At 70.4% G+C, this 113,393-nt stretch carries 108 protein-coding genes, 5 tRNA genes, 1 pseudogene and 1 riboswitch (1 of these 115 only partly in view); of the genes and pseudogenes, 33 read left to right on the plus strand and 81 right to left on the minus strand.

Annotated elements, in window-relative coordinates; translation table 11 throughout:
- Positions 1-444: 444 nt before the first annotated feature.
- Both ABZ880_RS33450 and ABZ880_RS33455 read left to right on the plus strand, forming a co-directional pair.
- Positions 445-1,631, plus strand: a pseudogene (locus ABZ880_RS33450) (adenosine deaminase).
- A gap of 34 nt (positions 1,632-1,665) precedes the next feature.
- Positions 1,666-2,373: a glycerophosphodiester phosphodiesterase gene (locus tag ABZ880_RS33455; protein ID WP_361270617.1), complete on the plus strand. Its 708-nt coding sequence runs from the start codon at positions 1,666-1,668 to the stop codon at positions 2,371-2,373.
- Here the strand turns inward: ABZ880_RS33455 and ABZ880_RS33460 are convergent.
- Complete coding sequence (locus ABZ880_RS33460; RefSeq protein WP_361270900.1) at positions 2,355-4,001, minus strand: sigma-70 family RNA polymerase sigma factor; 1,647 nt, start codon at positions 3,999-4,001, stop codon at positions 2,355-2,357. The genes ABZ880_RS33455 and ABZ880_RS33460 overlap by 19 nt on opposite strands.
- A 383-nt stretch (positions 4,002-4,384) precedes the next feature.
- On the opposite strand from ABZ880_RS33460, the gene ABZ880_RS33465 reads away from it, so the two are divergent.
- Positions 4,385-5,518: a serine hydrolase domain-containing protein gene (locus ABZ880_RS33465; protein WP_361270620.1), complete on the plus strand. Its 1,134-nt coding sequence runs from the start codon at positions 4,385-4,387 to the stop codon at positions 5,516-5,518.
- Here the strand turns inward: ABZ880_RS33465 and ABZ880_RS33470 are convergent.
- From ABZ880_RS33470 to ABZ880_RS33490, 5 genes are all read right to left on the minus strand, one after another.
- A complete protein-coding gene (locus tag ABZ880_RS33470; protein ID WP_361270623.1) occupies positions 5,511-6,032 on the minus strand; it encodes a hypothetical protein in 522 nt (173 codons plus the stop codon). The genes ABZ880_RS33465 and ABZ880_RS33470 overlap by 8 nt on opposite strands.
- Positions 6,033-6,107: 75 nt before the next feature.
- Positions 6,108-6,590, minus strand: a complete 483-nt coding sequence (locus ABZ880_RS33475) for a hypothetical protein (protein WP_361270626.1) — start codon at positions 6,588-6,590, stop codon at positions 6,108-6,110.
- Positions 6,574-7,065: an RNA polymerase sigma factor gene (locus ABZ880_RS33480; protein WP_361270629.1), complete on the minus strand. Its 492-nt coding sequence runs from the start codon at positions 7,063-7,065 to the stop codon at positions 6,574-6,576. The genes ABZ880_RS33475 and ABZ880_RS33480 overlap by 17 nt, the downstream gene beginning before the upstream one ends.
- 94 nt (positions 7,066-7,159) lie before the next feature.
- Positions 7,160-7,777, minus strand: coding sequence for a class F sortase (locus tag ABZ880_RS33485; RefSeq protein WP_361270633.1), 618 nt, complete (start codon positions 7,775-7,777; stop codon positions 7,160-7,162).
- Positions 7,774-8,142, minus strand: coding sequence for a sortase-dependent protein (locus ABZ880_RS33490; protein ID WP_361270636.1), 369 nt, complete (start codon positions 8,140-8,142; stop codon positions 7,774-7,776). The genes ABZ880_RS33485 and ABZ880_RS33490 overlap by 4 nt, the downstream gene beginning before the upstream one ends.
- Positions 8,143-8,352: 210 nt before the next feature.
- On the opposite strand from ABZ880_RS33490, the gene ABZ880_RS33495 reads away from it, so the two are divergent.
- Together ABZ880_RS33495 and ABZ880_RS33500 are read left to right on the plus strand one after the other, a co-directional pair.
- Positions 8,353-9,012, plus strand: coding sequence for a YceI family protein (locus ABZ880_RS33495; RefSeq protein ID WP_361270640.1), 660 nt, complete (start codon positions 8,353-8,355; stop codon positions 9,010-9,012).
- A gap of 107 nt (positions 9,013-9,119) precedes the next feature.
- Positions 9,120-9,767 carry a dihydrofolate reductase family protein gene (locus tag ABZ880_RS33500; protein ID WP_361270643.1) on the plus strand — a complete coding sequence of 216 codons (648 nt, stop codon included), beginning with the start codon at positions 9,120-9,122 and terminating at the stop codon, positions 9,765-9,767.
- Positions 9,768-9,784: 17 nt separating this feature from the next.
- Here ABZ880_RS33500 and ABZ880_RS33505 read toward each other — a convergent pair whose 3' ends face one another.
- The 3 genes from ABZ880_RS33505 to ABZ880_RS33515 all read right to left on the minus strand — a co-directional run bounded on the left by ABZ880_RS33505 (position 9,785) and on the right by ABZ880_RS33515 (position 13,048).
- Positions 9,785-10,975: a spermidine/putrescine ABC transporter substrate-binding protein gene (locus ABZ880_RS33505; RefSeq protein ID WP_361270645.1), complete on the minus strand. Its 1,191-nt coding sequence runs from the start codon at positions 10,973-10,975 to the stop codon at positions 9,785-9,787.
- A gap of 118 nt (positions 10,976-11,093) precedes the next feature.
- Positions 11,094-12,395: an ATP-binding protein gene (locus tag ABZ880_RS33510; protein ID WP_361270647.1), complete on the minus strand. Its 1,302-nt coding sequence runs from the start codon at positions 12,393-12,395 to the stop codon at positions 11,094-11,096.
- Complete coding sequence (locus ABZ880_RS33515; protein WP_361270650.1) at positions 12,392-13,048, minus strand: response regulator transcription factor; 657 nt, start codon at positions 13,046-13,048, stop codon at positions 12,392-12,394. The genes ABZ880_RS33510 and ABZ880_RS33515 overlap by 4 nt, the downstream gene beginning before the upstream one ends.
- A 119-nt stretch (positions 13,049-13,167) precedes the next feature.
- On the opposite strand from ABZ880_RS33515, the gene ABZ880_RS33520 reads away from it, so the two are divergent.
- Entirely contained in the window at positions 13,168-13,713 is a 546-nt protein-coding gene (locus tag ABZ880_RS33520) for a hypothetical protein (RefSeq protein WP_361270652.1), read from the plus strand.
- A gap of 98 nt (positions 13,714-13,811) precedes the next feature.
- Here the strand turns inward: ABZ880_RS33520 and ABZ880_RS33525 are convergent, their stop codons facing one another.
- Positions 13,812-15,251 carry a gamma-aminobutyraldehyde dehydrogenase gene (locus ABZ880_RS33525; protein WP_361270655.1) on the minus strand — a complete coding sequence of 480 codons (1,440 nt, stop codon included), beginning with the start codon at positions 15,249-15,251 and terminating at the stop codon, positions 13,812-13,814.
- A 176-nt stretch (positions 15,252-15,427) separates the two neighbouring features.
- Between ABZ880_RS33525 and ABZ880_RS33530 the strand changes: the two genes are divergently transcribed.
- The 7 genes from ABZ880_RS33530 to ABZ880_RS33560 all read left to right on the plus strand — a co-directional run bounded on the left by ABZ880_RS33530 (position 15,428) and on the right by ABZ880_RS33560 (position 22,348).
- Positions 15,428-15,946: an Lrp/AsnC family transcriptional regulator gene (locus tag ABZ880_RS33530; protein WP_361270658.1), complete on the plus strand. Its 519-nt coding sequence runs from the start codon at positions 15,428-15,430 to the stop codon at positions 15,944-15,946.
- Positions 15,931-17,313, plus strand: a complete 1,383-nt coding sequence (locus ABZ880_RS33535) for an aspartate aminotransferase family protein (RefSeq protein WP_361270661.1) — start codon at positions 15,931-15,933, stop codon at positions 17,311-17,313. The genes ABZ880_RS33530 and ABZ880_RS33535 overlap by 16 nt, the downstream gene beginning before the upstream one ends.
- A 217-nt stretch (positions 17,314-17,530) precedes the next feature.
- Positions 17,531-18,271 carry an ATP-binding cassette domain-containing protein gene (locus ABZ880_RS33540; RefSeq protein WP_361270664.1) on the plus strand — a complete coding sequence of 247 codons (741 nt, stop codon included), beginning with the start codon at positions 17,531-17,533 and terminating at the stop codon, positions 18,269-18,271.
- Complete coding sequence (locus tag ABZ880_RS33545) at positions 18,253-19,842, plus strand: hypothetical protein (protein WP_361270668.1); 1,590 nt, start codon at positions 18,253-18,255, stop codon at positions 19,840-19,842. Before ABZ880_RS33540 ends, ABZ880_RS33545 begins: the two co-directional genes overlap by 19 nt.
- A 97-nt stretch (positions 19,843-19,939) precedes the next feature.
- Positions 19,940-20,347, plus strand: a complete 408-nt coding sequence (locus ABZ880_RS33550) for a VOC family protein (protein WP_361270671.1) — start codon at positions 19,940-19,942, stop codon at positions 20,345-20,347.
- 26 nt (positions 20,348-20,373) lie between these two features.
- Positions 20,374-21,495 (plus strand): LOG family protein, encoded by a 1,122-nt coding sequence (locus tag ABZ880_RS33555; RefSeq protein ID WP_361270674.1) that lies wholly within the window; start codon positions 20,374-20,376, stop codon positions 21,493-21,495.
- Between the two features lie 160 nt (positions 21,496-21,655).
- Positions 21,656-22,348, plus strand: coding sequence for an LAETG motif-containing sortase-dependent surface protein (locus tag ABZ880_RS33560; RefSeq protein WP_361270677.1), 693 nt, complete (start codon positions 21,656-21,658; stop codon positions 22,346-22,348).
- Between the two features lie 61 nt (positions 22,349-22,409).
- Here the strand turns inward: ABZ880_RS33560 and ABZ880_RS33565 are convergent, their stop codons facing one another.
- The 6 genes from ABZ880_RS33565 to ABZ880_RS33590 all read right to left on the minus strand — a co-directional run bounded on the left by ABZ880_RS33565 (position 22,410) and on the right by ABZ880_RS33590 (position 28,904).
- Positions 22,410-23,207 carry a maleylpyruvate isomerase family mycothiol-dependent enzyme gene (locus ABZ880_RS33565; RefSeq protein WP_361270680.1) on the minus strand — a complete coding sequence of 266 codons (798 nt, stop codon included), beginning with the start codon at positions 23,205-23,207 and terminating at the stop codon, positions 22,410-22,412.
- 25 nt (positions 23,208-23,232) lie between these two features.
- A complete protein-coding gene (locus ABZ880_RS33570; protein ID WP_361270683.1) occupies positions 23,233-24,252 on the minus strand; it encodes an ABC transporter ATP-binding protein in 1,020 nt (339 codons plus the stop codon).
- Positions 24,253-25,854 (minus strand): iron ABC transporter permease, encoded by a 1,602-nt coding sequence (locus tag ABZ880_RS33575; protein WP_361270686.1) that lies wholly within the window; start codon positions 25,852-25,854, stop codon positions 24,253-24,255.
- A 71-nt stretch (positions 25,855-25,925) separates the two neighbouring features.
- Entirely contained in the window at positions 25,926-27,002 is a 1,077-nt protein-coding gene (locus ABZ880_RS33580) for a thiamine ABC transporter substrate-binding protein (protein ID WP_361270689.1), read from the minus strand.
- A gap of 87 nt (positions 27,003-27,089) precedes the next feature.
- Positions 27,090-27,195: riboswitch (TPP riboswitch) on the minus strand.
- Positions 27,196-27,219: 24 nt separating this feature from the next.
- Positions 27,220-28,326 (minus strand): 23S rRNA (adenine(2503)-C(2))-methyltransferase RlmN, encoded by a 1,107-nt coding sequence (gene rlmN / locus ABZ880_RS33585; protein WP_361270692.1) that lies wholly within the window; start codon positions 28,324-28,326, stop codon positions 27,220-27,222.
- A gap of 26 nt (positions 28,327-28,352) precedes the next feature.
- Positions 28,353-28,904: an NUDIX domain-containing protein gene (locus tag ABZ880_RS33590; protein WP_361270694.1), complete on the minus strand. Its 552-nt coding sequence runs from the start codon at positions 28,902-28,904 to the stop codon at positions 28,353-28,355.
- A 50-nt stretch (positions 28,905-28,954) separates the two neighbouring features.
- On the opposite strand from ABZ880_RS33590, the gene ABZ880_RS33595 reads away from it, so the two are divergent.
- The gene (locus ABZ880_RS33595; RefSeq protein ID WP_361270697.1) at positions 28,955-29,449 is read left to right on the plus strand and encodes a hypothetical protein; all 495 of its coding nucleotides are present in this window, start codon (positions 28,955-28,957) and stop codon (positions 29,447-29,449) included.
- 7 nt (positions 29,450-29,456) lie between these two features.
- On the opposite strand, the gene ABZ880_RS33600 is transcribed toward ABZ880_RS33595, so the two are convergent.
- The 6 genes from ABZ880_RS33600 to rpsB form a co-directional block, all read right to left on the minus strand.
- A complete protein-coding gene (locus tag ABZ880_RS33600; protein ID WP_351326007.1) occupies positions 29,457-29,906 on the minus strand; it encodes an SRPBCC family protein in 450 nt (149 codons plus the stop codon).
- Between the two features lie 122 nt (positions 29,907-30,028).
- Positions 30,029-31,189: a phosphatidate cytidylyltransferase gene (locus ABZ880_RS33605; protein ID WP_361270700.1), complete on the minus strand. Its 1,161-nt coding sequence runs from the start codon at positions 31,187-31,189 to the stop codon at positions 30,029-30,031.
- A complete protein-coding gene (frr, locus tag ABZ880_RS33610; RefSeq protein ID WP_030943211.1) occupies positions 31,189-31,746 on the minus strand; it encodes a ribosome recycling factor in 558 nt (185 codons plus the stop codon). The genes ABZ880_RS33605 and frr overlap by 1 nt, the downstream gene beginning before the upstream one ends.
- Before the next feature lie 147 nt (positions 31,747-31,893).
- Positions 31,894-32,652 carry a UMP kinase gene (gene pyrH / locus ABZ880_RS33615; protein ID WP_361270704.1) on the minus strand — a complete coding sequence of 253 codons (759 nt, stop codon included), beginning with the start codon at positions 32,650-32,652 and terminating at the stop codon, positions 31,894-31,896.
- Positions 32,653-32,840: 188 nt separating this feature from the next.
- Positions 32,841-33,677 (minus strand): translation elongation factor Ts, encoded by an 837-nt coding sequence (gene tsf / locus ABZ880_RS33620; RefSeq protein WP_361270707.1) that lies wholly within the window; start codon positions 33,675-33,677, stop codon positions 32,841-32,843.
- Between the two features lie 156 nt (positions 33,678-33,833).
- Positions 33,834-34,754, minus strand: coding sequence for a 30S ribosomal protein S2 (rpsB, locus tag ABZ880_RS33625; RefSeq protein WP_361270710.1), 921 nt, complete (start codon positions 34,752-34,754; stop codon positions 33,834-33,836).
- 270 nt (positions 34,755-35,024) lie between these two features.
- Between rpsB and ABZ880_RS33630 the strand changes: the two genes are divergently transcribed.
- Positions 35,025-35,597, plus strand: coding sequence for a M23 family metallopeptidase (locus ABZ880_RS33630; RefSeq protein WP_361270713.1), 573 nt, complete (start codon positions 35,025-35,027; stop codon positions 35,595-35,597).
- Positions 35,598-35,705: 108 nt separating this feature from the next.
- Here the strand turns inward: ABZ880_RS33630 and ABZ880_RS33635 are convergent, their stop codons facing one another.
- From ABZ880_RS33635 to proS, 18 genes are all read right to left on the minus strand, one after another.
- Positions 35,706-36,263: a helix-turn-helix domain-containing protein gene (locus ABZ880_RS33635; protein WP_361270903.1), complete on the minus strand. Its 558-nt coding sequence runs from the start codon at positions 36,261-36,263 to the stop codon at positions 35,706-35,708.
- A gap of 94 nt (positions 36,264-36,357) precedes the next feature.
- The gene (gene whiG / locus ABZ880_RS33640) at positions 36,358-37,203 is read right to left on the minus strand and encodes an RNA polymerase sigma factor WhiG (RefSeq protein WP_361270716.1); all 846 of its coding nucleotides are present in this window, start codon (positions 37,201-37,203) and stop codon (positions 36,358-36,360) included.
- 271 nt (positions 37,204-37,474) lie between these two features.
- Entirely contained in the window at positions 37,475-38,635 is a 1,161-nt protein-coding gene (gene dprA / locus ABZ880_RS33645) for a DNA-processing protein DprA (protein ID WP_361270718.1), read from the minus strand.
- Complete coding sequence (locus ABZ880_RS33650; protein WP_361270721.1) at positions 38,632-40,257, minus strand: YifB family Mg chelatase-like AAA ATPase; 1,626 nt, start codon at positions 40,255-40,257, stop codon at positions 38,632-38,634. The genes dprA and ABZ880_RS33650 overlap by 4 nt, the downstream gene beginning before the upstream one ends.
- On the minus strand, positions 40,257-40,649 hold the full coding sequence (locus ABZ880_RS33655) for a YraN family protein (protein ID WP_361270725.1): 393 nt from the start codon (positions 40,647-40,649) through the stop codon (positions 40,257-40,259). Before ABZ880_RS33655 ends, ABZ880_RS33650 begins: the two co-directional genes overlap by 1 nt.
- Before the next feature lie 58 nt (positions 40,650-40,707).
- Positions 40,708-41,016, minus strand: coding sequence for a DUF2469 domain-containing protein (locus ABZ880_RS33660; protein WP_003993268.1), 309 nt, complete (start codon positions 41,014-41,016; stop codon positions 40,708-40,710).
- A gap of 56 nt (positions 41,017-41,072) precedes the next feature.
- On the minus strand, positions 41,073-41,606 hold the full coding sequence (locus tag ABZ880_RS33665; RefSeq protein WP_361270727.1) for an NUDIX hydrolase: 534 nt from the start codon (positions 41,604-41,606) through the stop codon (positions 41,073-41,075).
- Positions 41,596-42,372: a signal peptidase I gene (gene lepB / locus ABZ880_RS33670; RefSeq protein ID WP_361270730.1), complete on the minus strand. Its 777-nt coding sequence runs from the start codon at positions 42,370-42,372 to the stop codon at positions 41,596-41,598. The genes ABZ880_RS33665 and lepB (ABZ880_RS33670) overlap by 11 nt, the downstream gene beginning before the upstream one ends.
- A gap of 131 nt (positions 42,373-42,503) precedes the next feature.
- Positions 42,504-43,484 (minus strand): signal peptidase I, encoded by a 981-nt coding sequence (gene lepB / locus ABZ880_RS33675; RefSeq protein ID WP_361270733.1) that lies wholly within the window; start codon positions 43,482-43,484, stop codon positions 42,504-42,506.
- Entirely contained in the window at positions 43,375-44,478 is a 1,104-nt protein-coding gene (gene lepB / locus ABZ880_RS33680; RefSeq protein WP_361270736.1) for a signal peptidase I, read from the minus strand. Before lepB (ABZ880_RS33680) ends, lepB (ABZ880_RS33675) begins: the two co-directional genes overlap by 110 nt.
- Positions 44,471-45,166: a signal peptidase I gene (lepB, locus tag ABZ880_RS33685; protein WP_361270738.1), complete on the minus strand. Its 696-nt coding sequence runs from the start codon at positions 45,164-45,166 to the stop codon at positions 44,471-44,473. Before lepB (ABZ880_RS33685) ends, lepB (ABZ880_RS33680) begins: the two co-directional genes overlap by 8 nt.
- 46 nt (positions 45,167-45,212) lie before the next feature.
- Complete coding sequence (gene rplS, locus ABZ880_RS33690) at positions 45,213-45,563, minus strand: 50S ribosomal protein L19 (protein WP_003973398.1); 351 nt, start codon at positions 45,561-45,563, stop codon at positions 45,213-45,215.
- Between the two features lie 134 nt (positions 45,564-45,697).
- Positions 45,698-46,531, minus strand: coding sequence for a tRNA (guanosine(37)-N1)-methyltransferase TrmD (trmD, locus tag ABZ880_RS33695; RefSeq protein WP_361270740.1), 834 nt, complete (start codon positions 46,529-46,531; stop codon positions 45,698-45,700).
- On the minus strand, positions 46,531-47,073 hold the full coding sequence (gene rimM / locus ABZ880_RS33700; RefSeq protein WP_361270743.1) for a ribosome maturation factor RimM: 543 nt from the start codon (positions 47,071-47,073) through the stop codon (positions 46,531-46,533). The genes trmD and rimM overlap by 1 nt, the downstream gene beginning before the upstream one ends.
- Positions 47,074-47,157: 84 nt before the next feature.
- Positions 47,158-47,397 carry an RNA-binding protein gene (locus ABZ880_RS33705; protein ID WP_003973401.1) on the minus strand — a complete coding sequence of 80 codons (240 nt, stop codon included), beginning with the start codon at positions 47,395-47,397 and terminating at the stop codon, positions 47,158-47,160.
- Positions 47,398-47,399: 2 nt separating this feature from the next.
- Positions 47,400-47,819 (minus strand): 30S ribosomal protein S16, encoded by a 420-nt coding sequence (rpsP, locus tag ABZ880_RS33710; protein ID WP_361270745.1) that lies wholly within the window; start codon positions 47,817-47,819, stop codon positions 47,400-47,402.
- A 272-nt stretch (positions 47,820-48,091) separates the two neighbouring features.
- Entirely contained in the window at positions 48,092-48,688 is a 597-nt protein-coding gene (locus ABZ880_RS33715) for a hypothetical protein (protein WP_030943152.1), read from the minus strand.
- A 260-nt stretch (positions 48,689-48,948) separates the two neighbouring features.
- The gene (proS, locus tag ABZ880_RS33720) at positions 48,949-50,364 is read right to left on the minus strand and encodes a proline--tRNA ligase (protein ID WP_361270747.1); all 1,416 of its coding nucleotides are present in this window, start codon (positions 50,362-50,364) and stop codon (positions 48,949-48,951) included.
- A gap of 198 nt (positions 50,365-50,562) precedes the next feature.
- On the opposite strand from proS, the gene ABZ880_RS33725 reads away from it, so the two are divergent.
- Together ABZ880_RS33725 and ABZ880_RS33730 are read left to right on the plus strand one after the other, a co-directional pair.
- Positions 50,563-51,429, plus strand: coding sequence for an SAM-dependent methyltransferase (locus tag ABZ880_RS33725; RefSeq protein WP_361270750.1), 867 nt, complete (start codon positions 50,563-50,565; stop codon positions 51,427-51,429).
- A 113-nt stretch (positions 51,430-51,542) separates the two neighbouring features.
- Entirely contained in the window at positions 51,543-52,148 is a 606-nt protein-coding gene (locus ABZ880_RS33730; RefSeq protein WP_361270753.1) for a hypothetical protein, read from the plus strand.
- A 25-nt stretch (positions 52,149-52,173) separates the two neighbouring features.
- Here the strand turns inward: ABZ880_RS33730 and ftsH are convergent, their stop codons facing one another.
- The 6 genes from ftsH to ABZ880_RS33760 form a co-directional block, all read right to left on the minus strand.
- Complete coding sequence (gene ftsH, locus ABZ880_RS33735) at positions 52,174-54,111, minus strand: ATP-dependent zinc metalloprotease FtsH (RefSeq protein WP_361270756.1); 1,938 nt, start codon at positions 54,109-54,111, stop codon at positions 52,174-52,176.
- A gap of 86 nt (positions 54,112-54,197) precedes the next feature.
- The gene (gene ffh, locus ABZ880_RS33740) at positions 54,198-55,751 is read right to left on the minus strand and encodes a signal recognition particle protein (RefSeq protein WP_361270759.1); all 1,554 of its coding nucleotides are present in this window, start codon (positions 55,749-55,751) and stop codon (positions 54,198-54,200) included.
- Between the two features lie 84 nt (positions 55,752-55,835).
- Positions 55,836-58,283 (minus strand): [protein-PII] uridylyltransferase, encoded by a 2,448-nt coding sequence (locus ABZ880_RS33745; RefSeq protein ID WP_361270762.1) that lies wholly within the window; start codon positions 58,281-58,283, stop codon positions 55,836-55,838.
- Between the two features lie 27 nt (positions 58,284-58,310).
- Positions 58,311-58,649: a P-II family nitrogen regulator gene (locus ABZ880_RS33750; RefSeq protein WP_003997576.1), complete on the minus strand. Its 339-nt coding sequence runs from the start codon at positions 58,647-58,649 to the stop codon at positions 58,311-58,313.
- Entirely contained in the window at positions 58,646-59,983 is a 1,338-nt protein-coding gene (locus ABZ880_RS33755; RefSeq protein ID WP_361270764.1) for an ammonium transporter, read from the minus strand. The genes ABZ880_RS33750 and ABZ880_RS33755 overlap by 4 nt, the downstream gene beginning before the upstream one ends.
- A gap of 314 nt (positions 59,984-60,297) precedes the next feature.
- The gene (locus tag ABZ880_RS33760) at positions 60,298-61,782 is read right to left on the minus strand and encodes a hypothetical protein (RefSeq protein WP_361270767.1); all 1,485 of its coding nucleotides are present in this window, start codon (positions 61,780-61,782) and stop codon (positions 60,298-60,300) included.
- A gap of 447 nt (positions 61,783-62,229) precedes the next feature.
- Here ABZ880_RS33760 and ABZ880_RS33765 point away from each other — a divergent pair, with 447 nt between their 5' ends.
- Positions 62,230-62,886, plus strand: a complete 657-nt coding sequence (locus ABZ880_RS33765) for a bifunctional DNA primase/polymerase (protein WP_361270769.1) — start codon at positions 62,230-62,232, stop codon at positions 62,884-62,886.
- 86 nt (positions 62,887-62,972) lie between these two features.
- Here ABZ880_RS33765 and ftsY read toward each other — a convergent pair whose 3' ends face one another.
- The gene (ftsY, locus tag ABZ880_RS33770; protein WP_361270772.1) at positions 62,973-64,175 is read right to left on the minus strand and encodes a signal recognition particle-docking protein FtsY; all 1,203 of its coding nucleotides are present in this window, start codon (positions 64,173-64,175) and stop codon (positions 62,973-62,975) included.
- 103 nt (positions 64,176-64,278) lie between these two features.
- Here ftsY and ABZ880_RS33775 point away from each other — a divergent pair, with 103 nt between their 5' ends.
- Entirely contained in the window at positions 64,279-65,250 is a 972-nt protein-coding gene (locus ABZ880_RS33775; RefSeq protein ID WP_361270775.1) for an LLM class flavin-dependent oxidoreductase, read from the plus strand.
- 87 nt (positions 65,251-65,337) lie between these two features.
- Here the strand turns inward: ABZ880_RS33775 and ABZ880_RS33780 are convergent, their stop codons facing one another.
- The 4 genes from ABZ880_RS33780 to ABZ880_RS33795 form a co-directional block, all read right to left on the minus strand.
- Positions 65,338-66,756: a sugar porter family MFS transporter gene (locus ABZ880_RS33780; protein WP_361270778.1), complete on the minus strand. Its 1,419-nt coding sequence runs from the start codon at positions 66,754-66,756 to the stop codon at positions 65,338-65,340.
- A gap of 198 nt (positions 66,757-66,954) precedes the next feature.
- Positions 66,955-70,566, minus strand: a complete 3,612-nt coding sequence (gene smc, locus ABZ880_RS33785; RefSeq protein WP_361270780.1) for a chromosome segregation protein SMC — start codon at positions 70,564-70,566, stop codon at positions 66,955-66,957.
- A 208-nt stretch (positions 70,567-70,774) separates the two neighbouring features.
- On the minus strand, positions 70,775-70,978 hold the full coding sequence (locus tag ABZ880_RS33790; protein WP_016432419.1) for a hypothetical protein: 204 nt from the start codon (positions 70,976-70,978) through the stop codon (positions 70,775-70,777).
- A gap of 383 nt (positions 70,979-71,361) precedes the next feature.
- Positions 71,362-71,643: an acylphosphatase gene (locus tag ABZ880_RS33795; RefSeq protein ID WP_361270783.1), complete on the minus strand. Its 282-nt coding sequence runs from the start codon at positions 71,641-71,643 to the stop codon at positions 71,362-71,364.
- Positions 71,644-71,811: 168 nt separating this feature from the next.
- Here ABZ880_RS33795 and ABZ880_RS33800 point away from each other — a divergent pair, with 168 nt between their 5' ends.
- On the plus strand, positions 71,812-72,927 hold the full coding sequence (locus tag ABZ880_RS33800; RefSeq protein WP_361270785.1) for a CAP domain-containing protein: 1,116 nt from the start codon (positions 71,812-71,814) through the stop codon (positions 72,925-72,927).
- A 13-nt stretch (positions 72,928-72,940) separates the two neighbouring features.
- Here the strand turns inward: ABZ880_RS33800 and ABZ880_RS33805 are convergent, their stop codons facing one another.
- Positions 72,941-73,522: a flavodoxin family protein gene (locus ABZ880_RS33805; protein ID WP_361270788.1), complete on the minus strand. Its 582-nt coding sequence runs from the start codon at positions 73,520-73,522 to the stop codon at positions 72,941-72,943.
- A 108-nt stretch (positions 73,523-73,630) separates the two neighbouring features.
- Here ABZ880_RS33805 and ABZ880_RS33810 point away from each other — a divergent pair, with 108 nt between their 5' ends.
- The gene (locus tag ABZ880_RS33810; RefSeq protein WP_361270791.1) at positions 73,631-74,032 is read left to right on the plus strand and encodes a helix-turn-helix domain-containing protein; all 402 of its coding nucleotides are present in this window, start codon (positions 73,631-73,633) and stop codon (positions 74,030-74,032) included.
- Here ABZ880_RS33810 and mutM read toward each other — a convergent pair.
- The 8 genes from mutM to ABZ880_RS33850 all read right to left on the minus strand — a co-directional run bounded on the left by mutM (position 74,005) and on the right by ABZ880_RS33850 (position 82,315).
- Positions 74,005-74,865 (minus strand): bifunctional DNA-formamidopyrimidine glycosylase/DNA-(apurinic or apyrimidinic site) lyase, encoded by an 861-nt coding sequence (gene mutM / locus ABZ880_RS33815; RefSeq protein ID WP_361270793.1) that lies wholly within the window; start codon positions 74,863-74,865, stop codon positions 74,005-74,007. The two genes, ABZ880_RS33810 and mutM, sit on opposite strands and share 28 nt — an antisense overlap.
- Positions 74,866-74,941: 76 nt before the next feature.
- The gene (gene rnc, locus ABZ880_RS33820; RefSeq protein ID WP_361270796.1) at positions 74,942-75,793 is read right to left on the minus strand and encodes a ribonuclease III; all 852 of its coding nucleotides are present in this window, start codon (positions 75,791-75,793) and stop codon (positions 74,942-74,944) included.
- Between the two features lie 7 nt (positions 75,794-75,800).
- Positions 75,801-75,974, minus strand: a complete 174-nt coding sequence (gene rpmF / locus ABZ880_RS33825) for a 50S ribosomal protein L32 (protein WP_003951102.1) — start codon at positions 75,972-75,974, stop codon at positions 75,801-75,803.
- 2 nt (positions 75,975-75,976) lie between these two features.
- Entirely contained in the window at positions 75,977-76,621 is a 645-nt protein-coding gene (locus ABZ880_RS33830; protein ID WP_361270799.1) for a YceD family protein, read from the minus strand.
- Between the two features lie 157 nt (positions 76,622-76,778).
- Positions 76,779-77,849 carry an ATP synthase F0 subunit B gene (locus tag ABZ880_RS33835; protein WP_361270801.1) on the minus strand — a complete coding sequence of 357 codons (1,071 nt, stop codon included), beginning with the start codon at positions 77,847-77,849 and terminating at the stop codon, positions 76,779-76,781.
- 58 nt (positions 77,850-77,907) lie between these two features.
- On the minus strand, positions 77,908-78,387 hold the full coding sequence (gene coaD, locus ABZ880_RS33840; protein ID WP_361270906.1) for a pantetheine-phosphate adenylyltransferase: 480 nt from the start codon (positions 78,385-78,387) through the stop codon (positions 77,908-77,910).
- 26 nt (positions 78,388-78,413) lie between these two features.
- Complete coding sequence (gene rsmD / locus ABZ880_RS33845) at positions 78,414-79,001, minus strand: 16S rRNA (guanine(966)-N(2))-methyltransferase RsmD (protein ID WP_361270803.1); 588 nt, start codon at positions 78,999-79,001, stop codon at positions 78,414-78,416.
- An 80-nt stretch (positions 79,002-79,081) separates the two neighbouring features.
- Entirely contained in the window at positions 79,082-82,315 is a 3,234-nt protein-coding gene (locus tag ABZ880_RS33850; RefSeq protein WP_361270806.1) for a helicase-related protein, read from the minus strand.
- Positions 82,316-82,481: 166 nt separating this feature from the next.
- Here ABZ880_RS33850 and ABZ880_RS33855 point away from each other — a divergent pair, with 166 nt between their 5' ends.
- Both ABZ880_RS33855 and ABZ880_RS33860 read left to right on the plus strand, forming a co-directional pair.
- Complete coding sequence (locus ABZ880_RS33855; protein WP_361270809.1) at positions 82,482-84,356, plus strand: HSP90 family protein; 1,875 nt, start codon at positions 82,482-82,484, stop codon at positions 84,354-84,356.
- A complete protein-coding gene (locus ABZ880_RS33860) occupies positions 84,356-87,313 on the plus strand; it encodes a tetratricopeptide repeat protein (RefSeq protein WP_361270812.1) in 2,958 nt (985 codons plus the stop codon). The genes ABZ880_RS33855 and ABZ880_RS33860 overlap by 1 nt, the downstream gene beginning before the upstream one ends.
- 4 nt (positions 87,314-87,317) lie before the next feature.
- Here the strand turns inward: ABZ880_RS33860 and ABZ880_RS33865 are convergent, their stop codons facing one another.
- Complete coding sequence (locus ABZ880_RS33865; protein ID WP_361270814.1) at positions 87,318-89,012, minus strand: DAK2 domain-containing protein; 1,695 nt, start codon at positions 89,010-89,012, stop codon at positions 87,318-87,320.
- A 254-nt stretch (positions 89,013-89,266) separates the two neighbouring features.
- Between ABZ880_RS33865 and rpmB the strand changes: the two genes are divergently transcribed.
- From rpmB to ABZ880_RS33880, 3 genes are all read left to right on the plus strand, one after another.
- On the plus strand, positions 89,267-89,452 hold the full coding sequence (gene rpmB, locus ABZ880_RS33870) for a 50S ribosomal protein L28 (protein WP_003993230.1): 186 nt from the start codon (positions 89,267-89,269) through the stop codon (positions 89,450-89,452).
- 113 nt (positions 89,453-89,565) lie between these two features.
- Positions 89,566-92,565, plus strand: a complete 3,000-nt coding sequence (locus ABZ880_RS33875) for a BTAD domain-containing putative transcriptional regulator (protein ID WP_361270817.1) — start codon at positions 89,566-89,568, stop codon at positions 92,563-92,565.
- Positions 92,566-92,599: 34 nt separating this feature from the next.
- Complete coding sequence (locus ABZ880_RS33880) at positions 92,600-93,820, plus strand: FAD-dependent monooxygenase (protein WP_361270820.1); 1,221 nt, start codon at positions 92,600-92,602, stop codon at positions 93,818-93,820.
- On the opposite strand, the gene thiD is transcribed toward ABZ880_RS33880, so the two are convergent.
- Together thiD and ABZ880_RS33890 are read right to left on the minus strand one after the other, a co-directional pair.
- Positions 93,783-94,595 (minus strand): bifunctional hydroxymethylpyrimidine kinase/phosphomethylpyrimidine kinase, encoded by an 813-nt coding sequence (gene thiD / locus ABZ880_RS33885; protein WP_361270823.1) that lies wholly within the window; start codon positions 94,593-94,595, stop codon positions 93,783-93,785. The genes ABZ880_RS33880 and thiD overlap by 38 nt on opposite strands.
- Positions 94,592-95,557, minus strand: a complete 966-nt coding sequence (locus ABZ880_RS33890; protein ID WP_361270826.1) for a thiamine-phosphate kinase — start codon at positions 95,555-95,557, stop codon at positions 94,592-94,594. The genes thiD and ABZ880_RS33890 overlap by 4 nt, the downstream gene beginning before the upstream one ends.
- A gap of 206 nt (positions 95,558-95,763) precedes the next feature.
- Between ABZ880_RS33890 and ABZ880_RS33895 the strand changes: the two genes are divergently transcribed.
- Both ABZ880_RS33895 and ABZ880_RS33900 read left to right on the plus strand, forming a co-directional pair.
- On the plus strand, positions 95,764-95,997 hold the full coding sequence (locus ABZ880_RS33895) for an Lrp/AsnC ligand binding domain-containing protein (protein ID WP_003997603.1): 234 nt from the start codon (positions 95,764-95,766) through the stop codon (positions 95,995-95,997).
- Between the two features lie 20 nt (positions 95,998-96,017).
- Positions 96,018-96,521, plus strand: a complete 504-nt coding sequence (locus tag ABZ880_RS33900; RefSeq protein WP_361270829.1) for a DUF3515 domain-containing protein — start codon at positions 96,018-96,020, stop codon at positions 96,519-96,521.
- Here ABZ880_RS33900 and ABZ880_RS33905 read toward each other — a convergent pair whose 3' ends face one another.
- From ABZ880_RS33905 to ABZ880_RS33915, 3 genes are all read right to left on the minus strand, one after another.
- On the minus strand, positions 96,522-97,679 hold the full coding sequence (locus tag ABZ880_RS33905; RefSeq protein ID WP_361270832.1) for a D-alanine--D-alanine ligase family protein: 1,158 nt from the start codon (positions 97,677-97,679) through the stop codon (positions 96,522-96,524).
- 82 nt (positions 97,680-97,761) lie between these two features.
- Positions 97,762-98,772, minus strand: coding sequence for an NAD(P)H-dependent glycerol-3-phosphate dehydrogenase (locus ABZ880_RS33910; RefSeq protein ID WP_361270835.1), 1,011 nt, complete (start codon positions 98,770-98,772; stop codon positions 97,762-97,764).
- Positions 98,769-99,545, minus strand: coding sequence for a lysophospholipid acyltransferase family protein (locus tag ABZ880_RS33915; RefSeq protein ID WP_361270838.1), 777 nt, complete (start codon positions 99,543-99,545; stop codon positions 98,769-98,771). Before ABZ880_RS33915 ends, ABZ880_RS33910 begins: the two co-directional genes overlap by 4 nt.
- 155 nt (positions 99,546-99,700) lie before the next feature.
- Between ABZ880_RS33915 and cofC the strand changes: the two genes are divergently transcribed.
- Both cofC and ABZ880_RS33925 read left to right on the plus strand, forming a co-directional pair.
- Positions 99,701-100,339: a 2-phospho-L-lactate guanylyltransferase gene (gene cofC / locus ABZ880_RS33920; RefSeq protein WP_361270841.1), complete on the plus strand. Its 639-nt coding sequence runs from the start codon at positions 99,701-99,703 to the stop codon at positions 100,337-100,339.
- 145 nt (positions 100,340-100,484) lie between these two features.
- On the plus strand, positions 100,485-100,688 hold the full coding sequence (locus ABZ880_RS33925; RefSeq protein WP_361270844.1) for a hypothetical protein: 204 nt from the start codon (positions 100,485-100,487) through the stop codon (positions 100,686-100,688).
- Between the two features lie 84 nt (positions 100,689-100,772).
- Here ABZ880_RS33925 and ABZ880_RS33930 read toward each other — a convergent pair whose 3' ends face one another.
- From ABZ880_RS33930 to leuC, 4 genes are all read right to left on the minus strand, one after another.
- On the minus strand, positions 100,773-101,426 hold the full coding sequence (locus ABZ880_RS33930) for an HU family DNA-binding protein (RefSeq protein WP_361270847.1): 654 nt from the start codon (positions 101,424-101,426) through the stop codon (positions 100,773-100,775).
- Between the two features lie 137 nt (positions 101,427-101,563).
- Entirely contained in the window at positions 101,564-101,794 is a 231-nt protein-coding gene (locus ABZ880_RS33935; protein ID WP_361270850.1) for a hypothetical protein, read from the minus strand.
- Positions 101,795-102,059: 265 nt separating this feature from the next.
- A complete protein-coding gene (gene leuD / locus ABZ880_RS33940; protein ID WP_361270853.1) occupies positions 102,060-102,653 on the minus strand; it encodes a 3-isopropylmalate dehydratase small subunit in 594 nt (197 codons plus the stop codon).
- 5 nt (positions 102,654-102,658) lie between these two features.
- The gene (gene leuC / locus ABZ880_RS33945; protein ID WP_361270856.1) at positions 102,659-104,089 is read right to left on the minus strand and encodes a 3-isopropylmalate dehydratase large subunit; all 1,431 of its coding nucleotides are present in this window, start codon (positions 104,087-104,089) and stop codon (positions 102,659-102,661) included.
- Between the two features lie 190 nt (positions 104,090-104,279).
- Between leuC and ndgR the strand changes: the two genes are divergently transcribed.
- Positions 104,280-104,996 (plus strand): IclR family transcriptional regulator NdgR, encoded by a 717-nt coding sequence (gene ndgR, locus ABZ880_RS33950; RefSeq protein WP_189188940.1) that lies wholly within the window; start codon positions 104,280-104,282, stop codon positions 104,994-104,996.
- A gap of 75 nt (positions 104,997-105,071) precedes the next feature.
- Here the strand turns inward: ndgR and ABZ880_RS33955 are convergent, their stop codons facing one another.
- On the minus strand, positions 105,072-105,590 hold the full coding sequence (locus ABZ880_RS33955) for a DUF4188 domain-containing protein (RefSeq protein WP_361270859.1): 519 nt from the start codon (positions 105,588-105,590) through the stop codon (positions 105,072-105,074).
- Between the two features lie 89 nt (positions 105,591-105,679).
- Between ABZ880_RS33955 and ABZ880_RS33960 the strand changes: the two genes are divergently transcribed.
- On the plus strand, positions 105,680-106,324 hold the full coding sequence (locus ABZ880_RS33960) for a MerR family transcriptional regulator (RefSeq protein ID WP_361270862.1): 645 nt from the start codon (positions 105,680-105,682) through the stop codon (positions 106,322-106,324).
- Positions 106,325-106,370: 46 nt separating this feature from the next.
- On the opposite strand, the gene ABZ880_RS33965 is transcribed toward ABZ880_RS33960, so the two are convergent.
- From ABZ880_RS33965 to ABZ880_RS34010, 10 genes are all read right to left on the minus strand, one after another.
- A tRNA-Glu gene (locus tag ABZ880_RS33965) sits at positions 106,371-106,443 on the minus strand.
- A gap of 28 nt (positions 106,444-106,471) precedes the next feature.
- A tRNA-Gln gene (locus ABZ880_RS33970) sits at positions 106,472-106,543 on the minus strand.
- 20 nt (positions 106,544-106,563) lie between these two features.
- A tRNA-Glu gene (locus tag ABZ880_RS33975) sits at positions 106,564-106,636 on the minus strand.
- A 29-nt stretch (positions 106,637-106,665) separates the two neighbouring features.
- A tRNA-Glu gene (locus tag ABZ880_RS33980) sits at positions 106,666-106,738 on the minus strand.
- Between the two features lie 22 nt (positions 106,739-106,760).
- Positions 106,761-106,832 (minus strand) — tRNA-Gln (locus ABZ880_RS33985).
- Positions 106,833-106,923: 91 nt separating this feature from the next.
- Entirely contained in the window at positions 106,924-107,655 is a 732-nt protein-coding gene (locus ABZ880_RS33990; RefSeq protein WP_361270865.1) for an HAD family hydrolase, read from the minus strand.
- Between the two features lie 50 nt (positions 107,656-107,705).
- Positions 107,706-108,380: a DUF4241 domain-containing protein gene (locus tag ABZ880_RS33995; protein WP_361270868.1), complete on the minus strand. Its 675-nt coding sequence runs from the start codon at positions 108,378-108,380 to the stop codon at positions 107,706-107,708.
- Positions 108,381-108,499: 119 nt separating this feature from the next.
- Positions 108,500-109,984 carry a glutamate--tRNA ligase gene (gene gltX / locus ABZ880_RS34000; protein ID WP_361270870.1) on the minus strand — a complete coding sequence of 495 codons (1,485 nt, stop codon included), beginning with the start codon at positions 109,982-109,984 and terminating at the stop codon, positions 108,500-108,502.
- A complete protein-coding gene (locus ABZ880_RS34005) occupies positions 109,968-110,753 on the minus strand; it encodes a fumarylacetoacetate hydrolase family protein (RefSeq protein WP_361270873.1) in 786 nt (261 codons plus the stop codon). The genes gltX and ABZ880_RS34005 overlap by 17 nt, the downstream gene beginning before the upstream one ends.
- Positions 110,754-110,927: 174 nt before the next feature.
- Complete coding sequence (locus tag ABZ880_RS34010) at positions 110,928-111,116, minus strand: hypothetical protein (RefSeq protein WP_361270876.1); 189 nt, start codon at positions 111,114-111,116, stop codon at positions 110,928-110,930.
- A gap of 605 nt (positions 111,117-111,721) precedes the next feature.
- Here ABZ880_RS34010 and ABZ880_RS34015 point away from each other — a divergent pair.
- A protein-coding gene (locus ABZ880_RS34015) for a nitrate- and nitrite sensing domain-containing protein (RefSeq protein WP_361270878.1) crosses the window boundary here: on the plus strand, positions 111,722-113,393 show its start. Its footprint extends 2,135 nt past the window's final position; the window shows 1,672 of its 3,807 coding nt (coding positions 1-1,672); it begins with the start codon at positions 111,722-111,724; the stop codon falls past the right edge of the window.

Below are 113,393 nucleotides of genomic sequence, written 5' to 3' on the forward strand. Positions count from 1 at the left end.
CTGGCCGCGTTGCCCATCGGCGTCCCGGCACCCGGCGGGGCGAAGGGATTGGCGGGAGCGCCGGTCGGCCCCGCGGCTCCGGGCGGCGCGAAGGGGTTGGCTGCCGCGCCGGTCACAGGTGTCGCACCCGGCGGCGCGAAGGGGTTCCCCCACGGCTGGGAAGCAGGCGGAGTGTCTCCACCACCAGGTACGGAAATGACCGTCTGCTGGTCGTGCACGGACGGACCCGCCGGGTCGGCAGGCCCGTTCCCCACCACCGTGTACCCGGGCCCCGCGGCACCGTCATCCGTCGGAGGTGCCCACGGATTCCGCTCCCCCGGCTTCGTCAAGGGAACCTTGGAAGCCTCCTCCTGCGAGGACGCCCCCGCCATACCGTTCTCCGGCGCTGTCGGCGTATGCGCGTCGTCGGACATGCGCTGGCCCCCCTTTTTCGAACGTTCCGTCATGCTACGGCCCGGCCCACCCGCCCCCGGTCCGGCCTACGATGATCCCCGAGTCACCGATCAGCCGATCACCCGCGTCCCGTCCGGCCCACCCGCCGGGGACGCCGCTCCGGGGAGGAACCCTTGACCGACCACGTCGACGCGTCCGCCGCCGCCCTGCGCGACCTGCACGCCTTCATCACCGGACTGCCCAAGGCCGAACTGCACGTCCACCACGTCGGCTCCGCCTCCCCCCGTATCGTGTCCGAGCTCGCCGCCCGCCACCCCGACTCCAAGGTGCCCACCGACCCCGAGGCCCTGGTCGACTACTTCACCTTCACGGACTTCGCCCACTTCATCGACGTGTACCTGTCCGTCGTGGACCTCATCCGCACACCGGAGGACGTACGACTGCTGACGTACGAGGTCGCCCGCGACCTGGCACGGCAGCAGGTCCGCTACGCCGAGCTGACCATCACGCCGTTCTCCTCGACCCGCCGCGGCATCGACGAGCGCGCTTTCATGGACGCGATCGAGGACGCACGCAAGGCGGCCGAGGCCGAGTTCGGGACCGTACTGCGCTGGTGCTTCGACATCCCCGGCGAGGCCGGACTGGTGTCGGCCGAGGAGACCGCCCGGCTCGCGACCGACGACCGGCTGCGCCCCGAGGGGCTGGTCTCGTTCGGGCTCGGCGGACCCGAGATCGGCGTACCCCGGCCGCAGTTCAAGCCGTACTTCGACCGCGCGATCGCCGCGGGCCTGCACTCCGTGCCGCACGCCGGCGAGACCACCGGGCCGGAGACGGTGTGGGACGCGCTCACCCACCTGCGCGCCGAACGCATCGGGCACGGCACCAGCTCCTTCCAGGACCCGAAGCTCCTCGCGCACCTCGCCGAGCACCGCATCCCGCTGGAGGTCTGCCCGACCTCGAACATCGCCACGCGCGCGGTCCGCACCCTCGCAGAGCACCCGATCAAGGAGTTCGTGAAGGCCGGGATAGTCGTCACCGTCAACTCCGACGACCCGCCCATGTTCGGCACCGACCTCAACAACGAGTACGCGGTCGCCGCCCGCCTGTTGGAGCTCGACGAGCGGGGTCTCGCGGACCTCGCGAAGAACGCCGTCGACGTCTCCTTCCTCGACGAGGCCGGCAAGGCCCGGATCCGGGACGAGATCGACGCGTACACCTCGGCGTGGCTCGCCCCCTGACGCCCTCCACCGTCAACGCCCCACAATGGGGGCCATGCAGAACGTGACTGCCGTCGCCCACCGCGGCGACCCCTACCGCGTCCGCGAGAACACGATCGACTCGCTGCGTTCCGCGCTCGACCGGGGCGCGGACGCCGTCGAGATCGACGTACGGCTCACCAGGGACGGCGTCCCCGTGCTGCTGCACGACGAGACGCTGAAGCGGCTGTGGGAGCAGGACCGGCCGCTGCTGTCACTGTCCGCCGCCGAGGTGCGCGGGCTGACGGAGGGCGGCGTCCCGACCCTCGCGGAGGCGCTGGCGGCGACCGACGGCAGCCGTCTGATGCTCGACCTGCCGGGCACGCGGGACGTACGGACGGCCCAACGCATCGTGGACGTCGTGCGGGACTCGGGGGCGGCCGACCGCGTCTACTACTGCGCCGGCGCCACCGCGATGCTCGCCGTCCGCGCCGCCGACCCCTCCGCCGAGATCGCCCTGACCTGCACGAGCCTGGCGCCCCCGCGGCCCGCGCTGCTCACCGCGGTGAAGCCGCGCTGGCTCAACTACCGCTTCTCGCTCGTCGACCGCGACCTCGCGGGCCGGGTCCACCACGACGGATATCTCCTCTCCGTCTGGACACCGGACACCCGCCGCTCCATGCGCCGCCTGCTCGACCTCGGCGTCGACTCGATCACGACGAACCGCGTGGACCTGCTGTGCGCGCTGCGTGGACCGGGTCGGGACTACACCTCGGAGCGCTGAGGCACCGTGGCCGGGTCGGAGGGGGTCTTGCGGGTGCAGTACTGAGGGACCGGGGTGTCGTCCTTGCCGGTGTCGCGGACCAGGCCGTAGCGCCCCGCGCCCTCGGGAGGGCCACTGGTCACGTCCTCCTCGACCTTGTCCCAGGTGGTCGGGAAGACGTTCAGGCCGTAGTCGGCGCCCCGCTCGTTCACGGTGAGGGTGACGCTGCCGTCGAGGTAGAAGTACTCGTTCTGCCACATCTGCTGGGTGCCGGACGGCAGCACGTCGTGGCCGGTGGACTTGCTGCCCATGCCGGTGGCCGTGGTGTCGGTGCTGCTGACGCGGTCGTCCATACGGCGGCCGCCACCCGAGGCCACGTGGAAGAGCCTGCCCTTGAGGCCGGTCCAGCTCGGCATGACGAGGCTGCCGGACCGGTACTGCGGCGAGATCTGCCAGCGGACCAGGACATAGCCCTGGCCACCGAGGGTCACGCTGTCCCCGCGGTGGTTCATGGTCGCGTGCGCGCCGCCGCTGCTGGTGATGCCGGACGCGGGCCGGCGCGGCAGGGCCTTGGGCGGGGTGTCCGGGTCCGGGGCCTGGTCCACGGCGTCGACGACGCTGCCGTAGAGCTCCGTCCTCTCCTTCGTCACCGACGGGGACGGGGAGGGTGTGGGCGAGGCGGACGGTGTGGGTGGTGGGCGGTGGGTGCTCGCCGCGGTGGGGGTGACCGCGGCGCGCGGGGGCGGGGTGTCGGGGGTCTGTGTGACGACGTAGGCGCCGCCCGCGACGATCGTCGCGCTCGCCGTCACGGCGACGGCGGGCTTGGTCAGGAGGCCGAGGACCTTGGCGGACCAGCCGACGGAGGTGGCGGCCACGGCCGTCTTGCCCCCGAAGGCCAGGGACAGCGTGAAGCCGACGGGGAGCGGGACCAGCGCGATGCCGACCAGGAGCCGTTCCGCCGGTACGACGGACTCGCGCTCGTCGCCGCAGTAGGCGCAGCCCCTGATGTGCCGGGCCAGCCGCTTGCGCCAGACCGAGTCGGGCCGGCCGTCCCAGCGGCCGGTCAGCTCCCGCAGCTCGGGGCAGGCGCCGTCCAGTGCGCGCACGATCCCGCGGGAGGTCTCCAGGCGCTCCTTCATCCGCTGGACGCGCACGGCGGCGTGCTGCCGGCTGATGCCGACGGCCGCGGCGAGTTCGCGCCGGGTCAGCTCGCCCGCGACCTCCAGCCACCACAGCGACAGCAGCTGCCGGTCCTCGTCGTCCAGCCAGCGCACCGCCTCCGCGACCTCGCGCCGCTGGCCCTCCAACTGCAGCCGCAGCACGGTGAGTTCGGCGAAGTCGGTGACCTCCCGGGCGGCGCTCTCGTCCAGTTGCTGCGGGGACCTGCGGCGCGCCCGGTCCCGTATCTGCCGCATGGCGATCGCCATCAGCCAGGACCGGAAGCTGTCCGGGTCGCGCAGTGAACCGAGGTTGTCGACGGCGCGCAGCATGGTCTCCTGGACGACGTCGTCCACGTCTGCGTGTCCGTTGAGGGCCCGTCCGACAACGTTGTAGACCAGCGGCAGCCAGCCTGCGACCAGATCGTCCAGCGCCTGCCGGTCACCCGCCTGCGCGGCCGCGATGGTGGAACGCCACTGCCGCCCGTCCATGCCGATCTCGCCCGTCCCGTGTGCGCTCACTCGCTGTCCGATCGCACCTTCTCAGCCTCGGCCCGACCTGTGCCGTCGGCTATGTCGGAGATCACAGTTCGCTCCCGGTGCGGGCGGTCCATGGGGGGGGCTCCCGGGTGTGAGGGGAATGGGGGACGCGAGGGGAGACGGAGTGGAGACGGACGGGATAACACTTTTTCCGGCGGCCGTACGGCGACAGGGGCGCCCGTAGGGGTAATCCCCCACAACTCCCTTGTTCCGCAGGGTAGTTACTCGGGGAACGGTCAGGGGTCACCGCCATCCTCGCCGACGATCCCGGTCGCCCCGCCCGGCATGAGGATGATCAACGACATCCAACCGCCGGAGCCTCCAGGAGCCCTTTCATGCGTGCCCGCACTCAGATCCTCGCCGCCTCCCTCGTCCTCGCCCTCGCCGTCGGCCCACTCACCGCACCCGCCCTCGCCGCACCCCCGACAGGCTCCGTCCGAACCACTTCCGCCCCGGACGCCGAAGCCCTGCGCGCCGCGATCGCCGGGCTCCCGGACGCGGACGCGACCGCCGCGCTCGTACGGGTCGGCGGCAGCGACGGCAGCTGGCGCGGCAGCTCGGGCGTGCACGATCTGGCGAGCAGTCCGGCGGCCGACCCCGACGCCCGCTTCCGGGCCGGTTCGACGACGAAGGTGGTGACGGCGGCGGTCGTACTGAGGCTGGCGGCGCAGGGGAAGGTGGACCTGAGCACGCCGGTCCAGCACTATCTCCCCGGTCTGCTCACCCCCGCCTTCGAGCCGATCACCTTACGGCAGCTGCTGAACCACACCAGCGGCATCCGTGCGGGCGACGGCTTCGACGACCCGTACGCCCACCGGTTCGAGACGCTGCCCCCGGCGCGGGTCGTCGCGTCGGCGGTGGCGAAGGGGCCGGAGTTCGCCCCGGGGACACAGCAGCACTACCTCAACATCAACTACACGATCCTCGGCATGCTGATCGAGAAGGTCACCGGACGCTCGTACGCCGAGGAGGCCACGCGCCTCGTGCTGCACCCGGCAGGCATGCGGGACACGTACTTCCCCGGCACCGACCCCCGGATCCACGGTCCGCACAACCACGGCTACCAGAGGATGAAGCAGCCGGACGGGACGACGAAGCTCGTCGACGTCACCGAGTGGAACCAGGCCGACCGCTGGGCCGCCGGCGACATGATCTCCACGACCAGGGATCTGGAGCGGCTGATCACCGCTCTGTTCCGGGGACGGATCGTGCCGGGCCCGCAGCTCGGGGAGATGTTCACGGTCCCGGCGGGTATCGAGGGGGCGACGTACAGCGCCGGGCTCCAGCGCTGGGAGCACGAGGGGAAGGTCTACTGGTTCAAGTCCGGGGCGCGTTACGGCTACAGCACCGCGATCGCCGCGACCCGCGACCTGAGCCGCACCCTCGTCTACTCGGTGAACTCCACGGACGCCAAGGACGAGACGCCGAACCCGGTCACCACGGGGATCGTGACGGCCGCCCTCAAGTAGCCGGAACCGGAAGGGGATTCGGGGTGAGGGCCTCCAGTCGCTTGATCTTCTTGCGGACGACGTACAGCGGGATCACCCCGAACACCCCGAACGACATGTCGATCACCGACCACCAGAAGGGGATCCCCCGGATCGGTCCGCAGACGAGCGCGAGCGGGATGATCCCCGCGCAGGCGATCATCGCGAACTCGACTACCCAGATGTTGCGCACGGGGTCGCGGTAGGGGCCGTAGAAGGCGACCGCGATGACGAGGTGGGCGAAGGCCAGCCAGTCCGTGCCGTAGAGGAGGAAGGGGTAGTCGGCGTCCGCGGTGTCGAGTCCGCGGCGGACGCGCTCGATCCAGTCCATGAGCGCGGGCAGGTGCTCCGGCACGGACAGGGACCTCAGCAGGTCCTCGGTCCAGCGCAGTTCGTGGACCAGGGGGAAGGCCGTGGCGCCGCTGAGCACCAGGCAGACGACGAAGAGGACCAACCAGGCGCGGATGCCCTTGAGAAGGGCGGCTCTGTCGCTCATGGCAGCAGAGTACGCCCTAGTTGAACGCGTTCAAAACTTCCCTGTCCGGAGCCACCTACCCCTCTCCGAAGCCGCCTACCTGCTCGAGGGCGTCGCCTCGGTCGCGGCGTCGGCCGCGGACGGTTCGGTCGACGGCACGGACGTCTCCGCCCTCGAGTCGGTCGGCGCCTGGGACAGCGAGGCCGACGGCGCGCGGGTCGAGGCGGAGCTCTGCGTCGGCACGGCGGTGGGGGTGGGCCGGGGCTCCGACGGTTCGGGGGTCGCCGGCCGGTGCGGCGAGGCGGCGGGGCTGCTCGCCGGCGGTGGGGCCATGGGGACCACCGGGGAACCGGGGGCTTCGGAGGCCGTCAGGCGCAGCGGCAGCACTACGAGGGCGGCGACACCGCAGGTCACGGCCGCTCCGACGGCTGCGCGCAGGAGACGGCGGCGGGCCGCGCCGCGGCGGATCGCCTCGTAGTGGCCGGGGGGTGCGCCGAGGTACTCGGCGGGCGGTCGCAGGATGACGGTGAGCGGGTCGTCGGGGTCGAAGTCCGGGCCCTCGTCAGAGTGTGTGATCAAGGCTTCTCCTCAGATGGGCGCGGAGCAGTTCGCGGGCCGCGTGGAGGTCGGCCTTGACGGTGCCCTCCTTGCGTCCGGTGAGCACGGAGACCTCCCGGATCGGCATGTCAGCGTAGTAGTGGAGGAGAATCGGCACGCGCAGTCGCTCCGGCAGGGACTGCACGAGCAACCGCACCGACGGGTCCGCCTGTTCGGGCGGCGGGCTCACCGCGGCCTCCGTGGTCGCCCGGCGCACGGCTCTGCGTTCGCGCTCCAGCTTGCGCCAGTGGTCCCGGACGAGGTTGGCCGCGGTGACGTAGAGGAAGCCGCGGGGCTCCGCCACGGACGTCCAGCGGGCCCAGAGCCGGGTGAACGCCTCGGAGGCGATCTCGTGGGCCGTCTCGTCGTCGTCGACGAGCCGGCGGCACCAGCCGGCAAGGCGCGGATAGAGGGCGGCGAACAGTTCGGACGCGGCCTTCTCACGGGACCGTTTCAACGTTCTCCAGGGTCGTGGGGGGTGCGTAGGGAAGAGCCCGGGCCGACGGGTTTCGGTTCCGTCGGCCCGGGATCCGGACGGCTCAGGCCGTCGCTCAGCGGCTCGCCGAGGCCAGTGCCGCGAAGACGATCACGTTGTCCCGGTAGCCCTCGCCGGTACGGGCTCCCCCACACGTGATGAGCCGCAGCTCGGGCCGGTCCACGTTGCCGTAGACCTCCTTGGCCGGGAAGCGGGACTTGGCGACCACCCGCACCTCAGTGACGGCGAACTCCGCAGCCGTGCCGTTCTCCAGACGCACCTCGACCGTCTCGCCCCGGTGCAGGTCCTTCAGGTGCCGGAAGACTCCGTCCCCGTAGGCGCCGACCGTGACATGGCCGAGGATCACCGACGGGCCCCGCTGGCCCGGTGTCGGTGAGTGCCGGTACCAGCCCGCCCGGTCGTGCGCCGCGATCGGCGGCACCTGCACGCTGCCGTCCCCGGCCAGCCCCAGCTTCATGACCGGGGTGTCGACCCCGATGGCCGGTATCCGGAGCCGGACCGGGGTCGATCGCCCCACGGCCGACACCGACCTGGACTTGGCCGGGGGCGCAGCGGACGACGGCGGGTTCGCCGGCGTGCTCGCGGGGCCGCCGGCCGTGGTGCCGGGACCGCCGCAGGCGACGAGCAGCGAGGCCAGCGCCGCGGTGGCGAAGGCGCGCCTGGAGACGCTCATGCCCCGTTCGCCTGCCGGCGGCGTACGAGGAAGACGGCGCCGCCGCCCAGGACGACGGCCGCAGCGGCGCCCCCGCCGACCAGCGCGCCCGCGTGCGAGGAGTCCGAACTCGTCGGCGCCACACCCGTGTTGGGCGCACCGCTGGGCACGACGGAGACCTGGTCCGAGGGCGCCCGGGTCGGCTCGGCGCTCGGCACGGCGCTCGCCTCGTCGGTCGGGGTGGTGGACTCGGCGGGGCTGGGGACGGTGGTGGCGGACTGGGCCGGGCTCGGGGACGCGCTCGTCCCGTCGGCGAACGCGGGCATCGCGCCCGCCAGCACGGCGGTGCAGGCAAGTGCCATGGCGCTGAGGCCTGTTCGGCGCATGAATCGCTCTCTTTCGTCGGTCCGCCCACCCGGTGGGCCCGGGCGGCTGCGTCACGGATCGAGCGGAGAGACGAGACAGGGAAAGGGCGGGTTGTAAAGAGCCGGCAAAGCCGCGCGGCCCGGCGGGCTGAGGGCAAATCGTGCCGACCCTGTGCGCGGGTCTTGAAGGAGCCTTGCGGCGACTCTTGTCATGACGTAAGTACGTGAATCATGAACCTTTTCACCCGTGCTGCGTCCCTGCGCCGCCCGGCTCCCCCCACCGCACCCCAACTCCCCGACCACCCACCGGCGTTCGCCCGGCCCGGCGGACCGGATCCCGCCCTGGCGGCGCTGACCGGGGAATGGCTGATCGACCCGGCGCACAGCCGCATCGGCTTCTCCGTCCGCCATGCCATGGTGACGACCGTGCGCGGCTCCTTCGCCCAGTACGAGAGCCGCCTCTACTTCGACGGCCGCGACCCCTCCCGCTCACGGGCCGAGATCGTCCTGTTCACCGCGTCCGTCGACACCGGGGTGGAGCAGCGCGACGCCCACCTGGTCCACCGCGACTTCCTGGACGCGGCGACGTATCCGCGGATGCGCTTCGTCAGTACGGCGGTGCGTCCGGCCGGCAGTGACGTCTACGTCATGAGCGGCGACCTCACCATCAAGGACACCACCCGTCCCGTCGACCTGGAGCTGACCTACATCGGCCATGTCACCGACGCGTTCGGGGACGAGCGGGTGGGTTTCGACGGTACGACCACCATCAACCGTTCCGAGTGGGGCCTGACCTACAACTCACGGCTGGCGGAGGGCGGGGCCATGGTGAGCGAGAAGGTACGTCTGCAGTTCGACATCGCCGCCATCCGCACGATGCCCGGCCGCTGACGCCCGCCGTGTGCCAGGCCCGGACCGGCCGCACAGCCGGCGCAGCCGTTGCATGACCGAGCGGATCCGACGAAGCTCGACGAGCGGAAGGAAAGGAGACGCCAACCATGTCACTCGCCCGCGTCCACAACTTCTCCATCTCGCTCGACGGCTTCGGCACCGGTGAGGGCCTGAGCCGTGACGCACCGTTCGGTCACGCCGGCGAACGGCTGCACGAGTGGATGTTCACCACTCGGTTCTGGCACGAGATGACCGGCAAGCCCGGCGGCACCGGCGGCCTCGACGACGCCTTCGCACGGCGGTTCACGCCCGGGATCGGCGCCGAGATCATGGGCGCCGGGAAGTTCGGCCCGCCCGGCTGGCACGAGGACCCGGAGTGGAAGGGGTGGTGGGGTCCCAACCCGCCCTTCCACACACCGACCTTCGTCCTCACCCATCACCCGCGCCCGTCGATCGAGATGGAGGGCGGCACCACCTTCCACTTCCTCGACACCTCGCCCGCCAAGGCGCTGGAGACGGCCCGCGAGGCCGCGGACGGCCAGGACGTACGCCTCGGCGGCGGGCCCGCCACGATCCGCGACTTCCTCGCCGCCGGGCTCATCGACCACCTGCACGTCGTCGTGGTCCCGATCCTGCTCGGCCGAGGCGTACGCCTCTGGGACGGGCTCGAGGACCTGGAGAAGGACTACGAGGTCGAGACTGCCTCCTCACCCACCGGTGTCACGCATGTGACGTTCACCCGCGTGGGTCTCTGAACCGCGCCGCGGCCGGGTCACAACCCCACGATCTTGTTCCACCTCCTGGCGAACTCCACCCGCTCCTCGGAGGTGATGTCCCGCGCGATGGCGAGCCGGCTGCGCATCTTCGTGTCGGGGAAGATCAGCGGGTTGTCCGCAAGGGCCGCGGTGTCCTCGTCCTTCGAGGAGGCGAGGACGTCCTGGGCGGCCGGGACGGGGCAGACGTAGTTGACCCAGGCGGCGAGTTCGGCGGCGACCTCGGGGTCGTAGTAGTAGTCGACGAGCCGCTCGGCGTTGCGCTTGTGCAGGGCGCGGTCCGGGATCATCAGGGAGTCCGACCACAGCTCCGCGCCCTCCTCGGGGACGAGGAAGCGGATGTCGGGGTTGTCGGCCTGGAGCTGGATGACATCTCCGGAGTACGCCTGGCAGGCCAGGACGTCACCGCTGACCAGGTCCTTGGTGTAGTCGTTGCCGGTGAACCGGCGGATCTGCCCGTTGTTCACGTACTTCTCGACCTGGTCGCAGACCTTGTCGAAGTCGGCGGCCGTCCACTTGGTGATGTCGACGCCGTTGCCCTGCATCAGCAGCGCGAACGCCTCGTCGAGGCCGGACAGGAGGGTCACCCGCCCCTTGAGATCGCTCGCCCACAGGTCGGACACGTGCCGGATCTCGCGGCCGAGCTTCTTGCGGTTGTACGCGATACCGGTGATGCCCGACTGCCACGGCACCGAGTACTTGCGGCCGGGGTCGAAGGCGGGCGAACGCAGCTGCGGGTCAAGGTACTTGGCCACGTTCGGCTGCTTCGCCCGGTCCATCTCCTGGACCCAGCCCAGCCGTACGAACCGCGCGCACATCCAGTCGCTCATGACGATCAGGTCCCGGCCGGTCTGCTGATGGTTCATCAGGGCGGGGCTGATCTTGCCGAAGAACTCGTCGTTGTCGTTGATCTCCTCGGTGTACTTGACGGAGATCCCCGTGCGCTTCTCGAAGGCCTCGAGCGTGGGCCGCCGGTTCGGGTTGTCGTCATCGGTGTCGATGTACAACGGCCAGTTCGCCCAGGTCAGCCGCTTGTCGCTGGCGGACAGATCGGCGACGGCACGCTGTCCGGGCTGCACATACGCGGCGTGCACCCCGCAGCCGGCCAGGCCGCCGAGAACCGCGCCCCCGCCCAGCACGCGCAGCAGGGACCGGCGGGAGAGCGAGGGGGTCTTCGGTGTGAGGGGCATTGACGCAGCATGCCGCGCTTGCCTGTGACCCCACAATCGACGCAGCGTCGAGTGCGTCCGCGCAGTCCGGACACCTTGTCGAGCAGGCCGTCCGGAGCCGATCGGGCCGTGGGCGGGGTCAGTCGGGCGGTACGGCTGCGACCGAGGCCCGCGGCAGTGGCGTACCCGGCAGCGGGCCGACCGGGGGCAGGGCGACCTCCACCACCAGCCCACCCGTCGGCCGGGTCCGCGCCCGCACCCGGCCGCCGTGCGCCGCGACCACGGCGGCGACGATGGACATACCGAGACCGAGCCCGTCGCGATGGGCGCCCCTCCCGCTCGAGCGCATCCGAGAGTGGGGGAGGACGCGATCGGGTCCGAGGCGCCGGAAGGGCTGGAAGAGTCCGGCCGCCTGGTCCGCCGGGATCACCGGCCCGCTGTTCTCGACCCGCAGCCCGGGGCACCCCGCCGCGTCCACCCCCGTCCAGACGGTCACCCAACCCCCCTCCCCCGCCGGGAGGTTGTGGCGTACGGCGTTCTCGGTGAGGTTGACCACCAGCCGCTCGATCAGCTGCGGATCACCGAGCACGGGCGCCGGATTCAGCCGGGCCTCGACCCTGAAGCCGACGTCCCGGAATCCGACGTCCCGGCCCCCGACGTCCCGGCTCCCGACATCCTGGCGCCCGGCCTCCGGCAGCCGCTCCCGCACGATCGCCGTGAGATCGACGAACTCCCGCTGCTCCAGCCCGCGTTGACTGCGCGCCAGCGTCAACAGGGCGTCGATCAGCCGCTCCTGCTCCTGCCCGGCCGCCCGTACCCTGCCGAGCGCGGCCCGCAGGGACTCCGCGGACGCGTCGGGGTCGGCGAGGGCGACGTCCACGATGGTCTGCTGGAGCGTCAGCGGGGTGCGCAGCTCGTGGGAGGCGTTGGCGACGAACTGCTGCTGCGCCTCGAACGCCCCCTCCAGTCGGGCCAGTACGTCGTCGAAGGTGTCGGCCATCGCCTTCAGCTCGTCGTCGGGGCCGGGCACGGCGAGCCGTTCGTGCAGGTTGTCGGCGGAGATCCGGCGGGCGGTACGGGTCATCGTGCGCAGCGGCAGCAGCACCCGGCCGGCCATCAGCCAACCGAGGGCGAGAGAGACCAGCGCCATCACCGCGAGGGCCACCACCGCGTAGACGAACAGGTCGTGGAGCTGGTCCTGACGGATGATCTCGGCGACGGCGCTGACGGTCGCCGGCGCGGCCGGGGTGGCGCCCTCGCCCGGCAGACCGGGCCCCTCGACCGACGTGATGCTCCGCCCTCCCACGACGGAGCTCGCGGCGAGGAAGTAGACGATGCCCAGCAGCACCGCGCCGGCCACCACGAACAGGGCGCTGTACAGGAGCGTGAGCCGCCACCGGATGCTGCGCGGGAACAGCCGTACGAGCCCGTGCCCTGTCATCGGATCCGGTACCCGGCCCGGTCCACCGTCTCGATCAGCGGCGGCTCCCCCAGCTTGCGCCGCAACCGGCTCACGGTGACCTTCACCGTCTGGCTGAACGGATCCGCGGCCTCGTCCCATGCCCGCTCCAGCAGCTCCTCGGTGGACACGACCGCCCCCTGCGCGCCGAGCAGCAGCTCCAGTACCGCGAACTCCTTGGGGCTGAGCGGCAGTTGGGATCCGTCCCGCATCGCCTCCCGCCGCGCCGGGTCCAGCCGCAGCTCCCCCCGCACCAGAACCGGCGGCAACGCGGGCTGCGCACGGCGCGCCAACGCCCGTATCCGAGCGACGAGTTCGGCGAAGGCGAAGGGCTTGGCCAGATAGTCGTCGGCCCCGAGCCCCAGCCCCGCGACCCGATCGGCCACGGTCCCCGAAGCGGTCAACATCAACACCCTGGCCCGACTGCCACCGGCGGCCAGCCGCCGACAGACCTGATCCCCGTGCACACCGGGCAGATCCCGATCGAGCACGACGACGTCGTACGCATTGACCTCGGCGCGCTCCAGGGCAGTCGGCCCGTCCAGAGCGAGGTCGACCGCCATCCCCTCCCGCCGCAGCCCCGCGGACACGGTCTCGGCGAGCTCTTCGTGGTCCTCGACCACCAGCACACGCATGGCTTCCAGTGTGGCGGCCGACCGGTTACACGCGCATAAGCCGGACCGTTCCGCTGCTGTAACCGCCTCCGGAGTTGCCTGGGCCTCGTACCGAACGGCACCTCACCGCAGGAGGAACCATGCGCATCCGGACCACCGGCCCACGACGGCTCGCCCTGGGCATCGCCGTCCTCACGGCCGCCGCGCTCGGCACGGTCAGCGCGTCGGCCGCGCAGGCGACCGGCTCGTCGACCGCGAACACCCGGCACACCGCCGAGTCCAAGTCCCTGAAGCCCGGGGGCTTCGCCGTCGCCTACCAGCCGACCTCGAACGCCCCCGACGACCTCAACTCCGCGAACGACGACTTCGCCGGCTGCATGCGCGACCAGGGGCAGACGGTCTTCCCCCGCTTCCACGCCGCGAAGGACGAGGAGGGCCATGTCCGCCTTGAGGTGAAGATCACCGGCGGCAACTTCGACCCGACGGCCACGGCCTACAAGAAGGCCGTCAGGGAATGCGGCCCGATCCTCGAAAAGGCCGGCATCACCTTCCCGAAGCCCGGCCACCCGTTCCCGGCCCCCGACCCCGCCAAGGGCGCCGGCGAGGGCGGCTCCACCCGCATCGAACCGGGCAGGCCGGGTGGGCCGGACCTGCCGTCACTGACCAGCACCGTCGAGAAGGCCTAGCTGCACCGTCCCTGAGGGGCGCGGGGCTGTGTCGATGTGCGGCTACCGCCGCGTGTGCGCGACAAGCCCCCGCGCCCCTGCAGACGACGGAGGACGGTTTACGCGTCCAAAGACGTCATCACGTGCTTGATCCGCGTGTAGTCATCGAACCCGTACGCGGACAGGTCCTTGCCGTACCCCGACTTCTTGAACCCACCGTGCGGCATCTCCGCGACCAGCGGAATGTGCGTGTTGATCCACACGCACCCGAAGTCCAGCTTCTTGGACATCCGCATCGCACGCCCGTGGTCCTTGGTCCACACCGAGGAAGCGAGCGCGTACTCGACGCCGTTCGCCCACTCCACCGCCTGCTCCTCGTCCGAGAAGGACTGGACGGTGATGACCGGTCCGAAGACCTCCTTCTGGATGATCTCGTCGTCCTGCTTCAGCCCGGACACGACGGTCGGCGCGTAGAAGTACCCCTTCTCACCGACCTGGTGACCACCGGCCTCGACCTTGGCGTGGGCGGGCAGCCGCTCGATGAAGCCGGACACCTGCTTCAGCTGGTTGGGGTTGTTCAGCGGCCCGTACAGCACGTCCTCGTCGTCCGGCTGCCCGGTCTTGGTGTCGGCGGCGGCCTTGGCGAGAGCCCGTACGAACTCGTCGTGGATGCCCTCCTGCACCAGGACGCGCGTGGCCGCCGTACAGTCCTGCCCGGCGTTGAAGAAGCCCGCCACCGAGATGTCCTCCACGGCCTTGGCGATGTCGGTGTCGTTGAAGACGACGACCGGCGCCTTGCCGCCCAGCTCCAGGTGAACCCTCTTCAGGTCCTTCGACGCCGACTCGGCGACCGACATACCGGCCCGCACCGAACCGGTGATGGAGGCCATCGCCGGAGTCGGGTGCTCGACCATCAGCCGGCCGGTGTCACGGTCGCCGGTGATGACGTTGAAGACGCCCTTGGGCAGGATCGAACCGATGATCTCGGCGATCAGGACGGTCGAGGCCGGGGTGGTGTCCGACGGCTTCAGTACGACGGTGTTGCCCGCCGCGATCGCCGGCGCGAACTTCCACACGGCCATCATCATCGGGTAGTTCCACGGCGCGACCTGCGCGCAGACGCCGACCGGCTCGCGGCGGACGATCGAGGTCAGCCCCTCCATGTACTCGCCGGCGGAGCGGCCCTCGAGCATCCTGGCCGCGCCCGCGAAGAAGCGGATCTGGTCGACCATCGGCGGGATCTCCTCGGACCGCGTGAGCCCGACCGGCTTGCCGGTGTTCTCCACCTCGGCCGCGATGAGTTCCTCGGCCCGCTCCTCGAACGCGTCCGCGATCTTCAGCAGGGCCTTCTGACGCTCGGCCGGGGTCGTGTCGCGCCAGCCCGGGAAGGCCGCGGCGGCCGCGGCCATGGCGGCGTCCACGTCCGCCTGACCCGACAGCGGCGCGGTCGCGTACGCCTCGCCCGTAGCGGGGTTGACCACCTCGGTGGTCCGCCCGTCGGCGGCGTCCCGGAACTCACCGTCGATGTAGTTGCGCAGACGACGCAGCTCGGTGCTCACTGCCGGCCCTCCAAGTTCGAGTGGATCCAACGTGTCCATTGGCTGAGACACCCACACTAATGCGATCGCCCACGTTTTCAACACCCCCGGTCGCATCAAGGCTGCGAAATCCGCAGGTCTCAGTCGCGTAAACAACGAATTTCATTGGTCCGCCCTTGCGGAACCGTCGAGACGTCGTGCACAGTGAGGGCGTGGCCAGTCGAAGCGCAGAGCACAGGGACTCGTCCCGCGAGTCCAGGAACGGCACTCCTCATCTGGATGCCGTCTCCCTCGCCATCATCGAACAGCTCCAGGAGGACGGCCGGCGGCCGTACGCCGCGATCGGCAAGGCCGTCGGCCTGTCCGAGGCGGCCGTGCGCCAGCGCGTCCAGAAGCTGCTCGACCAGGGCGTGATGCAGATCGTCGCCGTCACGGACCCGCTCACCGTGGGCTTCCGCCGGCAGGCGATGGTGGGCATCAACGTCGAGGGCGACGTGGAGAAGATCGCCGAGGCGCTGACGGACATGTCGGAAGTCGAGTACGTGGTGATGACCGCGGGCTCGTTCGACATCCTCGCCGAGATCGTCTGCGAGGACGACGACCACCTGCTGGACGTCATCAACAAACGCATCCGGGCCCTGCCCGGAGTGCGCTCCACCGAAAGCTTCGTCTATCTGAAGCTGAAGAAGCAGACCTACATGTGGGGAACCCGATAGCCGTGAGTTCAAAAGACCTCAGCCAGACCGCGTACGACCACCTGTGGATGCACTTCACCCGCATGTCCTCGTACGAGCACTCCCCCGTCCCCACCATCGTCCGGGGCGAGGGCACCTACATCTACGACGACAAGGGCAAGCGCTACCTGGACGGTCTGGCGGGCCTGTTCGTGGTCCAGGCCGGTCACGGCCGCACGGAACTCGCCGAGACCGCCTTCAAGCAGGCGCAGGAGCTGGCGTTCTTCCCGGTGTGGTCCTACGCCCACCCGAAGGCCGTGGAGCTGGCGGAGCGCCTCGCGGACCACGCGCCCGGCGACCTGAACAAGGTCTTCTTCACCACCGGCGGCGGCGAGGCCGTCGAGACCGCCTGGAAGCTGGCCAAGCAGTACTTCAAGCTGACGGGCAAGCCCACCAAGTACAAGGTCATCTCCCGCGCCGTCGCGTACCACGGCACCCCGCAGGGCGCCCTGTCCATCACCGGCCTGCCGGGCCTGAAGGCCCCGTTCGAGCCGCTGGTCCCCGGCGCGCACAAGGTTCCGAACACCAACATCTACCGCGCGCCGATCTTCGGCGACGACCCGGAGGCCTTCGGCCGCTGGGCCGCCGACCAGATCGAGCAGCAGATCCTCTTCGAGGGCCCGGACACGGTCGCGGCGGTCTTCCTGGAGCCGGTCCAGAACGCGGGCGGCTGCTTCCCGCCCCCGCCCGGCTACTTCCAGCGCGTGCGCGAGATCTGCGACAAGTACGACGTCCTGCTGGTCTCGGACGAGGTCATCTGCGCCTTCGGCCGCCTGGGCACGATGTTCGCCTGCGACAAGTTCGACTACGTCCCGGACATGATCACCTGCGCCAAGGGCATGACCTCGGGCTACTCCCCGATCGGCGCGTGCATCATCTCCGACCGTCTGGCCGAGCCGTTCTACAAGGGCGACAACACCTTCCTGCACGGCTACACCTTCGGCGGCCACCCGGTCTCCGCCGCGGTGGGCCTCGCCAACCTCGACCTCTTCGAGCGCGAGAACCTCAACCAGCACGTGCTCGACAACGAGGGCGCGTTCCGCGCGACCCTGGAGAAGCTGCACGACCTCCCGATCGTCGGCGACGTCCGCGGCAACGGCTTCTTCTACGGCATCGAGCTCGTGAAGGACAAGGCGACGAAGGAGTCCTTCAACGACGAGGAGACCGAGCGCGTCCTGTACGGCTTCCTCTCCAAGGCGCTGTACGACAACGGCCTGTACTGCCGTGCCGACGACCGCGGCGACCCGGTCGTCCAGCTCGCCCCGCCGCTGATCTCCAACCAGGAGACCTTCGACGAGATCGAGCAGATCCTGCGCGCGACGCTGACGGAGGCATGGACGAAGCTCTGATCCGCCAAGGGGATCCATCTGTGGATCTTCCTCTCGGATGATCAACACCGGCCCCGGTGCCGCCCGTTCGAGTGAGAAACGGGCGCCCGGGGCCGTGTGCTGTCCGGCCCGACCACCTGAACTGCCTAGCGTGCCGAGTGACCGATCGGCCCTGCCTTCGTTCCCCCGCACGGGGGATGGCACGGCAACAAACGGATCTGAACCGAGGTGTACGCGGATGGTGGCCCCGCCGGACAACGACGTGCTCTGGGCACGCACCCTGCACTTCCAGCACAGCGACGGCTCCCCCGCGCTCAGCGGCGTCTCGCTCGGCGTCCAGGAGGGCGAGATCCTCGCCGTCAGCGGCCCGCGGGGCAGCGGCAAGACGACGCTGCTGCGCTGTCTGTCCGGGCTGGTTGCGGCCCAGCGCGGTGAGGTCTGGTTCAACAGCGTGCCGATCCACACCATGGGCTCCCTGACCCGGGAGCGCCTGCGCCGCGACCGCTTCGGCTGGATCGACCCGGCCCCCGTGCTCGTGCCGGAGCTGAACGCCTGGGAGAACGCCGCCCTTCCGCTGATGCTGCGCGGCACCAGCCGCCGCCGTGCCAAGACTGCCGCCCTGGAGTGGCTGGAGCGCCTCGACGTCGGCGACAAGGCCCGCAAGCGGCCGCACGAGCTGGTGCAGGCCGAGCGGCAGCGCGTGTCGATCGCCCGCGCCCTCGCCCCGTCCCCCACCGTCCTGTTCGCCGACGAGCCGACGGCACCGCTGTACCGCGCCGACCGCGCCCACGTCCTGCGCACGCTCACCACGGCGGCCCGCTCGCACGGCATCACGGTCGTCCTGGCCACCCACGACGCGGATACCGCGGCCCTCGCCGACCGCACGGTGTCGCTGCTGGACGGGCGCCGGGTGCGCACGGTCCATCTGCCCCCGGTCGCGGAGACGGAAGGCCGGGCCGCGTGCTCGCTCTCCGTCTGACCCGCGGCGCCCACCCGGCCGTCCACCTGCGCCGTCTGCTGGTGGCGACGGCCTCGGCGGGCACGGGCTTCCTCCTGCTCAGCGCCCTCGGCTACGCGATGGGCCACGCCGACAACCCCGGCGGCTCGATGCTGCGCCTCGCCTGGTGCCTCACGCCCCTGGCCGCCACCGTCCACCTCGCGGTGGCGGTGGCCCGCACCGACCCGGCCACGAAACCGCGCACCGGCCTCGCGGCCATCGGCCTGGGCCCGGGCCGCCTCATGACCATCTCGGCCACCACGACGGCCCTGTCCTGCACGCTGGGCTCACTGCTGGCCCTGCTCCTCTTCCTCCAGCTCCGCGGCGACCTCACGGGCATGCCGTTCGACGGAGCGGCGGCGGAGTTCCTCGCCGCGGACCAGTCCTTGCCGCTGCCGGCGACCCTGACCCTGCTGTCCGTCCTCCCGGCGCTCGCCTCGGTGACGGTGGCGCTGGTCCTGCGACCGCGGGACGCCAGGACGGTCGCCGCCCACGTGGCGCACTCGTACGGCCGCTTCGGCGCGTATCGCAGGTCGGTGACGCGCGAGACCTTCGGCACGTACGGCCGCTTCGGGGCACGTTGGCCGGGCCGCGGCCGCCCCGCCGGGCCTGCGGGCGACAGCGCCCCCGAGGCCATTGCCACTCCTGAGCCGGACGGCACCCCGCCGGCGACGGCGAGCGAAGCCCACCCCACGGCACCGGCGGCGACCATCGCCCCGACCGACCGCGCCACGGCTCCGGTCCCGGGCACCGCCCCGACCGACCCCGCAACCACTCCCGTCCCCGACACCACCCCGCCCGACCCCGCAACCACTCCCGTCCCCGACACCACCCCGCCCGACCCCGCAACCACTCCCGTCCCCGACACCACCCCGCCCGACCCCGCAACCACTCCCGTCCCCGACACCGCCCCGACCGACCCCGACCCCACCCGCCCTCCGGCCCCCCGCGCCGCCCCCGCCGGACTCCCCTGGGGCACGGCCCTCCTCGCCGCGGGACTGGCCGTGGAGACCTACGCCGGCCGTACAGCCGACTCCGGCGCCGCCCTGCCCGGCGGTCTGCCGACCGGCGCCCCCATGGTCCTGACCGGCTGGGCGCTGATCGTCCTGGGCCTGGCCCTGGCCGGTCCCGGACTGACCCATCTGTGCGGACGCCTCCTGCAGTCCGCCCGGCCCGGCGCCCTGCGTCTGCTCGCCGGCCGCGTCCTGATGGAGGAGGCCACCCGCATCGGCCGCCCTCTGGGCGTCGTCTGCGCGGTCGGCTCCGGCGCGTACGCCATGACCGCGCTGCACGACACTCCCTCGCCCTCCTTCGGCCCGCTCAGCACCCTCGGCACGCTCCTCGTCACGGGCTGCACCCTCGCCACGCTGCTCACCGCCGCCGTGGAGGCCAGGCAGGCCCGGGCCGACACCACGGCCGCCCTGCTGCGCCTCGGGGCGCCCAGCACGATGCTGCGCAGCGCCGCCGCCCTGCGTGCCGGTGCGCTGCTGGCCCTGTTCGGTCCGCTGACCCTGATCGTGGCCGAGCTCGCGGCGCTGCCGTCGGCCCGCTGAGAACCCGTACGAACAATTTCCCCGGCGGCCGATGAGTTCCGCACCGGCCCCGGGTCTACCCCGTCGAACGAACCGGATCCGATGGGAGAGACCCCGCATGTACCAGCAGATGATCTTCGTGAACCTGGCGACCAACGACGTCGACGCGTCGAAGAAGTTCTTCACGGAGCTGGGCTACACGATCAACCCGCAGTTCAGCACGGACGACTGCGCCTGCGTCGTGATCAGCGACACCATCATCGCGATGCTGCTCAGCAAGCAGCGGTACGCCGACTTCACGAAGAAGGAGATCGCGGACTCCACGAAGACCAGCGAGACCCTGCTCTGTCTGAGCGCCGAGAGCCGCGAGAAGGTCGACGAGCTGGTCGACAAGGCGATCGCGGCGGGTGGCACGGGCACCGAGGACGCCATCGACCACGGCTACATGTACGGCCGTTCCTTCGACGACCTCGACGGCCACAGCTGGGAGGTCATGTGGATGGACCCGGCAGCGGTCCAGGGCTGAACGGAGAGGGTGCCTAGCATGGGCGCGTGCAGACGAGCCCGGCCCATGCGGCCCATCACGACGAGCGCGAGATCGAGACGCTCGAGGACTTCGACGCGACCGTGTCGGCCCGCGGCACTCTCGCCGGCTACCGGGTGCAGGCCGTCGATCTGACGGACCGTACAAGGGAGTTGCTCACCACCGACACCGCGCGGGCCGTCTTCCTCGGCTGCCCGATGCGCGAGGACGCGGCGGCCAAGGTGCGCGCCGACGGCGCGCTGGTCTTCCCGCCCGTCCCGGGTCTCCCCTTCGACCCGTACCGCGGGCACCTCTACAAGCCGGACGAACTGTTCGCCTCGCTCGACAAGGGATACGAGCAGACGCCGGACGCGCTCGCCTACGCCTGGTTCCAGCAGACCAAGGCCGACGGCGACATATACGCGTCGATGCTGCGCGCCGTCCACGACGACTCCGTCTCCGACGCCCTCGACGAACTCCTGCGCGGGGCGCGGGTGGTGGGAGTCATGGGCGGCCACGCGATGAAGCGCGGCACGGAGGCGTACGGCGGTGCGGCACGCCTCGGCCGCGAGCTGAGCCGCGCCGGTTTCACGGTGGCCACCGGCGGCGGCCCGGGCGCGATGGAGGCGGCGAACCTGGGCGCGTACGCGGCGCCGTACGACGACGCCATGCTGGAAGAAGCCTGCGAACTCCTCGCCGGGGCACCGTCGTTCACCCCGTCGATCACCGCGTGGGCGCAGGCCGCCTTCGAGGTGCGCAGCCGCTGGCCGAAGGGCAACCACTCGATCGGCATCCCCACCTGGTTCTACGGCCACGAGCCGCCGAACCCCTTCGCCTCGCACATCGCCAAGTACTTCGCCAACGCCACCCGCGAGGACGGCCTGCTGGCCCGCTCGAACGCCGGCGTGGTGTTCCTGCCGGGCGCCGCCGGCACCGTACAGGAGATCTTCGACAACGCGACGCCCAACTATTACGAGTCACGGGGCGAGCCGACGCCCATGGTCCTCGTCGACCGGGAGCACTGGACGCGGAAGCTGCCCACGTGGCCCCTCTTGCAGGCTCTCGCCCGGGAACGGTCGATGGAGTCCCGTATCGCCCTCGTTGACCGGATCGAGGAGGCTCCGGAGGCGTTGAAACGTCTCGGGAGTTAATAAGAGCGTAAAGCCAACCCTCCTGCTGGGCAGACGGATTGACACTCCTTATGGAACGCTTATAAACCTGTGAGACTCCTGGGGACGGTGATGCCTCACCACACCGTCGCCACAGTTCACCGACAACCCCCCGCAGTTGTGCATCCCGTGAAGGGCAAACGTGTCCATAACTCGCCGCACCGCACGTCGTTCCGTGCAGATCCTCGGCGTTGCCGCCGCCTCCTCCGCGCTCGCCCTGAGCGCCGCGGGCAGCGCGCTCGCCTGCAACATCAACGAGTTCTCCGCCGAAGCCAAGTGCGACGGCAGCAAGGGCGTCATCACCGTCACCGACAAGGACCCCTCGGGTACGCCGGCGACGATCACCGTGTTCCTCGAGAGCAACGGCGCCGACGCCAAGCAGATCGGTGAGCAGGACGTCACCGGTTCCCGTGAGGGCGTCACCGTCACTTTCGACGAGGACTGGTCGCCGAACGCCGAGTACCGCGTCCACGTCGCGGCCGGCAAGGACAAGGACCACCTGATCGTCGACAAGGACATCACGCCGAACCTGACGACCCCGTCCGAGGGCTGCTCGAAGGACGAGTCGACCCCGCCGGCCACCCCGTCGCCGTCGGAGTCCGCCTCGACCCCCGCCGAGGAGTCCCCGACCCCGTCGGCCTCGGAGAGCAGCTCCGCCCCGGCGAGCACCTCGAGCAACGCGCCGTCCCCGGCGGCCGGTGACTCGAACCTCGCCGAGACCGGTGCGAACTCCAACACGGGTCTGATCGCCGGTATCGCGGGCGCGCTGGTCGTCGTGGGCGGCGGCGCCGTCTTCTTCGGCATGCGCCGTCGCGGGGCGAACAGCGGCCGCTGACGCCTCACTCGGCAACACCTGTGGCCCGTCCCCGTATCCCCGGGGGACGGGCCGCAGTCGTTCACCCGAAGGTCGCCCGCTCCAGCCAGAACTCCAGCAGCTCCCGCTCGCCCAGGACCTCCAAATCCGCGCTGTCCAGCGGCAGTCGGCGGTAGAAGGCGAGGAGCACTGAGGTGAGGGGCCCGCGCAGGGCGACGGTCGCCTTCTCGTGACCGCGGCGCCAGACCACGCCGTCCTCGGTGAGCTCGACCAGCCACTCGGCGTTCAGTTCGGGGCCGGTGTCGGTGGCGTGCAGATGGATGCTGCGGCCGGGGCCACGCAGTTCCCCCTCCGCCTCGTGCGGGTAGTTCCGCTGCGCCCATTGCACGAGCTGCAGCCATTCGTCGACGGCATCGGCGGCCACCTCGGGCGCGACGTCGTACGGCATCCCGGCGGCGAGCACGGCGTCCGCACGGTGGACGGTGATCTCGTGGGTCACACGGCGGGCCCAGAAGCCGGAGTTGAGCGTCCCGGCCCACCCCCACACCTTGGCGTCCGGCCCGGCCTCCCGCAGCGTGCCGACGATCATCTCGCCGGTCTCGGCGAGCCAGGCGTCCAGCGCGGCGGCGTCACCGCGGGCCGCGGGGCCCTCGTGCAGCGGGACCTGCTCGTCGGGGATGTTCTCCTCCGCCCGCGTCCGCACGAGCAGCTCCACCCAGCGCAGGGCGCCGCCCATGTGCCGTACGAGCTGTTCGAGGGACCAGTCGGGGCAGGTCGGCACGGTGGCGGACAGGTCCGCACCGGAGCTGACCACCGCCCTCAACTGCTCCGTCTGACGGGCGATTTCGTCGCAGTAACGGTCGTACGCGAGGACTGTCATGCCTCGCACCCTATGAACGAACCGATCAGCCCAGCACGACAATTTCGGCCGCGTCGAACTCCACTCCGACCGCGTCCCCGATCCGCGGGGCGTCCCGCAGCGCACACGCCGCCTCCAGCCGCGGCGCGCCCTCGGGCTGCAGATGTACGGCGACATGGGTGCCCTTGAAGGTGCGTGCGGCGACCGTGCAGCGCAGGCCCTCGTCGGCGGGGACGAGCCGGACCCCGGCGGGCCGCACGAGGAGCGTGCGGGTGCCCTGAGGGGCGCCCTCGGGCACCGGTACCTTGCCCCAGGGCGTGTCCGCGGCCTCCCCGCTCACCGTCGCCTCGACCACGTTGTCGAAGCCGAGGAAGCGGGCCACGAACTCGTCCGCGGGCCGCTGCCACACCTCGAGCGGCGTACCGGACTGGGCGATCCGCCCGTCCCGCATCACCACGACCCGGTCGGCGAGCGCGAAGGCCTCGCCCTGGTCGTGCGTCACGGCGAGCACCGTCGTACCCAACTGCCCGAAGAGTCCCCGGAGTTCGACGACGAGCCGTTCCCGAAGCGAACGGTCGAGCTGGCCGAGCGGCTCGTCGAGCATCAGCAGCCGGGGCCGGGGCGCGAGCGCGCGGGCCAGCGCCACGCGTTGCTGCTCACCGCCGGAGAGCGCGGCGACGGCCCGGCGGGCGGCACCCGGCAGCCCGACTAGGTCCAGCAACTCCCGTACGCGCTCCGCTTGCCGAGGGCGCGACGTCCCGTGCATCCGCAGCCCGAAGGCGACGTTCCCGCCCACGTCCCGCTGCGGGAACAGCTGATGGTCCTGGAACATCAGCCCGACCCCGCGCTTGTGCGCGGGCACGCCGGCCTGGTCCCGCCCGTCCAGCAACACCCGCCCGCCGTCCAGGGGCTGGAGCCCGGCGACCGCCCGCAGCAGCGTCGACTTGCCGCTGCCGCTCGGCCCCAGCACGCAGACCACCTCGTGCTCGGCGACACCGAGGCCGACGGCGTCGAGCACGGCCCGCCCGCCGAACCGCACGGTGGCGTCCTCAAGGCTCAGCAGCATCTAGAACTCCCCGGTCCGGTCGGTACGGAGCCGCTCGAGCACCAGCAGCGCCACCGCGCACACCACCATCAGAATCGTCGAAAGGGCCATCGCCTGGCCGTAGTTGAGATCACCCGGCCGACCCAGCAGCCGCGCCACCGCAACCGGCAGCGTGGGGTTGTCGGGCCGCGCGATGAACACGGTCGCCCCGAACTCCCCCAGCGACACCGCGAACGCGAACCCGGCGGCGACCAGCAGCGCCCGCCGCACCATCGGCAGGTCGACCTCCCGCCACACCCGCCACGGCGACGCCCCGAGCACGGCCGCCGCCTCCCTGAGCCGCGCGTCCACGGCCCGCAGCACGGGCAGCATGGTCCGTACGACGAAGGGGACGCCCACCAGCGCCTGCGCGAGCGGCACCAGGATCCACGAACTCCTCAGGTCCAGCGGCGGCTTGTCCAGCGCGATGAGGAACCCGAAGCCGACCGTCACCGCGGAGACGCCGAGCGGCAGCATCAGCAGCGCGTCGAAGCCGCGGACCAGCCGTCCCGCGTCCCGGCGGGTGAGGGCCGCGGCGGCCAGACCGCCGATCACCACGGCAATGGCGGTCGCGGCGAGGGCGTACTGGAGCGAGTTGCCGATGGCCTCGATCGGCGGCACGAGGAAGGTCCCGCCGTCGTCGTTGGTGAGGGCCCGGTAGTAGCCGAAGTCAGGTGCGTCCAGGGACCGTTGCACCAGCACGGCGAGCGGCAGGACGAGCAGCACGAGGACGGTGACGAGGACACCGGCCAGCAGGCCCCATTCCCGCGCCCCGCGCGGCCGCCGGGCCGTGACGTTCGCGTCCACCAGCCGCAGGGCGGTCTCCCGCCGCCGTACGGTCCGGGCGTGCACGGCGAGGATCGCGCCGACCGCCACGAACTGGACGATGGTGAGGACCGCGGCCGTGGAGAGGTCGAAGATCTCGGACGTCTGCCGGTAGATCTCGACCTCCAGCGTCGAGAACGTCGGCCCGCCGAGGATCTGCACCACGCCGAACGAGGTGAAGGTGAAGAGGAAGACCATCAGCGCGGCGGCGGCCACGGCGGGCGCGAGGGCGGGCAGGGTCACCTTCCGCCAGGCCTCGAGCGGCGATGCGCCCAGCATCCGCGCCGCCTCCTCCTGCCGCGGGTCGAGCTGGCTCCAGAGCCCGCCGACGGTCCGTACGACGACGGCGTAGTTGAAGAAGACGTGGGCCAGCAGGATGGCCCAGACGGTGGTGTCGAGCCGTACGCCCCACAACTCGTCGAGCAGTCCCCCGCGCCCGACGAGCGCCAGAAAAGCCGTACCGACGACGACGGTCGGCAGCACGAACGGAACGGTGACGACGGCCCGCAGCACCTGCTTGCCGGGGAATTCGAAGCGCGCGCAGACATACGCGCCGGGGAGCGCGATCAGCAGCGTGAGCGCGGTGGAGGCGAGCGCCTGCCAGGTGGTGAACCACAGCACGTGCCGGATGTCGGACTGCGTGACGACGTCCACGATCCGCCCGAACTGCCAGGCACCGCCCACCTTGAGCCCGCGCGCCACGATCGCGGCGACGGGCCAGGCGAAGAAGACACCGAAGAACGCGACGGGCACCGCCATGAGCCCGAGCCGCGTCGCGTTCCCCGAACGCCGTTCGCGGACGGCTGTTTCGGGTGCTTCGGCTGCTTCGGCTACTTCAGTACGAGTGACGTCCACGACTTGACCCACTGGTCACGGTTGGCGGCGATCTTGTCGGGCGCCATGGTCTCGGGGTCCTTGGCCTGCGGCCCGTACTTCACGAACTCCGGCGGCACCTGGGCGGCCTCCCGCACCGGGTAGACGAACATGTTCAGCGGCATGTCGTCCTGGAACTCCTTGGTGAGCAGGAAGTCGATGAACGCCTTGCCCCCCTTGCTGTTCTTGGCGTTGCTGAGCAGCCCGGCGTACTCGACCTGCCGGAAGCAGGTCCCGTACGACACCCCGGTCGGCGCGGTCTTGGGCTTCGGGTCGCCGTAGATGACCTCGGCGGGCGGCGAGGAGGCGTAGGAGACGACGAGCGGCCGGTCGGCCTTGGCCTTCTTGCCGCCCGCGGACCCGGAGAACTCCTCGTTGTAGGCCTGCTCCCAGCCGTCGACGACCTTCACGCCGTTGGCCTTGAGCTTCTTCCAGTAGCCCTGCCAGCCGTCGTCGCCGTACTCGGCGGCGCTGCCGAGCAGGAAGCCGAGGCCGGGCGAGGAGGTGGCGGCGTTCTCGGTGACGAGGAGATTCTTGTACGCGGGCTTGATCAGGTCGTCGAAGGACTGCGGCGGGGTCAGCTTGTGCTTGCTGAAGTACGCCTTGTCGTAGTTGACGCAGATGTCTCCGGAATCGATCGGCGTGACCCGGTGCCTGGCCTGGTCGACCCGGTACTGCGGCAGGACCAGATCGGTGCCCTTCGCCTCGTACGACTGGAAGAGCCCGTTGTCGAGCGCCCGCGACAGCAGGGTGTTGTCGACGCCGAAGAAGACGTCGCCCTGCGGGTTGTCCTTGGTGAGGATGGCCTTGTTGACGGCCTGCCCGGCGTCGCCGTCCTTGAGGACGTGGACCTTGTAGCCGGACTGCTTCTCGAAGTCCGCAAGGACGCTCTTCGAGACGGCCCACGAGTCGTGGCTGACGAGAGTGACGGTCTTGGAGTCGCCGGAGCCCTCGCTGCCGGACGACGACCCGCACGCGGACAGCGTGATCAGGCCAAGGCCGACGGCCGCGGCCACGAACGTCTTGGTGTGCACTGAATTCCTCCTGGGTGACCAGGAAGAGACGCGGCCCTGCCCGGGACCGCCGGAGAATTCCGCCGGCTCCCGGGCAGGGCGCAACAGCTTGAGTGATGACCGAACTTCCTACCCAGAATGACCTGGGCAAGGTTCAGAGGGTCTGCGGACTCTCCCGCACTCTCAGCGCTGTGGCGCTCCCCTGTCGGAATATGAAGATGTACGTACGGGCTTCAGGTTACCGCTCGGTGGCCGCGAGCTGACCGCAGGCCCCGTCGATCTCCTGACCACGCGTGTCCCGGACGGTCACCGGCACCCCGTGCGCCGCGATGGCCTCGACGAACGCCTTCTCGTCCTCGGGCCGCGAGGCCGTCCACTTGGAGCCGGGCGTCGGGTTGAGCGGGATGAGATTGACATGCACGGGCTTGCCGCGCAGCAGCCGCCCGAGCCGGTCACCGCGCCAGGCCTGGTCGTTGATGTCGCGAATAAGCGCGTACTCGATCGAAAGTCGGCGCCCGGACTTCTCCACGTACTCGAACCCGGCGTCGAGCACCTCGCGCACCTTCCACCGCGTGTTGACGGGGACGAGGGTGTCGCGCAGCTCGTCGTCGGGTGCGTGCAGCGAGATGGCGAGCCGGCACTTGAAGCCCTCGTCGGCGAACCGGTGGATCGCGGGCACCAGCCCGACGGTCGACACCGTGATGCCACGCTGCGAGAGCCCGAGTCCGTCCGGCGCGGGGTCGGTGAGCGAGCGGATGGCCGTGACGACCCGCTTGTAGTTCGCGAGGGGCTCGCCCATGCCCATGAACACGATGTTGGACAGCCGGGCCGGCCCGCCCGGGACCTCCCCGTCCCGCAGCGCCCGCATCCCGTCGACGATCTGGTGCACGATCTCGGCGGAGGACAGATTCCGGTCCAGCCCCGCCTGCCCGGTGGCGCAGAACGGGCAGTTCATCCCGCACCCCGCCTGCGAGCTGATGCACATGGTCACCCGGTCCGGGTAGCGCATGAGCACCGACTCGACGAGCGTCCCGTCGAACAGCCGCCACAGCGTCTTGCGGGTGGTGCCCTCGTCGGTCGACAGATGCCGCACGACGGTCATCAGCTCGGGCAGCAGCGCCTCGCGCAGCTTCTCCCGCGAACCGGCAGGGATGTCGGTCCACTCCACCGGGTCGTGCGCATACCGCGCGAAGTAGTGCTGCGAGAGCTGCTTGGCACGAAACGGCTTCTCCCCGATCTCGGACATGACGTCCTTACGCTCGGCAGGCGTGAGATCGGCAAGATGCCGCGGCGGCTTCTTGGCTCCGCGGGGGGCGACGAAAGTGAGTTCTCCGGGCTTAGGCATGGCTGTACCAGTGTCGCAGATCGCCGCTAATGCCATTCCCAGTGGTGAGTGAGCACCGCCGCATCGCTGCCCGACGCCTCATCGGTGGCGAATGCCGAGGTGGGAAGGCCGGAGACGTCCGCCGCGACCGTGTGCAGGAGGTACCGCGTCGGCAGACCCGGATAGGACGGCGAGTCGACCTGCTCGACGGTGGTGGAGACCGGCTCGGCGGAGACCTTCACGTAACGCGCCTCCACCCGAAGCTCTTCGGCCACGCACCGAAGCGCCCCGGCGACAGCCGTCTCCCCCGGCTTCAGCTTCTCCGTGGGCGGGGAGTTCCTCTCGCGTACGGCCCCGGTGGCCATGAGCTGTCCGACCTCGGTCAGCTGCTTGCCGTCCGCTTCGATCCGCACGCTGACCACGGCGACCTGCCGCAGCGGCGGGTCCTCCGACAGCCATGACTCGCCGGACGCGATCTCCCGCCACAGGCTCGTGACCGGCTTGCTGCCGTCACGGCCCCACGCGTCGTACGGGATTCCGTGCCGGGTCAGCCATTCCTGGAGTTCGCTCAGGCTGCCCACGCGGACCGGCTCGTGCATCAAGGCCCCCCTCGGTGACGGTGTAGCGGGCTACACCACGGATCCGGGTGATGGTTCCCTCGTGGCCGCACCCGCACGCCGGGATCGTGGTCGGCACAGGGCACAGCGCCACCAGAGCCTTCCAGAAGGGACCGTCCATGGCCGCCGACCGCCGACGCCGCCGCCGTACCACCACTCTCGTCACCGCCGCGGCAGCCGCCGCGCTGACCGCCGGACTCGTCACTGGCTGCGACCCCGGCGACGTGGACAACTCGCTGGACTGCGTGCAGAACTACGACACCATCGCCGACAGCCTGAGGGCGATCCACGAGGCCGGGCAGGCCGCGGCGAGCGACCCCTCGCGGACCGACGAGTCCATCGACACGATCGAGAAGAACCTCGACAAGATCGATGCCAAGTCGGACGACAGCAAGGTCGACCAGGCGGTGAAGAACCTGAACCAAGCCGTCGCCGACTACAACAAGGCCGTCCTGAACGGCGAGAACCCGGACTCCGCCGAGATCGACAAGGCGGCCGACGAGCTGAAGGACGTCTGCACCTCGTAGCGGCCGGCTAGGCGGTGGTGTGCTCCAGCTTGTCCTTGAGCAGCTGCTCGTTGCGCGGCATCTCCTTGCGGACCTGGGGGCGGACGACGAGGGGCAGCAGGACCTTGCCGAGGCCGTGTCCCTCGAAGTCGAGCTCCATGGTCACGCGGGCACGGCGGCCGTCGTCGATGGGCTCCACCTCACCGTGGAAGTTGCCCCTGATGGGACCGTCGATGCCGCGCAGCCCCCAGCTGTGCGGCGGGTCGTACTCGGTGAACTCCATGGTCATCGGCATCTCGCGGCGCCCGACCCGCCGGGTGACCCGGACTCGGGAACCGGTGTGGAGCGGACCCTCGTCGAGCAGCTCCGCGGAGACCGCGCTCAGCTGCCACTCCGGCAGGTGGGCGGGGTCGATCACATACGCGTACACGTCTTCCGCGGTGCGGTCGACGTCGATCGATTCTCGGATGACTGACATGGCGTGACCCCCTTGGGAGGCTTACACCGGAATCGTCCCACTCGCCCGACCGGCGCGCCATCGCCCAAGAACGCGAGGAGCCCCCGCCCTCGAGAGGGCAGGGGCTCACAGGCGTACGTACGTCAGCCCGACCCGACGAACAGCACCAGCAGCAGCCACACGACCGGCGCCGTCGGCAGCAGCGAGTCCAAGCGGTCCATGATCCCGCCGTGCCCCGGGAGCAGCGTGCCCATGTCCTTGATGCCGAGGTCACGCTTGATCATCGACTCGCCGAGGTCGCCCAGCGTGGCGCTGGCCGCGACCGCGAGGCCGAGGAGCAGTCCCTGCCACCAGGAGCCGTCGTCGATCAGGAACTGCATGCACAGCGCGCCCGCCACCATCGCGAACGTCACCGCACCGAGCAGGCCCTCGCGGGTCTTGCCGGGGCTGATGCGCGGGGCGAGCTTGTGCTTGCCGAAGCGCCAGCCGACGGCGTACGCGCCGGTGTCGCTGACCACGGTGAGCAGCAGGAACGTCAGCACGCGCCAGGGGCCGTCGTCGGCCGTCAGCATCAGCGCCACGAAGGTCGCCAGGAACGGCACGTAGAACGCCGCGAAGACGCCCGCCGTGACGTCCTTGAGGTAGCCCTCGGGCGGCTCCGTCATGCGCCATACGAGCACTGCCAGCGCCGTGAGCGCCATCGCGACCCACGCGCCCTCGGCGCCGCGGACGTACCCGGCGACGACCATCGCCGCACCGCCGAGCGCCAGCGGGACCAGGGGCGCCTTGATGCCCTTGCGCTCCTGGAGCCGGCTGGTCAGCTCCCACAGACCCACCACGACGGCGACGGCGACCACACCGACGAAGACGGCCTTGACGACGAACAACGACGCGATGATCACCACGCCGAGACCGACACCCACTCCTATGGCCGCACCCAGGTCGCGCCCCGCGCTCTTCTTCTGCGGCGGGGGCGCCGGCTGTGGGGCGTCGGGCATGGGCTCCGGATTCTGCGGCACCGCCCCGTGGGGCTGCGCCTGCGGCGTGTCGTAGGTCTGCGCCTGCGGCGTGTCGTCGCGGAACAAGGGGCCGCTCAGCCGAGCAGCCCCCCGGTCGTCATCCTGGTCTCCGCCATACGCGGGTACGTCGGGCACGATGGGCATGGGGCGAGTCTGCTGCGCCTCAGGCGCATCGTACGCGGGACCCGCCGGGGCAGCCCCCGGGACAGGTCCCTGCGCGGTGGGCCCCCAGTACCCGGCCTGCGATCCGGTGTGTGGCGGCGCTCCCCAGGAAGAGTCGTTCATCAGACCTCGAGCAGCTCCGCTTCCTTGTGCTTCAGGAGCTCGTCGACCTGCGCCACGTACTTGTGGGTGGAGTCGTCGAGCTCCTTCTCGGCGCGGCGGCCCTCGTCCTCGCCGACCTCGCCGTCCTTGATCAGCTTGTCGATGGCGTCCTTGGCCTTGCGGCGCACGGAACGGATGGACACGCGCGCGTCCTCGGCCTTGCCCTTGGCGACCTTGATGTAGTCGCGGCGGCGCTCCTCGGTGAGCTCGGGGAACACCACCCGGATGATGTTGCCGTCGTTGCTCGGGTTGACGCCCAGGTCGGAGTCGCGGATGGCCTGCTCGATGTTGCGCAGGGCCGTCTTGTCGAACGGGGTCACTACCGCCATGCGCGGCTCCGGCACGGAGAACGAAGCCAGCTGGTTGATCGGCGTCGGCGCGCCGTAGTAGTCGGCCACGATCTTGTTGAACATCGCCGGGTGCGCACGACCGGTGCGGATCGCGGCGAAGTCCTCCTTGGCGACCACGACGGCCTTCTCCATCTTCTCCTCGGCCTCGAGGAGGGTCTCTTCGATCACCACTTGCTCCTGCGTGTCTTGAGTAGGCCCGGCTGCTGTTCCATATGCGTGGGGGCGGCGGCCGGCTGCGTCGCGTCTTCTTCCTGCACGGTTCCCGACCGGCAGGACATTGTCCATCCCCCGGTCAGGGTCCGTGGGTGTTGCTGGTCAGTCCCGGCTGTCCTGGTCACCCACAAGCGTGCCGATCTTCTCACCCTTGACGGCACGGGCGATATTGCCCTCCGCCAGAAGCTCGAAGACGAGGATCGGCAGCTTGTTGTCGCGGCACAGCGTGATGGCGGTGGCGTCGGCGACCTTGAGGTCGCGGGTGATGACCTCTCCGTAGCCGAGGGAGTCGAACTTGACGGCGTCCGGGTTGGCCTTCGGGTCTGAGTCGTAGACCCCGTCCACACCGTTCTTGCCCATCAGCAGCGCCTCGGCGTTGATCTCCAGGGCGCGCTGGGCGGCGGTGGTGTCGGTGGAGAAGTACGGCATGCCCATACCGGCGCCGAAGATGACCACGCGGCCCTTCTCCAGGTGTCGTACGGCACGCAGCGGGATGTACGGCTCGGCGACCTGGCCCATGGTGATGGCGGTCTGCACCCGGCTGTCGATGCCCTCCTTCTCCAGGAAGTCCTGGAGGGCGAGGCAGTTCATCACGGTGCCGAGCATGCCCATGTAGTCCGAGCGGGCCCGGTCCATGCCGCGCTGCTGGAGCTCGGCGCCGCGGAAGAAGTTGCCGCCGCCGATGACGACCGCGATCTCGGCGCCGTCCCGGACGACGGCGGCGATCTCACGGGCGATCTTGTGCACCACGTCGGGGTCCACACCCAGGCCCCCGCCACCGGAGAAGGCCTCGCCGGACAGCTTCAGCAGAAACCGGCCGCGTACTTTGCCGTCGTCGCTCTTCTGGGGCTTGGTGGTCATGGAGATCCCGCCTCTTTCACGTGTTGCACATACGAAGAAGGCCACTGCCGGTGGGGTGTCGTTCGCAACCCATTCTCGGCAATGGCCTCCTCGTCAGATCTGCTGTCGTCCGTCACGCGCCCGCGTGACGGCGTACCGGACGACTGCACCCGACCCTATCGGGCCGACGCGCCGCTCGCGGCACGGACTCAGATGCCGACCTTGATGCGCGTGAAGCGCTTCAGGGTGACACCGGCCTCGTCCAGGACCTTCTGGACGGACTTCTTGTTGTCGAGCGCGTACGGCTGACCGAGCAGCGTGGCGTCCTTGAAGAAGCCGTTGAGGCGACCCTCGACGATCTTCGGCAGGGCGGCCTCGGGCTTGCCCTCGGCGCGGGTGGTCTCCTCGGCGACGCGGCGCTCGGACTCGACGACCTCGGCCGGCACGTCCTCCTTGGAGAGGTACTTCGGCGCGAAGGCGGCGATGTGCTGGGCGACGCCCTTGGCCAGCTCGGCGTCGGCCTTGTCCAGCTCGACCAGGACACCGATCTGCGGGGGCAGGTCGGGCATGGTGCGGTGCATGTACGCGAAGACGAAACCGTCGGCGAACTGCGCGAAGCGGTCCAGGACGATCTTCTCGCCGAGGTTGGCGTTGGCCTCGTCCACGAACGCCTGGACGGTCTTGCCGGCCTCGATCTCGGAGGCGAGCAGGGCCTCGAGGTCGGCCGGGGAGGTCGCGGCGACGTGCTGCGCGATCTGGTTGGCGGCGGCCTGGAACTTCTCGCCCTTGGCGACGAAGTCCGTCTCGCACTTCAGCTCGACCAGGACACCGGAGGTGTTGTCGTCGGCGATGACGGAGACCACGGCGCCGTTCTCGGCGGAGCGGCCCTCGCGCTTGGCGACGCCCTTCTGGCCCTTGATGCGCAGCGCCTCGACGGCCTTGTCGACGTTGCCGTCGGCCTCGTCCAGGGCCTTCTTGCAGTCCATCATGCCGGCGCCGGTGAGCTCACGAAGCTTCTTGACGTCGGCGGCGGTGTAGTTCGCCATGAGTCTGTGAATCTTTCTCGAAGTCTGGAAGATCGAAGATCTACGGGGTCTACGGCCCCATGTAGTCGGGGGCCGCTGACACTCCGCCGACCTACGGGTGAACGGCGGGAGCGGACTTCATGTCCCGCTCCCGCCGTCAACTCTGACGCTGACGGGTCAGGCCTGCTCGGCGTCCGCGGCCGGGGCCTCGGCGGCCGGAGCCTCAGCCGCGGGGGCCTCGGCAGCCGGGGCCTCAGCAGCCGGGGCCTCGGCAGCCGGGGCCTCAGCAGCGGCCTCGGCCGGCTTCTCGGCCTCGTCGGCCTTCTTCTCGCCCTCGAGCAGGTCGCGCTCCCACTCGGCGAGCGGCTCGCCCGCGGCCTTCTCGCCCTTGTCACCAGCGGCGACACCGGAACGGGCGATGAGGCCCTCGGCGACGGCGTCGGCGATCACACGGGTGAGCAGGGTGACGGAGCGGATCGCGTCGTCGTTGCCCGGGATCTTGTAGTCGACCTCGTCGGGGTCGCAGTTGGTGTCGAGGATGGCGACGACCGGGATGTTGAGCTTCCGGGCCTCGCCGACCGCGATGTGCTCCTTCTTGGTGTCCACGATCCAGACGGCGCTGGGCACCTTCTGCATCTCGCGGATACCACCGAGGGTCTTCTCCAGCTTGGCCTTCTCGCGCGAGAGCACGAGAAGCTCCTTCTTGGTCAGACCCGAAGCGGCGACGTCCTCGAAGTCGATCTGCTCGAGCTCCTTGAGGCGCTGCAGACGCTTGTAGACGGTGGAGAAGTTGGTGAGCATGCCGCCCAGCCAGCGCTGGTTGACGTAGGGCATGCCGACGCGGGTGGCCTGCTCCGCGATGGCCTCCTGCGCCTGCTTCTTCGTGCCGACGAACATGACCGTGCCGCCGTGGGCGACGGTCTCCTTGACGAACTCGTAGGCGCGGTCGATGTACGACAGCGACTGGAGCAGGTCGATGATGTAGATGCCGTTGCGCTCCGTGAAGATGAAGCGCTTCATCTTCGGGTTCCAACGACGGGTCTGGTGACCGAAGTGGACGCCGCTCTCCAGCAGCTCCCGCATCGTGACGACGGCCATGGCCGTATCTCCTTGAATTTCTCGGTTGTCCCGCGAATGCCGCACGGCATCCGCGCCTGACGCCCACCTGCGCCGTGCCACAAGGACCGAGGAGCGCTGACACCGGCTTTTGATCACCTGGTGTCGGGGCGTGCGAAGTCGACCCGGTGACCCGGATCGCCAGAAGAAGTGTACGGGACCCGCGAGGCAGCGGGTGACGCCGCTGTCCACAACCGGGGAGTAGTCCACAGAGTCCGGCCATGATCGGCGGGGGTGCGGGACGGTTCTCGCATGCGAGCGAAGCGATACGTGCGCCTGATGGGAGCAGTGCTGTCGGGGCTGGTCCTGGCCGTCCTGACCCCCTGGGCATGGGCGGACGACCCGGCCCCCACGGCGGATTCCGGCCCACCGGTCCCGGCCATCGGCCGCGCCTGGCCAGTGGGGACACATCCCATGGTGCTACGAGGCTGGGCGCCGCCGGCGACGGTGTACGGCCGGGGTCATCGGGGCGTGGACCTGGCAGCGTCGGCGGGGACGCCGGTAAGAGCGGTGGCGGCCGGACGGGTGTCCTTCGCGGGCCGGGTGGCGGGACGGGGCGCGGTCTCCGTGCAACTGACCGGCACGGATCTTCGAACGACGTACGAGCCGGTACGGCCGTCGGTGAAGAAGGGAGACGAGGTGGAGGCGGGCGAGCCGGTGGGAACGGTGGAGCCGACGGGCAGCCACTGCACGGTCACGTGCGTGCACTGGGGCTTGCTGAGAGACGAGACGTATCTGGACCCGCTGTCACTACTGCCGCCGTGGCTGCTGCGCAGGGGCCCGTCGAGGCTGTTGCCGGTGCTCGGAGTGCCGCTGCCCTCATAGCCGCCTTCGCTGCGGGCAGTCGTGCCGCCGGGGCGGCACGGGTGGGCGCAGCGGCGCCGGCCCAGCGCCGGCGAGTGGACCCGCCCCTACAGCAACCCCCACCGGGCCTCAGCCACGAACCCCCCGCAGCGCCATGGCCACCGCAGCCTCAGTGATCGCCGCCGGATCCTCAGCCGCCCCCAGCTCGATCCTCCGCACAGCCGCATCGACAACACCCTGCAGCAACATCGCCGCCAACCGAGGCTCCGAATGCCCCATCTCCGCCAGCGCCTCGGCGATCATCGCGACCAGCCCCCCGTGCGCGGCCCGGATCTTCTCCCGGGCCCCCGCGTCGAGTTCACTCGCCGAGATAGCCACAACGGCCCGGTGCCGCCGATCCCCCACCAGCGCAAGCTGCCGCCGCACATACGCCTCGACCTTGGCCTCGGCCCCGTCCGCCGCCGCCATCGCAGTCGACACCTCGGCCGCCCACACGGGGAAGTCGACCTCGCACAGCTCCTCGACGACGGCCGCCCGCGACCTGAAGTACTCGTAGACGGACGACCGCGCCAGCCCCGTCCGCTCGGCGAGGGCCGGAAACGTCAACGCCTCCGTCCCGCCCTCGGACAGCAGTGACCGAGCCGCGTCCAGCAGGGCGGCTCGCTGCATCGACCGGTGCTCGGCCACGGAGGCCGCTCGAATCCTTGGCACGTCAACCACTTTACGGACACGCCACCCCCGACGGGAGTGAGTCGCCTCGACGCACTCCCATTCGGCCGGGTCAACGACCGAAGCTCGCCAGCTTCGCACGCAGTTGCAGCACCGACTTGGTGTGGATCTGGCTGACCCGGCTCTCGGTGACCCCGAGCACGTTGCCGATCTCGGCGAGCGTGAGCCCCTCGTAGTAGTACAGCGTGACGACGGTCTTCTCCCGCTCGGGCAGCGTGTTGATCGCCCGCGCCAGAAACCGGCGCAGCTCCCGGTCCTCGGCCACCTCCACGGGATTGTCCGCGGCGGTGTCCTCCAGCGTGTCCACCAGGCTGAGCCGGTCGCCGCCGCCCTCGCCCCCCACATGCAGCAGCTCCTCCAGGGCCACCACGTTCGCCAGCGACAACTGGCTGAACACCGCGTGGAGTTCGTCCACCGGAATGCCCATCTCGGCGGCCACCTCCCCCTCCGACGGTGTCCGCCGCAGCCGGGCCTCCAGCGTCGCGTACGCCCGCTCCACGTTCCGCGCCTTCTGCCGCACCGACCGCGGAATCCAGTCCAGCGCCCGGAGCTCGTCGATCATCGCGCCCCGGATCCGCGTGATCGCGTACGTCTCGAACTTGATCTCCCGGTCGATGTCGAACTTCTCGATCGCGTCGATCAGCCCGAAGACCCCGGAGGAGACGAAGTCGGCCTGCTCCACGTTCGGTGGCAGACCGACGCTCACCCGTCCCGCCACGTACTTCACCAGCGGCGAGTAGTGCAGGATCAGCTGCTCCCGCAGCCGCTCGTCCCCCGTGTCCTTGTACGACCGCCACAGCTCGTCGAGTGTCGAGGGAGCGGGCGGCCGCACGCTGCCACCGTCGCGGGCGGCTGGGGGGATCGCCGCCCGGTCGGACCCGGAGGTGTGCTGGGGCATTCGTCGCCTTGTGCCGTTCTGCCGTGAAGTGGGGGTACCTGGGTGAGCTGTCGGTCTGATGTCGAGATGCCGGTCTGCGTCGGAATCCTCGTGAGCGTAGCGTGACTGGAGTGTCGCGGTGCGCGAAGGTCGCCTCGGAATGCGTGCGCAGATACGTTCCGCAGGGCGCCCCACCGGGTCATGAAGGTCGCTGTGCGTGACCGCCGGAGGACGCCAACTGCGGGTATTTCCACTGGTGTCAGGCTTCCCCCGGACGGCCGAACACGCTCGGTCAGCATCGGCCGCGACCCTCGCGGACGGAGATCATCGCCTGGCGTGTCAACTTCCAGCCGTCGCCGTGTCGTTCGACGTAACCGAGTGATCGGAGTTCGTACAGTCTCGCGACGGCGTCGTCCGGCGTGGTCTGCGCTCCGCGCGCGATCTCGCCGGCCCGCGCCGCGCGGCGTCCGGGCAGGGCTGCGAGGACGCGTCGCGCGGCCGGCTCCAGTAGGTCCCGCGGCAGCACGGGACCGCGCCGGTCCGGGGCCAGCTCGCCCATGTCGCCGACCAGCTCGACGACTTCCGCGGCGTCGGTGACGAGCACGGCCTCGCCCCGCAGAAGTTCGTGCACTCCCGCGGACAGGCCGCTGGTGGCCGGTCCCGGTACCCCCATCGTGTGGCGGCCCAGCCGTTGCGCCGCCCGCGCGGTGACGAGCGAGCCGCTGCGGTAGGCGGCCTCGACGACCACGGTGCCCCTGGTCAGGGCGGCGATCACCCTGTTGCGGACGATGAACCTGCTCGGCGTCGGATGATCTCCGGGCGGCAACTCACCCACGACGAGTCCCTGTTCCGCGATCCTGTTGATCAACTCGGTGTGTCCGCGCGGGTAGGACCGGTCGACGCCGCAGGCCAGCACGGCGACGGTGGCTCCGCCGGCGCCGAGGGCGCCCCGGTGCGCTGCGCCGTCGACGCCGTAGGCGCCGCCGGACACCACCACCCACCCGCGCTCGGCGAGCCCGGCGCCGAGGGTGGCCGCCATGTGCGCCCCGTACTCGGTGCAGGCCCGCGCGCCGACGAGGGCGACCGAGCGGAGCGCCCACATCCGCAGACTGGGCAGCCCCCGGACCCACAGCCCCACGGGCCGCGCATCCCCGAGATCGTCCAGCTGCCCCGGCCACTCGCCGTCACCCGGTGTCAGGAACCGAATCCCGGCATCCCGCGCGGCGGCAAGATCCCGCTCGGGCTCGGCCTCCTGCGCCCGGTCCAGCAGCCCGGCCCACCGCTTGTCGGTGATCCCGACCAGCTGCGGCCCACCGCCCCGCAACACCCGCGCGACCTCAACGGCCCCCATCTCCCGCACCCACCGCCCACCGACCTCGTCCCCGGGTTCGAGAACCCGGCTCAGGAAGACACGGGCGAGCAGCTCGCCGTCCGGATCGTCGCCGGCGGTCATGTCAGCGCCCCGATGGCCATGGGCACGCCTCGCGGCACGCCGGTGCGCAGTTGCAGCGCCAGGGCGACGTCCGTCGCGTCGGGGCGGTCGTGTCCGACGAGGTCGGCGACGGTCCAGGCGACGCGCAGGACGCGGTCGAGCCCGCGGGCGGTCAGCACGCCCCGCTCCAGGCTGCGTTCGGCCTCGTCCATCGCGCCGCTCGCTGCGTGCCAGCGGCTGCGCAGCTCCCGGCCGGGGACTTCGCTGTTCGTCCGCCACGGCGTGCCGGCCAGCCGCGCCGCCGCCCGCTCCCTGGCCGCCCGTACGCGGTTGGCGACCGTCGCGGTGGACTCGCCCCGCGCGCCGCGCTGAGTCAGCTGGTCGCGGGTGACGCGGTCCACCTCGACGCGCAGGTCGACCCGGTCGAGCAGCGGCCCGGACAGCCGCGCCTGGTAGCGGCGGATCGCCGAGGGCGGGCACTCGCAGAAGTCGTCCATCTGCGAGAAGCGGCCGCACGGGCAGGGGTTCGCCGCGAGGACCATCAGAAAGCGCGCCGGGAACCGCACGACACCCGCGCTGCGTGCGATCACGACGTGCCCCGCCTCCAGCGGCTGCCGCAGCGCGTCGAGCGCATGGCTGCTGAACTCGGGTGTCTCGTCCAGGAAGAGGACACCTCGATGCGAGAGCGACACGGCCCCGGGGCGCGCGATCCCCGGTCCGCCGCCCACGAGCGCCTGCATCGTGGCCGAGTGGTGCGGGGCGCAGTACGGAGCGACGTCGATCAGGGGTTTGCCCGGCGGCAGCAGTCCGGCCACCGAGTGCACCGCTGTGACCTCCAGCGACTCCTCCCTGCGGAGCCGGGGCAGGATGGCGGGCAGCCGCTCCGCGAGCATGGTCTTCCCGGCGCCGGGCGGGCCCTCGAGGAAGAGGTGATGGCCGCCCGCCGCGGAGACCTCCACCGCGGTCCTCGCCGAGATCTGGCCCACGACGTCGGCGAGGTCGTGCCCCTGGTCGTGCTGTGCCGCGCCCAGGCTGTGCATCCCCGTGGCCGCGCCCGTACCGGGCACGCGCAGACCGGCCAGGAGCGGATCGGGGCGACCCACCTCGTCCGGTTCCTCGTCGGGCACGGGCTCGTCCGCCAGGACGGCGATGAGCTGCCGCAGGCTGCGCACGCCCAGGACGGACACGCCGGGCACCAGCGATGCCTCGGCGGCCGCGCACTCGGGCACGACCACCTGCTCGTAGCCGGCGTCCGCCGCGGCGAGCACCGCCGGCAGGATCCCGCGGACGGGCCGCACCCGGCCGTCCAGCCCCAGCTCCCCGATCATCACGATGTCGGCGAGCACCCGCGGATCGATGCGCTCCGAGGCACCGAGGACGGCACAGGCGACAGCAAGATCGAACCCGCTGCCGGCCTTCGGCACCGATGCCGGGCTGAGCCCGACCGTCAGTTTCTTCTGCGGCCACTCGCCACCCGAATTGACGACCGCCGCCCGCACCCGATCCCGACTCTCCGTCAGGCTCTTGTCCGGCAGCCCCACCAACGTGAAAGCCGCAACCCCCGGCTCCAGATCGGCCTGGACCTCGACCACCACGCCCTCGACGCCCACCAGCGCCACCGAGCACGTACGCGCGAATCCCATCAGGCCACCCCCCGCGCATGCTCGACCACGGGCGCGCCGCGGTCGGGGAGCAGGACGCCGACCAGGTCGATGCGGACGCCTCCCGGCGGCGCTCCTCCGTGTTCCTGGGCCCAGCGTTCCGCCAGGCCGCGCAGGCGTTCCGCCTTTGTGGGCGTGACCGCGGCCATGGGGTGTTCGAAAGCGCCCGCGCGGCGGGTCTTCACCTCGCAGACCACCAGGACGTCGCCGTCCCGGGCCACGATGTCGATCTCACCCGTCCTGCCAGCGCGCCAGTTGCGCTCCAGGACTGTCATCCCGGCGTCCACCAGCCGCCTGGCGGCCAGATCCTCGCCGTACTTGCCCATCGCACCTCGTGCGTTCATGTCGGCACCACCTCCGGCGCCAACCGTCACGCATCCGGCCCGACCAAGTGGATCTTGGTGGACTACTCAGCGGTTGTGGAAAACTTCGTCACCCGCTCGGCAGCTCGAGGTCGCTCTTGTTCAGCTCCTCGATGTTCACGTCCTTGAACGTAAGAACGCGGACCTGCTTCACGAATCGAGCGGGCCGGTACATGTCCCAAACCCAGGCATCCGCCATGGACACCTCGAAGAACACCTCACCCTGGACTGAGTGCACCTGCATCTCGTAATCGTTGGTCAGGTAGAAGCGCCGCTCGGTCTCGATCACGTATTTGAACAGACCGACGACATCGCGGTACTCCCGGTAGAGCTTCAGCTCCATCTCGGTCTCGTACTTCTCGAGGTCCTCGGCGCTCATGGCATGTTCCCCTTCAGCCGTGCGATCCCCCCATTGTGCGCCAGTCCCGCGCCCCTCTAGACAATTTCCGTGTCAAGGGTTACGGGTCCGGCCGGGGGACCTTCGTCGAGCAGCCGGCGGAGCAGCCCGGCGAGTCTGGTCGGATACACCGTCTCATGTGCCCGGCTCAGTTCCCGGCACGTCCACCAGCGTGCTCCGGCGACGCTGCGCCGCTCCAGCTCCGTCAACCGCGTGGGTTCGGGCACCGCACCGGACGCATCGCTCGTACGGGCCAGGTAGTACCACTCGTCCTGGTCCCAGCGGCGGCCCGCGAACGGGAAGGAGCACATCCGCCGCCACAGCACCGGCCCGAGTTCGACCTCGGTGATGCCGGTCTCCTCCGCGAGTTCCCGCAGTGCGGCCTCTTCACGAGTCTCGTCGCCCTCCACGCCGCCGCCCGGCGTGAACCACCAGTCGTCGGCCGGATCGCCCGGCTCGTGCCCGTGCAGGAGAAGGATGCGGTCGTCGGGGTCGAGCAGGACGACCCGGGCGACCTTGCGCAGCACGCCGCGGTAGGAGTCCTCGTACGCGTCCGTCGCCTCAGCGGGCACCCACGGGCTCCGTCCGCGCACGGGAGCGCCGGTTGCCCATCCGCTTGGCGATCGGGCCGTACGCGCCACCGCCGAGGACGAGGACGGCTCCCGCGACGATCAGCGTGACGATCGTACGCAGCGGGCCCGGGGAGGAGATCGCCCCGAGCGTCTCGAAGCCCGTGGGGCGCTCCAGCATGCCCTTCATGGGCCAGACGACGGAGTCCACCCGGGCGGTCACGGCGGAGCGCGCGACGGTGCCCTGGGCCGCGTCGCTGAGGTGGGCGGAGGAGTCCAGGGAGCCCTGACGCTCGTCGCCGAGCAGGAACAGCCGGCCCTTGGGGACCGTAACGGTGGGGATCTTCTTGTCCTCGACCACGCTGCCCTTGAGATAGGCCTCGTCGATCTGCTTGCCGTTGACGGTCAGCTTGCCGTTGGTGCAGCAGGAGACCTTGTCGCCGCCGACCGCGACCACGCGCTTGACCACGGCCGCGTTGGTCACCCAGCTCTTGTCCGTGAAGACGACGACGTCGCCCCGGCGAACCTCGTCGCCGTCGACGCGCTGCGCCAGGACCCGGTCGCCCGCATCGATCGTCGGCGTCATCGATGTGGTCGGCACGGTGTACGGCCGGTAGACCACCGCTCCCCAGGCGAATCCTCCGAGGAACAGCACAATGCCCAGTGCGACAGCGATTCCGGACAGTCGCTGTCCGGTCCTGCTGCCCACCGGGCCCGTGCTCTTGCCGCCGCTGCGCGGGGCCGTACGCGTAGTGCTCTCGCCACCCATGGGTCCGCACCCTACCCGGCGGTACCAGAGCCGGTCAGCCCCTCCGGGGCGACCGAGGTCACAGCTGCACCAGGCTTTCACCAAGGCGAGGTCAGGCAGGGTGCGCGAGACGCCTCAGCGGGTCCGACGGCTCAGCGGATCTCGGCCGGCGCGATCTTCCTACGCCGCCACAGCGCCACCGGCACCACGCCCGTGAGGGCGAGCGCGTTCGGCGCGGCCGTCAGCGCGGCGGACGCCGAGGACTTGCTGTTCAGGCCGGGCTGGTCGAAGGTGTCCGGGACCGGGAGGGTGTCCCAGCGGGTGATCGGCCACGCGATGACGATGGCGCGTCCGACGACCTTGTCCACCGGAACCATGCCGTTGTGCTTGTCGCTCTGGTTGTAGCGGGAGTCGCGCGAGTTCTGGCGGTGGTCGCCCATGACCCAGATGTAACCCTTGGGGACCTTCACCGTGAACTGGCCGCCCTGGTCGTCGACGCTGCACGGCGTGTTGCCGGCGTAGACGAACGACGCGTCGTCGAGCGCCTTGCCGTTCACCTTGAGCGGTCCGCTGCCCTTGCAGGAGACGGTGTCGCCGCCGACACCGATGACGCGCTTGATGAGGTCCTTCTCCTCGGCGGACGGCATCAGGCCGATCCAGCTGAGGACCTTCTGCAGCGCGTTCGGAGTGGCGGTCGGCTCGCCCGCCAGCCAGTTGTCCGGGTCGTGGAAGACGACGACCTCGCCGCGCTCGGGCTCCGAACCGAACCACGGGGTGAGCTTGTCGACGAGGACGCGGTCGCCCTGCTGGAGCGTGTTCTGCATCGAGTCCGAGGGAATCGAGAACGCCTGCACCAGGAACGTCTTGATCAGCAGCGCCAGCACGAGCGCGATGCCGATCAGAATGGGCAGCTCCTTCCAGAAGGAGCGCTGCTTCTTGGACTTGGGGGTCGAGTCGCCCGGCCCTTGATCCCCGGGTTTGGTCTGTTCGTCGCGCGCGGGCCCGTCGTCGGCCGCCGGGGAGTCACTCCCGGAGGTCACGGCGCTGTCCGCGGCCGGGACGGCTTCCACGGGGTGTCCGCGGTGCTCCTCGCCGTCGTGTCCGGACCGTGCGCCAACCGCCACATCCCCCACGCCAACTCCTTACTCTGTGCCGCCGCCTGCCCCATGTGCGGCGCAGGCCCACCGCTCCCATAACGAGCGGGAGTTCCGCAGGGGTCGGGAGCTGGATCGTTCCGTTCAGATCGTCGGGAGCAACCCTATGCGACAGCTGCGGGGACGCGGTCGTCCCCGACACCGAGTTGGAGACGGAGGAGAAAGTTTTAGGTTCTTTCAGCATGTTCCAATGGCCGAAGGGCCAGGCGATGACCTTCGCCCGTCCCACCACCGAGTCCACGGAGACCGTGCCGCCGTAGTCGGTGTTCATGTGGGCGCGGGAGTCCGCGGAGTTCCCCCGGTGGTCGCCCATCACCCACAACCGCCCCTGGGGGACGGTGATATCGAACTGCTGCGTGGAGGGGGCGTTTCCGGGATAGAGGTAGTCGCCTTCGGTCAGCGGCACGCCGTTGACGGTCACCCGCCCCTGTGCGTCACAGCACTTGACGTGGTCGCCGCCGACTCCGATGACCCGCTTGATGAGGTCCTTCTCGTTGTCGGACGGCAGCAGGCCGATGAAGGTGAGCCCCTCCTTGACCTGCTTGACGACGACGGGGTCGTTCTTCTTCGTCGTGGTCTGCTCGTCCGCGAGCCAGCCGCCGGGGTCCTTGAAGACGACCACGTCGCCGCGCTTGGGCTTGGAGCCGAACCACGGGGTGAACTTGTCGACCAGGACGCGGTCGCCGATCCGGATCGTCTGCTCCATGGAACCGGACGGGATCACGAACGCCTGGACGAGGAACGTCTTCAGGACCAGGGCTATCAGCACCGCCACGCCGACGAGGAGGGGTATCTCCCTGACGGCGCTGCGCCGGCGCTTTCGCTTGACCTTGCGCTGCAGCTTGCGCCGTTCGGCACGGGTACGGCCGCCGCCCACGCCGCCGCCGGTGCGGCGGGAGCCGGTGGGCAGCAGGTCCTCGGTACCGAAGGGGTTGCTCGGCGCGACACCGCGCGGTTTGCCACGGTTACCCATGCGCACCGTCCACGGCGGGCACGCGCGCGTAGGCGCCGGGACGCTGCAGGCGGGTCCAGTGGGCGGTGGGCCACACGATCCAGTCGGCACGTCCGATGACGTCGGAGACCGGGATCATGCCGCCGCCGGGTGAGCCCAGGTGGTCGCGGGAGTCGCTGGAGTCGCTGCGGTGGTCGCCGAGGACGAAGAGGGTGCCCTGGGGCACGACGACCTTGAAGGGCACCGTGGACGGGCTGTCGCCGGGGAACAGGAAAGTCGACTCGTCGACCGACCGGCCGTTCACCTCGATCCTCCCCTCCTTGTCGCAGCAGACCACGTGGTCTCCCCCCACGCCCACGACGCGCTTGATGTAGTCGGCGTTCCCGAAGTACCCGGTTCCGTCGAACACAACGACATCGCCGCGGCGCGGCTCGGCACCGAAACGGTACGCCAACTTATTTACGAGAACGCGGTCCCCGATCCTCAATCCGTTTTCCATGGATCCGCTGGGAATCTGGAATGGTTGGACCACGAAAGCGTTGAGGAGCAGCAAAAACACCAGGCAGACCAGCAGGATCAAGGAGATCTGGCCGCCGGGCAGCCAGTCGGTGATCCGCGTCACCAACGCGAAACGCGACCGTCCCTCCACAGCCGCTGGTACAGGGCTGGAAGAGCGGTCGCGCTCCGTCGGCTGTGCTTCGGTGTCCATCGGGGCCAGATGCTATCCGGCTCCGCTGAGAACCCCCCGCGCGAGCTCAGCTGTCGCGCTTCTCCTTGATCTTCGCGGCCTTACCGCGCAGCTCGCGCAGGTAGTACAGCTTGGCGCGACGCACGTCACCGCGGGTGACGAGCTCGATCTTCTCGACGATCGGGGTGTGCACCGGGAAGGTGCGCTCGACGCCGACGGAGAAGGAGACCTTGCGGACCGTGAAGGTCTCGCGGACACCGGCGCCCTGGCGGCGGATCACAACGCCCTTGAACTGCTGCACACGGGAGCGGTTGCCCTCGATGACGCGGACGTGGACGTTGACGGTGTCACCCGGGCGGAAGGCCGGGACGTCGCTGCGCAGCGACGCGGCGTCGACGGAGTCGAGCAGGTGAGACATTTCGTCTGCTTTCTTCGCTGATGCCACAGGTCATCAACGGGAGCTAGGTGTTCCAGAAGGATGCTGTCCGTGTCGGGGCGGGCGTCGTGTCCCCCTGTGGCAGGGGCGCACGCCGGACGACGCACAACAGCGGCCTATTCTTCCACGCCCTGTGTCCTGCGCCAAAATCGGCCGTACGGCTCCCCCTCCGGGTCCGGGGCCCAGCCCAGGATGGAGAGCATCTCCCGGTCCTTCTTGTCGAAGACCTTGGGGTCGCAGCGCTCGATGAGGTCGGGCCGGTTGGCCGTCGTACGGCGAAGGGCCTCGTCCCTCCTCCAGCGGGCGATCTTGCCGTGGTGGCCGCTGAGCAGCACGTCGGGGATGCCGCGGCCGCGCCACTGCGGGGGCTTGGTGTAGACGGGGCCTTCCAGGAGGTTGGCCATCGCGCCGGGCGCGAAGGAGTCGTCCCGGTGCGATTCCGCGTTGCCGAGGACGCCGGGCAGCAGGCGCGCGACGGCCTCCGTGACGACCAGGACGGCCGCCTCGCCGCCGGCCAGGACGTAGTCGCCGATGGACACCTCGTAGACGGGCATCCGGGTCGCGTACTCGTCGATCACACGGCGGTCGATGCCCTCGTAGCGCGCGGGCGTGAAGATCAGCCATGGGCGCTCGGAGAGCTCTACGGCGAGTTCCTGGGTGAAGGGCCGTCCGCTCGGGGTGGGCACGATCAGCGCCGGCGCGTGGGAGCCGGTCTCGTAGCCGTCGGCGAGGGCGGAGTCCAGGGCCTCGCCCCAGGGGTCGGTCTTCATGACCATGCCGGGGCCGCCGCCGTACGGGGTGTCGTCGACGGTGTTGTGGCGGTCGTACGTCCACGCGCGCAGGTCGTGCACATGGACGTCGAGCTGTCCACGCGCGCGTGCCTTGCCGACGAGGGAGACGTTCAGGGGTTCCAGGTACTCCGGGAAGATCGTGACGACGTCGAGGCGCATTACGACTCGTCTCGCGAGGACACGATGTCGGCCCGGTCGTCGATCAGTCCGGGCGGCGGGTCGATGACCGCCCGCTGCTCCTCGAGGTCGATCTCCGTGACGATCTCCTCGACGAAGGGGATGAGGACCTCGCTGCCGTCAGGGCGCTCCACGATGAACAGGTCCTGGGAGGGCAGGTGCGAGATCTCCGTGATCCGGCCGACCTCCACACCGTCCTTGGTCACCACGTCCAGGTCCATCAGCTGGTGGTCGTAGTACTCGTCCTCCTCCTCGGGGAGCACCTCCGGGTCCACCTCGGCGATCAGGAGGGTGTTGCGCAGGGCCTCGGCGCCGTTGCGGTCCTTCACACCCTCGAAGCGCAGAAGGAGACGGCCGCTGTGGACACGGCCCGTCTCGATGGTGAGCGGGCCCGTGGAAGCGGGGTCCGTGAGCAGTACGGCGCCGGGCGCGAGCCTCAGCTCCGGCTCGTCGGTGCGGACCTCGACGGTGACCTCGCCCTTGATGCCGTGGGCACGGCCGATGCGAGCGACTACCAGCTGCACTGTGCTTGATCTCCTGTAGGTACGACTACGGGCCGGGGACGGCCCTGTGGCCCTCCCCGGCCCGAGCCGGTGCTGCGTTTGACGTCAGCGGACGTGGTCGACGTCGACTAGGTCGACGCGGACACCGCGGCCGCCGATGGCGCCCACGACGGTGCGCAGAGCGCGCGCGGTGCGGCCGTTGCGGCCGATCACCTTGCCGAGGTCGTCGGGGTGGACCCGGACCTCGAGGACGCGCCCGCGGCGCAGGTTGCGCGAGGCGACCTGCACATCGTCAGGGTTGTCGACGATGCCCTTCACGAGGTGCTCGAGAGCCTCCTCGAGCATGCTCAGGCCTCGGCCGACTCGGACTCGGCGGCAGCCTCGTCCTTCTTCTCCGCCTTCTTCTTCTGGGTGATCGCCTCACCCTTGCCCTCGTCGTCGCCGCTCAGGGCCTCGAACGACGGGCGCGCCTTCTTCGGCTCGGCAACCAGCAGCGGAGCCGGGGCGGGCTCGCCCTTGAACTTCTGCCAGTCGCCGGTCTTCTTCAGAATGGCGAGGACGGGCTCGGTCGGCTGCGCGCCGACACCCAGCCAGTACGCCACACGGTCGGCGTCCACCTCGATGACCGACGGGTGGTAGGTCGGGTGGTACTTGCCGATCTCCTCGATCGCACGGCCGTCACGGCGGGTGCGGGAGTCGGCGACGACGATGCGGTAGTGAGGCGAACGGATCTTGCCCAGACGCTTCAGCTTGATCTTGACTGCCACGGGAGTGGGTTCTCCTGGATTTGACGTGGTTGGGCACGGCGAGATGGCCGCGTGGGGTTGCGGTACCCGAGTGCCCGATGGACGCGTCAGCCGGAGGCGAGAGGGTTCCTGTGCGGCTGTCGAGTACAGCTAGCCATTGTGCCACACCCGGCGGGTCGCTTCCGACCGGGTGCTCCGGGCATGCCTGAGGGGCACCCGGCATTCCAGGTGCCCACAGGCTGCGCACGTCCGCTACGGCTTCCGGGGTGCGGCTGCCACGAGCAGCCGCATCCTCATGCCGCGCCGACGACCTCCGGGATCCGGAACGGCTTCCCGCACCCTCCGCACACGATCGGCGCCTGGGCCAGCACGGACGGGACGACCCGTACGTTACGACCGCAGTCGCACACCGCCTTGACCCGCACTCCACCGCCGGAGGAGCCGTGGCGGGCGGCCGGGCCCCGGAAGCTCTTCGGGGTGTCGGCGGAGGTGGCTGCCGTGTGGGCCTTCAGGGCACGCTGCAGCCGCTCGATGGTCGGGCGGTAGCGGCGCTTGGCCTCGGGGTTGAGCGTGACCAGCGAGAAGCCGCTGCTGGGGTGCGGTTCCTCGGGGTGGTCCAGGCCCAGCTCCTCGGCGATCGCGAGGAATCTGCGGTTGTGGTACCGGCCGGCGCGGGACGTGTCGCGCACGCCGCGAGCGGCGGCGATGCCATGGACTGCCTCATGGAGCAGTCGCTCGAAGGAGAGCTCGTGACCGCACGCGGACGACGACTCTCCGATCAGGGACTCTGGCGCGGCAAGGTCCGGCAGCTCGGGGTGGTACCGCTGAATGTCGGCCCACGCCTCTGCCAGCTCTGCGGCGAGAACAGGTGGTGTCTGTGTCGTGCTCACGTAATGACAACGAGCGGGAGCTCGAATGTGTTCCTATTCCGGGTCATCCCAAATAATTTGCACGTACCCGTCAGTTGCCGCTGATGCGCCCTGACGAGGGCGGGTGCGCTGATCTGCGGAGAAACCTCACAGCTCGTACCAAGGTGGTACGTAGTCCGACCTACGACCGGGCACGTAGACGATGTCCACGGCCCGGTGCGGTTGTGATCCGCAGGTGCGCAAGGGGCGTTTCGGCCGCTCTCGCGCCGGAGGGCGCCACTTCAGTAAGCGCGCGCGACGACCGCGACGTTACCGGGCGCGTCCTCGCGGTCGGGCACCGCCCCGTCCTCCGCGACCAGACACCGTACGGTCATTGCGTGCTCGGCCAGTCTGGCCTCGCCTTCTTCGCCGAGGTCCGCCCACGGGATGCGCGCCCAGCCGCCTGCGCGGACGGACTCGACGGCCTCCTCGATCGTGGACACGTCCGCCGTACGGGACTCGCGGCGCTCACGCGACTGCCGCAGGAGCAGCGCCTGGTCCTCGTCGAGGACCGTGGGGAACAGGCTCACGAGGGAGTCGAGGGCCACCGGCTCCTTGCCGCCCGGGATACGGCGGGCCAGCATCGCGGTGCCGCTGTCCAGGTCACGGGGCCCGACCTCGATCCGTACGGGCACGCCCTTGAGCTCCCAGTCGACCGCGCGGCGCCCGAAGGGGAGGTCCGTGCGGTCGTCCACGTGGACGCGGATGCCGGCGTCCTTCAGCCGGGCGCCGATTTCGCGGACCTTGGCCAGAACCGTGTCGTCACCCTTGATCGCGAGGACCACGGCCTGGATCTGGGCGAGCCGCGGCGGCACCCGCAGACCGTTGTCGTCCCCGTGAGTCATCACCAGGGCGCCGATCATGCGGGTCGTGGAGCCCCAGGACGTCTGCCAGACGAGCTCCTGCTTGCCTTCCTTCGACAGATACGACGTATTGAAGGCCTTGGCGAAGTTCTGGCCCAGTTCGTGGCTGGTGACCATCTGGAGGGCCTTGCCGTCGCCCATCATGCTCTCGAGCGTGAGGGTGTTGACGGCGCCCGCGAAGCGCTCCTTGACCGTCTTGCGGCCGGACAGGAAGTCCATCGCGAGGACGTTCTCGAGGAAGTCCCCGTAGACGTGCCGCTGGATGTGCGCGGCGAAGTCCCGCGCCTCCTCGTAGGTGGCATGCGCGGTGTGGCCCTCCTGCCACAGGAATTCCGTCGTACGGAGGAAGAGCCGCGGCCTGAGCTCCCAACGCACCACGTTCGCCCACTGGTTGATGAGCAGGGGCAGGTCGCGGTAGCTCTGCACCCACTTCGAGAAGTACTCGTTGATGATCGTCTCGGAGGTGGGGCGGACGACGGCGGGCTCTTCGAGCTCCTTGCCGCCGGCATGGGTGACCACCGCGAGTTCGGGGGCGAAGCCCTCGACGTGGTCGGCCTCGCGGGTGAGGTACGACTGCGGGATCAGCAGCGGGAAGTACGCGTTCTGCGTGCCCGTCTCCTTGATCCGGGCGTCCATCTCGGCCTGCATCCGCTCCCACAGCCCGTACCCGTACGGTCGGATCACCATGGTGCCGCGCACCGGGCCGTTGTCGGCCAGCTCCGCCTTGTTGATCAGATCCTGGTACCAGCGGGGGAAGTCCTGCGCCCGGGGGGTGAGAACGGATGCCTTTGCCATGGCGCGATGCTACGGGCCGACGTTGCCGGGATGTGAATTCTTTTCGCTCGCACAGCCACGCCACAAGCCGGGCCCTTCAACCCCTGGACGAGCGGTCGAGTGCGGAGTTACCTGGCATACGGGGGGAGTGCGAGCGCACGTCACGGGGGCTACTGAAACGGGCACAGCGGCAACTCTCGGCGGATTGGGGCGCTTTAGATGACACCTACGCTCGTGCGGCGGCATCTCACTCACGCGGGCGAGGTACCCCGCGCCGACCTGTGTGCACGCGCGCGTGACTGGTCCGAGATCCAGGAGCGGATGCTGGTCCCGCTCTACGAGGCCGTCTACGAGCGACTGGAAGTGGGCTCAGGCACACGGCTGTTGGGCCTCGGCTGCGGCAGTGGGCTGGCTCTTCTGATGGCCGCGTCCAGAGGCGCCACGGTCACCGGTGTCGACCACTCCTCCCCCGAGCGGCTCGCCCTCGCGCGGGAGCGGCTGCTGCCGGAGACGTGGAGCACGCGCGCGCGTGCGGACACGCGGCTCGTGGACGGTGCGCCGGAGGACGTAGGGGCCGCGGGCGACGCGGAGACGCCCGCGTACACCCTGGTGACCGCTTTCGAGCCCATCGGGTGTCTCGCGGGCGACTCGGAGGGGCTCGGCGGGCTGCTGCAGGCAGCGACACCGCTCGCCGAGCGCGGGGCGCCCGTGGTGCTCGCCGGCTGGGGTCCGCCGGAACGCTGCACCACGTCGTCCGTGCTGCGGGTGGCCACCAAACTGGCGGATCCGCTGCGCAGCACGGGCAGTTGGCGCCCCGCCCTTCGCGACGACCTGGAGGAGGTGGCCCGGCGGGTGGGCCTGAGGCCCGACGGCTCGGGCCGGGTGGCCTGCCCCTTCGGCTACGCCGACATGGACAGCGCGGTACGGGGGCTGCTGTCGACGGGCCTGTTCGACGCGGCGATCTCGGCGACGGACCAGACCCAGGTCGACAAGGAACTGACGGAGGCCCTGCACCCGTACCAGCGCCGGGACGGCACGGTGTGGATGCCGAACGTGTTCCGGTACCTGATCGCCCGTACACCCTGACAGGACCGCTCCTGCCTGCACAGTTGTGATTGGCGTGAAGCAGACGATGCGATACCTGCGCTGCTTCGTTGCACAGGGCACCACTCACTCGCATCTGGCACACAGGAGCTGTTTTGCTGCACCACAAGACCGCGCTGCGCCTCGCCGCGCCCATGGCCGTCCTGGCCCTGACGCTCACCGCCTGCGGCGGCGGGGGCGACAAGGCCGACGCCAAGAGCCCGGACACCGCCCGGGCCAAGGCCTCCCCTAGCCCGTCGGCGGCCTCCGGCGGCGAGATGGGGACCGGTGAGGCGGCCACGGGGAAGTTCAAGGAGGACCCCGGTGTGGTCACGTACGGGATCGTGGCGCAGAAGGTCGTGCTCGGCACCGAGGCCGATGCCGCGAAGGCCGTGGCCGACGCGAAGAACGCCAAGGGCAAGGTGCTGGCCACCGCGCAGGTGAGGTTCACGCACAAGGGCGGTCCGACGCTCACCGACTCCCCCGACGTCAACGACGGCACCGAGGTCTACGCCGACGGTGTGCCGGGGGCGATCCTCATCGGTGCGGACGAGAGCGCCGTGGCCGGCTGCGAGGACCCCTACGACGTCGAGAGCTGGAAGCAGGGCGGGAGTCACGTCTTCTGCGAGACGTACCTGGTGCCCGTGGACGCGAAGAGCGTCGAGGTGCACTGGGCCGAGGAGGACGGGGCACCGTACGTCTGGAAGTTCCCGGGCAAGTAGACGCTGCGGGGGTGGCCGGCCGCGGTCACCCCTCGCCCTTGGCGAGGCGCGTGATTCCCGCGATGCGATAAGCGTCCGCCTCCTCCAGGGTCTCCCGTTCCAGCAACGCCTGTGCCAGGGCGTCCAGTTGGCCGCGGTGGTCGCGGAGTTTGCGGCAGGCCTCCTCGTAGCACTCGTCGACGATCCGGCGCATCTCGCCGTCGATCACGTCGAGGGTCTGCGGGGCGGCGGCGAGGCCGTAGGCCTGCTGGGCGTCGTTCGGGAGGGCCGAGAGGCGGCCGACGCGCTCGCTCATGCCCCAGCGGGCGACCATTCCGCGGACGATGTTGGTGACCTGCTCGAGGTCGTTCTCCGCGCCGGTCGTGATCACCCCGTAGACGACCTGCTCCGCCGCCATGCCGCCGAGTGCGCCGATGATCCGGCCGCGCAGGTACTCCTCCGTGTACGCGTACTTGTCGGACTCCGGCGTCGAGAGCGTCACGCCGAGCGCGCGGCCGCGCGGCACGATGGTGATCTTGCGGACCGGGTCGGCGCCGGGCTGCAGCATGCCGAGCAGGGCGTGGCCGCTCTCGTGGTACGCGGTGCGGCGGCGCTCCTCCTCGGGCATCACCAGGGGCCGTTCGGCGCCCAGTTGGACCTTCTCCAGCGCCTCGGAGAGGTCGGACTGCGTGACCCGCTCCTGCTTGCGCTTGACGGCGAGGAGCGCGGCCTCGTTGGCGAGGTTGGCCAGTTCGGCGCCGGTCATTCCCGGGGTCGTACGGGCGACGTGGGCCAGGTCGACGTCCTTCGCGAGCGGGATCTCGCGGGTGTGGATCTGGAGGATGGCCTCGCGGCCGCCGCGGTCCGGGGGCGAGACCATGACCACCCGGTCGAAGCGGCCGGGGCGGGTGAGGGCCGGGTCCAGGACGTCGGCGCGGTTGGTGGCCGCGATGACGATGACGCCCTCCGAGCCGGAGAAGCCGTCCATCTCGGTGAGGATCTGGTTCAGCGTCTGCTCACGCTCGTCGTGGCCGCCCATACCGGAACCGCCGCCGCGGGCCCGGCCGATGGTGTCGATCTCGTCGATGAAGATGATCGACGGCGCCACCTTGCGCGCCTCCGCGAACAGCTCACGCACGCGTGAGGCACCGACGCCGACGATCATCTCGATGAACTCGGAGGCCGACGCCGAGAAGAACGGCACGCCCGCCTCACCGGCGACGGCACGCGCGAGAAGGGTCTTGCCGGTGCCGGGCGGGCCCGCGAGCAGGACGCCCCGCGGCATCTTCGCGCCCATCCTGCGGTAGGCGTCCGGGTTCTTCAGGAAGTCCACGACGTCGTTGAGTTCGCCCTCGACCTCGTCGATGCCGGCGACGTCCTCGAAGGTGGTCCGCTGCTGTCCGGGCTCCAACTCGACCGGCCTGGGTGGTGCCTTGCGGCCGAGCATGCCGCCCGCGCCGCCCATCCCCGCGCTCATCCGCCGTGCGATGAAGACCCACACCGCGATCAGCAGCAGCATCGGCGCCAGCGAGATCAGCAAGTTGGCCAGAAAGCTGCGGTGCTGGACGACCGGCTCCGCCGTGACCGTGACGTTGTGCTTGGTCAGGTCGTCCCAGATCTGGTCGCTCGCGAAGGTCGGCCGCTCGGTGTTGAACTTGGTGTACTTGCCGCCGCCGTCCGGGTTGCTCTGCTCCTTCTTGAGCTGGCCCTGGATCGCGTTGCCCTTGGCGTAGATCTTGCTGACGTTGCCCGCGTCGACCTGCTTGCTGAACTCGGTGTACGAGATCGTCGGCTCGTCGCCCTCGTTGAAGAACGACAGGATCAGGTTCGCGATCAGGTACACGACCAGCGCGGTGAGGATCAGACTCCACCAGCCGCCCCGCATCTTCCGCCCGCCCGGCGGCGGCTTCGGCGGCTCCTCGGGAGTGCCCTCGGTGCGCCAGGGCTGGTCCGGCGACTTGCGTGGCGGCGCGGGGTTGGTCATATCCGGACGTTACGACAACGACCAACCCCTGGCACGCGCACAGGGTGAAGCAGAGGGTGAACTCAGCCCATGAACCTCTTGAGGACTCAGCCCATGAACTTCTTGAACTCGTCCGGCAACTCGAAGTCCTGAGGCGCCTGCTGGCCCGGCACGCCGAAGGCGTTGCCGCCCTGAGCGGCCGCCGCCCGGCGTGCGGCCTCCTCCTGCTCCTGCTGCTTGCGCTTCATCGGGTTGCCGGAACGCTGCTTGCCCTTGGCCTTCTTGGGCTGCTTCTTGGATCGACCGGGACCACCGCCCATGCCCGGCATCCCGGGCATACCCGGCATGCCGCCGCCCTGGGCCATGCGGGACATCATCTTGCGGGCCTCGAAGAACCGCTCGACCAGGTTCTTGACCGCGCCGACCTCGACGCCGGAACCCTTGGCGATACGGGCGCGACGCGAGCCGTTGATGATCGTCGGCTCCTGGCGCTCGCCCGGCGTCATCGACTTGATGATGGCGGCCGTGCGGTCGACGTCCCGCTCGTCCAGGTTGTTGATCTGGTCCTTGATCTGGCCCATGCCCGGGAGCATGCCGAGCAGCTTGCTGATGCTGCCCATCTTCCGGACCTGCTCCATCTGGGCCAGGAAGTCGTCCAGGGTGAAGTCCTGGCCCTTCTTGGACGCCAGCTTGGAGGCCATCTTCTCGGCCTCTTCCTGGCTGAACGTCTTCTCCGCCTGCTCGATCAGGGTGAGCAGGTCACCCATGTCGAGGATGCGGGAGGCCATCCGGTCAGGGTGGAAGGCGTCGAAGTCGTCGAGTTTCTCGCCGTTCGACGCGAACATGATCGGCTTGCCGGTGATCTGGCGGATCGACAGGGCCGCACCACCGCGGGCGTCGCCGTCGAGCTTGGAGAGCACCACGCCGTCGAAGCCGACGCCGTCGCGGAAGGCCTCGGCGGTGTTGACCGCGTCCTGACCGATCATCGCGTCGACGACGAAGAGGATCTCGTCCGGGGAGACCGCGTCCCGGATGTCCGCGGCCTGCTGCATCATGTCCTGGTCGATGCCCAGGCGGCCGGCGGTGTCCACGATCACGATGTCGTGGACCTTGGTCCGGGCGTGCTCGATGGAGTCCTTGGCGACCTTGACCGGGTCACCCACGCCGTTGCCGGGCTCCGGAGCGTATACGGCCACCCCGGCCCGCTCGGCGACGACGCTCAGCTGGTTCACCGCGTTCGGGCGCTGGAGGTCGGCGGCGACCAGCAGCGGGGAGTGCCCCTGCTCCTTCAGCCAGCGGCCGAGCTTGCCCGCGAGGGTGGTCTTACCGGCACCCTGCAGACCCGCCAGCATGATCACGGTCGGCGGCTGCTTGGCGAAGCGCAGACGACGGGTCTCGCCGCCGAGGATGGTGACCAGTTCCTCGTTGACGATCTTGAGGACCTGCTGGGCCGGGTTCAGCGCCCGGGAGACCTCGGCACCGAGGGCGCGCTCCTTGACGTTCTTGATGAACGTACGGACGACGGGCAGGGCCACGTCCGCCTCGAGGAGCGCGATGCGGATCTCGCGCGCGGTGGCGTCGATGTCCGCCTCGGAGAGCCGTCCCTTGCCGCGCAGGTTCTTGAAAGTCGCTGAGAGGCGATCGGAAAGAGTATCGAACACGGCGCTCGCGGTCCTCGGGGTCGGTGGCTGCGGATGAATCGCCCTCCAGGGTATCCCGGCTCACCACGACACCGGGATCCCGTGTCAGCCCCGCAACGTCTCCTCCAGCTTCCTGGCCACGGAGGCCGCCTCCTCGCCGGGCAGGGGCGCTCCCTCGGAGCCGGTCACATAGAAGGCGTCCACGGCGTTGGCACCCAGTGTCGACACATGCATGCTGCGCACCCGCACCTTGGCGTCGTCCAGCGCCCGCCCGATCCGGTGCAGCAGGCCGGGAGCGTCCTGCGCCCGCACCTCGATCACCGTGGCCAGGCGTGAGGCGGCCGACGCGACCGTCACCCGGGGCGGTGGAGCCACGACACCCCGGCGGCGCGGATAGGCGGCGTCGCGCTCGGCGAGCCGGCCCGCGATGTCCAGGGAGCCGTCCAGCGCCCGTACGAGATCCGCGCGCAGCCGGGCCGCCTGGGGCAGCGAGCCGTACTCGGCGGCGACCCGCCAGTCCAGCAGCAGGACCGAGCCCTCGACGCCGTCCGGCAGGTCCAGGGCGCGCAGTTCGGCGGTGCGGACGGTCAGGCGGTGCATGGCGAGGACGCCGGCGACCGCGGGCAGCACGCCCGGCTGGTCCGGTACGGCGATGAGCAGCTCCACGCCGAGCGGTTCGGGGTCGCCGGAGGCCTGTTCCTCCGTCGGCGGTTCGGTCTGGGCGCGCAGGGACAGCACCGGACTGCCCGTGGCGATCGCCTCGATGGCGAGCCGCTCCTGCTCGGCGGTGGGCGCCGCGGCCTCCGGCTCGTCCGGGGCGTCCCCGGCGAGTACGGCCGCGACCCGCTTGACCAGGTCGGCGACGAGCGAGCCGCGCCAGGACGACCAGGCGGCCGGGCCGGTGGCCAGCGCGTCCGCCTCGGTCAGCGCGTGCAGCAGCTCCAGGGTGCCCTGCGAGCCGACCGCGTCGGCGACCGACCGCACGGTGGCCGGGTCCTCCAGGTCACGGCGGGTGGCGGTGTCCACGAGCAGCAGGTGGTGGCGTACGAGGATCGCGAGTACGGCGACGTCCTCGCGGTCGAAGCCGATGCGCGCGGCGACGTCCTTGGCGATGATCTCGCCGGCCACGGAGTGGTCGCCGGGCCAGCCCTTGCCGATGTCGTGCAGCAGGGCGGCGACCAGGAGGAGGTCGGGGCGGTGGACACGGCGGGTGAACTCGGAGGCGCGGACGGCCGTTTCGATCAGGTGCCGGTCGACGGTCCAGATGTGCACGGCGTTGCGCTGCGGCCGGCAGCGCACCCGCTCCCAGTCCGGAAGCAGCCGTGTGATCAGGCCTTCCGCCTCCAGCGCCTCCCAGACCTCGATGGTGGGGTGGCCGGAGCCGAGCAGGGTGACCAGTTGTTCGCGCGCCTCGGCGGGCCACGGTGTGGGCATGGGGCGCACATGGGCGGCCAGGCGCCGTACGGCGTGCAGGGAGAGCGGGAGGCCGGCCTGTGCGGCGGCGGCCGCGGCGCGCAGCGGCAGCACGGGGTCGCGCTCGGGGCGTGCGGCACGGGCGAGCACCACCTCGCCGTCCTGCTCGACCACGCCTTCGGCCAGCGGGGAGCGCTCGGCGACCGGCTTGCCGCCGCCCAGCATGGCGCGCAGCCGCGGCCGCACGGAGCGCGACCTGAGCACACGCCCCACCTCGCGCCAGGTGACGTCACTGGCGTAGGAGATGACCCGCGCCGCCTCGTACACCTGCCGCAGCAGCGTGTCCGCGTCGAGCAGGCCGAGCTCGGCGGCGACCTGGTCCTGCTCCTGGAGCGCGAGCCGGTCGGTGGCGCGCCCGGTGGTGAGGTGCAGCGCGTCGCGTACGTCGAGCAGCCGGCGCCGGGCGTCGTCGAGGCCCTCGCGCGGCGCGTCGGCCAGCCAGGAGGCGGCGACGGCGCGCAGGGCGGTGGCGTCGCGGAGGCCGCCGCGGGCCTCCTTGAGGTCGGGCTCCAGCAGGTACTGCAGCTCGCCCTGGCGCTCTGCGCGCTCGGCGCACAGCTCCTGGAGTTCGGGGAGACGTTTCGGCGCCTGGTTGCGCCAGTCGGCGAGGACGGCCGTGCGCAGACCGGCGGTCAGTCCGAGGTCACCGGCGATGTGCCGGGCGTCCAGAAGGCCGAGCTGGACCTTCAGGTCCTCCGCGGCCGTCTTGCGGGCCTCGGCCGGCGTACGCACCGAGTGGTCGAGGGAGAGGCCGAGGTCCCAGACCGGGTACCAGATGCGGTCGGCCAGGGCGGCGACCGCCTTGGAGTCGCTGCCGTCGTGGAGGAGGAGCAGGTCCAGGTCGCTGCGCGGGGACAGCTCGCCGCGGCCGTAGCCGCCGACGGCGACCAGGGACGCGCCGCGCAGGTCCTCGGCGCCGGCGGCGAAGAGGCCGGTCAGCCAGTCGTCGGTCAGTTCCGACAGCGCCTTACGGCGCGGCGGCCCGGACTGCGCACCCTCGGTGAGGAGACGCAGCCGGGCCGCCGCATAGCCGCTGGGTCCCGAGTCCTCTGCTTCCTTGCGCACGTCCGTACTCGACACCCAGCGACTCCTGTCCTTCTTCTTCTGTTAGAGCGCGTCCGGGCCGCGCTCGCCGGTCCGGACCCGTACGGCCGTCTCGACCGGGAGGGACCAGACCTTGCCGTCACCGATCTTGCCGGTGCGGGCGGCCTTGACGATGACGTCGATCAGCTGCTCGGCGTCGTCGTCCTCGGCCAGTACCTCGATGCGGATCTTGGGGACCAGGTCGACGGTGTACTCGGCACCGCGGTAGACCTCGGTGTGGCCCCTCTGACGACCGTAACCGCTCGCCTCGGTGACCGTCAGGCCGTGTACGCCGAAGGCCTGGAGGGCTTCCTTGATCTCGTCGAGCCGGTGGGGCTTGACGACGGCGGTGATGAGCTTCATGCGTCCACCTTCTTGCTGTCGGCGCCGACGCCGGCCGGGACGGCGGTCTTGGCCAGGCCGCCGCCGGCACCGCTGAAGTCGTATGCGGTCTCGGCGTGCTCCGCCTGGTCGATACCGGAGATCTCCTCGTCCTCGGTGACCCGCATACCAATGGTCTTGTCGAGGAGGAAGGCGAGGACCGCGGAGGCGATCAGGGAGTAGGCGAGGACCGCGCCGACACCGGCGAACTGCTTCCACAGCTGGGTGAAGGAGTGGTCGCCGTAGAAGACGCCGGTCGCGGTGGACTGGCCCTTGCCGGTGGCGAAGAAGCCGATGAGCAGGGAGCCGATGATGCCGCCGACCATGTGGACACCGACGACGTCCAGGGAGTCGTCGTAGCCGAACTTGTACTTCAGGCCCACGGCCGCGGCGCAGGCGACACCGGCGATGGCACCGACGGCGATCGCGCCCAGCGGGCTGACCGCACCACCGGACGGGGTGATCGCGACCAGACCGGCGACCGCACCCGAGGCAGCGCCCAGCGTGGTGAACGCGCCGTGGCGGATCTTCTCGTAGGCGAGCCAGGCCAGCATGGCGGCGGCGGTGGCGACCTGGGTGTTGACGAACATCAGCGCGCCGACGCCGTCGTCGTTGCCGAGCCACGAACCGGCGTTGAAGCCGAACCAGCCGAACCACAGCAGACCGGCGCCGAGCATGACCAGCGGGAGGCTGTGCGGGCGCATCGGGTCCTTCTTGAAGCCGACGCGCTTGCCGATGACCAGGATCACACCGAGGGCGCCGGCACCGGCGTTGATGTGGACCGCGGTACCACCGGCGAAGTCGATCACACCGAGCTTGAAGGCCCAGCCGTCGGCACCCCAGACCCAGTGGGCGACCGGGACGTAGACGACCGTCAGCCACAGGGCGACGAAGAGCGCCCAGGCCGAGAACTTGACGCGGTCCGCGATGGCACCGCTTATCAGGGCCGGGGTGATGATGGCGAACATCATCTGGAAGACCATGAAGACGAAGATCGGGATGGTGTAGCCGTCCCAGAGCTCTGTCAGCCCGACGTTGCTGAGGCCGAACCAGTCGGAGTTCCAGCCGATGAGGCTGTTGTTCGTACCGAAGGCGAGGGAGAAGCCGTAAAGCACCCACAGAATGGTGACGATGCCGATGCTGATGAAGCTCATCATCAGCATGTTGAGAGTGCTCTTGACGCGGACCATGCCTCCGTAGAAGAAGGCGAGACCCGGGGTCATGATCAGCACCAGGGCGGAACAGATGAGCATGAAGCCTGTGTTGGCGGCAGACAGCTTGGGTGCCTCCGCGGCAAGCGTGATGGCTGGTGCCATCGGCGTCTCCTCGTCGTTGGTACGGCCCCGTGCGGGCAGAGCCTTAAGCGGTCAAGAGGGGTGGGCCGGTTATGCGCCATGAGATTGGCGCAGCGCCGTTTCGGTGGAAGCCCCTCGTTGTTTCGCCGCCGTGACGAAGACGCCTTGCGTGTTACGCGTCGATGAACTGCCGGATGTCGGCCGGGACGATCGTTATCGTGGCGCAACCTTCGCAGAAGGTCGAGATCCGGCCGCGGGCGGCCTTCCGATGACCTGGCACGGGGGAGCCGAGTCGGGCAGTTCGGGAAGGCCGGCCGCGGCCGGGGCCTAGGGGATCAGACCGCTTCGGCGGTCTCCGGGAGCTCGATCGCGAGCTTCTCGGTGAGGTCCACGACCTCGGCCAGGTCCCCGAAGTCGCGTACGGCCGTGTCGACCGTCTTTCGAATACGAGTGTTCACGCGCTCGGAGCGGACCTTCTTGGCGATGTGCATGGCCTGCTCGGCCAGCTCCGCACTCCGTTCGGGCTCGCGCTGCAGCAGGTGGACCGTGGCCATGCCGATCAGGTTCAGTGCGTACGACCGCTGGTGCTCGGCGTCCTGGGCGAACAGCTCGACCGCCCGCTGCATGACGGGCTCGGCGAGCGAGGCGTACGTGGGGCTGCGGCCCGCGACGTAGGCGAGGTCGCGGTAGGAGTGGCTGTTCTCGCCGTGCAGCTCGGCCTCGGAGAAGAAGCGGATCCAGTCGGGGTCCGGGTCGTCCCACTCGTCGACGTCGGCGAAGGTGTCCTCGGCCATCCGGACCGCCCGCTTGCACTTGCCGGGCTGCCCCATGTTGGCGTAGGCGCGAGCCTCCATCGCATACAGCATCGACTGGGTGCGCGGGCTCGCGCAGTCCCGGCTGCCGTACTGCGCGAGGTGGATCAGCTCCAGCGCGTCGTCGGGCCGCCCGAGGTGGATCATCTGGCGGCTCATGCTGGACAGGACGTACGAGCCGAGCGGCTTGTCGCCGGCCTCCTTGGCGGCGTGCAGGGCGAGGACGAAGTACTTCTGCGCGGTCGGCTGCAGCCCGATGTCGTACGACATCCAGCCGGCCAGCTCGGCCAGCTCGGCGGCGACCTTGAACAGCTTGCGGGTGGTGGTCTCGGGCTGGGGTTCCTGGAGGAGGTCGGTCACCTCGTGCAGCTGGCCCACGACGGCCTTGCGGCGCAGGCCGCCGCCGCACTGGGCGTCCCACTGGCGGAACATCACCGTGGTGGACTCCAGGAGGTCCAGCTCCGGCCGGGAGAGGCGGCCGCCGCGGCGGCTCGCGGCAAACGGCTCGGGCTCCGGCTGCGGGGCCTGCGGCCCGGGCACCAGCCAGCGCTGCATCGGCTCGATGAGGGACGGGCCCGCGGACAGGGCCAGCGAGGTCCCGAGGAAGCCGCGCCGCGCCAGCATCAGGTCGCTGCGCGAGAACTCGCTGAGCAGGGCCACCGTCTGCGGGCCCGTCCAAGGCAGGTCGACGCCGGACACGGAGGGTGACTGGCGCGCGGCGCGCAGGCCGAGGTCCTCGACGGAGACCACACAGCCGAAGCGCTCGGAGAACAGCTCGGACAGGATCCTGGGGATGGGCTCGCGGGGGTTCTCGCCGTCCAGCCAGCGGCGCACCCGGGAGGTGTCCGTGGAGATGTGGTTGGCGCCCAACTGGCGCGCCCGGCGGTTGACTTGGCGGGCGAGCTCGCCCTTCGACCAGCCGCTGCGCACGAACCAGGACGCGAGCAGCTCGTTGGGGCGCTTCTCCGTGCTGGTCGCGGTCGTCCCGCTTCCGCCGTTGCCGCTCACTGGAACGCCCCCATCCCTGAGACCACTTGTCGCTGAGTGCGCCAAGCCCTATCAGAATGCCGGTAAATACGGCTGCCCGTCCGCCGGTTGTCACCCTTCGAACGGGATGCCTACTTGCCTCCGGCATACCCACGAGTGCATGTGCCCCCAGGACTCGTGCACTCAAAGTAATCCTACGATCACCCGTCCAGCCATGGCGATCCCGGAAACGCCACCATTCGCCACCCCTTCGAATGAACTCACGGTGGCCTCCACGCGATTCACTTGACATAGGACGGCCGGGAGTAGGCGGAGCGGTGCACTCTGGGGCGCGCACCGTCGAGTTCACCACCCGGGGCACTTCGGAGCGCCGCCTGGACCGAGCGGAGCCGGTGAGCCCGGAACACACAGGGTCACGTTCCGCATCCGCGTCGTAACCACCGACGCGTCGGACACGTTGGAGGGGGCATGGGCTTCACGATCGGCGGCATCCGGGAGATTCGCTCCGGCTCGCGTCGGCGCGGCCGCTCCTCGGAGTGCACCGCCGTCGCCGAGTTCACCGGGCTCTGGGGCTGGGACGTCGTACCGGGCGCGCGGGCCGCGGCGGGCGCCTGTTCCTGCGGCCGGGCGGACTGCAGCGCACCGGGGGCGCACCCCTTGGACTTCGCGCCCCAGGTGCCGGCCGGCGCCACGCTCGACGAAGTGACCAAGGCGTGGGGCGAGTTCCCCGGAGCGTCCGTGATGCTGGCGGTCGGCCGCGCCTTCGACGTGATCGAGGTGGCCGAGCCCGCCGGCCGCCGCGCCCTGGTCCGGCTGGAGCGCATGGGCCTGCCCCTCGGCCCGGTCACCGCGACCCCCGAGGGCCGCGCCCACTTCTTCGTCGCCCCCGGCGCCGCCGCCGAGCTCCCCGAGCTCCTCTACCGCATGGGCTGGGACGACCCGACGTCCCTCGACCTCCGCGGCCTCGGCCCCGGCACGTACATCACGGCCCCGCCCTCCGACCGGGGCGGACTGGGCCCGGCGCGCTGGCTACGGCCTCCGGCGCTGGACTCGGCTACGAAGCCGCCGGCGGCGCGGTTGCTGCTGGGGACGCTGGCCTACGTGGCGCACCGGTCGCGCGCATAGTCGTACACAGCGAAGCGCCCGTCCCCAACTGCACCTTGGGGGCGGGCGCTTCTCCGACCACGTACCGAAGTTGGTAGGTGGTGGTTTCACTCTCCGATAAGGGCGTCAACGAACGCCTCCGGCTCGAACGGTGCCAGGTCGTCGGCGCCCTCGCCGAGGCCGACCAGCTTGACCGGCACGCCGAGCTCGCGCTGCACCGCGACCACGATGCCGCCCTTGGCCGTACCGTCCAGCTTGGTCAGGACGATGCCGGTGATGTCGACGACCTCGGCGAAGACGCGGGCCTGGACGAGGCCGTTCTGTCCGGTCGTGGCGTCGAGGACGAGCAGGATCTCGTCGAGCGGGGCGTGCTTCTCGACGACGCGCTTGACCTTGCCGAGCTCGTCCATGAGCCCGGTCTTGGTGTGCAGGCGCCCGGCGGTGTCGATGAGCACGACGTCGGAGCCCATCTCCTTGCCCTCCTTCACCGCGTCGAAGGCGACGGAGGCGGGGTCGCCGCCCTCGGGCCCGCGCACGGTGTGGGCGCCGACCCGCTCGCCCCAGGTCTGCAGCTGGTCGGCGGCGGCGGCACGGAAGGTGTCGGCGGCACCCAGCACGACACTGCGGCCGTCGGCCACCAGGACGCGGGCGAGCTTGCCGGTGGTGGTGGTCTTGCCGGTGCCGTTGACGCCGACGACCATCACGATGCCGGGCTTGCTGGTCTCGGGCTCGGTCCTCACCGTGCGGTCGAAGTCGGTGCCGACCAGCTTCAGGAGCTCCTCGCGCAGCAGGCCGCGCAGCTCGTCGGGGGTGCGGGTGCCGAGGACCTTCACACGCTCGCGCAGGCCGTCGACCAGTTCCTGGGTGGGGGCCACACCGACGTCGGCGGTGAGCAGCGTGTCCTCGATCTCCTCCCAGGTGTCCTCGTCGAGGTGCTCGCGCGACAGGAGCGTGAGCAGCCCCTTGCCGAGCGCGTTCTGGGAGCGGGAGAGACGGGCGCGGAGGCGGACCAGCCGTCCGGCCGTCGGTTCGGGAGCCTCGATCTCGGGGATTTCGAGGGCGGGCGGTTCCTCGACGGCGACCGGGGCCGAGCCGTCCGGAAGATCCACCTCCTCTATCGTCCGGCGCGGTTCGTCGCGGGGCGTCTCGGCCTCGTCGCCGACGTGCGGCTCGGCCGGTGGGGCGGTGATGTCGGGCGCGGCGGGGGGCGGCGGGGGCAGCGACTTCTTGCGCCGGCTGCCGACGATGAGCCCGCCGAGCGCACCGAGCACGACCACGGCGATGACTACAGCAAGGATGACGGTTTCCATAACGCGTCCAGTATCAGTCATGGAGTCCTGCGACACCCCTCTGGATGTCTGACACACCGTCAGCTAACGTCCCCCTCCACACCCGCCCGGTGAAGGGGGCCCCATGCCCGTCACGGTCGTACGTTTCAACCTCGTCGAACCCGGCGCCACCCCTGCCTCGCTCAGCGCCCGCTACAAGGCCGCCCTGGAGATGGCCGCGTACGCCGACGACCGCGGAATCACCACCGTGCAGACGGAGGAGCACCACGGCGTATCGAACAACTGGCTGCCGTCGCCGTTCGCCTTCGCGGGCGCGGTCTTCGGCGCGACCCGGCACATCGCGGTCACCGTCTCGGCGGTCATCGGCCCGCTGCACGACCCGCTGCGGCTGGCCGAGGACATCGCCGTACTGGATCTGCTGAGCGGCGGGCGCCTGGTCACCGTCGCCGGGATCGGGTACCGGCCCGAGGAGTACGCCCAGTTCGACGTGGACTGGAAGCGGCGCGGCCGGCTCCAGGACGAGCTGCTGGAGACGGTGCTCAAGGCGTGGACCGGCGAGGAGTTCGAGTACCGGGGCCGTACGGTACGGGTCACCCCGCGCCCCTTCACCGACCCGCACCCCCTGCTCCTGGTCGGCGGCTCCTCCAAGGCCGCCGCCCGCCGGGCCGCCCGTCTCGGCCTGCCCTTCTTCCCCAGCGCACATCTGCCGGAGCTGGAGGCGTACTACAAGGAGCGGCTCGTCGAGTACGGCACCGAGGGCTGGACCATGATGCCGACCGCCGAGACCCCGCTGCTGCACCTCGCCGAGGACCCGGACCGGGCGTGGGCCGAGCACGGGGAGCACTTCCTGCATGAGGCGCGGACGTACGCCTCCTGGCAGTCCGGTGACATCAAGTCGGCGGTGAGGTCGGCGGCCTCGACCGTGGACGAGCTGCGCGCCGAGGGCGTGTACCGGATCCTCACGCCGGACGAGTGCGTGGTCCAGGGGCTCGACAACCTCGTACTGCATCCGCTGGCCGGCGGGATGCCGGTGGACGAGGGATGGCGGAGTCTGCAGCTGTTCTGCGAAGACGTACTGCCCCGGCTCGGTGGGTGAGCCGGGGCAGTACGTCCTACGGGTGTCGAGGAGCGGGCAGCGGGGACTTGGCCCGGCTCCTCGAGTTCGAGGGCCTCTGGATGAGGCTCAGCCCATCTCCTCCAGCGCCTTGCCCTTCGTCTCCTTCACGAACTTCAGGACGAACGGGATGGAGAGCGCCGCGGAGACCGTGTAGATCACGTAGGTCGCGGAGAGGTTCCAGTCGGCCAGCGACGGGAAGCTCGCGGTGATGGCCCAGTTGGCGATCCACTGCGCGGAGGCGGCCACGCCCAGGGCGGCGGCGCGGATCTTGTTCGGGAACATCTCGCCGAGCATGACCCAGACGACCACACCCCAGGACAGGGCGAAGAAGAGGACGAAGACGTGGGCGGCGATCAGGGCGGTCCAGCCCTGGGCCGCGGGGAGCTTGCCGTCCACCAGGTCGTACGAGAAGGCCCAGGCCTCGAGCGCGAGACCGACGACCATGCCGATCGAACCGATCAGGGCCAGCGGCTTACGGCCGATGCGGTCCACGAAGATCATGGCGATCACGGTGCCGACGATGTTGATGATCGACGTCGTGAAGGAGTAGAAGAACGAGTCCGTCGGGTCGACGCCGACCGACTGCCACAGGGTCGAGGAGTAGTAGAACGCGACGTTGATGCCGACGAACTGCTGGAAGACCGAGAGGCCGATACCGATCCAGACGATCGGCCTGAAGAAGAAGCCACCGCCGAGCAGGTCCTTGAAGGTGGACTTGTGCTCGCTGGTCATCGCGTGCTCGATCTCGGCGACGCGGGCGTCCAGGTCGCTGCTGCCGCCCTCGACCTCGGCGAGGATCTCGCGGGCGCGCTCACGCTTGCCGACGGAGATCAGGAAGCGGGGCGACTCGGGGATGGCGAAGGAGAGCAGGCCGTAGAGGACGGCCGGGACCACCATGACGCCGAGCATGACCTGCCAGGCCTCCAGGCCCATCAGCTTGCCGCGCTGGTCGCCGCCGGCGGCGTTGAGCAGACCCCAGTTGACCAGCTGCGAGATGGCGATGCCGATGACGATCGCGGCCTGCTGGAAGGACCCGAGACGGCCGCGGTACGCGGGCGGGGCGACCTCGGCGATGTAGGCGGGGCCGATGACCGAGGCCATGCCGATGGCGAAGCCGCCGACGACGCGCCACAGGGCGAAGTCCCACAGGGCGAAGGGCAGCGCCGAACCGACGGCGCTGACCGTGAACAGCACGGCGGCGATCTGCATGACCCGGATACGGCCGATGCGGTCGGCTATCCGTCCGGCGTAGGCGGCGCCGATGGCACAGCCGATCAGGGCGATGGCGATGACCTGGGCCAGGGCCGCGGAGCCGATGTCGTAGCGGTCGCGGATCGCCTCGACGGCGCCGTTGATCACGGAGCTGTCGTAGCCGAAGAGGAAACCGCCCATCGCGGCCGCCGCCGCGATGAAGATGACGTGCCCGAGATGATCGGGGTGAGCCGCTCCGGCTCCTGACTTCTGTGCCTGCGCTGTGCTGGTCACGTTCAACTCCTCGGGCCACCGGCAACGTCGCCGGGTGGGGGACCCTTCCAGGTCGGTGATACCTGAAGGTAAAAACAACGTTGCCGAGACTATGCCTTCAAGTTTCGAAGTCAAGAGGTCATGCCTGTGACTTTTCAGTGCAGCTGTGACGAGAATGTGTTCAACTCTTGAAGATGGACGGCTGAAGAGCGGCCGGCCTCAGCGCAGACGCTGGCTGATGACCTTCGAGACACCGTCGCCCTGCATGGAGACGCCGTACAGCGCGTCGGCGACCTCCATGGTCCGCTTCTGGTGCGTGATCACGATCAGCTGCGAGGCTTCCTGCAGCTCCTGCATGATGCGGATCAGCCGCTGCAGGTTGGTGTCGTCGAGGGCGGCCTCGACCTCGTCCATGACGTAGAAGGGGCTCGGCCGGGCCTTGAAGATCGACACCAGCAGCGCTACGGCGGTGAGTGAGCGCTCGCCGCCCGAGAGCAGCGAGAGCCGCTTGACCTTCTTGCCCGGCGGACGGGCCTCGACGTCGACGCCCGTGGTGAGCATGTTGTCGGGATCGGTCAGGATCAGCCGCCCCTCGCCGCCCGGGAACAGCCGGCTGAAGACGCCCTCGAACTCCCGGGCCGTGTCCCAGTAGGCCTCGGTGAAGACCTGCTCGACGCGCTCGTCGACCTCCTTGACGACCTGGAGCAGGTCGGCGCGGGTCTTCTTCAGGTCTTCCAGCTGCTCGCTGAGGAACTTGTGGCGTTCCTCCAGCGCGGCGAACTCCTCCAGGGCGAGCGGATTGACCTTGCCGAGCTGCTGGTAGGCGCGCTCGGCTGCCTTGAGCCGCCTCTCCTGCTCGGCACGGTGGAAGGTCTTGGGCTGGTTGCGGGGATGCTCCGGGTCCTCGGGGAGCTCCTCGCCCTCGGCGGGCGGGGAGGGAGGTACGAGCTGATGGGGGCCGTACTCGGAGACGAGCCCGGCGGGCTCCACGCCCAGCTCCTCCAGCGCCTTGGTCTCCAGCTGCTCGATGCGCATGCGCTTCTCGGCGCCGAGCACCTCGCCGCGGTGGACGGAGTCGGTGAGCTTGTCGAGCTCGGCCTTGAGATCGCGGCCGGTGCCACGGGCGGCGGTCAGTTCCTGCTCGCGCCGGGCCTTGGCGGCGTCCGCCGCGGTGCGCTCGTCCTCGGCCCGCGCGAGCGACACCTCGACGTGCGCGAGCAGCTGCCGCGCACCGGAGGCGACGGCCTCGGCGACGGCGGCCTCGTGCCGCAGCCGGGCCCGGCGCTGCTCGGCACGCGCGCGTGCCTCGCGTTCCGCGCGGGCGGCCCGGTCGAGCGAATCGGCGCGTCCGGCAAGGCCCTTGACGCGTTCCTCGTGCGTACGGACCTGGAGCCGGGCCTCCATCTCGGTCTGCCGGGCATTCGCCCCGTCGGCGGCGAGACGGTCCCGTACCGATGTGTCGGGCTCCTCCTCGACCGGCATCTCCTCGGCGACGGCGAGCCGTTCGGCCAGCTCCTCGACGTCCTGCAGAGCCTTGTCGAGCGCCTCCTGAGCACGGGCAGCGGCGGCCACGGACCGCTCCGCCTCTCCCGCCGCTCCCCTGGCCTGCCCAGCGAGGCGGCCGAGCTGCTGGGCCACGGCGGACTTCTCCCGGTCGGCGGCCCTGCGCCGCTCCCCCAACTCCTCTACGAGCACGGCACATTCCTTGCGGCGCTCGGTGGCCGCGTGCTGTGCCTCGGTGAGTTCCTCGCAGCGGACGGCCAGCTCCTCCAGCTCGGCTGCGGCCTCGTCGACGGAGGCCTGTACTTCGAGGAGGCTGGGGGCGCCGGCGGAACCGCCGTGTGCGAAGTGGGCGCCGAGGAGGTCGCCTTCTGCGGTCACGGCGGTGAGGTCGGGGCGGGAGTAGACGAGGTCCTCGGCGTCTTCGAGGGTGCCGACCACGACGATGCGGTCGAGGAGACGGCGGACGGCAGGCATGAGGTCGCCGGGACCGCGGACGAGGTCGGCGGCGGGAAGTGCCGCATGAGGTCGTTGGGCGTCCGCGGGCTCGTCGTGGCTGGTCGCGCAGTTCCCCGCGCCCCTCGGGTGGGCTGCGGTACCGGTGTCCTCGGGCGTACCCGCCAACAGCAGTGAAGCCCGTCCGCCGTCCTGCTTCCGCAGCAATCGGATCGCGTCCGCCGCGGCGGACGGGGAGGTCACCGCGAGGGCGTCCGCCGCCGCGCCGAAGGCCGCCGCCAGGGCGACCTCGTGGCCCGGGGTCACCGTCAGCAGCTCAGCCGCGGGGCCCAACAACCCGGTGAGACGGTCCTTCGCGCCCAGCAGCGCGCCCGTTCCGTCCTTCCTGCGCAACCCCATCGCCAGCGCCTCGTGCCGCGCCTGGGTCGCCGCCCGCTTCCGCTCCGCCGCCGTGGCCGCCTCACGGGCGGCGGTCAGGGCGGCCTCCGCCTCGGTCAGCGCCGCCTTCGCCGCGTCGTGCTGCTCGCCGAGTTCCGCGTCCCCGGCGTCGAGGCCGTCGACCTCGGCCTTGAGCGCCTCGTACTCCTCCTGGGCGGCGGCGGCACGTTCCTGCGCCTCGTCGCGCGCGGCGGCCAGCCGGTCGATCTCGGCCTGGGCGGAGGCGGCGCGTGAACGGGCCGCGTTGACCTGGCCGTTCAGCCGGGCGAGGCCCTCGCGACGGTCGGCGATGGCGCGGGCGACGTCCTTCAGCCGCCGTTCCTCCTGAGTGAGTTCGCGCTCGAGCTCGGCGCGGTGCGCGACCGTGTCCTCCAGGGCCCGCTCGGCCGCCTCCAGGGCCGCCTCGAGCTCGGCCTCCTGCTCACGGATGCGGGCGGCCTCGCGCTCCATGTCCTCGGGGTCGCGGCCGCGCCGCTCCTCCGGCGGCGCCGAGGTCGCGCTCTTCACGCGCGCGTCGGCCAGCGAGATCGTGCCGCGCACCCGCTCGGCGAGCTGCGAGAGCTCGTACCAGGTCTGCTGGGCGCGCTGCAGCCGCGGCGCGAGCTGTCGTACCTCGTCCTCCAGGAGCGCCTCTCGCTGCAGCGCCTTCTTCAGCTCCTGCTCGGCGGTTTCCTTGCGTTCCTTGAGCGCGGCCTCGTCCGCGACCTCGGTCTTCAGCGCCTCCCGCAGTCGTACGAGATCGTCGGCGAGGAGGCGCAGGCGGGCGTCGCGCAGGTCGGCCTGGATGACGGCGGCCCTGCGGGCGACGGCGGCCTGACGGCCGAGGGGCTTGAGCTGGCGGCGGAGTTCGTCCGTCAGGTCCTGCACACGCGCGAGGTTGGCCTGCATCGCGTCCAGTTTCCTGAGCGCCTTCTCCTTGCGCTTGCGGTGCTTGAGGACGCCGGCCGCCTCCTCGATGAAGGCGCGGCGGCCCATGGGGTCGGCGTGCAGGACGGAGTCGAGCTGGCCCTGGCCGACGATGACGTGCATCTCGCGGCCGATGCCGGAGTCGGAGAGGAGTTCCTGGATGTCGAGGAGACGGCAGGTGTCGCCGTTGATCTGGTACTCGCTGCCGCCGTTGCGGAACATGATCCGCGTGATGGTGACCTCGGCGTACTCGATGGGCAGTGCGCCGTCCGAGTTGTCGATGGTCAGCGAAACCTCGGCACGCCCGAGTGGCGGACGCCCGGTGGTGCCGGCGAAGATGACGTCCTCCATCTTGCCGCCGCGCAGCGACTTGGCACCCTGCTCGCCCATGACCCAGCTCAGGGCGTCCACGACGTTGGACTTGCCCGAGCCGTTCGGTCCCACGACACACGTGATCCCCGGCTCGAACCGGAGCGTGGTCGCCGAGGCGAACGACTTGAACCCGCGGAGGGTCAGGGCCTTGAGGTGCACGCCGCTGGACTCTACCTTCCGCCGGTATCTCACTCCATGAACCCGCGGTTTCACCCTTGAACGTGCAGGGCACACCAAACGTTAAAGAGGGTGAAAGGATGCGCGGGGGAAAGAAAGAAGGGACGCCGAAGCGTCCCTTGCAAACTCTGACAACTCAAGCGGTTGATACGGGCGGCCCAACCACTGCTGTCGTGGTGCGATGCAGTGATCAGGTGAGCGCAGGCTCCGCCTGGTGTGCGTCGATGCTCTCCATGATCCTGTCGTGAGAAGCGGCAGCCGCGAGCGCGTCGTTCTCCGCCTGGATCCGTACGAGCTCGGATTCCAGGTCCTGGACGCGCTGCTGGAGCCGTCGCATCTCGGCGAGGAGTCGAGGGTCGGAGCCGCCGACGTAACCGAGAAGCGCCTTTGCCATGATGGATGGTCCTCCACACTGAGTGACCGACCGAAGCGGTGTGGGTCGTGAGGGAATCGCACCCGCGGTGCTTGACACTCTTGAGTTCATGCTGCCGTTCATCCATGCCAAACAGCTAAGGTGCGCGGGGTGCTTTCAGCGTCTCACCAAAAAGTTTGACGGTCAACACGATCACGCCCTGTATTGGCGGGCAACCCGGGTGCGCGCGGCCGGAAAGCGGCGGCGCCGCGACTTCTGCGGGGCCCTCAGGGCGTGGCGATCATTCTTAGGTGCGGAGCCTGCCAGAGCAATCGGTTCTTGGCAACCACCAGGCAATTTCTGCTCCGGGCAGCTGCCGGTGGCATGTTCTTCCGCTTCCGCCAGGCCCTCTTTACATAATCCGGTCAGCGGATGGCGAAGCCGTCGTAGCCTCCGCGAGGTGTGTCCCAGATCTCGGTGACACCGTCCACACGCCCGGGCGTGTCGTCGCCCTGGAGCCAGTCGAGGAGACCCTCGCAGCGCTCCCGAGGGCCCTCCGCGACCACCTGGACCCGGCCGTCTCCCAAATTGAGAGCAAAACCACTCAGGCTGCCGAGCTCGAGGGCCTTGGCCCGCGTGAACCAGCGAAAACCCACACCTTGGACGCGTCCCCGCACCCAGGCAACCAACCGCACATCCTCGCTCATGGATGCAACCTAACGGGCCAATGTCTCTTGGGACACTTCCTCCTCTGGCGCCATGCGGTACCGTCCCCACCCAATGAATCTCATATGAAACTCACTCGATCGAGTGACTTGCGTCACCCGCAAGATCGTATGGGACAGGTTGATCGCAAGGACGAGGAAGGCCAACACATGGGACGCCACCGACGCTCCGCCGCCGGCCGCGCCGCCACAGGCCGCGCCACGGGGGTCACAGGAAGGGACGGCTCGTACACGAGCAGCTACGACCCCCGGCAGTACTCGTACAGCTACGACCCGCCGCAGCAGTACGCGGGTGACGAGCCCACGCTGGGCACCGCCCCGTATCTGAACTCCGACCCGCGTCCGGGCTCCGAGGAGTACGCCGAGGCCTCCGCGAGGAGTGCGGCGTACCTGTTCGCGACGGAGGACGACTACACCGTCGTCTTCCCCGAGCACGGCCTCGGCCCCGACGGCGGACGGCGCGGGAAGTCCGGCCGGCGGCGCAAGAAGAAGGCCGTGACGCCCGTGAAGAGCGGGCTGCTCGGTGTCTCCGCGGCCGTCGCCATCGGCACGGTCGCGGTCGCCACGGGCGCGGTGCCGGGCCTGGACAACTACAAGCTCGGCGGCGGCACCGGCGACAAGGTGCAGGCCGCGAACACGCCGTCGAACTCCGCGACCGAGCAGGGCGGCACGTCCGGCAGTGCCCAGAGCCGCGACGACGGTTCCTCGACGAGCCGCGACGCCGAACGCTCGCCGTCCCCGGCGCCGTCCACCTCCTCGGCCGCGCCCACCACAGAGGCGCCGACGAAGAAGCCGAAGGCGACGCCCACGAAGAAGCCGAAGACCCCGCCTTCGAAGAAGGAGACCAAGCCGCCCAAGGAGACCACCGCCCCGGTGACGGTCTCCGCGGAGGCCGCCGCCGAGGCGGAGGTGCTCAAGCTGGTCAACGAGGAGCGGGCCAAGGTCGGCTGCAGCGCGGTGGCCGCCAACAGCACGCTGTCGGACCTGGCGGAGAAGTTCAGCGAGGCCATGGCCGCCGAGGGCTTCTTCGACCACACCGACCCGAGCGGCGCCTCGCCGTGGGACCGGGCGGCGAAGCTCGGCATAACCACCCTCGGCGGCGAGAACATAGCCCGGGGCCAGGCCGACGCGGCCGCGGTGATGGAGGCCTGGATGAACAGCCCCGGCCACCGCGCCAACATCCTGAACTGCGACTTCAAGACCCTCGGGGTCGGCGTGCACTTCGGGTCGGGCGGCCCGTGGTGGACGCAGGACTTCGGCTACTAGTCCCCCTACGGCGTCAGGCGGCGCGCCCCAGCAGGAACACCCGTGCCGTCTCCGTGACCCGGCGGCCCAGGTGCTCCGCGGTCTGGATGTCCGCCTTGTGGACGGCGTCCGGGCCCTCGTCGACGTTGGTCTGGGCGGCCGCGCCCGCGAAGACGCCGAGGCGGTTGAGGTCGTGCTCGGAACCCTCGCTGTTGTTCCAGCCCGGGTGCAGGCCGAGGTTGACCCAGTGCATGCCGTGCTGCCCGGCGAGGATCTGGAAGAACTGCAGGGTGTGCAGCTTGTCGCCGCTCTTGGAGCCGGAGTTGGTGAAGCCGGCCGCCAGCTTGTCCTTCCAGTCCTGCCCGAACCAGCGCTTCGAGGACGCCTCGGCGAAGACGTGGAAGGCGCCGGACGCCGTACCCATGTAGGTCGGTGAGCCGAAGACGATGGCGTCCGAGCCGTCCAGCAGCGCCCACTGCTCGTCGGTGATCTCGTCGACGTTGATCAGATGCACCTCGGCGCCCGCCTCGACGGCACCGGCACGGACGGCCTCGGCGAGGACGGTGGTGTGGCCGTAGCCGGAGTGGTAGGCGATGGAGACAACGGGGGTGGTCACGATGGGTACTCCTGGAATGAGCAGGTCGCTGACAATGACAAAAGGAAAGCACTAACTTCTGGTTAGTGCAACCTGTCGGTTAGCGCTGCCTTCGAGTACGCTTGAGCAATGGACAGCACGCAGGAGCGCCCGCAGGCGCAGGACCTCCCGTTCAACGTGTTCGCCAAGGCGTGTCCCTCGCGCGGCACCCTGGAACACGTCACGGGACGCTGGGGCGCACTCACGCTCGGCGCCCTGTACGAGGGTTCGCTGCGCTTCAACGAGCTGCGCCGCCGTGTCGACGGCGTGAGCGAGAAGATGCTCTCCCAGACACTGCACGCGCTGGAGCGCGACGGCCTGGTGCACCGCGAGGCCCAGCCGACGAACCCGCCGCGCGTGGACTACGAACTGACCCCGCTCGGCCGGCAGGTCGCCGAGCGGCTCCTCGGCCTCATCCACCTGCTGGAGGGCCGCATGTCCGACGTCCTCGCGGCTCGCGAACGTTACGACGAGACCCGCGGCGCCCTCTGACACTTCGGGCAGAAGTAACTCGACCGGTTCATCCAGGGGCGCCGGCGCATCGGCGTGGCGCACCTCTTGCAGGGCAGGCCCTCGCGGCCGTACGCGTCGAGGGACCGGTCGAAGTAGCCCGACTCCCCGTTGACATTGACATAGAGGCTGTCGAAGCTGGTGCCGCCGACGGCGAGTGCCGCGTTCATCACGTCCCTTACGTGGCCGAGGAGTTCGGCGGTGCGGGGGCGGGTGAAGCCGGCCGTCGGACGCTCGTAGTGGATGCGGGCGCGCCAAAGGGCCTCGTCCGCATAGATGTTGCCGACTCCGCTGATCAACGACTGGTCGAGCAGGGCCCGTTTGATCGTCGTGCGCTTGCGGCGCAGGGCCTGGTGGAAGGCCTCGTCGTCGAACAGCGGGTCCAGGGGGTCGCGGGCGATGTGCGCGATGACGTCGGGCAGGCCCTCGGGGGTGTTGTCGTGCAACGACAGGCCGCCGAAGGTGCGTTGGTCGACGAAGCGGAGTTCGGTCTGCAGGTCGTCCGCGAATCTCACGCGGATCCTGAGGTGCTTCTCGTCAGGGGTCGTGCTCGGCTGGACCAGCAGCTGGCCGCTCATGCCGAGGTGTGCCAGAACCGACTGGTGGGTGTCCTCCAGCGGCAGCCACAGGTACTTGCCGCGGCGGCTGGGAACGCCGACGCGGTGCCCCTTGAGGCGGTGCGCGAAGTCGTCGGGGCCGGCGATGTGACGGCGTACGGCACGCGGGTGCAGCACCTCGGCGTCGGCGACCACGCGATGGGCGACCCACCGCTCCAGGCCGCGCCGGACGACCTCGACCTCGGGCAACTCGGGCATCGGGACCCCCGTACGGCTGTGTATGAGCCGAGCGCCCGCCCCGCGGCGGGGACGGGCGCTCGGGATGCGCTCTTCGTCAGGCAGAGACGGAAGTCGGGCCTTCGCCGTCCTGGGCAGCCGTCTCGGCGGCCGCCTTCTCAGCAGCCGCCTTCTTGGCGCGCTCGTCCGCCGCGGCCCGGATGGACCGCCAGGCGGACTCGGCGGCCTGCTGCTCCGCCTCCTTCTTGCTGCGGCCGGTGCCGGTGCCGTACGAGACGCCTCCGACGCGGGCGGCAGCAGTGAAGGTCTTCTCGTGATCGGGGCCGGTCTCCGTGACCAGATACTCGGGCACGCCGAGGCTCTCGGTCGCGGTGAGCTCCTGGAGACTGGTCTTCCAGTCCAGGCCGGCTCCGAGGTTGGAGGACTTCTCGATCAGCGGGTCGAAGAGCCGGTGGACGAGCTCGCTCGCCGCATCGAGACCCTGGTCGAGATAGACAGCGCCGATCACCGCTTCAAGGGTGTCGGCGAGGATGGACGCCTTGTCCCGGCCGCCCGTGCCCTCTTCACCCCGGCCGAGCCGGATGAAGGAGCCCAGTTCGAGCCCGCGGCCCACCTCCGCCAGCGCACGCGAGTTGACCACCGCGGCCCGCAACTTGGCCAGCTGGCCTTCGGGCAGGTCGGGGTGGGTGGTGTACAGCGTGTCCGTGACCACGAGGCCGAGCACGGAGTCCCCGAGGAACTCCAGCCGCTCGTTGGTCGGCAGACCGCCGTTCTCGTACGCGTACGAACGGTGGGTCAGCGCACGCACCAGAAGGGCGGACTCGAGCTTGTACCCGAGCCGCCCTTCCAGAAGCGTGTGGGACGAGGCTGTGTTGTCCGCCTTCTTCTTGGCGGTTGGGTCCGCCTTGGCGTCATCCGCCTTCTTGGCAGTGGACACGGTGCCTCTCACCAGCCGCTCAGACCTCGAGGACCTGGCGCTTGTTGTAGGTGCCGCAAGACGGGCACGCGATGTGCTGCTGCTTGGGCTCGTGGCAGCGCTCGCACGCAACCAGGGTGGGGACCGCAGCCTTCCACTGCGACCGGCGGTGGCGCGTGTTGCTGCGCGACATCTTCCGCTTCGGAACAGCCACGGCTACTTCTCCTGCTTCTCGTCGACGCCCGCTTCGGCGCCGCTCATCTCGTCCTTCTCGCCGTCCGTCATGGTTTCGGCGAGTCCCTGCAGTGCCGCCCAACGGATGTCGACGGCGTCGTGGTGGTGGTCCGGGTCGTCCGCCAGCCGCGCTCCGCACTCGGAGCACAGTCCCGGGCAGTCTTCCTGGCACACCGGCTGCATCGGCAGTGCGAGCACCACCGCATCGCGCAGCAGAGGTTCGAGGTCGAAGAGTCCGTCCTCGAGGAAGAACCTGTCCTCGTCGTCCTCGGCGTCGTCGCCCGGTTCCGCGATCACACGGCCCCGGTCGTCGGCGTCAGGGTACGAGAACAGCTCCTGGAATTCCGCTTCGACGTCCAGCTGAAGCGGCTCCAGACACCTTACGCACTCCCCCTCGGCCTGTGCACGGGCGGTGCCTGTGACAAGCACCCCTTCCATGACCGACTCGAGTCGGAGTTCGAGCTCCACCGGGGCGCCTTCCGGCACTCCGATGACTCCCTGGACGCCGAGGTCCTTGGGGGCGTCGATCGTGCGGGTCAGCCGCTGCAGCGCACCGGGACGCCGACCCAGCTCGTGCGTGTCGAACACGAGGGGGTTGCGGTGGTCGAGGCGAGCGTTGGGGGCCATTCCTGCTTTCGATCTTCTGAGCTCAGAGGGACGCCGCCCGGCCGGTCAGTGTCAGCTGATCTTTGGGGCAGCGTTGATCGCGGACGTACGCGCGACCGAAGAGCCAGGATACTGGACCTTTCGCTCACGGCCCAATCCGGCTGTTTGCCGCTGGTCCTTACTGGCCGCGGCCCTGCTCGTACGCCCTCAGCTGCTCGGGCGTGATCATGCCGGTGTCGAAGAGGCTGGTCTCGTCGAGGGCGTACGACTGGTGTCCCTGGTGCGTCTGGTTCTGCTGGTGCGCCTGGTTCTGCTGATGCGCCTGGTTCTGGTCGTACGCCTGCTGCTGGGCGTCGTAGCCCTGGTAGGCGTAGGGATCGGCCTGCTGGTAGCCGTACGCGTCCTGCTGGCCGTAGCCCTGCTGCTGGTAGCCACCGGCGTAGGGGTCGGTCTGCTGCTGATAGCCGTACGCCGGCTGCGGCTGGCCGTAGTCCTGCTGCTGGGCGGGCTGCTCGGCCGAGGCGTCCTTCTCGGCGAGGGCGGCGAGGTCGGCCAGGTAGTCGGCGTCGCTGGAGTGCTGGAAGGCCGTGGCGTCGTCAGCCAGGGCACCGAGGTCGTCGGTGGCGATCCGGCCGTGCAGTTTCTGGCGGCCCTTGCCGACGGCCTCCAGGGTCTTGGTGAGGACGGCCTCGAAGGCACCGAGCTTGGTGTCCACGTAGGCGTCGGCGTCCTTGCGCAGGGTCTCGGGGTCGTGGCTGCGCTCGGGGGCGTCCTCGTCCTCGTAGCCCTGCTCGTCCAGGCCCGGGCCGGTGCCGAGGAGCTTCTCGCGTCCGCGACCGACGGAGCCGATGGTCTTGGTGAGGACGACCTCGAAGTTGGCGAGCTTGGAGTCGACGTAGTCGTCGGCCTCCGCGCGGATCTCCTCGGCCTCCTGGCGGGCCTCGCCGAGGATGCGGTCTGCCTCGGCCTGGGAGCGGCGGGCGACCTCGGTGTCGGAGATCAGCGAGCCGCGCTCGGCGTGCGCGGTCGAGATGATCCGGTCGGCCTCCTGGCGGGCCTGCTCGACCATCTGCTCGCGGTCGCCGATCAGCTCCTGGGCCTGCGCGAGGGAGCCGGGCAGTGCCTCGCGCACCTCTTCCAGCATCGAGAGCAGTTCGGCGCGGTTGACCACGCACGAGGCCGACATGGGCATCGACCGGGCGCCGGAGACCGCGGCGACGATCTCGTCGAGCTTCTTCTGCACGTCCACCGTGTGCTCGCCACTCTCTACCGATGTGTTGGAGACGGACGGGACGACTGTAGCCCCATCAGTCCTTGCGCAGGCGCTTGTTGAGGGCCTCGAGAACCACCGGCGGCACCAGGTGGGAGACGTCGCCGCCCCAGGTGGCGACCTCCTTGACCAGGGAGGAGGAGAGGAAGCTGTAGGTGGGGTTGGTCGGCACGAAGAGCGTCTCCACGCCCGTCAGGCCGTTGTTCATCTGGGCCATCTGCAGCTCGTAGTCGAAGTCGCTGACCGCGCGCAGGCCCTTGACGATGGCCGGGATGTCGCGCTCCTTGCAGTAGTCGACGAGCAGGCCGTGGAAGGCCTCGACGATCACGTTGCCGTACTCGGCGGTGACCTGGCGGATCAGGTCGATCCGCTCGTCGATCTCGAACAGGCCCTTCTTGGACTTGTTGATCATGACCGCGACATAGACCTCGTCGTACAGACGGGAGGCGCGGGAAATGATGTCGAGGTGTCCGTTGGTGATCGGGTCGAACGACCCGGGACAGACGGCGCGGCGCACTTGTGATCCCTCGCTCTCCGGTCCGGTCATCGTGCGTCTTCGCACGTAGAGGCGGCGCGACCGTACCAAAACGTGCCCTCGCCGTAGCGACGGGCCCGGATCGCTTCGAAGCCGTCCGGCCACCGGAATTCGCCGCCTCTGGTGCTGCGCTCCACGGTGACGAGCACCTCCGGCGCGAGCCAGCCCCCTGAGCGGAGTGTGAGCAGAATCTCGCGAAGATCGTGATCTGAGACAACGTACGGCGGGTCGAGGAAGACGAGGTCGTACGGCTCTGCCGGCGCCGGGGTCTGGATGATCTGTTCCGCTTTGCCCGCCCTCACCTCGGCGCCGGGGAGGGCGAGCGTTCTGACGTTCTCGCGGATGGTGCGGGCTGCTCGTGCGTCCGCTTCGACCAGGAGGGTGTGGCTCGCGCCTCGGGAGAGGGCCTCCAGGCCAACGGCGCCCGAGCCGGCGTAGAGGTCGAGGACGCGCTCGCCTTGCAGGGGGCCGCCGAGGAGGGACTGCCAGGTGGAGAAGAGACCTTCGCGTGCGCGGTCGGAGGTGGGGCGGGTGCCATTGCCCGGCGGCACGGCGAGTCGACGTCCGCCGGCTGCGCCGGCGATCACGCGGGTCATCTTTGGTCCTTGCTTGTGGGCGTCTTCAGGTTTCAGTGTGGCTGGTCGCGCAGTTCACCGCGCCCCTGGGTCGGCATCCCTCACCCCTTTTCCAAGTACTGCTCCCTCTCCTCGTCCAAGAGGGCGTCGAGCGCTGTCCGCAGGCCCGGAAGCCGGGTCAGCTCCGGATCCGCCGCCACGACCGCTGCCGCCTCCTCCCTCGCCTCCGCGATGACCTCCTCGTCCTCTATGACCGCCAGGACCCGCAAGCTGGAGCGGGCGCCGGACTGGGCCTGGCCGAGGACGTCGCCCTCTCGGCGTTGTTCGAGGTCGATTCGGGAGAGTTCGAAGCCGTCGAGGGTGGAGGCGACCGAGTTCAGGCGCTGGCGGGCTGCGCTCGCCTCCGGCATCTCGGTGACCAGGAGGCAGAGGCCTGCCGCCGAGCCTCGGCCGACCCGGCCGCGCAGCTGGTGGAGCTGGGAGACGCCGAAGCGGTCGGCGTCCATGATGACCATCGCCGTGGCGTTGGGGACGTTGACGCCGACCTCGATGACCGTGGTGGCGACCAGGACGTCGGTGTCGCCGGCGGCGAAGCGGCGCATGACCGCGTCCTTGTCGTCGGGGTGCATACGGCCGTGCAGGACCTCGACGCGGAGGCCCTGAAGAGGGCCCTTGGCCAGCTGGTCGGCCACTTCGAGGACGGCGAGCGGGGGGCGCTTCTCCGCCTCGTCCTCCGGGGACTTCTTCTTGCCGGACTTCTTGGGGTCGTCCTCCTCGTCGCCGATGCGGGGGCAGACGACGTACGCCTGATGGCCGTTGCCCACCTCCTCGCGGACGCGCTCCCAGGCGCGGGCCAGGAAGTGCGGCTTGTCGGCGGCGGGGACGACGTGGCTGGCGATCGGGGAGCGGCCCGCCGGGAGTTGGTCGAGGACCGAGGTCTCCAGGTCGCCGAAGACGGTCATGGCGACCGTGCGCGGGATGGGGGTGGCCGTCATGACGAGGAGGTGCGGGGGCTGTTTGCCCTTGCCGCGCAGGGCGTCGCGCTGTTCGACGCCGAAGCGGTGCTGTTCGTCGACCACGACCAGGCCCAGGTCGTGGAACTGGACCTTGTCCTCGATCAGCGCGTGCGTGCCGATCACGATTCCGGCCTCGCCGGTGGCCAGGTCCAGCATGGCCTGGCGGCGCGCGGCCATCCCCATCGATCCGGTCAGCAGCACCACCTTGGTGGCGTGCTCGGTCCCGCCCAGCATCCCGCCCTCGGCCAGCTCACCCATCATCTCGACGACCGACCGGTGGTGCTGCTGGGCGAGCACCTCGGTGGGCGCGAGCATGGCGGCCTGACCGCCGGCGTCGACGGTGGCGAGCATGGCGCGGAGGGCCACCATCGTGTTGTGCGTGACCGTGAAGTTGTCGGTGACGTACGCGTGGCTCGGGTGAGCGACGCTGATGCACTGGACCGGCTTTCGGCCCACGTACTCCACTGCGCGCACTCCGCGTCGGAAGGTGTTGTACTTCGGCCTTGGCCGCACTCGATCTGCTTTGCGGGTGAGCCGGAACGGCGCGTATTCGTCAGGCAGGGCGATCGAGACATTGAAAGCAGCCCGCTTCGGCAGCACGCGCGCGTGGCCGCCCAGAGAACGCACGACCCAGGCCACATCGTCCGCGAGCCTGCGCGAGGCGGAACAGAGCGAGATGCTCAGGCCGTCCGGCTGGACGGTGCCGTCTGTGTCGAGGAGACCCTGCAGCAGGGCCAGACGGTTCTTGACCGAGGTGTTCTTGAACTCGTCCGGCACAAATTTGCCGTGCGACGTCCTGCCCCACAGATTCAGGTGACGCAGGGTCTGGATCACGGGATTGCGAACACCACCGGCGCGACGCGTCAGCTGGATCGTGTGGTCGCAACCGGGGCCCTTCACCGGCACGAGCCGGCATTCGGGCGCCACTGCCGCTGCCACCGCGTCACGGATCTCGTCGTCCATGGTGGACAGACGCAGGTTGTGCCGGAACGAGCCGTCTCCCAGGAGGACGCCGAACAAGTACGGGTCCAGAGGCAGCCCGGAGTCGCCCCCGAGGTCCACCGGCGTTGCGGCCGGGATGTACCACTTCGAGGATCCGTTCGCCTTGAAGGTGTCGAGACGGATCTCCCGAGTGGTCATCACCTTGGGAGCCTGGCCACGGTGCCACCCGCAGCTGGTTCCGACGATCCAAAGGTGTTCGTCGTCGCATTCGACGGAACTGCCGTCGGACAGGACCAGGCGCCAGACGTCGCGCTCTCCTTGCGGGAAGACGCCGTCGATCGACGCGATCTCTCCGTCCGGCACGACCACTTCGTCCCCCACCCGCAAGTCGCCCATCCGACGGAAGCCGGCGGGGGTGAGCACGAGCGAGTCGAGGGGCTGAGCCTTGCCCGACCCCACTTCCCCCTGCAGCAACCGGTGCATCGGATGCTCGGTCGCCAGGTCGTCGAAGATTTCCTTCGAGACCTTCTGCTGGCCCTCGGTGAGGGTGAAGGGGAGGCGGTCGTCGAAGGCGGTGAGGAGGCCGGCGGGCTTGGGTTTGCGGGCGATCGCCGGGAGTTGGGCGTCGGCGTGACGGCGGCGGGCGAGGGCCACCTGGAGGACGAAGGCCTCGTCCCACTTGAGGCGGGCCCGGGCGTCCTCGATGTCGGCCTTGGTGTGCGGGCGGTGGATCTTGAGCAGGGCCTCGGGGAGGGGGACCAGACCGCGGCCCTCGCAGAGGGTGGACGGGAGGGGGTCCACGGCCTCCTGGGCGCTGGGCAGGACCGTCTGGATCGCCTTGCCGATCTTCCAGGACTCCAGTTTGGCGGTGGCCGGGTAGATGGGGATGAGGGCGCCGGCCCAGGTCTCCACTGTTTCGTCCGTGTCGCCTCGTAGCAATTCGTAGGCCGGGTGGGCCAGTTGGAGGCGGCGGTTGAAGACGGAGACCTTGCCCGCGAACATCGCGCGTGTGCCCGGCAGGAGTTCCTTGTGGGGCTTGTGGACGCCGTTGCCGAAGAAGACCAGTTGGAGGCGGCCGCTGCCGTCGGTGATGGTGACCTCCAGGCGCTGGCCCTTGCCGCGGGGCGCCTTGGCGGAGGCGAAGGTGTGCAGGCGGGCGTCGGCGACCATCGCGACCACGGTGACGTGCTCGTCCATGGGGAGGTCGGCGAGGTGGGTGAGCTGGCCGCGCTCCTCGTATCTGCGCGGGTAGTGGTGCAGGAGGTCGCCGACGGAGTGCAGGCCGAGGTGCTCGGCCATCACCTTCGCGGTGGCGGGGCCGAGCACTGACTTCAGTGGTTGTTTCAGTGGCTCTTCCAGTGCGGGCACGAGATCCATTGCACACCACGCCACTGACATTGCCGTATACGTCTCGGGAAACCCCTGGTCAGACGGCTCGTTCGGGCTTTAGGATGACGCGCTCCGGCCATCCCCCGCGGTCACCGCCCCACCAGGGACCGCCCGACCCCGCGCCGCGCGAAGTCCCCCCACCGGCGCTGCGACGATGGACTCCCAGACCTCACAGTCATCCCAGCCGTCCCAGTCACCTCAGCCACCTCATACGTTCCAGGTCGACCTGCGCGGTCTGGTGGACCTGCTCTCGCACCACCTGTACTCCAGCCCCAGGGTCTATCTGCGCGAGCTGCTGCAGAACGCCGTGGACGCCATCACCGCCCGGCGCGCGGAGCAGCCCGACGCCCCGGCCAAGGTGCGGCTGTACACGGAGGCGGGTGCCCTGCGTGTCGAGGACACGGGGGTCGGGCTCACCGAGGCGGACGTGCACAACCTGCTCGCGACCATCGGGCGCAGCTCCAAGCGTGCCGACGGGATCGCCGACGGGCTTCAGGCGGTCCGCTCCGACTTCCTCGGGCAGTTCGGCATCGGTCTGCTGGCCTGCTTCGTGGTCGCCGAGCGGATCCGGGTGGTCAGCCGCAGCGCCCGTACGCCGGACGCCGCGCCCGTGGAGTGGACGGCGAGCGACGACGGTTCGTACACCGTGCGGACGCTGCCGCACGAGGCGCGGCCCGAGCCGGGCACCACCGTGCACCTGGTGGCGCGGGCGGGCGCCGGGGAGTGGCTCGCGCCCGAGCGGGTCCTCACGCTGGCACGGGACTTCGGGTCCCTGCTGCCGTACGACGTCCGGGTGGGCGACGAGGCGATCACCGACCTGCCGGCTCCCTGGGACCGGTCGTACCCCTCCCCCTCCAACCGGCGGGTGGCTCTCGCGCGGCACTGTCACGAGCTGTTCGGCTTCACCCCGCTGGACTCGATCGAGCTCGACGTGCCGCTGGCCGGGATCCGCGGGGTGGCGTACGTGCTGCCGTCGGCGGTCAGCCCGGCGCAGCGGGCGACCCATCGCGTGCACCTCAAGGGCATGCTGCTGACCGAGCGGGCCGAACAGTTGCTGCCCGACTGGGCGTTCTTCGTGCGGTGCGTGCTCGACACGGACAGTCTGCGGCCGACGGCCTCGCGCGAGTCGCTCTACGAGGACGAGACGCTGGCAGGCGTACGGGAGGCGCTGGGCGAAAGGATTCGGTCCTGGCTGACCGGGCTCGCCGCCGGCGATCCGGAACGGCTCGCGGCCTTCCTGTCGGTGCACTACCTGGGCGTGAAGTCCCTGGCGCGGCACGACAAGGAGATGCTGCGGACGATGCTGCCGTGGCTCCCTTTCGAGACGACCGACGGGCGGCTGTCCCTGGAGGAGTTCGCGCAGCGGCACCCGGTCGTGCACTTCACGCGGACCGTCGAGGAGTACCGGCAGGTCGCGCCGATCGCGTCCGCGCAGGGCGTCGGGGTGATCAACGGCGGTTACACGTACGACAGCGAGCTGGTCGAGGCGCTGCCTTCGGTACGGCCGGGCACGGTGGTCGCCGAGCTGGACGCGGACACGGTGACGGCGCATCTGGACGCGGTTGATCCGGCGGAGGAGCTGGCGCTGTCGGGGTTCCTGGCGATCGCGCGGGCCAGGCTGGACTCACTGCAATGTGACATTGTACTGAGGTCCTTCCACCCCCTCTCGGTCCCCGCCCTGCACCTCGACGACCGCGCAGCCCGCCACGAGCAGGCCCGTGCCGAGGCCGAGGAGCAGGCCGACGACCTGTGGGCGGGCATCCTCGGCTCGCTGCGCGGCAGCGCCCCGCGCGCGCGTCTGGTGCTCAACCACCTCAACCCGCTGATCCGGCGCATCAGTTCGCTCGGCGACCCGGAACTGATCGGCACCGCCACGGAGTCCTTGTACGGGCAGGCGCTGCTGATGGCGCAGCGCCCGCTGCGGCCGGCGGACACCGCGCTGCTGAACCGGGCGTTCATCGGGTTGCTGGAATGGGCGACCCACGGCGAATCCGACGCGACGGGCAACTCTTCGGGGGGCGGTCACTGATGAGCGGGATCACGGACTTCGACTCGCTGCGCCGGGCGATGGCGGAGAACTCGGAGCGGCCGGAGGGCCCGGCACGCAACGCGCGCGCGGAGCAACTCCTCGCCGAGGCCGAGCAGTTGGGCATCCCGCTCGCGGTGATCGAGGCTCTCGGACATCAGCTGAAGGTCTACAACTACAGCTCCGAGAAGGACAAGATGTTCGTCCCCTTCGCGCGCCTGCTGCGCATGTGGGACGAGCGGCCCGAGGACTTCGACGAGTACGAGGTCCACACGCTGCACTGGGTCTTCAAGTGGATGTCGTCCGGCATGCTCGACCAGCCGCACGTCCCGCTCGCCTCCGTCGAGAAGTGGCTCGGCGAGATGGAGCACCGCTACCGGCTCGCCGGGCACTCCGAACGGGCCGTGCGCAGCGCCGAGTTCAGCGTGGCCGCGCATGTCGGCGATCTCGCGCGCGCCGAGCGGGCATACGCCGCGTGGCTGGCCGCCGACCGGGACAACATGGCCGACTGCCACGCGTGCGAGCTGCACGGGCAGGGCTGGTGGCAGGCCGAGCGGGGGCGGGACGCGGAGGCGCTCGAGCTGTGGGCGCCGGTTCTGGAGGGCGAGTTCACCTGCGCCCACGAGCCGCACACCGTCCTGGCCTCCTCCCTGACGCCCCTGCTGCGGCTGGGCCGCACGGACGAGGCGCGCGCGCACCATCTGCGGGGCTTCCGGCTGGTGCGCGGCATGGAGAGCATGCGGGGCGCGTACGCGGACCACGTGGAGTTCTGCGCGCTGACCGGCAACGAGGCGCGAGGTCTGGAGCTGCTGGCGGAGCGGCCGGCGTACTTCACGGACGACGGCCATCCGCGCAGCCGGCTGGACTTCCTGAGCGTGGTGACGCTGCTCATGGACCGCCTCGAGGAGCTGGGCCTGGGCGGCCGGCAGGTGCCGGGACCGGCCGGCCGGGCGTGGACCGCGCGTGAACTCGCCACGCACGCGCGTGCGGAGGCGCTTGCCCTGGCGGCACGCTTCGACGAGCGCAACGGCACCTCGTACGTCAGCGAGCGGGCACGCGCGCGCATGGAGCAGCGTCCGCTGGTGGACCGGCTGCCTCTCGGGGTGCGTGTGGTGCGCCAGGTCTCCGCGCCTGTGGTGGTGGCACCGCCGGCGCCCGTGACCGCGGCAGAGCAGCCGGACCTGTCCGCCCTGCTGGCCGAGGCCCGCCGCCTGTCGGACACCCTGCAGCCGAACGCCACAGAGGCGTGGGCGGCGGCGTCCAGGGCCGCTGAGGGCGTCGAACTGGACGCCCGCGACAGCGCCGAGATCGTCGACCACGAGGCGATGGACCGGGGCCCGGAGGGTGCCGAACTCTTCGAGCGGGCCGCCGAGTTGTACGCGCAGGCGGGCGACCTCGGGGAAGCACTCGCGGCCCGCACGCGTGCGGCGTACGTACGCGCACTGACGGGCCGGGTGGACGAGGCGCTCGCGGCGGTCGCCGAGCCGTACGACGAGGTCCTGGCGCTCTACGCCGACGACGCCACAGGCGTGCGGCAGACCGCGTCCGTACTGATGGGGCGGGCGCGGATCCTGATGCGGCGGGTGCAGGAGGTGGGCGAGGCCGGCGGCGGAACGGTTCTCTCCGACGCCGAGTCGGCCGTACGTGAGCTGCTGGCGCTCGTCGGCGGGTACGCGGGGGACGACGTGCGGATCGCCTCGCGGGACGCCGAGGCGCAGGCCATGCTCGCCGAGCTGGCGGTGCAGCACGGGGACCTGGAGGCGGCCGTCGAGCTGTTCGGGCGGGCCTCGGCGGGGTTCGTCGGGGCGGGGCTGCCGTGGTACGCGGTGGAGTACGAGGCGCGGCTGGCCGGGCTGGCCCATCACCTGGGCGACATCTCGGGGGCGGAGCGGGCGCTGCGGGCGGCCCTGGAGCACGGCGGCGCGCATCTGGAGGCGGTCGGGCGGGCCCAGCTGCACCTCCAGCTCGCCGAGGTGCTGGGCGGCCGGGGGCTGTCCGCAGAGGCCGCGGAACACGCCCTGGAGGCGGCGCACTGGGCCGACGAGGCGGGCGAGGGCCCGACGCTCGGCGCCTGGGCCCGGCAGCAGCTGGGCGGGCTGCTGCTGCGGCAGGGGCGGTGGGCCGAGGCCGCGGAGGTGCTGGAGTCGGCGCTGCCCGACCTGAGCGCCGAGACGCACGGCGACGGCGCCGTCGTACAGACGCAGTGGTGGCTCGGCGACTGTCTGAGCGAGCTCGGCGAGCACCGTGAGGCGGCCGAACGGCGGCTGCAGGCAGCCGAGATCGCCAAGGAGTGGCCCGAGCAGCACGACCACGCCACGCTCGCCCACCTCGCCGCCGAGTCGCTCGGGGCCGCGGGGCTGCCCGCCGAGGCGGACCGGGCGTACGCGCGCGCGGGCGAGCTGTGGCGCTCGCTCGGCAACGTCCACGGCCTCGTCCGCTCCCTGCGCGCCCGCGCGTGGCTCGCGCTGCGCGCGGACGACGGGGAAGGCGCGGCACGGGAGTTGATGGCGGGCGCGGTCCGGGACTGCGAGGCGGCGCTGGGCGCCGGAGCGGCCGACGAGGAGGCGCGCGAGCGGCTCGTCGCCGAACTCGGGCACACCCACCGGCAGTTCGGCGACCTGCTCGCCCGCTCCGCCTCGGACGACGCCGACGACGACTCGATCCGGGCCGTGCTCGAGGATGCCCTCTCCCAGGTCACCGAGGCCATCGCGGTGTTCGCGTCCCTGGGGGACCACGCCCTGCACAGCCGCACCGGCGCCGAACTCGCCGCCGGCTGGCTGGAGGCCGACCTCAGCCGCCCCGCCCGCGCGGCGGCACGCGCGCGTGCGGTGCTCGCGGCGTACGACGGCGCGGCCGACGCGGACGAGACGGCCCAGGAGCGCCGCGCGGAGGCGGAACAGATGCTGCAGGTCGTAAGCGAGCAGGACGTCGGCGGAGGCCTGGAGCAGGGCGCCGGCTGAAGCGCTACTCGACGCCGATCAGCAGCAGTGCCCCCTGCCGTCCGCCCCGGTACACCACCGTGTCGACGGCGAGGTACGACTCACGCACGCGTGCCTCCAGGCGGTCGGCGACGGACTCGGGGGCCTCGTCGCCGAGGACGAGGGTGACCAGCTCGCCGCCGGCCTGGAGCATGCGGTCCAGGACGGTCTCGGCGGTGACGGTGAGGTCGGAGCCGATCACGGCCACGTCGCCCTCGATGAGGCCGAGGACGTCGCCGGCCTGGCAGATGCCGGCCATGGTCCAGGACTGCCGCTCGGCGACGGCGACCTCGGCGTAGCGGGTCGCGCCGGCCGCCGAGGTCATCGACACGACGTCCTCGTCGAAGCGGCGCTCCGGCTCGTGCACGGCGAGCGCCGCGATCCCCTGCACCGCGGACCGCGTCGGGATCAGGGCCACGCGAATGCCTTCCGCGCGGGCCTGCTCGGCCGCCGCGGCGGCGGTGTGGCGCAGGTCGGCGTCGTTGGGCAGCAGCACGACCTCGCGCGCGTGGGCCCGCCGTACGGCGTCGACGAGTTCCCCGCTCGCCGGCGCCTCCCCGGGGCGCGCGAGCACGGTCGTCGCGCCGGCCTCGGTGTACAGCCCGGCCAGGCCCTCGCCGGGCACGACGGCCACCACGGCGCGTTGGACGCGCTCCCGGGGCGGCCGCTCCCCGCCGGTGGTGTGCACGTCGCCGACGCCGAAGTGCGTGATCCGGATCCGGTACGGCCGTCCGGCCTCGACGCCCGCCTCCACGGCGGCGCCCGCGTCGTCCACGTGCACGTGGACGTTCCACAGTCCGTCGCCGCCGACCACGACCAGCGAGTCGCCGAGGGCGTCGAGGCGCTCCCGCAGCCGCGCGACGGCGGTGTCCTCGGCCTCCAGCAGGTAGATCACCTCGAAGGCGGGGCCGCCCTCTTGCGGGGAGGAGGCGCAGTCGTCGCCGGTTTCCCGCGTCCCGGCAGTCGCCGTATCGCCCTCCACGCGCGTGTACCCGGCGGACACCACGACGGCCACCGGCGCTTCCCCCGTGAACGTCTCCACCAGTGCCGCGAGCACCGCCACCAGCCCCCGCCCGCCGGCGTCGACCACCCCGGCGCGCCCCAGTACGGCCAGCTGCCCGGGGGTCGCGGCAAGCGCCGCGCGTGCGCCCTCGTAGGCCGCCCGTGCCACGGCCCCGCAGTCGCCCTCGGCCCCGCCGGCCGCGTCGGCGGCGCCCGCGGCTACCGACAGGACCGTGCCTTCGACGGGATGCGCGACGGCCTGGTGTGCGGAGTCGGCCGCGTGCCGCAGGGCGAGCCGCAGTCCGGAGCCGTCGGTGTGAGGCGTCTCACCGTCGGCGGCGAGCACCTGCGCCATGCCGCGCAGCAGTTGGGCGAGGATCGTCCCGGAGTTCCCCTGGGCTCCTATCAGCGCGCCGTGCGCCATCGCGCGCGCGGCGTCGGCCAGCGTCGGCTTCCCCGACTCCCCGGAGCCGACTTCATGAGCCGCGAAGACGGCCTCCACCGCGGCGACCGCGGACTCCACGGTCAGATACAGGTTGGTGCCGGTGTCCCCGTCGGCCACGGGGTAGACGTTGATCGCGTCGATCTCCTCGCGCGCGCGGCCGAGCGCCTCCAGCGCGAGCCCGCACCAGGTGCGCACCGCGAGAGCATCGAAGAATGTCTGCGGCACCTGCGCCACCTGCGCCTCCTTGAGCCCATGGACTGGACGCAGCGTAGACCCCGGGCGGGTGTCCGCCGGAAGTGGGCCGGGGCGAAGCCCTGATCAGCCATGGTAGTTTCGTTGTACTGGCGCAGTCGTTGTATGCTGCTCCGGTTGCCCGATCCACATCGGGCTTTCCCCTGGCACCGCCACTCAGATCTCTGATCCTGCGATCTCGATCCCGGCATGCCGGGACCCAACCGTAAGTGCATCTGAAGTCTTTGGAGTGACCCGTGGCTGCCAACTGCGACGTCTGCGGCAAGGGGCCGGGCTTCGGCAACAACATCTCGCACTCGCACCGCCGTACGTCCCGTCGCTGGAACCCGAACATCCAGCGCGTCCGTACCGTGGTCGGCGGGACGCCGAAGCGCGTGAACGCTTGCACCTCGTGCATCAAGGCCGGCAAGGTCTCGCGCTGACGCACAGCTAAGCGCGCGGCCACTGCTGGTTCGCTGCACTGAGCCGGTCCACCTCACGGTGGGCCGGCTTTTTGCTGTACCTGACAACCGCATGTCCTGCGAGAATCCCCGGCATGCGCTTCGGCATCCTGGGCCCCCTGGAGGTACGCACCGACGACGGCACCCCCGTCGACCCCGGAGGACCCCGCCCCCGCGCCCTGCTCACCCTGCTGCTCCTCGACGCGGGCCGGACGGTCTCCGTGGAACGCCTCATCGACGGCCTCTACGGCGCCGAGCCGCCCGCCGGAGCCTCGAACGCGCTCCAGTCCCAGATCTCGCGTCAGCGCAGGCGCCTGGCCCCGCACACGGAGATCGAGGCGGCCCCGGCCGGCTATCGCATCGTCACCGCGCCCGACGCGGTCGACGCCCACCGGTTCGAGCGGCTGGCCGCGCAGGGACGCGCCGCCCTCGCCGCCGGAGATCACCGACGAGCCGCCTCCGAACTCGGGGACGCCCTCGCCCTGTGGCGCGGCCCCGCCCTGCCCGACCTCCGGGACGCACATGCCGAGACCGCACGGCTCGAGGAGCTGCGCCTGGCCGCCGTACAGGACCGGATCGAGGCGGATCTGGCGCTCGGCGGCGGCCCCGAGCTCGTACCGGAGTTGCGGGCGCTGCTGTCGGACCACCCGCTGAGCGAGCGGCTGTACGGGCAGCTGATGCGGGCCCTGCATGCGGGCGGGCGGCCCGCGGAGGCGCTGACGGTGTACGAGGAGGCCCGGCGCGCCCTCGCGGACGACCTGGGCGCCGATCCCTCCCCGGAGCTCTCCGCACTGCACCTGGAGCTGCTGCGGGGCGCGGAGCCCGAGCGGCGCCGCCTGCCGGTCCAGCTGACCCGCTTCGTCGGCCGTGAGGGCGAACTCACCCGGATCACCGCGCTGTTGACCGACTCCCGTCTGATCACGCTGACCGGACCCGGCGGGGCGGGCAAGACACGGCTGGCGATCGAGGCGGCGAACCATCTCGCCGGCGTCTGTTTCGTCGAGCTCGCTCCTCTCACGGACGGCCGACAGATCCCGTACGCCGTCCTGACCGCCCTGGGGGTGCGGGACGGCTTCCGCTCGCCCACGACCGACAGCACCGACCGGCTGCTGGCCGCTCTGGAGGGCCGCGAGTTCCTTCTCGTGCTCGACAACTGCGAGCACCTGGTGGAGGACGCGGCCCGGCTCACCTCCCTGCTCCTCGCCTCCTGCCCGGGTGTGCGTGTCCTCGCCACCAGCCGGGAGTCCCTCGGCATCACCGGCGAGGTCCTGGTCCCGGTGCCGCCGCTGCAACCGGAGCCCGCCGTGCAGCTCTTCCTGGACCGCGCCCGGGCCGTCCGGCCCGGTTTCGACGGCCACGCGCGCGTACCGGACATCTGCGCCGCCCTCGACGGGCTCCCCCTGGCCATCGAGCTGGCGGCGGCCCGTTTGCGCACTCTGACCCCGGACGAGCTCGCCGACCGCCTCGACGACCGGTTCCGGCTGCTCTCCCGCGGCGACCGCTCGAAGGCACCGAGGCACCGCACCCTGCGCGCGGTCGTGGAGTGGAGCTGGGAGCTGCTGGAGGGCGAGGAGCGGGAGCTGGCGCGGCGGCTGACCGTGTTCTCCGGGGGCGCCACGCTGGAGGCCGTCGAGGCGGTGTGCGGGCTGCCGTACCCGGAGGACGTGCTGGCCTCGCTGGTCGAGAAGTCGTTCCTGGAGGTGTCCGAGGGGCGCTACCGGATGCTGGAGACGATCCGGGCGTTCGCCGCAGCGGGCGCGAGGGACGCAAAGGACGCGGAGGACCTCGGGGACGCCCACGCCGGCTACTTCCTGCGGCTGGCCGAGGAGGCCGAACCGCATCTGCGCGGCGGCGGGCAACTGCCCTGGCTGACCCGGCTGGCCGCCGAGCACGCCAACCTGGACACGGCTCTGAACCACCTCGTGCGCCGCGACACCGGCCGAGCCCTGCGCCTGATGGGACCCCTCTCCTGGTTCTGGCGGCTGCGCGGAGTGCACGGCGAACGGGTGGCGACGGCACGGCAGTTGCTGGCCGCCGTCGGGGACGCGCCGCCGCCCGGCCTGGAGGAGGAGTACGTGCTGTGCGCGATCAACGCGCTCTCCGGCGCGGGCGACGAACCCGAGCTCATCGCGCGCGTGGACGCCGTGCTGGGCGCGTACCAGGGGCCGCTCAGGATGCCGTACATCCTCGTGCTGTGGGCGGTCGCGGCCGGTCCACGGCCCGCCGCCGACGGGCACGCCCTCGCCCTGGCCGGCGACTCCCCCTGGGCGCGCGCCCTGCTCGACGTGGGCCTCGGCTTCCGGGAGCAGTACGCGGGCCGACCGCAGGAGTCCGAGGAGCGCTTCGCCCGGGCGCTGGCGGGATACCGGGCCACCGGTGACCGCTGGGGCATGGCCAACTGTCTCGACCCGCTCGGCGCGCTCGCCCACACGCGCGGTGAGTCCGAGCATGCCCTGGAACTGCTCGACGAGGGCCTGGCGTACGTGCGGGAACTGGCCGCACCGGAGGAGACGGCCGATCTGCTGCGCACCCGGGCCACCGTGCTGCTGCACCGGGGCGACACGGCGGCCGCCCGGGCCCACTTCGAACAGGCCGTGGCGCTCGCGCGGGGCGCCGGGCTCCCCGACAAGGTGGCGGCCGCCCGGCGCGGCCTCGGCGACGCGGCCCGGCTGTCCGGGGACACGGCACACGCGCGCGTGCACTACGAGAACGCCCTCCAGGAGTGCGCCGCCAACTGGTTCAGCGTCGGCGAGACCGTCCGCAGCCTCATCGGGCTCGGCCGCACGGCCGCCGCCGAGGGGCACACCGAGGAGGCCGACGACTGGTTCCGGCAGGCCGCCGAGCTGGCCGTGGAGGGATGGGGCGTCCTGGAACTCGCCGACGCCGCCGAAGCGTTGGCCTCCACCGCCGACTCCGCCGAGCGGGCCGCGGTGCTGCTGGGCGCGGCGACGGGCCTGCGGGGCATGCCGACCGAGGGCGACCCGGACGTCGTGCGCATCGAGCGCGAGGCACGGGCGAAGCTGTCCGCCGAAGCCTACGACCAGGCCTTCGAGCAGGGCCTACGGCTGCGGTCAGCGGCGGTCAGCGAACGGTAGGGGGACGGTCAGCGCCCCCGCCGAAGCTCATCGCATGACGAAGAACACGACGAAGAAGCTCGCACACCTCAGCGTCCTGATCTCCGGCGCCAGCGTCGCCGGACCCGCCCTCGCCCTCAACCTCGCCCGGCTCGGCGCCCGCGTCACCGTCGTCGAGAAGGCGCCCGAACTGCGCGGCGGCGGCTTCGCGGTCGACTTCCGCGGCCATGTCCACCGCACGGTCCTGACCGCCATGGGCATCTGGGACGAGATCCACGCCCGCCAGACCCATATGGGCCGCCAGACCGTCGTCGACGCCGACGGCAGCCCGACCGTGGACCTGCCCGCCGAGATGATGAGCGGCGACGTGGAGATCTTCCGCGGCGACCTCGCGCAGATCATGTACGAGCGCACCAAGGACGACGTCGAGTACGTCTTCGGCGACTCGATCGCCTCCCTCGCCGAGGACGCCGACGGCGTCGACGTCACCTTCGACAAGGGCGCGCCCCGCCGCTTCGACCTGGTGGTCGGCGCCGACGGGCTGCACTCGAACACCCGTCGACTCGTCTTCGGCGACGAGTCCCGCTACCTGCGCTTCTTCGACCACTACGTGGCCGGCTTCGACGTCCCCAACCACCTCGGCCTGGACCGCACCGGCCGCGTCTACAGCGAGCCCGGCCGCGCGTTCGTCATCGGCAACTACGACGGCGATCCGGACCGCGCGGGCGCGCTGCTGGTCTTCCGGTCCGAGGAGCTGTCGTACGACCGCAGGGACGTCACGGCGGTGAAGGCGATCGTCCGGGAACGCTTCGCCGGGATGGGCTGGGAGACGCCGGCCGTGCTCAAGGCCCTCGACGAGGCCGACGACGTGTACTTCGACGCGATCGCCCAGATCCACGTCGACCGCCTCACCAAGGGGCGGGTGGCGCTGCTCGGGGACGCCGGGTACGGGGCGACCATGGGCGGCATGGGGACGGGTGTGGCGATCGTCGGCGCGTATGTCCTCGCCGGTGAACTCGCCCTCGCGGGCGGCGACTTCCGCACCGCCTTCGCCGAGTACGAGACCCGGATCCGGGACTTCGCCAAGGGCTGCCAGAAGATCTCCGGCAACGCCGGTCCGTTCTTCGCCCCGGCGACCGAGCGGCGCATCCGCAGCCGCGCCCGGATGTACCGGATCCTCAGCTCCCGCCCGCTGGCCCGCTTCTTCAAGAGGCTGACCGAGAAGGCGGCCACGAACATCAGGCTGAGGGAGTACCCGGCCCTGCTTGAGGCCTGAGGGCCCAGGCGTGGTCCACGGGCCCGATCCCGCCGCCCAGTGCGAACCCGGCGGCGATCGCCCCGGTGACGTACTCCTTGGCCGCCGCCACCGCCTCCGGCACGGACTGCCCCTTCGCGACCTGCGACGCGATCGCGGACGCGAGGGTGCAGCCCGTGCCGTGCGTGTGCCGGTTGTCGAGGCGCGGGGCGCGGAACCAGTGCTCCTCGGCGCCGTCGGTGAGCAGGTCGACCGCGTCGCCGGGGAGATGACCGCCCTTGATGAGCACCCACTTCGGCCCGTACGCCAGCACGGCCGCCGCGGCCTCCCGCAGCTGACCCTCCGACTCGACCCGTACGCCGGTGAGTTGGGCGACCTCGTCGATATTGGGGGTCGCCACGGTCGCCACCGGCAACAGCTTCGTCCGTACGGAATCCAGCGCGGACGCGGCCAGCAGCGGATCCCCGTGCTTGGAGACGCCCACCGGGTCCACGACGGCCGGCGCATCGGTGGAGCCGATCAACTCGGCCACCGCCTCGACCAGTTCGGCCGAGGCCAGCATCCCGGTCTTCACGGCCTGTACGCCGATGTCGTCGACCACACTCCGGTACTGGGCCCGCACCGCCTCCACCGGCAGCTCCCAAGCCCCCTGCACCCCGAGGGAGTTCTGCGCGGTGACCGCCGTGACGACGCTCATGCCGTGCACGCCGAGCGCGAGCATCGTCTTCAGGTCGGCCTGGATTCCGGCCCCTCCACCGGAGTCGGAGCCCGCGACCGTCAGCACCCGGGGCTTCACGACTCGATGTCCCCGAAGTGGTCCCAGCCGCCCTTGCTGGTCCACGGCGCCCCGTCGACCGTGACCTGGGGCAGCGCCGAGGGGTTGAGCACCTCGCCGATGACCTTCCAGCGGGCGGGCAGCTTCACGTCCGGCGGGAAGGTCGCCACGATCGCATGGTCCTCTCCCCCGGTCAGCACCCACTGCATGGGGTCGACGCCGACGGCCTGCCCGATGTCGTTCATCTGGGACGGGATGTCGATCGAGCCGGAGCGGATGTCGATACGGACCTTGCTGGCCTCGGCGATGTGCCCGAGGTCGGCGATCAGCCCGTCGCTCACGTCGCACATCGCGGTCGCACCGAGCGCGGCGGCCGCCGGACCCGCGTGGTACGGCGGCTCCGGACGCCGGTGCGCCTCCACGAACGCGCGCGGCGAGCGGAAGCCGCGGGAGAGCACCGCGTACCCGGCGGCGGACCAGCCCAGCCAGCCGGTCACCGCGACCAGGTCGCCGGGCTGGGCGCCGGCCCGGGTGATCGGCTCCTGGTTGCGCAGGTCGCCGAGCGCGGTGATCGCCACCGTGATCGTGTCACCCCGTACGACGTCCCCGCCGACCACGGAGGCGCCCGCCACCTGGCACTCGTCGCGCAGGCCGTCCATCAGCTCGCTCGGCCAGGTCACCGGGAGTTCGGCGGGCACGACCAGGCCGAGCAGCAGCGCGGTCGGCACTGCGCCCATGGCGGCGATGTCCGCGAGGTTCTGTGCGGCGGCCTTGCGGCCGACGTCGTAGGCGGTGGACCAGTCGCGGCGGAAGTGCCGTCCCTCCAGGAGGATGTCGGTGCTGGCCACGACCCGTCGGTCGGGTGCGGCGACCACCGCGGCGTCGTCGCCGGGGCCGACCCGGACCGCCGGGGTGGTGGTGAGACGGGAGGTGAGCTCCCTGATGAGCCCGAACTCCCCGAGCTCACCAACAGTGCCCTTCATTGCCCTTGCTCCCCTTCTGTCCCTTGCCGTGCCCGGTCGCGCGTCATCAGTGTCCTCGATACGGTCGAGATGACCGTCAACTTCTGTCGTGCCTGCACCCTGGCGCGCAAGCCCCGGTCTCCGCGGGTCTCCCCGCGGCGAGCGGCGACGCGATACCGTGGCGTTCCTTTTCCCCACATGATCCTCGTGGCCGCCCTGGAGGTTCCGTGGTACAGGCGTACATCCTGATCCAGACGGAGGTCGGCAAAGCGTCGACCGTCGCCGAAACGATCAGCAAGATTCCTGGGGTGATCCAGGCCGAGGACGTGACAGGACCTTATGACGTGATCGTGCGGGCCCAGGCCGACACCGTGGACGACCTCGGCCGCATGGTGGTCGCGAAGGTCCAGCAGGTGGACGGCATCACCCGCACCCTGACCTGCCCGGTCGTGCATCTGTAGCCCCCGTCTACCCTTGGCCGGTGAACTTCTTCCGTCACCGGCACCGCACTGTCCCCGCCGTTGTCGGGGTGCCCGCACTCACCGTCGTGTTGATCACGGCCGCGGGCTGCTCCTCAGCAGACGACAGCGCCCGGGCTGCGGTTCCCGGCCCGGGCGCGAAGGTCACCAAGCTGTGTCAGAACCTGGACAAGGTGCTGCCGTCCAAGGTCGACGGCCAGGGCCGCGAGGACCCCGAGCCCGCCTCCGCGCTGACCGCGGGCTGGGGCGACCCGGCGATCATACTGCGCTGCGGTGTCGACCGGCCCGCCGAGATGGACGACCCCGAAGCCGACGGGGTCGAGGTCAACGGGGTGGGCTGGCTCCTGCAGAAGCAGCAGGACGGGTCGTTCCGTTTCACGTCGACGCTGCGGAAGGCCTACGTCGAGGTGACGATCCCGAAGGACCGTACGGGAGACGGAATGGCTCCGCTGGTCGACCTCGCGAAGTCCGTCAAGAAGGCGATCCCCGCGGGGATCGCCGACTAGCTAACGAAGTCCCGTGGACCTGCGCAGCGCCGCCTGCACCAGGCGGTCCACCAGGTCGGGGTAACTGATCCCGCTCGCCTGCCACATCTGCGGGTACATCGAGATCGGCGTGAAGCCGGGCATGGTGTTGATCTCGTTGATCACGAACTCCCCGTCCTCCGTGAGGAAGAAGTCCGCGCGCACAAGGCCCTCGCAGCTCGCCGCCTCGAAGGCGTCCACCGCGAGCCGCTGCACCTCGGCCGTCTCCTCGGGCGTCAGCGGCGCCGGCACGATTCCCGGGGTCGAGTCGATGTACTTGGCCTCGAAGTCGTAGTACGCGTGGGCGTCCGGCGGCGGGATCTCCGCGGGCACGGAGGCCCTCGGCCCGTCCTCGAACTCCAGGACGCCGCACTCGATCTCGCGGCCCCGCACCGCCGCCTCGACGAGGATCTTCGGGTCGTGCCGCTGGGCCTCGGCGATCGCCTCGTCGAGCCCGGACAGGTCGTCGACCTTGGTGATGCCGATCGACGAACCCGCCCGCGCGGGCTTCACGAACAGCGGCCACCCGTGGTCGCCGGCAAGGTCGATGATCTTCTTGCGGGCGGCCGGCTCGTCCTGCTCCCACTCGCGGGGCCGGATCACCACGTACGGGCCGACCTTGAGCCCGAAGGAGGTGAACACCCGCTTCATGTACTCCTTGTCCTGGCCGACGGCCGAGGCGAGCACACCGGAACCCACGTACGGGATGCCGGAGAGCTCCAGCATGCCCTGCAGGGTGCCGTCCTCGCCGTACGGGCCGTGCAGGACGGGGAAGACGACGTCGATCTCGCCGAGCGCCTTGGGCACCGATCCCGGCTCGCTGTAGACGACTTCGCGGTTCGCGGGGTCGACGGGGAGCACCACTCCGCCCTCCCTCGACTCGGCGAGCTCCTCGACGTCGGGCGTACGGCGTTCGGTGATCGCCATGCGTTCCGGTTCGTCGGCGGTGAGCGCCCAACGGCCTTCCCGTGTGATGCCGATCGGCAGGACGTCGTACTTGGTCCGGTCGATCGCCTTCAGTACGGCGCCTGCGGTGACCGCGGAGATCCCGTGTTCGGAGCTGCGTCCGCCGAACACGACGGCCACGCGCGGCTTGCGAGGCGGCTGCTCAGGGCTCTGGGGGAGGTTCTCGGTGCTCATATCGCGTTGAGAGTACCCGGTGGTAGTGCCCTGAGACAGCGTCCGCCCCCGCGGCGAACGAGGCAAAAAACGGTGCGGTCGCTCAGCGTCGTTCCGGCTTCGCGCTGCGCGACATCAGCTCCTTGAGGGCCACCACCGGAGGCTTGCCCTCGTGCACGATGCCGACGACCGTCTCGGTGATCGGCATGTCGACGCCGTGCCGGCGGGCCAGATCCAGCACGGACTCACAGGACTTGACGCCCTCGGCGGTCTGCTTGGTGACCGCGATGGTCTCCTGCAGGGTCATGCCCTTGCCGAGGTTGGTGCCGAAGGTGTGGTTGCGCGACAGCGGCGAGGAGCAGGTCGCCACCAGGTCGCCCAGACCCGCGAGTCCGGAGAAGGTCAGCGGGTCGGCGCCCATCGCGAGGCCCAGCCGGGTCGTCTCGGCGAGACCGCGCGTGATCAGCGAGCCCTTGGCGTTGTCGCCGAGTCCCATGCCGTCCGCGATGCCGACGGCGAGACCGATGACGTTCTTGACCGCGCCGCCGAGTTCGCAGCCGACCACGTCCGTGTTCGTGTACGGCCTGAAGTACGGCGTGTGGCAGGCCGCCTGGAGCCGCTGGGCCACCGCCTCGTCGGTGCAGGCGACCACCGCGGCGGCCGGCATGCGGGCGGCGATCTCACGCGCGAGGTTGGGTCCGGTGACGACGGCGATACGGTCCTGGCCCACCTTGGCGACGTCCTCGATCACCTCGCTCATCCGCATGGCGGAGCCGAGTTCGACACCCTTCATCAGGGAGACGAGGATCGTTTCGGGCGCGAGCAGGGGCGCCCAGTCGGCGAGATTGCCGCGCAACGTCTGCGAGGGGACCGCGAGGACGGTGAAGTCGGCGCCGCGCGCGGCCTCGGCGGCGACCGTCGTCGCCCTTACGTTGTCCGGGAGTTCGACGCCGGGAAGGTAGTCGGGGTTCGTACGCGTGGAGTTGACCGCTTCCGCGAGTTCCGCGCGACGCCCCCACAGGGTGACCTCGCACCCCGCGTCGGCGAGCACCATCGCGAAGGCGGTGCCCCACGATCCGGTCCCGAAGACGGCCGCCTTGACGGGCTTGCTCACGTACCCTGCCCCTCTTCCTGCTGTGCCTTCTCCTGGTTCTGCGCCTGCGTCCTGCGCCGCTGCTCGATGCGCTCGCGGCGCGGGTCGTACGGCGTCGTGGGCGCCTTCTCGCCGCGGATCTCCTCCAGCTGGCGGGTGACGGCGGCCATGATGACCTCGGTCGCCTCCTTCAGGAGCTCCGGGGTCATCTCCTTGTCGTAGAAGCGCGAGAGGTCGACGGGCGGCCCCGCGAGGACGTGGTGGGTCTTGCGGGGGCGGATGTTGGGCTTCTTCGCGTACGGCGGCAGCAGTTCGTTGGCGCCCCACTGGGCGACGGGGATCACCGGGCACTTGGTCGTCAGGGCGACGCGTGCGGCACCCGTCTTGCCGGTCATGGGCCACTGGTTGGGGTCCCGGGTGATGGTGCCCTCCGGGTAGAAGGCGACGCACTCACCGCGCTCCACGGCGTCGATCGCGGCCCGGAAGGCGCTCAGCGCGTCCGTGGTCTCGCGGTAGACGGGGATCTGTCCGGTGCCGCGCATCACGGCGCCGATGAATCCTTTCTTGAAAAGGCCGCTCTTCGCCAGGAATCGCGGAACCCGTCCGGTGTTGTACTGATAGTGCGCGTACGCGAAGGGGTCCGCGTGGGAATTATGGTTCACCGCGGTGATAAATCCGCCGTCGGCCGGAATGTGCTCCATTCCGCGCCAGTCCCGCTTGATCAGAACCACCAGCGGCGGTTTGGCGATCACCGCTGCGAAGCGATACCAGAAGCCGATTCTGCGGCGGGGCACGCGGACACCTTCCTCTTGGGCCTGGGGGGCCGCACAAGTGTCGCCCCAGGCCGCCGGTCTGTCGAGAACACCGTACGCCCCGACGACGCGACCGCCAGATGGCCCAGGTGACGGCTGAGTGACAATGGCCGCGACAAGAGAGGGACGGAACGCTCGTGCAGTGGACGTTGGTCATACCCCTGAAACCCCTGTCGCGGGCCAAGAGCAGGCTCTCGGACACCGCGGCCGACGGGCTGCGCCCCGGGCTCGCTCTCGCCTTCGCGCAGGACACCGTGGCGGCCGCGCTGGCCTGCCCGGCAGTCGGGGATGTGGCAGTCGTCACGGATGACGCCCTGGCCGGCCGCGAGCTGGCCGCACTGGGCGCCCGTATCGTCCCCGACGAGCCGCGGGGCGGCCTCAACGCAGCCCTGGCGCACGGGGCGGCCGCCGTGCGCGCGGCACGCCCCGCAAGTCCCGTCGCGGCCCTGAACGCCGACCTTCCGGCACTGCGCCCCGCGGAATTGTCCCGGGTCCTCGACGCGGCCGCGGAATTCCCCCGTGCATTTCTCGCCGATGCGGCCGAAATCGGCACGACGTTGCTGGCCGCAACTCCCGTCCAGGAATTGCGCCCGTCCTTCGGCCCCGATTCCCGCGCCCGCCACCGCGCCTCCGGAGCCGTGGAACTGACCCTCGACGCGGTGGATTCGGTACGCCAGGACGTGGACACCGGCGAGGACCTGCGGGCGGCGCTGGCGCTGGGGGTAGGGCCGTACACGGCGGCGGTGTCTGCGGGACTGCTGCTTCCGGGCCCCTGAGGACCCGGGCCGCTGCAACATGCCGGGGGCGCGGGGCTGTGTCGATGTGCGGCTCCGCCGCGCGGGCGCGACCAGCCACAACGCGCCTGCAGCCGACAGAGAACCGGACCCAAACGGCGAGACCCGCACCCAGTAGGCTGCGGCCATGCAGGCCACCGCGTACACCTACGACCCCGAGACCCGCAGCGGGCAGGTACTCCTCGACGACGGCACCCCGTTGCCCTTCGACGCCGCCGCCTTCACCGCCGGAGGCCTCCGGCTGCTGCGGCCCGGGCAGCGGGTGCGGATCGAGGTGGAGGGGGCCGAGGACGGCCTCCGGATCACGCTGGTGACGCTCCAGACGCTCTGAACCCCCGTATCCGAGCCGCTTGAACACGCCGCGGGCCGGACTCCGTATCGGAGTCCGGCCCGGCGTGTGAGTGCCCCTGTGCCCTTACCTCTTGCGGGCCGTGGCCTTCTTGGCGGTGGTGGTTCGAGCCGTCGACTTCTTGGCGGGGGCCTTCTTGGCCGTCGCCTTCTTCGCCGGGGCCTTCTTGGCCGTCGCCTTCTTGGCCGTGGTCTTCTTCGCCGCGGAGGTCTTGGCGGCGCCCGTGGTCTTCTTGGCCGTCGTCTTCTTCGCGGTCGTCTTCTTGGCGGTGGCCGTGGTCTTCTTGGCCGTCGTCTTCTTCGCCGTGGTCTTCTTCGCGGCGGCCGTCGCCTTCTTGGCGGTGGTCTTCTTCGCCGCGGCCTTCTTGACCGTCGCCGAAGCCCCGCCGGTCAGGCTGCCCTTGGGCGCCTTCTTGACGGCGACCTCGCCGCCGCGCGGGAGCTTCTTCGAGCCGCTCACCAGGTCCTTGAAGCCCTGGCCCGCGCGGAAGCGCGGAACGGAGGTCTTCTTGACCCGAACCCGCTCGCCCGTCTGGGGGTTGCGGGCGTAGCGGGCCGGACGGTCCACCTTCTCGAACGAACCGAAACCGGTGACCGAGACCCGGTCTCCCGCAACGGTCGCACGGACGATGGCGTCCAGGACCGCGTCGACAGCCTCGGCGGCCTGCTGACGGCCACCGACCTTGTCGGCAATCGCTTCTACGAGCTGCGCCTTGTTCACGTCTTCCCCTTCGGAGACATTGCCAGAACGAAAGTGTTCAAGCTTTTTCGCACGTTAGGCAGATATATACCGCAAATCAAACACGAAACGGGCTTATCACCCTTGTGCCGCAACGAACTCGACTGCCTGGGACGTGTTCAGCGTTCCTCTTCGGGGAATCGCCCCTCCTCGAGGTCCGCCCTGAACCGCTCCAGGCGCCTTGCCGCGTCGGCGAGATCGTGCTTGGCCGCGGCCGTAATGACCAGCAGCTTCCGGGTCAGCGCCATCCGTACGCCCTCCGGGACTTGCAGTGCGCGCACCCTTGCGTGCGCTTCCTTGAGTTGGTCCGCGACTGCCGCATAGAGCTCGAGTTGGCCGTCGTGTTCCATGCACAGATTGTGCCATCTGGGGCGAGTTGTCGCCTGCGGGGGTCGCAACTGATGCCTCAAACGGCCTTCCGGGCTCCGGCGGAAGTCGCGCCTACAAGGCACGGCTACCCCCACAACAGCCTTCGTAACGTGGGAAGTTGGGGAGGACCGCGCGCGCCCGCGGGACCGTCCGGACGCAGAAACAGCAGTACCCCCGATCGGGCTGATCGGGGGTACTGCGGGGGTGATCAGGTGGCCGAAAGCCGACCCGCGAAGGCGCTTCGGGTCAGACCTGGAGCGTGCGCGGCTTGTACGACGGGCGCTTGGCCTCGTACGCGGCGATGTCGGCCTCGTTCTGAAGGGTGATGGAGATGTCGTCCAGTCCGTTCAGCAGCCGCCAGCGGGAGTTCTCGTCCAGCTCGAAGGAGGCGGTGATGCCCTCGGCGCGCACCTCGCGGGCCTCGAGGTCGACGGTGATCTCGGCCTGCGGGTCCTGCTCGGAGAGCTCCTGCAGCGCGTCCACGATCTTCTGCTCCAGAACGACCGTGAGCAGGCCGTTCTTCAGCGAGTTGCCGCGGAAGATGTCGGCGAAGCGGGAGGAGATCACGGTCTTGAAGCCGTAGTTCTGCAGCGCCCACACCGCGTGCTCGCGGGAGGAGCCGGTGCCGAAGTCGGGACCGGCGACCAGGACCGTGGCGCCCTGCCGCTCCGGGCGGTTGAGGATGAAGTTCTCGTCCTTGCGCCAGGCCTCGAACAGCCCGTCCTCGAAACCGTCCCGGGTCACCTTCTTGAGCCAGTGAGCAGGGATGATCTGGTCGGTGTCGACGTTGGAACGGCGCAGCGGGACGGCCCGGCCGGTGTGCGTGGTGAATGCTTCCATGACTCTCAGACTCCAGCGGGCGCGGCGGCGGTTACGTCGGTCAGGTCGGCGGGCGAGGCCAGGTGACCCAGCACCGCCGTGGCGGCGGCCACCTGCGGCGACACCAGGTGCGTACGGCCGCCCTTGCCCTGCCTGCCCTCGAAGTTGCGGTTGGAGGTGGAGGCGGAGCGCTCGCCCGGGGCCAGCTGGTCCGGGTTCATGCCGAGGCACATCGAGCAGCCCGCGTGCCGCCACTCGGCACCGGCCTCCTTGAAGACGACGTCCAGGCCCTCGGAGACGGCCTGCAGACCCACGCGCGCGGACCCCGGGACGACCAGCATCCGTACGCCGTCGGCGACTTTGCGGCCCCCGACGATCGCGGCGGCGGCCCGCAGGTCCTCGATGCGGCCGTTGGTGCAGGAGCCTACGAAGACGGTGTCCACCTTGATGGAGCGCAGCGACTGGCCGGCCTCCAACCCCATGTATTCCAGGGCCTTTTCGGCGGCGTGGCGCTCCGAAGCGTCTTCGTACGAAGCAGGGTCGGGGACGTTCGCCGAAAGGGGCGCGCCCTGACCGGGGTTGGTGCCCCAGGTGACGAACGGCGAGAGCGAGGCGGCGTCGATGACGACCTCGGCGTCGAACTCGGCGTCCTCGTCCGACTTCAGCGTCTTCCAGTACGCGACGGCGGCGTCCCAGTCCTCGCCCTCGGGGGCGTGGGCGCGGCCCTTGATGTACTCGAAGGTGGTCTCGTCGGGGGCGATCATGCCCGCGCGGGCACCGGCCTCGATCGACATGTTGCAGATGGTCATCCGGGCCTCCATCGAGAGCTTCTCGATGGCGGAGCCGCGGTACTCCAGGATGTAGCCCTGGCCGCCGCCCGTACCGATCTTGGCGATGATCGCCAGGATCAGGTCCTTGGCGGTGACGCCCTCGGGCAGTTCACCGTCGACCGTGATCGCCATGGTCTTCGGGCGGGCCAGCGGCAGCGTCTGGGTGGCCAGCACGTGCTCCACCTGGGAGGTGCCGATGCCGAACGCCAGCGCGCCGAACGCGCCGTGCGTGGACGTGTGGGAGTCACCGCACACGACCGTCGTACCGGGCTGGGTCAGACCCAGCTGCGGACCGACGACGTGCACGACGCCCTGCTCCACGTCGCCCAGCGAGTGCAGGCGCACACCGAACTCGGCGGCGTTCTTCCGCAGCGTCTCCAGCTGGACACGGGAGACCGGGTCCGCGATGGGCTTGTCGATGTCGAGGGTCGGGGTGTTGTGGTCCTCGGTCGCGATGGTGAGGTCGAGACGGCGCACCGGGCGGCCGCTCTTGCGCAGACCGTCGAAGGCCTGCGGGCTGGTCACCTCGTGCAGGAGGTGGAGATCGATGAAGAGAAGGTCGGGCTCGCCCTCGGCGCGCCGGACGACGTGGTCGTCCCAGACCTTCTCCGCGAGTGTCCTACCCATCGCTTTCCCTCCGGCCGGCAAAGGTGCGCCGGCCCAACTAGAGATCTTGTGGAGGCGACGCCCAATGGCCCCTGTTCCCGGGCACCCGCCGCCAGGCCCGTTGGTCTGCGGGCCGCTGTGCATACAAGGGTTGCGCGTCTCACGGAAAAAGGAACTTGCGTTTCACAGAGTGAGACGTGAGTATCGTTTCATGGACAACAGTAGCGGCGTCGGCGTTCTGGACAAGGCAGCCCTTGTCCTGAGCGCCCTGGAGTCCGGTCCGGCCACCCTCGCGGGTCTGGTCGCGGCGACCGGGCTGGCACGACCCACGGCCCACCGACTGGCCGTGGCTCTGGAACACCACCGCATGGTGGCACGAGACATGCAGGGCCGTTTCATCCTCGGCCCCCGCCTTGCCGAGCTGGCCGCGGCCGCCGGCGAGGACCGCCTCCTCGCGACGGCGGGCCCGGTGCTCACGCACCTGCGGGACATCACGGGCGAGAGTGCCCAGCTCTACCGCCGCCAGGGCGACATGCGCATCTGCGTCGCCGCGGCGGAGCGCCTGTCCGGCCTTCGGGACACGGTCCCGGTCGGCTCGACGCTCACCATGAAGGCGGGCTCCTCGGCGCAGATCCTGATGGCCTGGGAGGAGCCCGAGCGCCTGCACCGCGGCCTCCAGGGCGCCCGCTTCACGGCCACCGCGCTGTCGGGCGTACGACGCCGCGGCTGGGCCCAGTCCATCGGCGAGCGCGAGCCGGGCGTCGCGTCCGTCTCGGCGCCCGTACGCGGCCCGTCCAACCGCGTGGTGGCCGCCGTGTCCGTCTCCGGCCCCATCGAGCGCCTGACGCGCCACCCGGGCCGTATGCACGCCCAGGCGGTCATCGACGCCGCCGCCCGTCTCTCCGAGGCCCTGCGCCGCTCGGGCTGACCCCGGACCGGGACATCGACGAGGGGGCCTGCCCCAACGCCGCGGCAGGCCCCCTCGTTCCCCGATCCCCCCTGGTCACCCGGTCTTTTCGGCTGCCTTCGCCGACCTGTGCGCGAACCGGTCCCTGGCGTAGCGCCCCCGCTTCTCCACCGGCACCTGCCCGTGCGCGGCCGCGAGCCCGAACGCCGGCATGTCCGCGTAGATCGACTCGTACGACCCCTCCGGCACGACGTACGCCTCGTGCCACAGCCCCACGTGCTGCCGGGCCTTCCCCGCCTTCTCCTTGCGGTTGACGATCGCCCACGCCCGCCGGTGGAACATGTCCGAGGCGTGCGCGTACGCGTACAGCTTCTCCTTCGACTCCCAGTACTGGACGACGTAGTACGTCCGCGGCGAGGCCGTCAGCAGAACATGGCCGAGCAGCCCGCGCTCGGGCGCCTTCCCCAGCTCGCGCAGCATCCGCGGCATGGCCAGCAGCACCGGCAGCCAGTGATGCACGCCCCAGAAGTGGTTGATGCGCATCCCGATCAGCAGGACGACCACCTCGCCCTCGGTGTCCGCGGTGGTGCGACCCGGTACCGGCTTGGCGAACATGACGAGCCCCCGTTCCCCCTATCGGATAGCGGCACTATCCTTGTGAGCGATGATTGGATAGTGGCACTCCCCAAGGAAAGGCGCAAGAGATGCGGCTGGCTGAACTGAGCGAGCGCAGCGGGGTGTCGACCGCGACGATCAAGTACTACCTGCGCGAAGGGCTGTTGGCGCCCGGCCGCCAGATCAACACGACGACGGCCGAGTACGACGACGAGCACCTGCGCCGGCTGAAGCTGATCCGCGCGATGATCCAGGTCGGCCGGGTACCGGTGGCGACGGTCAGGGAGGTGCTGGGGCACGTGGACGACGACTCCCTGCCCCGCACGATCCGCCTGGGCGCGGCGGTCTGGGCACTGCCACAGGTGCCGGAACCGGACGCGGACGACGAGTTCGTGCAAGGCGCCCGGGTCGCGATGGAGGGGGTGCTCGAGAGCCTGGGGTGGACCCACGCGCAGTCCATGACGACGATCTCACCCTCCTTCCGCTCCCTCGTGGTGGCGGCGGCCGCGCTGCGCCGTCTCGGCTACGACTGGAGTCCCGAAGTCCTCGTGCCCTACGCCCGGTTGATGCACCAGGTGGCCGAGCTGGACATGGACTTCATGGAGACGCACACGTCGGAGGCGGAGAAGATCGAGGTCGCGATCCTGGGCGCGGTCCTCGTCGAACCGATGCTGCAGGCCCTGCACCGACTGGCGCAGGAGGAGGAGTCGACGCGCAGGTACGGCTACGAGTAGGCAACGCGAAAGGCCCTCCACCGAAGTGGAGGGCCTTCCCTGTGTGTACCCCCGACCGGATTCGAACCGGCGCTACCGCCTTGAGAGGGCGGCGTGCTAGGCCGCTACACAACGGGGGCGAGGATCTTACGTTTCCGCAGATCCGAGCTGGTCTACCTGGACTCGAACCAAGACTAACTGAACCAGAATCAGTCGTGCTGCCAATTACACCATAGACCAATGTGGTTTAGACCAGTTTGTACCCCCGACCGGATTCGAACCGGCGCTACCGCCTTGAGAGGGCGGCGTGCTAGGCCGCTACACAACGGGGGCCCTAGCGATCCCGAGTTGATCGAGATCAGTACCCCCGACCGGATTCGAACCGGCGCTACTGCCTTGAGAGGGCAGCGTGCTAGGCCGCTACACAACGGGGGCTTTTGCGGATGAGCTCCGCGAGCTGGCCTACCTGGACTCGAACCAAGACTAACTGAACCAGAATCAGTCGTGCTGCCAATTACACCATAGGCCACTGGAACGCAAGCCCTTGCGGGGATCTTGTTCTAGTTTGCTCCCCCGGTTCCCGGCCTTTCGGCCCGCTCCCCGGCGGCGCAGGAAGAACATTACCTGAAGGTGGACGGGGCTCCAAAACGGGTATCCGCGCCGAGGATCGCGGGGAGTTCGGCGAGGGAGGCGATCCGGTGCGGGCCTGCGGGGGCGTCGCCGCTGGTGTACGCGCCGTCGCGGTCGATCCAGACCGACAGCAGGCCCGCCTCGGCGGCACCGCGCCCGTCGATCTGCGGATGGTCGCCGACGTACGCCACTTGGTGCGGGGCGAGTTCCAGGGCGTCGCACGCGGCCAGGAAGGCGCCGGCCTCGGGCTTGGAGACGCCGAGTTCGGCGGCGCACAGGACGACCTCGAAGCGGTCGTACACACCGAGCGTGCGCAGCTTGCGGTCCTGGACGATGAGGCTGGAGTTGGACAGCACCGCGTGACGGTGGCTGGCGGCCAGGGCGTCCAGGGCCGGCAGGACGTCCGGGAAGAGGGCCCAGGCGGCCTCGTAGTGCGCCAGGTACCGCTGGAACCAGGCGTCGGCCGCGGCGTCGCTCAGCGGCTCGTCCAGGAACACCCGTATGCGTTCACGGCGCTGGTCCTCGAAGGTCAACTCCCCCGCCGAGAACCTCGCCCACTGCTGTTCGGTGATCTCCCGCCACCGCGCGAGAGCCTGCTCCGGAGTCTCCTCGCCGGCGAGCAGGCCCTCGGCCGTCAGATGGGAACGCATGCCCACCCGGTCCGCGGTCGTGTAGTCGAAGAGGGTGTCGTCGACGTCCCAGACCACGGCGTGAATGCTCATGATCCGACGGTAACTCCGGGGCCGGGGGCGCGTCCGTCGATCGGGGATTGTCACACGGGGGCGTCGGCCGGGTCGGGGGCGACGAAGAAGTCGGTGAGGAAGCAGGTGACCTCGCCGGTCGCCGAGCGCCCCACCCAGGTCGGGTAGGAGCCGTCGCCCCAGCCGGAGGTGAACGCGGCCAGCGTGTGGCCGGTGCCGAGGGAGGTGACCAGGTGCGGCCCCGCCGACCAGTCGCTGTTCTCGAATGCCTCCCACAGCGGCCCCTCTTCCTCCTGGGTCTCGGGGAAGGCCTCCTCGGCCGAGGCGTCGTAGAAGCAGCCGGTGCCGGCGTCGACGCCGTAGCCGAAGAACTCGTCGTCCTTGAGCTCGGCGGGGTCCTGTTCGGGCAGGAGGGCCAACTCCCAGGTCACGGTGGGTTCGTCGCGGATGACGAGCCGGGCCGCCGCCACGCGCAGGTGGGGGCGCTCGGCCGGGGGCTCGTCGGGGCGGGTGAGGGTCGCCACGGCCGCCTCGACCCGGTAGCGGCCGGGTTCGACGGTGACGGTGAAGGGCTCGATGTCCCCGGTCCCCAGATAGACGAACGGGTCGCAGGCGACGACCCGTCCGGTGGGCAGGTCGAGCGTCCCGCCGTCGGCCACGTGGATCACACCGGCGGTCCCGGACTCGTAGGCGAATATGCTGCCCGGTGTGAACAGCCAGGTGTAGTCGCGGGGGGACATCGGCATGACGGCGCCTTTCCGGATCTTGTGTGCGAACGAGCCGGAACACTAGTGCGCCCCACTGACAGCGACGACCGAGGGGCGGCGCCCGGTGATCCGGGTGCCGCCCCTCACGCGCGCGTGCGTTACGCGGCCAGCTTCGACAGCGCCGCGTCGATGCGGGCCAGCGTCTTCTCCTTGCCCAGGATCTCCAGGGACTCGAAGAGGGGCAGGCCGACCGTGCGGCCGGTGACGGCGACGCGGACCGGGGCCTGGGCCTTGCCGAGCTTGAGGCCGTGGGCCTCGCCGGCGGCCAGGACGGCCTCCTTGAGGGACTCGGCCGAGGTCCAGTCGGCGGACTCCAGCTTCTCCTTCGCCGTACGGAGGAGGGCGTCCGAGCCCTCCTTCATGGCCTTCTGCCAGCTCGCCTCGTCCGCGACCGGCTCCGGCAGGAACAGGAAGTCGACGTTGTCGGTGATCTCCGAGAGGACCTTCAGACGGGTCTGGGCGTGCGGGGCGACCGCCTGCCACTTGGCCTCGTCGAAGTCCTCCGGCGCCCACGGGGCGAAGGGGGCCTTCAGCCACGGGGCGCAGCGCTCCGTGAAGTCCTTCACGTCCAGCAGCCGGATGTGGTCGGCGTTGATCGCCTCGCACTTCTTCAGGTCGAAGCGGGCCGGGTTGGGCTGCACGTCCTTGATGTCGAAGGCCGCGATCATCTCGTCGATCGAGAAGATGTCCTGGTCCGCCGAGAGCGACCAGCCCAGCAGGGACAGGTAGTTGAGCAGGCCCTCAGGCAGGAAGCCGCGCTCGCGGTAGAGGTTCAGCGACGACTGGGGGTCGCGCTTCGACAGCTTCTTGTTGCCCTCGCCCATCACGTACGGCAGGTGGCCGAACTGCGGGATCTGCTTGGCGATTCCGAGCTCGATCAGCGCCTTGTAGAGGGCGATCTGGCGGGGCGTGGAGGAGAGCAGGTCCTCGCCGCGCAGGACGTGGGTGATCTCCATCAACGCGTCGTCGACGGGGTTCACGAGCGTGTAGAGGGGGGCTCCGTTCGCTCGTACGATCCCGTAGTCCGGGACGTTCTCCGGCGTGAAGGTCAGCTCGCCGCGGACCAGGTCCGTGAAGGTGATCGTCTCGTCGGGCATGCGGAAGCGGACGATCGCCGTACGGCCCTGGGCCTTGTACTCCTCGACCTGCGCGTCCGTGAGGTCGCGGCAGTGGCCGTCGTAGCCGGACGGCTTGCCGGCCGCGCGGGCGGCCTCGCGGCGGGTGTCCAGCTCCTCCTGGGAGCAGTAGCAGTGGTAGGCGTGGCCGGCGTCCAGGAGCTTGGCGGCGACGTCCTTGTAGAGGTCCATCCGCTGCGACTGGCGGTAGGGCGCGTGCGGGCCGCCGACCTCGGGGCCCTCGTCCCAGTCGAAGCCCAGCCAACGCATCGCGTCGAGCAGCTGGTTGTAGGACTCCTCGGAGTCGCGGGCCGCGTCGGTGTCCTCGATGCGGAAGACCAGGGTGCCCTGGTGGTGCCGGGCGAAGGCCCAGTTGAACAGGGCGGTGCGGACCAGGCCCACATGGGGGTTACCGGTGGGTGAGGGGCAGAAACGTACGCGGACGGGTGCGCTAGCCACGCTTGACAACCTTGTTGGTGAGAGTGCCGATGCCTTCGATGGTGACGGCGACCTCGTCGCCGACGGTGAGCGGCCCGACGCCTGCCGGGGTGCCCGTGAGGATCACGTCGCCGGGGAGCAGCGTCATGGCCTCGGAGATGTTGACGATCAGGTCCTCGATGGGGTGGATCATCTCGCTGGTGCGGCCGAGCTGGCGTTGTTCGCCGTTGACCGTGAGCTGGATGGTCAGGTCGGACGCGGTCGCGAGGTCGAGGTCGGTCTCCACCCAGGGGCCGAGGGGGCAGGAGCTGTCGAAGCCCTTGGCCCGCGCCCACTGCTTCTCGCGCTTCTGCACATCACGGGCGGTGACGTCGTTCGCACAGGTGTAGCCGAAGATCACGTCGGGCACGCGCTCGCGCGGGACCTCGCGGCACATGCGGCCGATGACGACGGCCAGTTCGGCCTCGTGGTGCAGGTCCTCGGTGAAGGAGGGGTACTGGATCTCGTCGCCGGGGCCGATCACCGAGGTGGACGGCTTGAAGAAGGCGAAGGGGGCGTCGGGAACCTCGTTGCCCAGCTCGCGCGCGTGCTCCGCGTAGTTGCGGCCGAAGGCCACGACCTTGTTGGGGAGCACCGGCGGGAGCAGCCGCACCTTGCTCAGCGGCACCTTCGTACCGGAGAGCTCGAAGTCCGCGAACGGGATGCCCTTGATGATGTCGAGGACGAGCTCGTCCGGTCTGTCGCCCTCGACCGCGCCGAAGGCGACGTTCCCGTCGATGGAGAATCTGGCGATGCGCACGGGATTCTGGCGCCCCTCACTGAGCCTGCTGGAGTCTGACGCTCCAGGCTAACGCGGGAGGGGGGCCGCGCCTCGCGCATTACGGCGTACGCGGGGCCGCCTTGAACGATCTGCCGAGTCGATCTTCCAAGTGATCCGCTCGACCTGTTGAATGATCTACGACCCCTGCGCGTACTACTGGGCGACGGAGGCCGTGGCGGGGACCTCCACGAGGACGGTGCGACGGGGATTGGCGGTCTGGGTGGGGAGATCGACGGAGTGTTCCGGCTGCTCCGGGGTCTGCAGTGCGTCGGCGTCGTCCAGGTGCGCCAGCGTCGTGCGCCGCGGGTTGGCTATGTTGTGGAACATCATCGTCGTCTTCACGGTTGTACTTGACCCTGTCGTACTCGGGCGCCGGTGGAGGCCCAATGGCCTCTCGCGCGGGCGCGGTTGTCAAAGCGCTACGTCTTGTAAAGCGCCAGGCTAAACATCCAATTCCCCGGCGAAGACGTGAAGACCCCATGATCGGCATGTGAGTTTGCTCACGGAGCCGCAGGCAAACCGGTCAATTCAGGCCCGCAATCCACCCCAACGAAACGGACATTGACCCCCTGAAGCCACCATTCCGCTCCTGATCATGGCGACTGGGACACCGCTCCCACCTGGGGGACTCGCGGGCATAAGTCCGTTATGGACGAGATCTCGTTCTACGTCCGGTGACCCGGCACTCACATGCTGTCACGTAGGTCACGGCATGGCCCTCGGCCCTTGTTGGAGATCCTGCACTGTGCTGGAATTCCACGGACCGCCGCAGGATCGAGCCGGCGCACAGGGGGCGCGACAGAGCGCCGCGTGGCGGCGAGAAGGGGGAACCAGCGGCCGGTCACTCACGACCGAACAGGGGGCGTATTCAGGGCGCTCCCCAAAACGCCGACACCGTGTCTTTCCGTTCACGCGGAGAGGCGCCTGGTCCAGAGGTTGCGACGCTAGTGCAGGGACGTTTCAAGAGGGATGGCAGTGCTTCGGCGGAGCCGGAGCCGCACGGCGGGACTGGCCCCAATGTCGGCAGTTCCTCGCCCCAGCACGCCCAGAATCAGGGCCCGACTGCGTCCGGCGACTCCGGTGCGCGCCCCGGCGCCGGGGCCCCTTCCGGGCCTCCGAGCGCCGCTCCCCCGGCGATAAAGCCGCCGACGGGCCCGAGCGGCCCCGGCTCGCGCCTGGCGCTGCGCAACTGGCGCATCTCCACGCGTCTGGTGTCGCTGCTGGCCCTTCCCGTGGTCGCGGCCACCTCGCTGGGCGCCCTGCGCATCAGCGACAACATGGACGACATCCAGCAGCTCGACAACATGAAGCTGCTGACGGAGATGACCAAGCAGGCCACCGAGCTGGCCGCGGCTCTCCAGGACGAGCGCGACCAGTCCGCCGGTCCGCTGGCGCACGGCTCCAAGGCCAGCGACTACACGGTCAAGGGCTACCGGGACAAGACCGACCGCGCCCGGCAGAACTTCACCGACGCGGCCGAGGAGATCGACACCTCCAACAAGGACGGCAAGCTCCAGGGCGTCCGCGAGAGCCTGGTCAGCGTCGTCAGCGACCTGGAGACCCTCGCCAAGATTCGCGACACCGCGTACGAGGCCAAGGGCAACTCGACGCAGACGGTCGAGGCCTACCACCGCCTGATCACGCACCTGCTGGACCTCTCGCAGGACATGGCGGAGGCCACCAGCAACCCCGAGATGATCCAGCGCACGCGCGCCCTGGCGTCCTTCTCCTCCGCCAAGGAGTACGCGTCCGTCCAGCGCGCGGTCCTCGCAGCGGCCCTGCCGGCGAACAACACCAACGTCGGCAAGCTGTCGGAGAACGACCGGCTCTACGCCCAGTCGGCGCTGCAGAGCCAGAACTCCGAGCTGCGCAGCTTCAAGAGCATCTACGGCACCGACAAGGCCGTCGCCCTCCTCAAGCCCATCGAGGAGAACAACGCGACGATCAAGGCCACCAACACCTACGCGACCCGCGCCCTGGCCGGCACCGACGGTCTGCAGGACCTGCAGAAGCGTTCGTACCAGGACTGGGTGGACGACAGCTCGACCAAGATCGAGCAGATGAAGAAGATCGAGCACTCGCTGCTCGAGGACATGGAGCAGAAGGCCCGCGAGCTGCGTGCCTCCTCCGAGCAGGAAGCGATCATCTCCGGTGCGCTGATCCTGCTCGTCCTCGGCGTCTCGCTCGTCGGCGCCTTCGTCGTCGCCCGCTCCATGATCCGCTCGCTGCGCCGGCTGCAGGAGACGGCCACCAAGGTCGCCCAGGACCGGCTGCCCGAGCTGGTCAAGCAGCTCTCCGAGTCGGACCCGCAGGACGTCGACACCTCCGTCGAGTCGGTCGGTGTGCACTCCAAGGACGAGATCGGCCAGGTGGCCGCGGCCTTCGACGACGTGCACCGCGAGGCGGTCCGACTCGCCGCCGAGCAGGCCCTGCTGCGGGGCAACGTCAACGCGATGTTCACCAACCTCTCGCGCCGCTCCCAGGGTCTGATCCAGCGCCAGCTGTCGCTGATCTCCGAACTGGAGTCCCGCGAGGCCGACCCGGACCAGCTGTCCTCGCTGTTCAAGCTCGACCACCTCGCGACGCGTATGCGCCGTAACGGTGAAAACCTCCTGGTCC

Source organism: Streptomyces sp. NPDC047043 (assembly GCF_040644055.1).
In the GTDB taxonomy this organism is placed as follows: domain Bacteria; phylum Actinomycetota; class Actinomycetes; order Streptomycetales; family Streptomycetaceae; genus Streptomyces.

Coding starts and splice junctions, on each gene's coding strand:
- ABZ880_RS33520 (WP_361270652.1), top strand. CDS start 13,168: ATGCGCATCCGGACCACCGGCCCACGACGGCTCGCCCTGGGCATCGCC.
- rsmD (WP_361270803.1), bottom strand. CDS start 79,001: ATGACCCGCGTGATCGCCGGCGCAGCCGGCGGACGTCGACTCGCCGTG.
- ABZ880_RS33995 (WP_361270868.1), bottom strand. CDS start 108,380: ATGCCGATGTCCCCCCGCGACTACACCTGGCTGTTCACACCGGGCAGC.
- ABZ880_RS33490 (WP_361270636.1), bottom strand. CDS start 8,142: ATGCGCCGAACAGGCCTCAGCGCCATGGCACTTGCCTGCACCGCCGTG.
- pyrH (WP_361270704.1), bottom strand. CDS start 32,652: ATGACCACCAAGCCCCAGAAGAGCGACGACGGCAAAGTACGCGGCCGG.
- ABZ880_RS33660 (WP_003993268.1), bottom strand. CDS start 41,016: ATGAGCGCCGAGGACCTCGAGAAGTACGAGACCGAGATGGAGCTGAAG.
- ABZ880_RS33595 (WP_361270697.1), top strand. CDS start 28,955: ATGGTTCCCTCGTGGCCGCACCCGCACGCCGGGATCGTGGTCGGCACA.
- ABZ880_RS33810 (WP_361270791.1), top strand. CDS start 73,631: ATGGACAGCACGCAGGAGCGCCCGCAGGCGCAGGACCTCCCGTTCAAC.
- ABZ880_RS33485 (WP_361270633.1), bottom strand. CDS start 7,777: ATGAGCGTCTCCAGGCGCGCCTTCGCCACCGCGGCGCTGGCCTCGCTG.
- proS (WP_361270747.1), bottom strand. CDS start 50,364: ATGGCAAAGGCATCCGTTCTCACCCCCCGGGCGCAGGACTTCCCCCGC.
- ABZ880_RS33515 (WP_361270650.1), bottom strand. CDS start 13,048: ATGCGTGTGCTGGTGGTCGAGGACCACGAAGAGCTCGCCGAGACCGTG.
- ABZ880_RS33590 (WP_361270694.1), bottom strand. CDS start 28,904: ATGCACGAGCCGGTCCGCGTGGGCAGCCTGAGCGAACTCCAGGAATGG.
- ABZ880_RS33850 (WP_361270806.1), bottom strand. CDS start 82,315: ATGGATCTCGTGCCCGCACTGGAAGAGCCACTGAAACAACCACTGAAG.
- ABZ880_RS33905 (WP_361270832.1), bottom strand. CDS start 97,679: ATGAGCACCGAGAACCTCCCCCAGAGCCCTGAGCAGCCGCCTCGCAAG.
- ABZ880_RS33575 (WP_361270686.1), bottom strand. CDS start 25,854: ATGGCGGTGCCCGTCGCGTTCTTCGGTGTCTTCTTCGCCTGGCCCGTC.
- ftsY (WP_361270772.1), bottom strand. CDS start 64,175: ATGGAAACCGTCATCCTTGCTGTAGTCATCGCCGTGGTCGTGCTCGGT.
- lepB (WP_361270738.1), bottom strand. CDS start 45,166: ATGGACACCGAAGCACAGCCGACGGAGCGCGACCGCTCTTCCAGCCCT.
- ABZ880_RS33510 (WP_361270647.1), bottom strand. CDS start 12,395: ATGACAGGGCACGGGCTCGTACGGCTGTTCCCGCGCAGCATCCGGTGG.
- rplS (WP_003973398.1), bottom strand. CDS start 45,563: ATGTCTCACCTGCTCGACTCCGTCGACGCCGCGTCGCTGCGCAGCGAC.
- ABZ880_RS33495 (WP_361270640.1), top strand. CDS start 8,353: ATGAACCTTTTCACCCGTGCTGCGTCCCTGCGCCGCCCGGCTCCCCCC.
- ABZ880_RS33830 (WP_361270799.1), bottom strand. CDS start 76,621: ATGGCCCCCAACGCTCGCCTCGACCACCGCAACCCCCTCGTGTTCGAC.
- ABZ880_RS33955 (WP_361270859.1), bottom strand. CDS start 105,590: ATGTTCGCCAAGCCGGTACCGGGTCGCACCACCGCGGACACCGAGGGC.
- ABZ880_RS33500 (WP_361270643.1), top strand. CDS start 9,120: ATGTCACTCGCCCGCGTCCACAACTTCTCCATCTCGCTCGACGGCTTC.
- ABZ880_RS33605 (WP_361270700.1), bottom strand. CDS start 31,189: ATGAACGACTCTTCCTGGGGAGCGCCGCCACACACCGGATCGCAGGCC.
- trmD (WP_361270740.1), bottom strand. CDS start 46,531: ATGCGCCTCGACGTCGTCACGATCTTCCCGGAGTACCTGGAACCCCTG.
- ABZ880_RS33600 (WP_351326007.1), bottom strand. CDS start 29,906: ATGTCAGTCATCCGAGAATCGATCGACGTCGACCGCACCGCGGAAGAC.
- ABZ880_RS33790 (WP_016432419.1), bottom strand. CDS start 70,978: ATGGCAAAGGCGCTTCTCGGTTACGTCGGCGGCTCCGACCCTCGACTC.
- ndgR (WP_189188940.1), top strand. CDS start 104,280: ATGGACAACAGTAGCGGCGTCGGCGTTCTGGACAAGGCAGCCCTTGTC.
- leuC (WP_361270856.1), bottom strand. CDS start 104,089: ATGGGTAGGACACTCGCGGAGAAGGTCTGGGACGACCACGTCGTCCGG.
- ABZ880_RS33855 (WP_361270809.1), top strand. CDS start 82,482: ATGGACTCCCAGACCTCACAGTCATCCCAGCCGTCCCAGTCACCTCAG.
- ABZ880_RS33755 (WP_361270764.1), bottom strand. CDS start 59,983: ATGGCACCAGCCATCACGCTTGCCGCGGAGGCACCCAAGCTGTCTGCC.
- ABZ880_RS33990 (WP_361270865.1), bottom strand. CDS start 107,655: ATGAGCATTCACGCCGTGGTCTGGGACGTCGACGACACCCTCTTCGAC.
- ABZ880_RS33705 (WP_003973401.1), bottom strand. CDS start 47,397: ATGCTCGAGGAGGCTCTCGAGCACCTCGTGAAGGGCATCGTCGACAAC.
- ftsH (WP_361270756.1), bottom strand. CDS start 54,111: ATGACCAACCCCGCGCCGCCACGCAAGTCGCCGGACCAGCCCTGGCGC.
- ABZ880_RS33550 (WP_361270671.1), top strand. CDS start 19,940: ATGTACCAGCAGATGATCTTCGTGAACCTGGCGACCAACGACGTCGAC.
- ABZ880_RS33935 (WP_361270850.1), bottom strand. CDS start 101,794: ATGGAACACGACGGCCAACTCGAGCTCTATGCGGCAGTCGCGGACCAA.
- ABZ880_RS33800 (WP_361270785.1), top strand. CDS start 71,812: ATGGGACGCCACCGACGCTCCGCCGCCGGCCGCGCCGCCACAGGCCGC.
- ABZ880_RS33765 (WP_361270769.1), top strand. CDS start 62,230: ATGGGCTTCACGATCGGCGGCATCCGGGAGATTCGCTCCGGCTCGCGT.
- rpsB (WP_361270710.1), bottom strand. CDS start 34,754: ATGGCCGTCGTCACGATGCGGGAGCTGCTGGAGAGCGGCGTCCACTTC.
- ABZ880_RS33795 (WP_361270783.1), bottom strand. CDS start 71,643: ATGAGCGAGGATGTGCGGTTGGTTGCCTGGGTGCGGGGACGCGTCCAA.
- ABZ880_RS33650 (WP_361270721.1), bottom strand. CDS start 40,257: ATGGGATTCGCGCGTACGTGCTCGGTGGCGCTGGTGGGCGTCGAGGGC.
- dprA (WP_361270718.1), bottom strand. CDS start 38,635: ATGACCGCCGGCGACGATCCGGACGGCGAGCTGCTCGCCCGTGTCTTC.
- ABZ880_RS33460 (WP_361270900.1), bottom strand. CDS start 4,001: ATGGACGGGCGGCAGTGGCGTTCCACCATCGCGGCCGCGCAGGCGGGT.
- ABZ880_RS33880 (WP_361270820.1), top strand. CDS start 92,600: ATGACGAAGAACACGACGAAGAAGCTCGCACACCTCAGCGTCCTGATC.
- ABZ880_RS33455 (WP_361270617.1), top strand. CDS start 1,666: ATGCAGAACGTGACTGCCGTCGCCCACCGCGGCGACCCCTACCGCGTC.
- ABZ880_RS33860 (WP_361270812.1), top strand. CDS start 84,356: ATGAGCGGGATCACGGACTTCGACTCGCTGCGCCGGGCGATGGCGGAG.
- ABZ880_RS33570 (WP_361270683.1), bottom strand. CDS start 24,252: ATGCTGCTGAGCCTTGAGGACGCCACCGTGCGGTTCGGCGGGCGGGCC.
- whiG (WP_361270716.1), bottom strand. CDS start 37,203: ATGCCCCAGCACACCTCCGGGTCCGACCGGGCGGCGATCCCCCCAGCC.
- mutM (WP_361270793.1), bottom strand. CDS start 74,865: ATGCCCGAGTTGCCCGAGGTCGAGGTCGTCCGGCGCGGCCTGGAGCGG.
- ABZ880_RS33875 (WP_361270817.1), top strand. CDS start 89,566: ATGCGCTTCGGCATCCTGGGCCCCCTGGAGGTACGCACCGACGACGGC.
- ABZ880_RS33775 (WP_361270775.1), top strand. CDS start 64,279: ATGCCCGTCACGGTCGTACGTTTCAACCTCGTCGAACCCGGCGCCACC.
- ABZ880_RS33505 (WP_361270645.1), bottom strand. CDS start 10,975: ATGCCCCTCACACCGAAGACCCCCTCGCTCTCCCGCCGGTCCCTGCTG.
- lepB (WP_361270736.1), bottom strand. CDS start 44,478: ATGGGTAACCGTGGCAAACCGCGCGGTGTCGCGCCGAGCAACCCCTTC.
- ABZ880_RS33565 (WP_361270680.1), bottom strand. CDS start 23,207: ATGACAGTCCTCGCGTACGACCGTTACTGCGACGAAATCGCCCGTCAG.
- ABZ880_RS33725 (WP_361270750.1), top strand. CDS start 50,563: ATGACACCTACGCTCGTGCGGCGGCATCTCACTCACGCGGGCGAGGTA.
- ABZ880_RS33925 (WP_361270844.1), top strand. CDS start 100,485: ATGCAGGCCACCGCGTACACCTACGACCCCGAGACCCGCAGCGGGCAG.
- ABZ880_RS33750 (WP_003997576.1), bottom strand. CDS start 58,649: ATGAAGCTCATCACCGCCGTCGTCAAGCCCCACCGGCTCGACGAGATC.
- leuD (WP_361270853.1), bottom strand. CDS start 102,653: ATGGAAGCATTCACCACGCACACCGGCCGGGCCGTCCCGCTGCGCCGT.
- ABZ880_RS33890 (WP_361270826.1), bottom strand. CDS start 95,557: ATGAAGGGCACTGTTGGTGAGCTCGGGGAGTTCGGGCTCATCAGGGAG.
- ABZ880_RS33630 (WP_361270713.1), top strand. CDS start 35,025: ATGCGAGCGAAGCGATACGTGCGCCTGATGGGAGCAGTGCTGTCGGGG.
- ABZ880_RS33470 (WP_361270623.1), bottom strand. CDS start 6,032: ATGAGCGACAGAGCCGCCCTTCTCAAGGGCATCCGCGCCTGGTTGGTC.
- tsf (WP_361270707.1), bottom strand. CDS start 33,677: ATGGCGAACTACACCGCCGCCGACGTCAAGAAGCTTCGTGAGCTCACC.
- ABZ880_RS33465 (WP_361270620.1), top strand. CDS start 4,385: ATGCGTGCCCGCACTCAGATCCTCGCCGCCTCCCTCGTCCTCGCCCTC.
- rlmN (WP_361270692.1), bottom strand. CDS start 28,326: ATGCCTAAGCCCGGAGAACTCACTTTCGTCGCCCCCCGCGGAGCCAAG.
- lepB (WP_361270730.1), bottom strand. CDS start 42,372: ATGGGTGGCGAGAGCACTACGCGTACGGCCCCGCGCAGCGGCGGCAAG.
- ABZ880_RS33960 (WP_361270862.1), top strand. CDS start 105,680: ATGCGGCTGGCTGAACTGAGCGAGCGCAGCGGGGTGTCGACCGCGACG.
- ABZ880_RS33540 (WP_361270664.1), top strand. CDS start 17,531: ATGGTGGCCCCGCCGGACAACGACGTGCTCTGGGCACGCACCCTGCAC.